96 protein-coding genes and 1 pseudogene (2 of these 97 only partly in view) are annotated in these 115343 nt (G+C 70.9%); 61 read left to right on the top strand and 36 right to left on the bottom strand.

Going from position 1 to position 115343, the window contains the following annotated elements; genetic code table 11:
• Positions 1-285, bottom strand: the 5' end (the start) of a protein-coding gene (locus O1Q96_RS38850; RefSeq protein ID WP_269252574.1) for a threonine synthase. 825 nt of this gene lie to the left of the window's left edge; the window shows 285 of its 1110 coding nt (coding positions 1-285); the start codon lies at positions 283-285; its stop codon lies beyond the left edge, outside the window.
• Between the two features lie 288 nt (positions 286-573).
• Between O1Q96_RS38850 and O1Q96_RS38845 the strand changes: the two genes are divergently transcribed.
• The 7 genes from O1Q96_RS38845 (at position 574) to O1Q96_RS38815 (ending at position 9085) form a co-directional block, all read left to right on the top strand.
• A complete protein-coding gene (locus tag O1Q96_RS38845; protein ID WP_269252573.1) occupies positions 574-2133 on the top strand; it encodes a S8 family peptidase in 1560 nt (519 codons plus the stop codon).
• Positions 2134-2332: 199 nt separating this feature from the next.
• Positions 2333-3586, top strand: coding sequence for a DUF4190 domain-containing protein (locus tag O1Q96_RS38840; protein ID WP_269252572.1), 1254 nt, complete (start codon positions 2333-2335; stop codon positions 3584-3586).
• A gap of 147 nt (positions 3587-3733) precedes the next feature.
• On the top strand, positions 3734-4486 hold the full coding sequence (locus tag O1Q96_RS38835; RefSeq protein ID WP_269252571.1) for a GntR family transcriptional regulator: 753 nt from the start codon (positions 3734-3736) through the stop codon (positions 4484-4486).
• Between the two features lie 351 nt (positions 4487-4837).
• Positions 4838-5020, top strand: a complete 183-nt coding sequence (locus tag O1Q96_RS38830) for an SPOR domain-containing protein (protein ID WP_217455931.1) — start codon at positions 4838-4840, stop codon at positions 5018-5020.
• A 42-nt stretch (positions 5021-5062) separates the two neighbouring features.
• The gene (locus O1Q96_RS38825; protein ID WP_269252570.1) at positions 5063-5482 is read left to right on the top strand and encodes a (deoxy)nucleoside triphosphate pyrophosphohydrolase; all 420 of its coding nucleotides are present in this window, start codon (positions 5063-5065) and stop codon (positions 5480-5482) included.
• Between the two features lie 259 nt (positions 5483-5741).
• Positions 5742-6200: an ATP-binding protein gene (locus O1Q96_RS38820; protein ID WP_419587014.1), complete on the top strand. Its 459-nt coding sequence runs from the start codon at positions 5742-5744 to the stop codon at positions 6198-6200.
• Between the two features lie 251 nt (positions 6201-6451).
• Positions 6452-9085 carry a SpoIIE family protein phosphatase gene (locus O1Q96_RS38815; RefSeq protein WP_269252568.1) on the top strand — a complete coding sequence of 878 codons (2634 nt, stop codon included), beginning with the start codon at positions 6452-6454 and terminating at the stop codon, positions 9083-9085.
• Positions 9086-9252: 167 nt separating this feature from the next.
• Here the strand turns inward: O1Q96_RS38815 and O1Q96_RS38810 are convergent, their stop codons facing one another.
• Genes O1Q96_RS38810 through O1Q96_RS38795 form a run of 4 tightly spaced genes read right to left on the bottom strand, consistent with a single transcriptional unit; the run spans position 9253 to position 13144 of the window.
• Complete coding sequence (locus O1Q96_RS38810) at positions 9253-10032, bottom strand: succinate dehydrogenase/fumarate reductase iron-sulfur subunit (protein WP_269252567.1); 780 nt, start codon at positions 10030-10032, stop codon at positions 9253-9255.
• On the bottom strand, positions 10029-11996 hold the full coding sequence (locus O1Q96_RS38805) for a fumarate reductase/succinate dehydrogenase flavoprotein subunit (RefSeq protein ID WP_269252566.1): 1968 nt from the start codon (positions 11994-11996) through the stop codon (positions 10029-10031). The genes O1Q96_RS38810 and O1Q96_RS38805 overlap by 4 nt, the downstream gene beginning before the upstream one ends.
• A gap of 17 nt (positions 11997-12013) precedes the next feature.
• The gene (locus tag O1Q96_RS38800) at positions 12014-12835 is read right to left on the bottom strand and encodes a hypothetical protein (protein WP_269252565.1); all 822 of its coding nucleotides are present in this window, start codon (positions 12833-12835) and stop codon (positions 12014-12016) included.
• A gap of 18 nt (positions 12836-12853) precedes the next feature.
• Positions 12854-13144, bottom strand: coding sequence for a hypothetical protein (locus O1Q96_RS38795; protein ID WP_217455924.1), 291 nt, complete (start codon positions 13142-13144; stop codon positions 12854-12856).
• Positions 13145-13462: 318 nt separating this feature from the next.
• On the opposite strand from O1Q96_RS38795, the gene O1Q96_RS38790 reads away from it, so the two are divergent.
• The 8 genes from O1Q96_RS38790 to O1Q96_RS38755 all read left to right on the top strand — a co-directional run bounded on the left by O1Q96_RS38790 (position 13463) and on the right by O1Q96_RS38755 (position 25216).
• Positions 13463-15868 carry an ABC transporter family substrate-binding protein gene (locus O1Q96_RS38790; RefSeq protein WP_269252564.1) on the top strand — a complete coding sequence of 802 codons (2406 nt, stop codon included), beginning with the start codon at positions 13463-13465 and terminating at the stop codon, positions 15866-15868.
• 194 nt (positions 15869-16062) lie between these two features.
• A complete protein-coding gene (gene typA, locus O1Q96_RS38785) occupies positions 16063-17970 on the top strand; it encodes a translational GTPase TypA (RefSeq protein ID WP_269252563.1) in 1908 nt (635 codons plus the stop codon).
• A 437-nt stretch (positions 17971-18407) separates the two neighbouring features.
• Complete coding sequence (locus O1Q96_RS38780) at positions 18408-19445, top strand: ABC transporter permease (RefSeq protein ID WP_269252562.1); 1038 nt, start codon at positions 18408-18410, stop codon at positions 19443-19445.
• A 101-nt stretch (positions 19446-19546) separates the two neighbouring features.
• Entirely contained in the window at positions 19547-21352 is a 1806-nt protein-coding gene (locus tag O1Q96_RS38775) for an ABC transporter substrate-binding protein (RefSeq protein ID WP_269252561.1), read from the top strand.
• Positions 21353-21457: 105 nt separating this feature from the next.
• Entirely contained in the window at positions 21458-22435 is a 978-nt protein-coding gene (locus O1Q96_RS38770) for an ABC transporter permease (protein ID WP_269252560.1), read from the top strand.
• A gap of 10 nt (positions 22436-22445) precedes the next feature.
• Entirely contained in the window at positions 22446-23507 is a 1062-nt protein-coding gene (locus O1Q96_RS38765) for an ABC transporter ATP-binding protein (protein ID WP_269252559.1), read from the top strand.
• A gap of 12 nt (positions 23508-23519) precedes the next feature.
• Positions 23520-24632: an ABC transporter ATP-binding protein gene (locus O1Q96_RS38760; RefSeq protein ID WP_269252558.1), complete on the top strand. Its 1113-nt coding sequence runs from the start codon at positions 23520-23522 to the stop codon at positions 24630-24632.
• A gap of 209 nt (positions 24633-24841) precedes the next feature.
• Positions 24842-25216 (top strand): VOC family protein, encoded by a 375-nt coding sequence (locus O1Q96_RS38755; protein ID WP_269252557.1) that lies wholly within the window; start codon positions 24842-24844, stop codon positions 25214-25216.
• A gap of 12 nt (positions 25217-25228) precedes the next feature.
• Here O1Q96_RS38755 and O1Q96_RS38750 read toward each other — a convergent pair whose 3' ends face one another.
• The 5 genes from O1Q96_RS38750 to O1Q96_RS38730 form a co-directional block, all read right to left on the bottom strand.
• Positions 25229-26287: an ABC transporter ATP-binding protein gene (locus tag O1Q96_RS38750; protein ID WP_269252556.1), complete on the bottom strand. Its 1059-nt coding sequence runs from the start codon at positions 26285-26287 to the stop codon at positions 25229-25231.
• 26 nt (positions 26288-26313) lie between these two features.
• Positions 26314-27339 carry an ABC transporter ATP-binding protein gene (locus tag O1Q96_RS38745; RefSeq protein WP_269252555.1) on the bottom strand — a complete coding sequence of 342 codons (1026 nt, stop codon included), beginning with the start codon at positions 27337-27339 and terminating at the stop codon, positions 26314-26316.
• Positions 27340-27474: 135 nt separating this feature from the next.
• Positions 27475-28458, bottom strand: coding sequence for an ABC transporter permease (locus O1Q96_RS38740; protein ID WP_269252554.1), 984 nt, complete (start codon positions 28456-28458; stop codon positions 27475-27477).
• Positions 28459-28481: 23 nt separating this feature from the next.
• Positions 28482-30266, bottom strand: coding sequence for an ABC transporter substrate-binding protein (locus O1Q96_RS38735; RefSeq protein WP_269252553.1), 1785 nt, complete (start codon positions 30264-30266; stop codon positions 28482-28484).
• 150 nt (positions 30267-30416) lie between these two features.
• A complete protein-coding gene (locus tag O1Q96_RS38730; protein ID WP_269252552.1) occupies positions 30417-31448 on the bottom strand; it encodes an ABC transporter permease in 1032 nt (343 codons plus the stop codon).
• Between the two features lie 370 nt (positions 31449-31818).
• On the opposite strand from O1Q96_RS38730, the gene O1Q96_RS38725 reads away from it, so the two are divergent.
• Genes O1Q96_RS38725 through O1Q96_RS38705 form a run of 5 tightly spaced genes read left to right on the top strand, consistent with a single transcriptional unit; the run spans position 31819 to position 37612 of the window.
• On the top strand, positions 31819-33459 hold the full coding sequence (locus O1Q96_RS38725; protein ID WP_269252551.1) for a peptide ABC transporter substrate-binding protein: 1641 nt from the start codon (positions 31819-31821) through the stop codon (positions 33457-33459).
• Between the two features lie 54 nt (positions 33460-33513).
• Complete coding sequence (locus tag O1Q96_RS38720; RefSeq protein ID WP_269252550.1) at positions 33514-34437, top strand: ABC transporter permease; 924 nt, start codon at positions 33514-33516, stop codon at positions 34435-34437.
• Positions 34430-35446: an ABC transporter permease gene (locus O1Q96_RS38715; protein WP_269252549.1), complete on the top strand. Its 1017-nt coding sequence runs from the start codon at positions 34430-34432 to the stop codon at positions 35444-35446. The genes O1Q96_RS38720 and O1Q96_RS38715 overlap by 8 nt, the downstream gene beginning before the upstream one ends.
• Before the next feature lie 5 nt (positions 35447-35451).
• Positions 35452-36435: an ABC transporter ATP-binding protein gene (locus O1Q96_RS38710; RefSeq protein ID WP_269252548.1), complete on the top strand. Its 984-nt coding sequence runs from the start codon at positions 35452-35454 to the stop codon at positions 36433-36435.
• Positions 36428-37612: an ABC transporter ATP-binding protein gene (locus O1Q96_RS38705; protein WP_269252547.1), complete on the top strand. Its 1185-nt coding sequence runs from the start codon at positions 36428-36430 to the stop codon at positions 37610-37612. The genes O1Q96_RS38710 and O1Q96_RS38705 overlap by 8 nt, the downstream gene beginning before the upstream one ends.
• Before the next feature lie 247 nt (positions 37613-37859).
• On the opposite strand, the gene O1Q96_RS38700 is transcribed toward O1Q96_RS38705, so the two are convergent.
• Entirely contained in the window at positions 37860-40010 is a 2151-nt protein-coding gene (locus O1Q96_RS38700; RefSeq protein WP_269252546.1) for a S9 family peptidase, read from the bottom strand.
• Positions 40011-40191: 181 nt separating this feature from the next.
• On the opposite strand from O1Q96_RS38700, the gene O1Q96_RS38695 reads away from it, so the two are divergent.
• The 5 genes from O1Q96_RS38695 to O1Q96_RS38675 all read left to right on the top strand — a co-directional run bounded on the left by O1Q96_RS38695 (position 40192) and on the right by O1Q96_RS38675 (position 45402).
• The gene (locus O1Q96_RS38695) at positions 40192-40386 is read left to right on the top strand and encodes a hypothetical protein (protein WP_055611106.1); all 195 of its coding nucleotides are present in this window, start codon (positions 40192-40194) and stop codon (positions 40384-40386) included.
• A gap of 21 nt (positions 40387-40407) precedes the next feature.
• Complete coding sequence (mshB, locus tag O1Q96_RS38690) at positions 40408-41337, top strand: N-acetyl-1-D-myo-inositol-2-amino-2-deoxy-alpha-D-glucopyranoside deacetylase (protein WP_269252545.1); 930 nt, start codon at positions 40408-40410, stop codon at positions 41335-41337.
• A 40-nt stretch (positions 41338-41377) separates the two neighbouring features.
• Positions 41378-41803, top strand: a complete 426-nt coding sequence (locus O1Q96_RS38685; protein ID WP_269252544.1) for a DUF6113 family protein — start codon at positions 41378-41380, stop codon at positions 41801-41803.
• Between the two features lie 160 nt (positions 41804-41963).
• A complete protein-coding gene (locus O1Q96_RS38680; protein ID WP_269252543.1) occupies positions 41964-44387 on the top strand; it encodes a hypothetical protein in 2424 nt (807 codons plus the stop codon).
• Between the two features lie 88 nt (positions 44388-44475).
• Entirely contained in the window at positions 44476-45402 is a 927-nt protein-coding gene (locus O1Q96_RS38675; protein WP_331276090.1) for a TroA family protein, read from the top strand.
• Between the two features lie 7 nt (positions 45403-45409).
• On the opposite strand, the gene O1Q96_RS38670 is transcribed toward O1Q96_RS38675, so the two are convergent.
• A complete protein-coding gene (locus O1Q96_RS38670) occupies positions 45410-46261 on the bottom strand; it encodes a transglutaminase-like domain-containing protein (protein WP_269252542.1) in 852 nt (283 codons plus the stop codon).
• Positions 46262-46446: 185 nt separating this feature from the next.
• Positions 46447-47448: pseudogene (locus O1Q96_RS38665) on the bottom strand (GNAT family N-acetyltransferase); the annotation flags it as partial.
• A gap of 141 nt (positions 47449-47589) precedes the next feature.
• Here O1Q96_RS38665 and fdxA point away from each other — a divergent pair.
• The gene (gene fdxA / locus O1Q96_RS38660) at positions 47590-47910 is read left to right on the top strand and encodes a ferredoxin (protein ID WP_019058397.1); all 321 of its coding nucleotides are present in this window, start codon (positions 47590-47592) and stop codon (positions 47908-47910) included.
• Between the two features lie 154 nt (positions 47911-48064).
• Entirely contained in the window at positions 48065-49165 is a 1101-nt protein-coding gene (locus tag O1Q96_RS38655; RefSeq protein WP_269252540.1) for a bifunctional succinyldiaminopimelate transaminase/glutamate-prephenate aminotransferase, read from the top strand.
• 111 nt (positions 49166-49276) lie between these two features.
• On the opposite strand, the gene O1Q96_RS38650 is transcribed toward O1Q96_RS38655, so the two are convergent.
• Together O1Q96_RS38650 and O1Q96_RS38645 are read right to left on the bottom strand one after the other, a co-directional pair.
• Positions 49277-49714, bottom strand: coding sequence for an ATP-binding protein (locus tag O1Q96_RS38650; RefSeq protein WP_269252539.1), 438 nt, complete (start codon positions 49712-49714; stop codon positions 49277-49279).
• 364 nt (positions 49715-50078) lie between these two features.
• Positions 50079-51056: a VldE C-terminal domain-containing protein gene (locus O1Q96_RS38645; RefSeq protein ID WP_269252538.1), complete on the bottom strand. Its 978-nt coding sequence runs from the start codon at positions 51054-51056 to the stop codon at positions 50079-50081.
• A 186-nt stretch (positions 51057-51242) separates the two neighbouring features.
• Here O1Q96_RS38645 and dapE point away from each other — a divergent pair, with 186 nt between their 5' ends.
• Both dapE and O1Q96_RS38635 read left to right on the top strand, forming a co-directional pair.
• On the top strand, positions 51243-52322 hold the full coding sequence (gene dapE, locus O1Q96_RS38640) for a succinyl-diaminopimelate desuccinylase (protein ID WP_217454300.1): 1080 nt from the start codon (positions 51243-51245) through the stop codon (positions 52320-52322).
• 122 nt (positions 52323-52444) lie between these two features.
• On the top strand, positions 52445-53203 hold the full coding sequence (locus tag O1Q96_RS38635) for an LOG family protein (protein WP_269252537.1): 759 nt from the start codon (positions 52445-52447) through the stop codon (positions 53201-53203).
• 63 nt (positions 53204-53266) lie between these two features.
• On the opposite strand, the gene folP is transcribed toward O1Q96_RS38635, so the two are convergent.
• On the bottom strand, positions 53267-54127 hold the full coding sequence (gene folP, locus O1Q96_RS38630; protein WP_269252536.1) for a dihydropteroate synthase: 861 nt from the start codon (positions 54125-54127) through the stop codon (positions 53267-53269).
• Between the two features lie 149 nt (positions 54128-54276).
• Between folP and O1Q96_RS38625 the strand changes: the two genes are divergently transcribed.
• Positions 54277-54636 (top strand): DivIVA domain-containing protein, encoded by a 360-nt coding sequence (locus tag O1Q96_RS38625; RefSeq protein ID WP_269252535.1) that lies wholly within the window; start codon positions 54277-54279, stop codon positions 54634-54636.
• Complete coding sequence (locus tag O1Q96_RS38620) at positions 54633-55217, top strand: DNA-3-methyladenine glycosylase I (protein WP_269252534.1); 585 nt, start codon at positions 54633-54635, stop codon at positions 55215-55217. Before O1Q96_RS38625 ends, O1Q96_RS38620 begins: the two co-directional genes overlap by 4 nt.
• 118 nt (positions 55218-55335) lie before the next feature.
• Here O1Q96_RS38620 and chcB read toward each other — a convergent pair whose 3' ends face one another.
• On the bottom strand, positions 55336-56142 hold the full coding sequence (gene chcB, locus O1Q96_RS38615) for a 2-cyclohexenylcarbonyl CoA isomerase (RefSeq protein ID WP_269252533.1): 807 nt from the start codon (positions 56140-56142) through the stop codon (positions 55336-55338).
• Between the two features lie 360 nt (positions 56143-56502).
• Between chcB and O1Q96_RS38610 the strand changes: the two genes are divergently transcribed.
• Positions 56503-56670 (top strand): DUF3117 domain-containing protein, encoded by a 168-nt coding sequence (locus O1Q96_RS38610; RefSeq protein WP_003966491.1) that lies wholly within the window; start codon positions 56503-56505, stop codon positions 56668-56670.
• Between the two features lie 185 nt (positions 56671-56855).
• Here O1Q96_RS38610 and O1Q96_RS38605 read toward each other — a convergent pair whose 3' ends face one another.
• Positions 56856-57554 (bottom strand): O-methyltransferase, encoded by a 699-nt coding sequence (locus tag O1Q96_RS38605; RefSeq protein ID WP_269253895.1) that lies wholly within the window; start codon positions 57552-57554, stop codon positions 56856-56858.
• Positions 57555-57768: 214 nt separating this feature from the next.
• Here O1Q96_RS38605 and sigE point away from each other — a divergent pair, with 214 nt between their 5' ends.
• From sigE to O1Q96_RS38580, 5 genes are all read left to right on the top strand, one after another.
• On the top strand, positions 57769-58470 hold the full coding sequence (gene sigE / locus O1Q96_RS38600; RefSeq protein WP_269253894.1) for an RNA polymerase sigma factor SigE: 702 nt from the start codon (positions 57769-57771) through the stop codon (positions 58468-58470).
• On the top strand, positions 58467-59423 hold the full coding sequence (locus O1Q96_RS38595) for an anti-sigma factor family protein (RefSeq protein WP_269252532.1): 957 nt from the start codon (positions 58467-58469) through the stop codon (positions 59421-59423). The genes sigE and O1Q96_RS38595 overlap by 4 nt, the downstream gene beginning before the upstream one ends.
• 139 nt (positions 59424-59562) lie before the next feature.
• Positions 59563-61398 carry a S1C family serine protease gene (locus tag O1Q96_RS38590; RefSeq protein ID WP_269252531.1) on the top strand — a complete coding sequence of 612 codons (1836 nt, stop codon included), beginning with the start codon at positions 59563-59565 and terminating at the stop codon, positions 61396-61398.
• A gap of 259 nt (positions 61399-61657) precedes the next feature.
• Positions 61658-62113 (top strand): sec-independent translocase, encoded by a 456-nt coding sequence (locus O1Q96_RS38585; RefSeq protein WP_269252530.1) that lies wholly within the window; start codon positions 61658-61660, stop codon positions 62111-62113.
• Positions 62114-62403: 290 nt separating this feature from the next.
• The gene (locus tag O1Q96_RS38580; RefSeq protein ID WP_269252529.1) at positions 62404-63060 is read left to right on the top strand and encodes a hypothetical protein; all 657 of its coding nucleotides are present in this window, start codon (positions 62404-62406) and stop codon (positions 63058-63060) included.
• A gap of 147 nt (positions 63061-63207) precedes the next feature.
• On the opposite strand, the gene O1Q96_RS38575 is transcribed toward O1Q96_RS38580, so the two are convergent.
• The 3 genes from O1Q96_RS38575 to O1Q96_RS38565 are packed head-to-tail and all read right to left on the bottom strand — an operon-like array spanning position 63208 to position 66287.
• Positions 63208-64341 carry an Mrp/NBP35 family ATP-binding protein gene (locus O1Q96_RS38575; RefSeq protein WP_269252528.1) on the bottom strand — a complete coding sequence of 378 codons (1134 nt, stop codon included), beginning with the start codon at positions 64339-64341 and terminating at the stop codon, positions 63208-63210.
• 43 nt (positions 64342-64384) lie between these two features.
• The gene (locus tag O1Q96_RS38570) at positions 64385-64981 is read right to left on the bottom strand and encodes a DUF1003 domain-containing protein (RefSeq protein ID WP_269252527.1); all 597 of its coding nucleotides are present in this window, start codon (positions 64979-64981) and stop codon (positions 64385-64387) included.
• Positions 64971-66287: a magnesium transporter MgtE N-terminal domain-containing protein gene (locus O1Q96_RS38565; protein WP_269252526.1), complete on the bottom strand. Its 1317-nt coding sequence runs from the start codon at positions 66285-66287 to the stop codon at positions 64971-64973. Before O1Q96_RS38565 ends, O1Q96_RS38570 begins: the two co-directional genes overlap by 11 nt.
• A gap of 200 nt (positions 66288-66487) precedes the next feature.
• Between O1Q96_RS38565 and O1Q96_RS38560 the strand changes: the two genes are divergently transcribed.
• On the top strand, positions 66488-67246 hold the full coding sequence (locus O1Q96_RS38560) for a hypothetical protein (protein WP_269252525.1): 759 nt from the start codon (positions 66488-66490) through the stop codon (positions 67244-67246).
• A 120-nt stretch (positions 67247-67366) separates the two neighbouring features.
• Here O1Q96_RS38560 and O1Q96_RS38555 read toward each other — a convergent pair whose 3' ends face one another.
• Both O1Q96_RS38555 and O1Q96_RS38550 read right to left on the bottom strand, forming a co-directional pair.
• Positions 67367-67891: a hypothetical protein gene (locus tag O1Q96_RS38555; RefSeq protein ID WP_269252524.1), complete on the bottom strand. Its 525-nt coding sequence runs from the start codon at positions 67889-67891 to the stop codon at positions 67367-67369.
• A gap of 22 nt (positions 67892-67913) precedes the next feature.
• A complete protein-coding gene (locus O1Q96_RS38550; protein ID WP_269252523.1) occupies positions 67914-69023 on the bottom strand; it encodes a magnesium and cobalt transport protein CorA in 1110 nt (369 codons plus the stop codon).
• Between the two features lie 493 nt (positions 69024-69516).
• Between O1Q96_RS38550 and O1Q96_RS38545 the strand changes: the two genes are divergently transcribed.
• Entirely contained in the window at positions 69517-70113 is a 597-nt protein-coding gene (locus tag O1Q96_RS38545; RefSeq protein WP_269252522.1) for a suppressor of fused domain protein, read from the top strand.
• A gap of 82 nt (positions 70114-70195) precedes the next feature.
• Here O1Q96_RS38545 and O1Q96_RS38540 read toward each other — a convergent pair whose 3' ends face one another.
• Positions 70196-71485 (bottom strand): MFS transporter, encoded by a 1290-nt coding sequence (locus O1Q96_RS38540; RefSeq protein WP_269252521.1) that lies wholly within the window; start codon positions 71483-71485, stop codon positions 70196-70198.
• A 174-nt stretch (positions 71486-71659) separates the two neighbouring features.
• Between O1Q96_RS38540 and O1Q96_RS38535 the strand changes: the two genes are divergently transcribed.
• The 3 genes from O1Q96_RS38535 (at position 71660) to O1Q96_RS38525 (ending at position 74203) form a co-directional block, all read left to right on the top strand.
• Positions 71660-72301, top strand: coding sequence for a DUF6758 family protein (locus O1Q96_RS38535; protein WP_269252520.1), 642 nt, complete (start codon positions 71660-71662; stop codon positions 72299-72301).
• Between the two features lie 247 nt (positions 72302-72548).
• Positions 72549-73415 (top strand): PHP domain-containing protein, encoded by an 867-nt coding sequence (locus O1Q96_RS38530; protein ID WP_269253893.1) that lies wholly within the window; start codon positions 72549-72551, stop codon positions 73413-73415.
• 182 nt (positions 73416-73597) lie between these two features.
• On the top strand, positions 73598-74203 hold the full coding sequence (locus O1Q96_RS38525) for a MarC family protein (RefSeq protein ID WP_269252519.1): 606 nt from the start codon (positions 73598-73600) through the stop codon (positions 74201-74203).
• 87 nt (positions 74204-74290) lie between these two features.
• Here the strand turns inward: O1Q96_RS38525 and O1Q96_RS38520 are convergent, their stop codons facing one another.
• Complete coding sequence (locus O1Q96_RS38520; RefSeq protein ID WP_007384531.1) at positions 74291-74443, bottom strand: hypothetical protein; 153 nt, start codon at positions 74441-74443, stop codon at positions 74291-74293.
• Between the two features lie 211 nt (positions 74444-74654).
• Between O1Q96_RS38520 and O1Q96_RS38515 the strand changes: the two genes are divergently transcribed.
• Entirely contained in the window at positions 74655-75563 is a 909-nt protein-coding gene (locus O1Q96_RS38515) for an NYN domain-containing protein (protein WP_269252518.1), read from the top strand.
• 13 nt (positions 75564-75576) lie between these two features.
• Here the strand turns inward: O1Q96_RS38515 and O1Q96_RS38510 are convergent, their stop codons facing one another.
• A complete protein-coding gene (locus tag O1Q96_RS38510) occupies positions 75577-76452 on the bottom strand; it encodes an alpha/beta fold hydrolase (RefSeq protein WP_269252517.1) in 876 nt (291 codons plus the stop codon).
• A gap of 131 nt (positions 76453-76583) precedes the next feature.
• The gene (locus O1Q96_RS38505; protein ID WP_269252516.1) at positions 76584-79067 is read right to left on the bottom strand and encodes a DEAD/DEAH box helicase; all 2484 of its coding nucleotides are present in this window, start codon (positions 79065-79067) and stop codon (positions 76584-76586) included.
• Between the two features lie 479 nt (positions 79068-79546).
• Between O1Q96_RS38505 and O1Q96_RS38500 the strand changes: the two genes are divergently transcribed.
• Positions 79547-80284, top strand: coding sequence for a ferritin-like fold-containing protein (locus O1Q96_RS38500; RefSeq protein ID WP_269252515.1), 738 nt, complete (start codon positions 79547-79549; stop codon positions 80282-80284).
• A gap of 119 nt (positions 80285-80403) precedes the next feature.
• Here O1Q96_RS38500 and O1Q96_RS38495 read toward each other — a convergent pair whose 3' ends face one another.
• The 4 genes from O1Q96_RS38495 to O1Q96_RS38480 form a co-directional block, all read right to left on the bottom strand.
• Positions 80404-80673, bottom strand: a complete 270-nt coding sequence (locus tag O1Q96_RS38495; protein WP_269252514.1) for a hypothetical protein — start codon at positions 80671-80673, stop codon at positions 80404-80406.
• A 226-nt stretch (positions 80674-80899) separates the two neighbouring features.
• Positions 80900-81127, bottom strand: coding sequence for a DUF3107 domain-containing protein (locus O1Q96_RS38490; protein ID WP_269252513.1), 228 nt, complete (start codon positions 81125-81127; stop codon positions 80900-80902).
• A 162-nt stretch (positions 81128-81289) separates the two neighbouring features.
• Entirely contained in the window at positions 81290-81928 is a 639-nt protein-coding gene (locus O1Q96_RS38485) for a TetR/AcrR family transcriptional regulator (RefSeq protein WP_217460117.1), read from the bottom strand.
• 219 nt (positions 81929-82147) lie between these two features.
• Positions 82148-82372 (bottom strand): hypothetical protein, encoded by a 225-nt coding sequence (locus tag O1Q96_RS38480; protein ID WP_269252512.1) that lies wholly within the window; start codon positions 82370-82372, stop codon positions 82148-82150.
• 303 nt (positions 82373-82675) lie between these two features.
• Between O1Q96_RS38480 and O1Q96_RS38475 the strand changes: the two genes are divergently transcribed.
• From O1Q96_RS38475 to moeZ, 7 genes are all read left to right on the top strand, one after another.
• On the top strand, positions 82676-83665 hold the full coding sequence (locus O1Q96_RS38475) for an alpha/beta fold hydrolase (RefSeq protein WP_269252511.1): 990 nt from the start codon (positions 82676-82678) through the stop codon (positions 83663-83665).
• Positions 83666-83673: 8 nt separating this feature from the next.
• A complete protein-coding gene (locus O1Q96_RS38470; RefSeq protein WP_269252510.1) occupies positions 83674-85368 on the top strand; it encodes a DUF3152 domain-containing protein in 1695 nt (564 codons plus the stop codon).
• A 525-nt stretch (positions 85369-85893) separates the two neighbouring features.
• Entirely contained in the window at positions 85894-87717 is a 1824-nt protein-coding gene (locus O1Q96_RS38465; protein WP_269252509.1) for a DUF3492 domain-containing protein, read from the top strand.
• Complete coding sequence (locus O1Q96_RS38460; RefSeq protein ID WP_419587013.1) at positions 87714-89384, top strand: hypothetical protein; 1671 nt, start codon at positions 87714-87716, stop codon at positions 89382-89384. The genes O1Q96_RS38465 and O1Q96_RS38460 overlap by 4 nt, the downstream gene beginning before the upstream one ends.
• A 150-nt stretch (positions 89385-89534) precedes the next feature.
• On the top strand, positions 89535-90494 hold the full coding sequence (locus O1Q96_RS38455) for an NAD-dependent epimerase/dehydratase family protein (RefSeq protein WP_217460112.1): 960 nt from the start codon (positions 89535-89537) through the stop codon (positions 90492-90494).
• The gene (locus O1Q96_RS38450; protein WP_269252508.1) at positions 90482-91231 is read left to right on the top strand and encodes a spherulation-specific family 4 protein; all 750 of its coding nucleotides are present in this window, start codon (positions 90482-90484) and stop codon (positions 91229-91231) included. Before O1Q96_RS38455 ends, O1Q96_RS38450 begins: the two co-directional genes overlap by 13 nt.
• A 63-nt stretch (positions 91232-91294) precedes the next feature.
• Positions 91295-92473 (top strand): adenylyltransferase/sulfurtransferase MoeZ, encoded by a 1179-nt coding sequence (gene moeZ, locus O1Q96_RS38445; RefSeq protein WP_217460110.1) that lies wholly within the window; start codon positions 91295-91297, stop codon positions 92471-92473.
• Between the two features lie 119 nt (positions 92474-92592).
• On the opposite strand, the gene O1Q96_RS38440 is transcribed toward moeZ, so the two are convergent.
• From O1Q96_RS38440 to O1Q96_RS38430, 3 genes are all read right to left on the bottom strand, one after another.
• Positions 92593-94140 (bottom strand): alpha/beta hydrolase, encoded by a 1548-nt coding sequence (locus O1Q96_RS38440; protein ID WP_269252507.1) that lies wholly within the window; start codon positions 94138-94140, stop codon positions 92593-92595.
• Positions 94141-94395: 255 nt separating this feature from the next.
• Positions 94396-95946: an alpha/beta hydrolase gene (locus O1Q96_RS38435; RefSeq protein ID WP_269252506.1), complete on the bottom strand. Its 1551-nt coding sequence runs from the start codon at positions 95944-95946 to the stop codon at positions 94396-94398.
• 74 nt (positions 95947-96020) lie between these two features.
• Positions 96021-98825: a lysylphosphatidylglycerol synthase transmembrane domain-containing protein gene (locus tag O1Q96_RS38430; protein ID WP_269252505.1), complete on the bottom strand. Its 2805-nt coding sequence runs from the start codon at positions 98823-98825 to the stop codon at positions 96021-96023.
• 185 nt (positions 98826-99010) lie between these two features.
• Here O1Q96_RS38430 and O1Q96_RS38425 point away from each other — a divergent pair, with 185 nt between their 5' ends.
• The 5 genes from O1Q96_RS38425 to nudC all read left to right on the top strand — a co-directional run bounded on the left by O1Q96_RS38425 (position 99011) and on the right by nudC (position 109345).
• On the top strand, positions 99011-99376 hold the full coding sequence (locus O1Q96_RS38425; protein ID WP_331276089.1) for an MGMT family protein: 366 nt from the start codon (positions 99011-99013) through the stop codon (positions 99374-99376).
• A 305-nt stretch (positions 99377-99681) separates the two neighbouring features.
• A complete protein-coding gene (locus O1Q96_RS38420) occupies positions 99682-103176 on the top strand; it encodes an ATP-dependent helicase (protein ID WP_269252503.1) in 3495 nt (1164 codons plus the stop codon).
• A gap of 133 nt (positions 103177-103309) precedes the next feature.
• Positions 103310-106897: an ATP-dependent helicase gene (locus O1Q96_RS38415; RefSeq protein WP_269252502.1), complete on the top strand. Its 3588-nt coding sequence runs from the start codon at positions 103310-103312 to the stop codon at positions 106895-106897.
• Positions 106898-106907: 10 nt separating this feature from the next.
• Positions 106908-108311: a dipeptidase gene (locus O1Q96_RS38410; RefSeq protein ID WP_269252501.1), complete on the top strand. Its 1404-nt coding sequence runs from the start codon at positions 106908-106910 to the stop codon at positions 108309-108311.
• Positions 108312-108397: 86 nt separating this feature from the next.
• Entirely contained in the window at positions 108398-109345 is a 948-nt protein-coding gene (gene nudC, locus O1Q96_RS38405; protein WP_269252500.1) for an NAD(+) diphosphatase, read from the top strand.
• A gap of 4 nt (positions 109346-109349) precedes the next feature.
• Here the strand turns inward: nudC and O1Q96_RS38400 are convergent, their stop codons facing one another.
• Entirely contained in the window at positions 109350-109592 is a 243-nt protein-coding gene (locus O1Q96_RS38400) for a mycoredoxin (protein WP_217453134.1), read from the bottom strand.
• 180 nt (positions 109593-109772) lie between these two features.
• Here O1Q96_RS38400 and O1Q96_RS38395 point away from each other — a divergent pair, with 180 nt between their 5' ends.
• The 5 genes from O1Q96_RS38395 (at position 109773) to O1Q96_RS38375 (ending at position 113791) form a co-directional block, all read left to right on the top strand.
• Positions 109773-112067, top strand: coding sequence for an ATP-dependent DNA helicase UvrD2 (locus O1Q96_RS38395; RefSeq protein WP_269252499.1), 2295 nt, complete (start codon positions 109773-109775; stop codon positions 112065-112067).
• A gap of 162 nt (positions 112068-112229) precedes the next feature.
• Positions 112230-112544 (top strand): hypothetical protein, encoded by a 315-nt coding sequence (locus O1Q96_RS38390; RefSeq protein ID WP_217453136.1) that lies wholly within the window; start codon positions 112230-112232, stop codon positions 112542-112544.
• Between the two features lie 177 nt (positions 112545-112721).
• Positions 112722-113090, top strand: a complete 369-nt coding sequence (locus tag O1Q96_RS38385) for a WhiB family transcriptional regulator (RefSeq protein ID WP_217453137.1) — start codon at positions 112722-112724, stop codon at positions 113088-113090.
• A complete protein-coding gene (locus O1Q96_RS38380) occupies positions 113087-113410 on the top strand; it encodes a hypothetical protein (RefSeq protein WP_269252498.1) in 324 nt (107 codons plus the stop codon). The genes O1Q96_RS38385 and O1Q96_RS38380 overlap by 4 nt, the downstream gene beginning before the upstream one ends.
• 174 nt (positions 113411-113584) lie before the next feature.
• Positions 113585-113791 carry a hypothetical protein gene (locus tag O1Q96_RS38375; protein WP_269252497.1) on the top strand — a complete coding sequence of 69 codons (207 nt, stop codon included), beginning with the start codon at positions 113585-113587 and terminating at the stop codon, positions 113789-113791.
• 202 nt (positions 113792-113993) lie between these two features.
• On the opposite strand, the gene O1Q96_RS38370 is transcribed toward O1Q96_RS38375, so the two are convergent.
• Positions 113994-115343, bottom strand: partial view of an ABC1 kinase family protein gene (locus tag O1Q96_RS38370; protein WP_269252496.1) — the 3' portion only. The gene runs 81 nt beyond the window's last position; only the last 1350 of its 1431 coding nucleotides appear in the window; its start codon lies beyond the right edge, outside the window; its stop codon occupies positions 113994-113996.

The raw sequence follows: 115343 nt of genomic DNA, 5'->3' as shown, positions 1-115343 counted from the left end.
GGAGAGCGTCGGCATGAGGAAGTCCAGTTTGGCCGAAACACCCTCGGTCAGCGGGACCAGCGGGGTGCGCCCCTCGCCCAGCGACACCGAGGGGCCCGACAGCGGCAGGCACTCCGTGTACCGCCAGAGTGAGTTCACCCTCCCCGTCAGGGACTTGAGGGACGCCGGAGTGGGCGCGAAGTCCAGGTCGAGCGGGCCGCGGCAGACCGGGCAGCACCACGCGAGCGAGTCCGTGGGGACGCGCGTGCCGTCCACCGGGCAGAAGCAATCCGGCAAGGGAGTCATCCCCGCAGGTTAGATGCCCCGATTGGTGACGGACTGTCATGGCAGGCATATGGCAGCTGCGTTACGTGTGTGCAGGCCTCTTGTGCAATTCCTGTGGAAGCCCCAATCTTTCGGCTGAGCGCAGGGTCGGCTCGCCGAACATTTTGGCATGTACATGTCTTTGGCGTGCCCGTGTGCCCCTGTGCCCGTGCGAACCGCACCACCTCGTGAGTGCTCGACCGCACCACCGTGTGTGCCCCATCCGCACCACCCCCCACCAGCGCACCACCGATTGAGGAGGATCCTCAGATGGCAGTGATGCGTCATGCCCGGCGAAGACTTGCCGGTATCGGCTCGGCGGCACTCGTTGCCGGCATCGTGTCCGCGCTCCCGGCCCAGGCCGCGGACACCGAAGGCCGGATCCAGTACGCGGGCGCGCCCGGCGCGATCGCGAACAGCTACATCGTGACGCTCCACGCGGACGTCGCGAAGGCCGGTTCCGCCGAGGGCAGGGCCCTGGCGAAGGAGTACGGCGCCACCATCGAACGCACGTACAAGAAGGCGCTGAACGGCTACGCCGTCGAGGCCGGCGCGGCCGAGGCGAAGAAGTTCGCCGCCGACCCGGCCGTCGCCTCCGTCGTCCAGAACCGTGTCTTCTCGATCGAGGCGACCCAGCCCAACCCGCCCTCCTGGGGCCTGGACCGCATCGACCAGGCGGCCCTCCCGCTGAACCAGAGCTACACCTACGACGACACCGCCGGTGAGGGCGTCACCGCCTACATCATCGACACCGGCGTCCGCATCACCCACACCGACTTCGGCGGCCGGGCCACCTACGGCTACGACGCCGTCGACAACGACAACACCGCCCAGGACGGCCACGGCCACGGCACGCACGTCGCAGGCACCGTCGGCGGTACCGCGTACGGCGTCGCCAAGAAGGCGAAGATCGTCGGCGTCCGCGTGCTGAACAACTCCGGCCAGGGCACCACCGCCCAGGTCGTCGCGGGCATCGACTGGGTGACGACCAACGCCGTCAAGCCGGCCGTCGCCAACATGAGCCTGGGCGGTGGTGCCGACACCGCGATCGACACCGCCGTACGCAACTCCATCGCCTCCGGTGTCACCTACGCCGTCGCGGCCGGCAACGAGTCGACCAACGCCTCGACGCGCTCACCCGCCCGCGTCACCGAGGCCATCACCGTCGGCGCCACCACCAGCACCGACGCCAAGGCCAGTTACTCCAACTTCGGCACGGTCCTGGACCTCTTCGCCCCCGGCTCCTCCATCACCTCCAGCTGGGGCACGAGCGACAGCGCCACCAACACCATCTCCGGTACGTCGATGGCGACCCCGCACGTCGCCGGAGCCGCCGCGCTCCACCTGGCGGACAACCCCACCGCGAGCCCGGCCGCCGTCCAGAGCGCGCTGGTCAACGCGGCCACCACCGGAGTCGTCACCAGCCCCGGCACCGGCTCCCCGAACCGCCTGCTGAAGGTCGGCGGCGGCACGACTCCGCCGCCGGGCGACCTCTTCGAGAACACCGCGGACTACGCGATCGCCGACAACTCCACCGTGAACTCCCCGGTCACGGTGAGCGGAGTCACGGGCAACGCGCCCGCCGCCCTGAGCGTGCCGGTGAACATCGTCCACACCTACATCGGTGACCTCCAGGTCCAGCTGATCGCCCCCGACGGGACGGCCTACACGCTGAAGGCGTACGGCACGGGCGGTTCGACGGACAACATCAACACCACGTACACGGTGAACGCCTCGTCCGAGGCCGCCAACGGGACGTGGAACCTGCGAGTGAGCGACAACGCCGCACGCGACACCGGGTACGTCAACTCGTGGGGTCTGCAGTTCTGACCCCGCACGACCGCGCCCCGGAGCGGTGACGGTCGGTCGGGCCGCTCGTCGGCCCGACCGAATCGTCACGCTCGTCCCCCGCGTTCCGTGTCCGCCCGTCCCGCGCTTACCATGCGGCCTGTCGTACGTCGGCATCCCTCGTCGTACGCCGGTTCTGGCAGCGCTCGGATGCACCACACGGACGAGGAGCACGGTACTAGTGGAGATACCCCCGCCTCCTGGGCCACAGCAGCCCCAGGGGCAGTACCCGCCGCAGGGTCCCTACGGCGGGTATCCCGGCCGGCAGGTCCCACCGGGGCAGCCGGGGCATCCTCAGGGGCCGGGCCCGTACGGACACCAGCCCTGGGGGAACGGCTACGGCCACGGCCCGTACGGCATGGGCCCGGCGCCCGTCAACGGCCTCGCGATCGCGGCGCTGGTGCTCGGCATCCTGTGCTTCCTGCCACTGGTGGGCCTGGTCCTCGGACTCTTCGCACTGGCGCAGATCAGGAGGAAGGGCGAGCGCGGCAAGGGCATGGCCGTCGCCGGGATGGTCCTCTCCGGCATCGGCGCCGCCCTCCTCGCGCTCACGCTCGCCACCGGCGGCGTGGCCGGGTTCTGGGAGGGCTTCAAGGAGGGGGCGCGCGAAGCGAGTAAGGACGGCGCCACCTTCTCCGTGAACAAGGGCGAGTGCTTCGACACGCCGGGCGGCTCCCTGGAGGGCATGGCCTACGACGTGGACACCGTGTCCTGTGAGGACGAGCACGACGGTGAGGTCTTCGCGAATTTCAAGATGGCGGACAGCCGTTACCCCGGTGACGACGCCATCACCGAGGCCGCCGACGACAGGTGCTACACGCTCCAGTACTCGTACGCGATGGACTCCTGGGCACTCCCGGACGACGTCGACATCTACTACTTCACGCCCACGCGGGACAGCTGGAGCCTCGGCGACCGCGAGATCAGCTGCCTGTTCGGCAACGTCGACGGGAAGAGCGGCCTGACGGGATCGCTGCGCCAGGACGCCACCACCCTCGACGCCGACCAGCTCGCCTATCTGAAGGCGGCCCAGGTCCTCAACGAGGCGATGGACTCGGTGCCCGACGAGGAGTACGTCGAGGACGACCTGCCCGGCCACAAGCGGTGGGCGGCCGGCGTCTCGGGAGCCATCACCGAGCAGGTCGGCCTGCTCCGCGGGCACGAGTGGCCCGCCGACGCGAGAAAGCCGGTCACCGCGCTCGTCGGGCACCTGGAGTCGGCGAAGGAGGAGTGGGCCGAGGCGGCGAAGGCGGCCGACGCCGACGCCTTCCACGAGCACTACGACAAGGCCCTGGACCTCACCGACCCGCAGAGGACGGTGACGGCACGCAAGGCTCTGGGCCTCGCGTCGACGCCTCCGCCGTCCTACGAGGAGGGCGACGGCGGGGACGCCGGTACGGGGGACGGCTCGGGAGGCAGCGGCGCCGAGGTGTGAAGACGGCGGCAGTGGGGAGAAAGTGCCTGCGTAGCGCCCTCGACAGCGCTCCGTCATCACTTCGAGTGATTCTCTGGCCTTCACTTGCCTGGCACAACCCACGGTTGCCACCCTGTTGCTGTCTGTACAACCCGACGGGAGTGGCCAGTGACATTCGGTGAGCAGCCGGCGTATCTGCGCGTCGCAGGCGATCTTCGGAAGAAGATCGTCGACGGATCGCTGCCACCGCACACACGGCTCCCGTCACAGGCCAGAATCCGCGAGGAGTACGGGGTCTCGGACACGGTCGCCCTGGAGGCCCGCAAGGTGCTGATGGCCGAGGGGCTGGTCGAGGGCCGCTCCGGCTCCGGGACGTATGTGCGCGAGCGCCCGGTGCCACGCCGTATCGCCCGCTCCGGGTACCGGCCCGACAGTGGCGCGACCCCGTTCCGCCAGGAGCAGGCCGACCCGGCCGCCCGCGGCACCTGGGAGTCGCACAGCGCGCAGGCGGAGGCGAGCGGCGGCGTGGCCGAGCGTCTCGGCCTCCAGGCCGGTGAGCGCGTGATGTGCACGAAGTACGTCTTCCGGGACGCGGGCGAGGTCATGATGCTCTCCACCTCCTGGGAGTCCCTCGCCGTCACGGGCCGCACCCCGGTGATGCTTCCCGAGGAGGGGCCGCTCGGCGGCATGGGAGTGGTCGAGCGCATGGCCGCCATCGACGTGATCGTGGACAACGTCACCGAGGAGGTGGGCGCCCGCCCCGGCCTCGCCGAGGAGCTGTCGGCGCTGGGGGGCGTGCCGGGGCATGTCGTGGTCGTCATCCAGCGGACGTACTACGCGTCGGGCAGGCCGGTGGAGACGGCGGACGTGGTCGTGCCTGCGGACCGGTACCGCATCGCCTACCACCTGCCGGTGAAGTAGGGCGTACGGCCATCGGCTGACTGTCGGCGGGCCGCGGGGCTGCGGGGCCGCGGTGGTGACGGGGTGGCGGGCCGGAGGGGCGGCGCGCGGGCCGGTGGAATCCGGTCGTTCTCACGGGCGGCCGGTGCCCGGTCCCCGTGCTGCTGGCGGGACCCGAAGCCGGTGCGAGGGGGCGTGTCCATGAGGATGCGCCCCCTCCGTCCTGGCCGGTTGCTTACCTCGCGCGTACCTCTTTGTGAAATTCCGTATTCGCTGCGTGAAGGTTAGGCGTAGGCTCGGGCATATGCGGATTGCGGTTTCCTTATGGGACGGGGCTGGGCGCGAGCCGGGGGCGGGGAGCGGAGGGGCGCGATGAACGACAGCACGATCACACTTCCCTGGCTCGTCATACGACAGGACGACAACGGCAATCGCTACCGCGTCGGCAGGTACGCGACCAGGGCCGAGGCCCAGAAGATCGCGGACAGCCTCGACGACCGCGGGCACAAGCAGTTGTACTGGGTCGAGCGGATCGCGCAGAACGGCGCCAGGTGACAGGCGTGAAGGGCTGCGCGCGGCTCCCGTAGGCTCCGGCGCATGACCGAACGGATCGTGGTGGTGGGGGCCGCCGTGCTGAGCGACGGGCACCTTCTCGCGGCGCGTCGCAGTGCCCCCGCGGAGCTGGCCGGGCGCTGGGAACTGCCCGGCGGGAAGGTCGAGCCGGGGGAGACGCCCGAGCAGGCGCTGGTACGGGAGCTCCGTGAGGAGCTGGGGGTCGAGTCGGAGCCGGTCGGCCGGGTGCCGGGTGAGTTTCCCCTGAAGCCGCCGTACGTGCTGCATGTCTGGACCGCTCGCCTCCTGCCCGGTTCGCCCGCGCCCCTGGCCATCCAGGACCACGACGAGCTGCGCTGGCTGACGCCGGACGAGCTCTGGGACGTCGACTGGCTGGACCAGGACGTGGCCGCCGTCCTCGAAGTCGCGCGGAGGGCCTGGGGGAGCGGGGCTCCGGCGGTGTGAGAGCCGGCCCTCCCGTGTTCGAGGGCGGGGCGTCCGGGCCGGGACCCGGGGACCCGGGGGTGCGGCTCCGCAAGCGGAGGGCGTCACTCAGGTGTGACCATCGCAACTTCGTGCACTCGAGTCTGCGGGGTGCGGTACGCGCACCGTACGTGGGACGCTCGGCCTCGCGGGGCGCATGTGGTGACTGATGCGAGCTCCGAGTACGCCGTTCGTGCCACTGTGCGCCCTCGCGCACGGTACTCCGCCCGGGATATCGGGTATGTGCCAATTAACCCCACGAAACCGGACACGGTCCGCTTCTGGCCTGGGAGTGATCTGCGTGATCCACACCGAGGGCGATGTCGCCGAGTGGACCTTTCCCGCGGACCCGGGCGCCGTCAGGACCGCCCGCACCGCCGTCCGGGGCCAGTTGCGCTCCTGGGGCCTCGAATCCCTGCAGGACGTGACCGCGCTGCTGGTCAGCGAGCTGGTGACCAATTCCCTGCGGCACGCCACCGGCCCCATCGGCGTCCGCCTCGTACGGCCCTCGGAACCGCTCGACGCCCTGCTCGTGGAGGTCTCCGACCCCCTGCCCGACCCGCCCCGTGAACGTGCGGCCCGGGCCGAGGACGAAAGCGGCCGCGGGCTCCAGCTGGTGGCGAACTCCTCGCGCCGCTGGGGCACCCGGCCGGGCGTGACGGGCAAGACGGTGTGGTTCGAGCTGGCCCTGCCCGGCTGACCGGGAGTCCGTCGAAAGGGGTCCCGGGGCGGTCCGCCCGCCCCGGGCGTCGAGGACAGTCAGAGTCGGTGGTTCGACGGGGTGTCTGGTGGTTAGAAGACTGGAAGTGTTGGTCGCGGCCGGTCCTAAAAGCATCGGGACCGTGCTGTGATCGTGAACACCGTGTTGTGCGGCACCGTAGTGCTGGATACTGCGGGCAGCCGCTGCCGGTGACCGGTGCCGGGCGCGGTGAGCTGGAGGGGACGGTTCGCGTGAGCGAGATACCAGCGAAGGCCACGGAGTCCGAGGACCCGTCGGGCGGCGCGATGGCTGATGCGACGACAGGCGATGGCGGCACGCCAACCGCGGGCCGTGCGCCGGACGAACAGTGGGGCGAGGCGCCCGGCGAGGTCGTGTGGCAGAGCAGTCCGCCCGGGTCGATCTACGACTACATCAAGGTCGCCTCGTTCTCGATCGGCCCCGACGGCCTCGTCGACCAGTGGAGCCTGCGCGCCGAGCAGCTCTTCGGCATCCCGGCCGACCGCGCCGTGGGCATGGACCCCATCGCGGCCTTCGTCGCCGAGGACCGGCGCGACTTCGGCCAGCGGAAGATGGCCGAGGTGCTCGACGGCAGGGAGTGGACCGGCGTGGTCCCCTTCCGGCTGCCCGACCCCGAGGGCAGCGGCCGGGTCACCGAGGGACTCGCCGAGGTGTACGTCATGCCGACGCGGACCGAGGAGGGCGAGCGGGCCGCCGTGTGCATCGTCGTGGACGTGCGCACGCTGCGTCGCATCGAGACGGACCTCGCCGCCTCGCAGGCCATTTTCGGTCAATCTCCGTTCGGTTTCCTCCTGATCGACCCCGACCTGCGGATCCGCCGCGCCAACCAGCGGTTCGCCTCGACCTTCGGCGGCACCGTCGACGACCACCGCGGCCGCACCGTCAGGGACTATCTGTCGCCGGGTGAGGCCGAGCGCGTCGCGGCGATACTGCACCGGGTACTGGAGACGGGCGACTCCGTCACCGAGATGCTGGTCACGGGCACCGTGCCCGGCTCCACCGAGCGCCGCCACTGGTCCATCAACCTCTATCGCGTGCACAGCGGTTCGGGCCGTCCGATCGGCATCGCGTGGCTCGGCACCGACATCACGGCGCGCCGCGCCGCCGCGCGCGAGGCCGCGCAGGCCCGGCGCAATCTCGCCCTCCTGAACGAGGCGGGCGCCCGCATAGGTAACTCCCTCGACCTGGAGACCACCGCCCGCGAACTCCTCGACGTGGCCGTCCCCGGCTTCTGCGACCTGGCGTCCGTCGACCTCTACCAGGGGCTGCTGGCAGGCGACGAGACCCCGCCGGGCCTCGCCGACGGCAGTGCCGAGCTGCGCCGCGTCGCCTTCGCCAGCGCCGTGTCCGACGCCCCCTTCATCGGCGGCCCGGAGCCCGTGAACGTGGGAGCGGTCCACCACTACGCCTTCAACTCCTCCTGCGCGGACGCCCTGCGCACCGCGAAGCCGCAGACCGTCGCCGCCGAGGAGGGCGGCCTGATCCAGTCCACGCTCGCAGTGCCGATGGTCGCCCACGACACGGTCGTCGGCCTCGTCCAGTTCTCCCGTACGAAGGGCAGCGAGCCGTTCGGGGAGCGCGACCGGGCACTGGCGGTCGAACTGGCCGCACGGGCCGCCGTCTGCATGGACAACGCGCGCCTCTACCGCCGCGAGCACGAACGCGCCCTCATCCTCCAGCGCTCCCTCCTGCCCCCCGGCGACCCGGAGGCCTCCGGCCTGGACATCGCCTGCCGCTACCTCCCCGGGAACGCGGCCACGGAGGTCGGCGGCGACTGGTTCGACGTCATCGAACTGCCGGGCCACCGCACCGCGTTGGTCGTCGGCGACGTGATGGGGCGCGGCCTGCGGGCGGCCGTCGCGATGGGTGAACTCCGCACGGCCGTACGCACCCTGGCCCTCCTCGACCTCGAACCGGCCGAGGTCCTCTCCGCGTTGGACGAGATCGCCCGAGGTCTTGGCACGCCCGGCGGCACCCAGCAATCTACGCGCGGTGCCCGCCAGTCCCGGGACGCCGACCTCTCCGAGGTGTACCTCGCCACCTGCGTGTACGCGGTCTACGACTCCGTCACCCGACGCTGTACGTTCGCCAACGCCGGCCATCTTCCGCCGGTCCTGGTCGAGCCGGGCGAGAGCGCGCTCATGCTCGACGTGCCGCCGGGGATGCCGCTCGGCGTCGGCGGCGAGCCGTTCGAGGAGGTCGAGGTCGAACTCCCCGAGGGCGCCCTCCTGGCGCTCTACACGGACGGCCTGGTCGAATCGCGCGACCACCCCCTCGATGAGGGCCTGCAAGCCCTCGTGGGCGCTCTGGTCGACCCCTCCGACCCTCTTGAGGACGTCTGCGACCACGTCCTCAGCACCCTGGACACGCACCACGGCGAGGACGACATCGCGTTGCTGATGGCACGTGTCCAAGGGCTGCCCGCCGAGTCGGTGGGCGACTGGACACTGCCGCGCGAGCCGCGCAGCGTGGGCCGCGCCCGGGAGTTCGCCCGGAACCAACTGGTCGGCTGGGACCTGGAGCCGCTCGTCGACACGGCCGAACTGCTCGTCAGCGAACTCGTCACCAACGCGCTGCGCTACGGCGAGGGCGAGATCCGCCTCCGTCTTCTCCTCGACCGCACCCTGGTCTGCGAGGTCTGGGACGCGGGTCTCGTCCAGCCCCGCCGCCGCCGGGCCCGTGACACGGACGAGGGCGGCCGCGGGCTCCAGCTCGTCGGCCTCCTCAGCGCCGCCTGGGGCTCCCGCCGTACACCCCGCGGCAAGACGGTGTGGTTCGAACTGCCCCTGCCCAACGGCGGAAAGGGCCTCACGGACCCGGCGGAGGCACTGCTGAGCCTGTTCTGAGCCGCGGAGCCCGCCGGAGGAGGACGGCGGCGGGCCCCGCGAGGCAGGGCTCGCGGGCCGCCCCGCCCCGACGGTGCTCATCAAGACCGCACCGCGGCTGAACAGCGCGGTGGTCGGGCCTCAGGCCGACTCGGCGGTCGACGTCGATGAGGTGCGCCCGGCCGCCCCTACGCCGACCCGGACGGCCTCCTGCGGATCTTGCTGCCCAGCCAGACCAGCGGGTCGTACTTCCGGTCGACCGCCCGCTCCTTCAGGGGGATCAGCGCGTTGTCCGTGATCTTGATGCCCTCGGGGCAGACCTCCGTACAGCACTTGGTGATGTTGCAGTAGCCGAGCCCGTGCTCGTCCTGGGCCGTCTTCTTGCGGTCCAGGCCGCTCTCGTCGGCCGCGTCCAGCGGGTGCATGTCCAGCTCGGCCACGCGCATCAGGAAACGCGGACCGGCGAAGGCGGTCTTGTTCTCCTCGTGGTCGCGCACCACGTGGCACGTGTCCTGGCACAGGAAGCACTCGATGCACTTGCGGAACTCCTGCGACCGGTCCACGTCCTCCTGCATCATCCGGTACTCGCCGGGACCGACACCCTCCGGCGTTACGAACGCGGGCACCTCCCGCGCCTTCGTGTAGTTGAAGCCGACGTCGGTGACGAGGTCGCGTACGACGGGAAAGGCACGCAGGGGAGTCACGGTGATCGTCTCCTCCCGCGTGAACACCGACATCCGCGTCATGCACAGCAGCCGCGGCCGGCCGTTGATCTCCGCCGAGCACGAACCGCACTTGCCCGCCTTGCAGTTCCACCGCACGGCGAGGTCGGGTGCCTGGGTCGCCTGGAGCCGGTGGATGATGTCGAGGACCACCTCGCCGTCGTTCACCTCGACCCCGAAGTCCTCCAGGCCGCCGCCCTCGACGTCCCCGCGCCACACCTTGAAGCGGGCCTCGTAGCTGCTCACTCGTAGAGCTCCTCTTCGGCGAGGTACTTGACCAGCTCCTCCTTGTCGAAGAGGGCGAGCAGGTCGGGACGGATGGGCTCGGTGGTCTCCCGGACGAGGTCGATCTGGCCGTGCACCGGGTCCGTGGCGGCCAGGCCGCCCGTGGGATCGGTCAGCTGACAGAGCAGGTTGACGCGCCGCCACGCCCGGTCCATCGCCGGATGGTCCTCCCGGGTGTGGCCGCCGCGCGACTCCGTACGCTCCAGCGCGGCACGGGCCACACATTCGCTGACGAGCAGCATGTTCCGCAGGTCGAGCGCCAGGTGCCAGCCCGGGTTGAACTGCCGGTGTCCCTCGACCCCGGCCCGCCGCGCCCGTACGCGCAGGTCCGCGAGCTTCTCCAGGGCCGTCTCCATCTCCGCCTCCCTGCGGATGATGCCGACGAGGTCGTTCATCGCCTGCTGGAGCTCCTGGTGGAGGGTGTACGGGTTCTCCGGCGGCCGGCTGTTCTCGGCGCTCGGCTCGGGACCCTCGGCCGAGAAGGGCCGCAGTGCCTCAGCCGCCGCCGTGTCGACCTGCACGTCGTCCACGAGGGGACGTCCGCCGGCGAGCCCGGTGGCGTACTGGGCCGCGTGCAACCCCGCCCGCCGCCCGAACACCAGCAGGTCGGACAGCGAGTTCCCGCCGAGCCGGTTGGAGCCGTGCATCCCGCCCGCGACCTCGCCGGCCGCGAACAGCCCGGGCACCCCGCGGGCCGCCGCGGTGTCCGACTCGACCGCGATCCCGCCCATCACGTAGTGACAGGTCGGCCCGACCTCCATCGCCTCGGCGGTGATGTCGACGTCCGCGAGTTCCTTGAACTGGTGGTACATGGACGGCAGTCGGCGCCGGATGACCTCGGCGGGCATGCGGGTGGAGACATCGAGGAACACCCCGCCGTGGGGCGACCCGCGGCCCGCCTTCACCTCCGAGTTGATGGCCCGCGCCACCTCGTCGCGGGGGAGCAGTTCAGGCGGGCGCCGGTTGTGGTCCGGGTCCTCGTACCACCGGTCGCCCTCCTCCTCCGACTGCGCGTACTTCTCCTTGAAGACGTCGGGGATGTAGTCGAACATGAACCGCTTGCCCTCGGAGTTCCTGAGCACCCCGCCGTCCCCGCGCACCGACTCCGTGACGAGGATGCCCTTCACGGACGGCGGCCAGACCATGCCCGTCGGGTGGAACTGCACGAACTCCATGTTCAGCAGCGGCGCCCCCGCGAGGAGCGCCAGCGCGTGCCCGTCGCCCGTGTACTCCCACGAGTTCGACGTCACTTTGAAGGACTTGCCGATGCCCCCCGTGGAGACCACGACCGACGGGGCCTCCAGTACGAAGAAGCGGCCGGACTCCCGTTCGTAGCAGAAGGCCCCGGAGACCCGGCTCCCCGCGGCGGAGCCGCTGTCGGGCACAGTCTTCAGGATCCGGGTGACCGTGCACTCCTGGTAGACCTTCAGACGCGACTCGTAGTCGCCGGTCTCCTTGAAGTCCTCCTGCTGCAGCGACACGATCTTCTGCTGGAGCGTGCGGATCAGCTCAAGGCCCGTACGGTCGCCGACGTGCGCGAGCCGCGGGTACTCGTGCCCGCCGAAGTTGCGCTGGGAGATGCGCCCGTCCTTCGTACGGTCGAAGAGGGCGCCCCAGGTCTCCAGTTCCCACACGCGGTCCGGGGCTTCCTGCGCGTGCAGCTCGGCCATCCGCCACTGGTTGAGGAACTTCCCGCCGCGCATGGTGTCGCGGAAGTGGACCTGCCAGTCGTCACCGGAGTTGACGTTGCCCATCGCCGCCGCGATGCCGCCCTCGGCCATCACCGTGTGCGCCTTGCCGAACAGGGACTTGCAGATCACGGCCGTGCGGGCGCCCCGCTCGCGGGCCTCGATGGCGGCACGCAGGCCCGCGCCGCCCGCGCCCACCACCACGACGTCCCACTCCTGCCGGTCGACCACGGACATCAGAAGGCCCCACTCATCTAGAAAAACCTCGGATCGTCGAAGGCGCCGGACGCGACCAGGTACACGTAGAAGTCGGCGAGCGCCACGCTCACCAACGACGCCCAGGCGAGCTGCATGTGCCGGGCGTTCAGCTTCCCGACGAGCTGCCAGGTCCGGTAGCGCACGGGGTGCTTGGAGAAGTGCTTGAGCTTGCCGCCGACGATGTGCCGACACGAGTGGCAGGACAGGGTGTAGGCCCAGATCAGCACGATGTTGACGAGGAACACGAGCGTGCCGAGCCCCATGTGGCCCCACTCGTAGTGCTCGTCCCGGAAGGAGAGGACCGTGTCGTACGTGAGGATCCCGGCGACCGGCACCGCCGCGTAGAAGAAGTAGCGGTGGATGTTCTGGAAGATCAGCGGGAAGCGGGTCTCGCCGGTGTACTTCTTGTGCGGCTCCGCGACCGCGCAGGCCGGTGGCGAGGCCCAGAAGCCCCGGTAGTACGCCTTGCGGTAGTAGTAGCAGGTCAGCCGGAAGCCGAGCGGGAAGATCAGGACGATCAGGGCGGGGGACAGGCCCCACCAGCTGCCGAAGAGCTCCCAGTTGGGCCCGTTCCTCATCGGCTCGCAGTTCTCCGCCAGACACGGCGAGTAGAACGGGGAGACGTAGGGAGCCGCGTAGTAGTCGCTGTTCGAGAACGCCCGCCAGGTCGAGTAGACGACGAAGGCCAGCAGCCCGGCCGCCGTAGCGGCGGGCGCCAGCCACCAGCGGTCGGTCCGCAGATGCGGGGCGGTGATCGCGGCGCGCGTACGGTTCCGTACGCCGCCGCTCTTCATATGGGGTTCCGTACCAGTGGCCAAGGAGAGCTCCGGTCGGGATCAGGGTGCGTGGCGGTCGCGGGCGCCGAGTCCTTCGTCGTCGGAGTCCGTCCACAGGGTGTTGTCGTACGGGGTGTCGGGGATGGACACGAGGTCGGGGCGCCGGGGCTTGCCGAGGCCGGGTGCGGCCTCGCGCAGCAGCGCCACGCTCTCGCGCAGGTGGTCGGCGTCGGTGCGCACCCTGCGCATCTCCAGACCACCGCCACCCATCTGCTGTTCCAGTCGCTTCACGGACCTCACCAGGTCGTCGAGAGAGCGCTGTATCGATGTCAGGTCGTCGTGCACGGACATGGCGTGCCCTCACTTCCGCGGACCCATCGGCCCAAGGCGGCAACGTTCATGCGCCTGCGAGTGTCGCGCGTCACACCTGCTGGTGTGAAGGGATGTGCATGGATTGGCAGGGGCGTGCGGGTGCGAAGGGCTCCGCGCCGCGGGCTCGGGGCGTTGCGCCGCACGGGTGGGCTTGCCCGCCGCCGTCGCCGTGTCGCCCCCCGGTGCCGAACCCTTTCCTCTTCAGTGGCGGCATACATCTGATCAACTCCAAATACCGCCAAACGTGATCAGACACCCCGTGTTCACCTGTGGAGCGGCCCCCCGGAGGTACCAGTCATGTCCCACGACGGCGTCGGACTGCGCGCGGTGACGCGCTCGGTCGCGTTCCTCACGGCGGGTGTCCTCGCGGTGCCGGCTCTCGCCGGGTGCAGCGAGCAGGACGAGGCGGGCAGGCCCACCGCGGGCCAGGACATCGCGCCCGCGGGGCGTGATCTGATCGCGGACGGCGGCACCGCGCGCTGGGCCGTGGACAACGTCCCGGAGACCCTCAACGCCTTCCAGGCCGACGCGGACGCCGCCACCTCCCGGGTCGTCGGCGCCGTACTGCCCACCATGTACCGGCTCGACGCGAACGGCCGGCCGCAGCGCAACCCCGAGTACCTGGAGTCGGCGAAGGTCGTCGAGCGCGAGCCCAAGCAGGTCGTGCTCTACAAGCTCAACCAGCAGGCCGTCTGGAGCGACGGCCGCGAGATCGGCGCCGCGGACTTCTCGGCCCAGTGGCGCGCCCTGTCCGGCAAGGACACCGCGTACTGGACCGCCCGCAACGCCGGCTACGACCGCATCGAGAAGATCGAGCGCGGTGCGAACGACCTGGAGGTCCGGGTCACCTTCGGCAAGCCGTACGCGGACTGGCAGTCGCTGTTCTCGCCGCTGTACCCGAAGGACGTCATGGGTACCCCGGACAGCTTCAACGACAGTGCCCGCCGCAAGCTGAAGGTCACCGCGGGCCCCTTCGTGATCGACGCGATCGACCGCGAGTCCGGCGACCTCACCCTGAAGCGCAACCCTCGCTGGTGGGGCCGCCCCGCCAAGCTCTCCACGCTGGTCCTGCGTGCCGTGCCGCGGGAGAAGCGCGCCGCCGCGCTCGCCGCCGGCCGGCTCGACCTGGCCGAGATCGACGCGTCCGAGGCGCACCGCGTCACGCTCGCCGGCCGGGAAAAGAAGGCGGCCAAGGGGGCTCCGCTCATGCACGGCCCCGGCGCGGCCCTCACTGCGGGCAGGGCGCTGCGTTCCTGGGCGATCGCGCACGGCTCCGACGAGGAGGCGGCCGACGAGGAGATGGTGGCGCGCTCGAAGCGCCGCAAGGCCCTCGCGAAGTACGCCGACGAGCAGTCCTCCCTGCGCGGGTTCGAGGTCCGCAAGTCCCTCGAACCGGCCTTCACACAGCTCGCGTTGAACGGTTCCGAGGGCCCGCTCGCCGACGAGCGGGTCCGCCGGGCCGTGGCCCGCGCCCTCGACCGGGACGAGCTCGCCGAGGTGGTGCTGAAGCCCCTGGGCCTGCCCGCCGAACCGGTCGGCAGCCATCTCGCGCTCGCCGGACAGCACGCGTACGCCGACAACAGCGGAGCGCTCGGCGGACAGGACACCGGGGAGGCGCAGGCTCTGCTGTCCGACGCCGGATGGGTGGTGGGCGGGCCCGTCAAGGAGGAGAAGAAGGCGAAGAAGGCGGCCGGCGCGGAAGCCTCCAAGGCCTCGGACGGCTCGGACGGCAGCGGCGACTCCGCCGACGACGGCACGTACGTCGTCGGAGAGACGGACGGGAAGCCGGCCGGCCCGCACAGTTCCACGGACGACGACAAGCCCGGCGAGCACGGCGGCTCCGCCGTGCTCGCGCCCGCACCCCTGGTCGAACGCCAGCGGGCCGCGCTCCTCGACCAGGCGGCGGCGCTGGACGACCGCCGCATGGCCGAGAGGGAGAAGGACGGCCAGAAGGACAAGAAGGCGAAGAAGAGCAAGACGGGCAAGAAAGAAAAGAAAGACAAGAAGGAGGGGCGGGGGGAGCGGGACGGGGCCGGCGGAGCGGCGGAGAAGCACCTCGCCCAGGACGGGAAGCAGCAGCTCAAGCACGGTGGCGCCCCGGGCGCGTACGCACCGAGGGGCACCGCCGCGCCGGGCCGCGCCGCGGCGGGGCCGCTCGCCAAGAACGGCAAGGCGCTGTCGCTGCGCTTCGTGCTCCCGTCGGGCCCCGGCTCCCGGTCGCTGCGGACCGTCGGGGAGCGGATCGCCAGGATGCTGGACCGCGTCGGGATCCGTACGGAGATCTCCAAGGTCGCGGACGACAGCTACTTCAAGGACCACATCGCCTCGGGCGAGTACGACCTGGCGCTGTACTCCTGGCCCGCGTCCGCGTACCCCGCGACCGACGCCCGCCCCATCTACTCCAAGCCTGTTCCGGCGGCGGACGGCTCCCTGAGCGTCGAGCAGAACTACACGCGGGTCGGCACCGACCAGGTGGACCAGCTCTTCGACCAGGCCATCGCCGAACTCGACGCGGGCGAGTCCCGCTCCCTGGTCCGCAAGGCCGACGCCCGCATCTGGGCCGCCGCGGGGTCGATCCCCCTGTACCAGCGCCCTCAGCTGACAGCGGTCCGCACCCATCTCGCCAACGCGGGAGCCTTCGGTTTCCAGACCCCCCTCTACGAGGACATGGGCTTCCTGAAGAAGGCCCGAAGCCGCAGGTGACGAGTGCCACGTGAGGGAGGCGGGGAACGGCGCGACCAGCACCGACCGGCCGGGACCGAGGGCACCGGCCGGAGCCCTGTCGAGCCCCAGCGGCAGCGGGCCCGTACCATGGGGTAAGGCCGTGGCACGTTTCAGCCCGGCAAGGCCCCGCGCAGCGGATGGCCGTCCACTCACTCCGGGAGAAGCGCCTCAATATGGCCACGCGCCACGACATCCGCAACGTTGCCATCGTCGCCCACGTCGACCATGGCAAGACCACTCTGGTCGACGCCATGCTCAAGCAGGCCGGTGCCTTCGCCGCGCACGCCGCCGAGTCGCTCGACGACCGCATGATGGACTCGAACGACCTGGAACGTGAAAAGGGCATCACGATCCTGGCCAAGAACACGGCCGTGAAGTACCACCCGAAGGATGGCGGCGACGTCATCACGATCAACATCATCGACACCCCCGGTCACGCCGACTTCGGTGGCGAGGTCGAGCGCGGTCTGTCGATGGTGGACGCGGTCGTCCTCCTGGTGGACGCCTCCGAGGGGCCGCTGCCCCAGACCCGCTTCGTGCTGCGCAAGGCCCTCCAGGCCCGGCTGCCCGTCATCCTGTGCATCAACAAGACGGACCGCCCCGACTCGCGCATCGACGAGGTCGTGAACGAGGCCTACGACCTCTTCCTCGACCTGGACGCCGACGAGGAGCAGATCGAGTTCCCGATCGTCTACGCCTGTGCGCGTGACGGCGTCGCGTCGCTGACCAAGCCGGAGAACGGCACGGTCCCGGCCGACAGCGACAGCCTGGAGCCGTTCTTCTCCACGATCCTCTCGCACGTCCCGGCCCCCCAGTACGACGAGGAGGCCCCGCTCCAGGCGCACGTCACCAACCTGGACGCCGACAACTTCCTCGGCCGTATCGCGCTGCTCCGCGTCGAGCAGGGCGAGCTGCGCAAGGGCCAGACGGTCACGTGGATCAAGCGTGACGGCACGATGTCGAGCGTCCGCATCACCGAGCTGCTGATGACCGAGGCGCTCACCCGCAAGCCCGCCGAGAAGGCCGGCCCCGGTGACATCTGTGCCGTCGCGGGCATCCCGGACATCATGATCGGCGAGACCCTCGCCGACCCCGAGAACCCCATCGCGCTGCCGCTCATCACGGTCGACGAACCCGCGATCTCCATGACCATCGGTACCAACACCTCGCCGCTGGTCGGCCGCGGTGGCACCGGCAAGGGCGCGGAGAACAAGGCCGCGGTCAAGGACCGCAAGGTCACGGCCCGCCAGGTCAAGGACCGTCTGGACCGTGAGCTGGTCGGTAACGTCTCGCTGCGGGTCCTGGACACCGAGCGCCCCGACGCCTGGGAGGTGCAGGGCCGCGGTGAGCTGGCCCTGGCGATCCTGGTCGAGCAGATGCGCCGTGAGGGATTCGAGCTGACCATCGGCAAGCCGCAGGTGGTCACGCAGATCATCGACGGCAAGGTCCACGAGCCCGTCGAGCGCATGACGATCGACGTCCCCGAGGAGCACATGGGCGCGGTCACGCAGCTCATGGGTGTCCGCAAGGGCCGGATGGACAACATGTCCAACCACGGGTCCGGCTGGGTCCGCATGGAGTTCGTGGTGCCGTCCCGCGGCCTCATCGGCTTCCGTACGGAGTTCCTGACCGGCACGCGTGGCACGGGCATCGCCCACTCCATCCACGAGGGCCACGAGCCGTGGTTCGGCGTGCTGGCGACCCGTAACAACGGCTCGCTGGTCGCCGACCGCGCCGGCGCCGTCACCGCGTTCGCGATGACGAATCTCCAGGAGCGCGGCGTGCTCTTCACGGACCCCGGCACCGAGGTGTACGAGGGCATGATCGTCGGCGAGAACTCGCGCGCCGACGACATGGACGTGAACATCACCAAGGAGAAGAAGCTCACGAACATGCGGTCGTCGTCGGCCGACTCGTTCGAGGCGATCGTCCCGCCGCGCAAGCTCTCCCTGGAGCAGTCCCTGGAGTTCTGCCGCGACGACGAGTGTGTCGAGGTGACCCCGGAGTCCGTTCGCATCCGCAAGGTCAACCTGGACGGCCGCGAGCGTGCCCGCGCCGCGAGCCGCGCCAAGCACGGCTGACAAACAGGGTTCGACCTGCCTCTTCCGGCCCCGGGAACACGCTCCCGGGCCGGTGAGGGCCTCATCCGGACACCCGGTTCTTCGCACGGCGGGGAGCCGGGCCTTCGGTGTGCCCGTACGGCGAAACCGGTTCAGTTCGGGCGACGACGGGAACGACACGGCGGCGTTCGCATATCGGGCAATGCCCAATCAAGTTTCGGACACGTAAACGAAATTTTCCTCAATGATGTCCGTTTTGCCGGAGTCTCATCTCACCTGTCAAGCGCGCGTAGGTGTCATTCTCTGCAATTTTTGCTCAAAATTTCGACGGTAGGGAGATCCCTATGTCTTCCGCCCTTGACGCGCGTTGACCGACTTGGTGAAAGTTCCCTGAAACCACAGAACCTGCCGGTATCTGTGCTGCGCTCAACTCTCCATCCCCCGGGGGAAGAACAAAGATGACCAGTCCAACCAAGGCCGAGGGCTCCGGGCCGTCGGCGGCCTTGGACCCCGAGCTCGCGTCGAACACCGAGCCCGCCGAGGCCGAGAAGCTGGAAGGCCGTTCCCCCGGGCAGTTGATGTGGCATCGCTTCAAGCGAGACCGTACCGGAGTGATCTCCGCGTGCGTGGTGATTTTTTTCTTCGCGATCGCCGCCCTCGCCCCGGTCATCTCGTCGCTGTACGGCAAGAACCCCTACACGCTGTACGCACAGGAGCCCGACTACCCCTTCCTGCTCGACGACTTCGCCATGCCCACCGGCTCGTTCGGCGGGATGTCGGGCGACTTCTGGTTCGGGGTCGAGCCCAAGCTGGGGCGTGACGTGTTCACCATGCTGCTGTACGGCATGCGCACCTCGCTCTACATGGCTGTTCTGGTCACGGTGTTCAGCGTCCTGACGGGCGTCGTCATCGGCATGGTCAGCGGCTACTTCGGCGGCAAGGTCGACTACTGGCTCGGCCGGATCACCGACTTCTTCCTGGCCTTCCCGCAGCAGCTGTTCTTCATCGCCTTCATGCCGGTGGTCACCGCGCTGTTCGTCTCCCCGACGGACGAGACGCCCACCTATCTGCGCGCCGTGGCGATCATCCTGGTGATGTGGTTCCTCGGCTGGATGGGCATGGCCCGCCTGGTCCGCAGCTCCGTACTCTCCCTGCGGGAGAGGGAGTTCGTGGAGGCGGCGAAGGTCTCGGGAGCCTCTCCGTCGCGCATCGTGCGCAAGGAGATCCTGCCGAACATCGTCACGCCGATCCTCGTGCAGGGCACCTACATGCTGCCCAGTTCGATTCTCTCCATCGCGTTCCTCTCGTACGTCGGTGTGGGCTTCGTCGAGCCGACGCCGGACTGGGGCCGGATGTTCGCCATCGGGTCCGAGATCTATGAGCAGGACCCGATGTTCATGTTCTTCCCGGGCATCGCGATGGTGGTCTTCGTGCTCTGCTTCAACCTTCTCGGCGACTCCGTCCGGGACGCATTCGACCCCAAGACCGGACGCTAACCGTCCATTGGTGGGTGGGGGGGCTGCCACCCCCGTTCCGGGAGACCGGACCGTCAGGCAGCACTCGTGGACAACAATCGACAGGTAGGTGCATCGGCCTCATGAAGCCCATCAGAACGCGCACAGTGCGAGCCATAGCCGTCGCCATCGCAGCGGGGTCGCTGGTGCTGACCGGCTGCTCCAACGACAGTGGCAAGGGCAACGGCAAGGACGACTCCAAGTCCAAGGACGACGCCGCGTCGCAGTCGAAGCCTGTTGCCTACGGTGACGCCCAGGCGTCCAACGGTCCGGCCGAGCCGGTGGCCGGCGCCAAGACCGGCGGCACCATCAACGTCTACCAGCAGTCCGACCTGACCCACATGGACCCGGGCCAGATCTACGTCAGCGACGCCGGCCAGTTCGCCAACCTGATCCACCGCGGTCTGACGAACTTCCAGGAGGACGACAACGGCAACCTGACGGTCGTCGGTGACGTCGCCACCGACTCCGGCAAGTCGTCCGACGGCGGCAAGACCTGGACGTACACGCTCAAGGACGGCATCAAGGACGAGGACGGCAACGTCATCACGTCCGCCGACGTCCGCCACACCATCGAGCGGCAGTACTCGAAGGTCATCTTCGACGGTCCGACCTACGTCCAGAGCTGGCTCTCCGGCCCCGAATACCGCAAGGCGCTGCCCGACGGCCCGTACAAGGGCAAGCACCTTCCGGACTCCGTCCTGGAGACCCCGGACGACAAGACCGTCGTCTTCCACTTCAAGGTCGCCCAGCCGGACCTCCCGCAGGCCCTGGCCATGGCCGGTTACGCCATCGTGCCCGAGAAGCAGGACACGAAGGAGAAGTACGACAAGGCCCCGGCGGCGCTCGGCCCGTACAAGGTCGCGGAGTACAAGGCCGGCAAGTCCGTCAAGCTGGTCAAGAACGACCAGTGGGACGAGAAGACGGACTCGGTGCGCCACCAGTACGTCGACGGCTACAACTTCACCAACACCATCGACCAGGCCAGCCAGACCAAGCGCCTGATCGCCGACCAGGGCGAGGCCAAGAACGCCATCCAGTTCACGGACTCCGTGGACCCGGCCCAGCTGTCCTCGGTCATCGGCGACGCCGACGCGAAGAAGCGCACCATCCAGGGCTACCAGCCCTACGTCTGGTCGCTGACCTTCAACCTCGACAGCGCCAAGATGAAGGACAAGAAGGTTCGCGACGCGATCACCTACGCGATCCCGAACCAGTCCATGGTGCAGGCGGACGGTGGCCGGTACGGCGGCGAGGTCGCGGGTGGCCTGCTGGCCCCGACCCTGCCCGACTTCGACCCGAAGTACGACCCGTTCGGCAAGCTGAAGAAGCCCAACGGTGACCCGGCGAAGGCCAAGGCGCTGCTGAAGGAGGCCGGCTTCAAGCAGGGCACCAAGCTCAGCTACGCCTACTCCAACACCCCGCGTGGCCAGGCCCAGATGGTCATCATCAAGGACGCGCTGAACAAGCTCGGCTTCGATGTCCAGGCCAAGGAGATCGACCGCGCGACCTTCTACGAGCAGGTCGGCAAGCTCAAGAACCCGTACGACCTCTACATGACCGGCTGGGGCCAGGACTGGCCGTCCTCGTCCACGGTCATCACCCCCGTCTACGACGGCGAGCTGGTCGCCGATGGTGCGCCGAACTACTCGCACATCGACGACAAGCAGGTCAACGACCTCATCAAGAAGGCCGTGACGGAGGAGCCCGAGCAGGCGGCCAAGACGTGGGAAGCGGCTCACCACCGCATCGTGGAGGGCATCAACCCCGGCGCCCCGGTCTACTACTCGAAGCAGATCCAGCTCTACGGTTCGAACATCGGTGGTGCCCGGTACAGCACGGAGTCGAGCTACATCGACATCAACGACCTGTTCCTGAAGCAGCCGTAAACAGTCAGCTCGGCTGATCCGCGGGGGTGTGCGCCAGGCGGAGCGCACCCCCGCGGACGGTATCCCCCTCCTGCCGCCGCGTTTCGAAGAGAGCACCCACCCGCCATGCTTCAGTTCCTCATCCGCAGGCTGAGCGGCGCCGTCGTGATCATGTTCCTGATCGGCGCCTTCACGTTCTTCCTGTTCTATACGATCCCCCAGGACTTCGCGCAGCTGTCCTGCGGCAAGAACTGTTCCCCCGAGAACATCGCGGTCATCCGTGAGAACCTCGGCCTGGACAAGCCCATCACCACCCAGTTCTGGGAATTCATGATGGGTATCGTGTCCGGCCGGGACTTCCCGCAGGGACACTGCTCCGCCCCGTGTCTGGGTGTCTCCTTCGACAGCGGCGACTTCGTGTGGGACTCCATCATGGACCGCTTCCCGCTGACGCTCTCGCTGACCGTCGGCGGCCTGGTGATCTTCCTGCTGTTCGGCCTCGGTACGGGTCTGATGGCTGCCTGGAAGCGCGGTACGGTCATCGACAAGGTGGTCAGCGGCGCCTCGATGGTGCTCAGCTCGTTCCAGATCTACTTCCTGGGCCCGATCGTCCTTGGCATCCTGGTCTACCAGACCGGCTGGCTGGAGTTCCCCAAGTACGTCTCGTTCACGGACAACCCGGGTGACTGGTTCATGGGCATGCTGATCCCCTGGGCCGTGATGGCCACGATCTTCACCGCCCAGTACACGCGTATGGCCCGCTCGACGATGATCGAGCAGCTGCAGGAGGAGCACGTCCGTACGGCGCGCGCCAAAGGCATGCGGCAGCGGTACGTCTTCTTCCGGTACGCCTGGCGCGGTTCGCTCATCCCCATCGTCACCATCATCGGCATGGACCTCAGCGCGCTGCTCTCGGGCGCGGTGGTCACGGAGTTCACCTTCGACCTCGCCGGTATCGGGCGTCTGGCGGTCCAGGGTTCGCTGAGCAAGGACCTTCCGCTGACGATGGGCGTCATGCTGTTCGGGGCCTTCTTCATCCTGATCCTGAACATCATCGTGGACCTCGCCTACGCCTACATCGACCCGCGCGTGCGCCTCGCCTAGGAGAAATACCGTGACCACACTGACCAAGACCGAAGGCGAGAAGGCCCCGAGCGGGCCGGAGGCCTTCCTCTCGGTCCGCGACCTGCGCGTGCGGTTCTCCACTGAGGACGGCATCGTGAAGGCCGTCGACGGGCTCTCCTTCGACGTCGAACGCGGCAAGACACTGGGCATCGTGGGTGAGTCGGGCTCCGGCAAGTCCGTCACCAACCTGACCGTCCTCGGCCTGCACAACCCCAAGACCGCCACCGTCGAGGGCGAGATCGTCCTGGACGGCAAGGAACTGGTCACCGCGACCGAGAAGGAGATGGAGAAGCTTCGCGGCAACAAGGTCGCGATGATCTTCCAGGACCCGCTGACCGCGCTCTCGCCGTACTACACGGTGGGCCGGCAGATCGCGGAACCGTTCATGAAGCACACCGGCGCCTCCAAGAAGGAGGCGAAGGCGCGGGCCATCGAGATGCTCGACAAGGTCGGCATCCCGCAGCCCGCGATGCGCTTCAACGACTACCCGCACCAGTTCTCCGGCGGTATGCGCCAGCGCGCCATGATCGCCATGGCGCTGATCTGCGACCCCGACCTGCTGATCGCCGACGAGCCGACCACGGCCCTGGACGTGACGGTGCAGGCCCAGATCCTGGACCTGCTCAAGGACCTCCAGCAGGAGTTCGGTTCGGCGATCATCTTCATCACCCACGACCTCGGCGTCATCTCCAAGATGGCCGACGACCTGCTGGTGATGTACTCGGGGCGGGCTGTGGAACGCGGCAGCGTCCGCGAAGTGCTGCGCGCCCCCCAGCACCCGTACACCTGGGGCCTGCTGAGCTCGATGCCGCGACTCGGCGGTGACACGGCGCAGGCGCTCACCCCGATCCCGGGGTCTCCGCCCAGCCTGCTGAACCCGCCGTCGGGCTGCCCGTTCCACCCGCGGTGCGGCTTCACCTCCGAGGTCGGCGGAACGCGCTGCTCCAGTGACCGGCCGCAGCTGCCCGCGGGCCGCGGCGCCGCCTGTCACCTGGGCGATGAGCAGAAGTCGACCCTTTTCATCGAACAGATCAAGCCCCGGCTGGGCTAGGGAGAACGACACATGAGCGACAAACTCACCCTGCCGAAGCCGCAGGGCCCGGTGGACGGGGCGGCCGAGACGCTGCTCTCCGTCGAGGGCCTGACGAAACACTTCCCGATCTACGGCGGCTTCCCGATCAAGCGCAAGGTCGGAGCCGTACAGGCGGTGGACGGGGTCGACCTGACCGTCGGCGTCGGCGAGAGCGTCGGCCTGGTCGGCGAGTCCGGCTGCGGCAAGTCGACCACGGGCCGGCTCATCACCCGGCTCCTGGAACCGACCGCCGGAAAGATCACGTACGCGGGGCAGGACATCACGCACGCCTCGCGCAGGCAGATCGCCCCCGTGCGGTCCGAGATCCAGATGATCTTCCAGGACCCGTACTCGTCGCTGAACCCGCGGCAGACCGTCGGCACCATCATCAAGTCGCCGATGGAGGTCAACGGGATCAACCCGCCCGGTGGCCGCGAGACACGCGTACGCGAGCTGCTGGAACTGGTCGGCCTCAACCCCGAGCACTACAACCGCTTCCCGCACGAGTTCTCCGGCGGCCAGCGCCAGCGCATCGGCGTGGCCCGGGCCCTGGCGCTGAACCCGAAGCTGATCGTCGCGGACGAGCCGGTCTCCGCGCTCGACGTGTCGATCCAGGCGCAGGTCGTCAACCTGCTCCAGAAGGTCCAGGAAGAGATGGGCATCGCCTTCCTCTTCATCGCGCACGACCTGGCGATCGTCCGGCACTTCTCGCAGCGCCTCGCGGTGATGTACCTCGGCAAGATCGTGGAGGTCGGCGACCGGGACTCGATCTACAACCGGCCCCGCCACCCGTACACCCACGCCCTGCTGTCGGCGGTGCCGGAGGTCGCGCTCGACGACGAGACCGAGGACCGGGAGCGGATCCGGCTCTCCGGTGACGTTCCCTCGCCGATCCACCCGCCGTCCGGCTGCCGGTTCCGTACCCGGTGCTGGAAGGCCCAGGACAAGTGCGCCACGGAGGAGCCCCCGCTGGTGCAGATCTCGGGCAACCGCGAGGGCCACCTCACGGCGTGCCACTTCCCGGAGGACCCGACGACCGAGGCGCGCGGCGAGGACATCGTCCTCGACCCGGCGCTCGCGGCGCTGGAGAAGGACGCGGAGTAGGACTCGGGGCCACCGTCCCCGCGATCCCCGCTCCTCGAACGCCGGACGGGCTGAAGACCTGTCGGCCCGCGCCGGCGCCTTCAGCCCGTCCGACGTTCGAGGTCGAGGCCGGGGCCGTCCGGTCCGGCGGGGGAGCGGCCCTCAGGAGTGGACGGGGCGGGTGGGGGCCGCCCGGGCGAGAACCGTGACGAAGCTCCTGGAGGAGCCAGTTGGATCCCAGCATCCACAGCATCACCTTCGACTGCACTGGGGACCCGTACGATCTCGGGCTGTTCTGGAGCGAGCTGCTCGGCCGGCCCCTGGCCGACGACGACAAGCCCGGTGACCCGGAGGCACTGATCCAGGATCCGGCCGGCGGCCCGAGGCTGCTCTTCGTGCGGGTCCCGGAGGGCAAGACGGCCAAGAACCGTATCCACTTCGACCTGCGGCCGCAGGGACGCACCCGAGCGGCGGAGGTCGAGCGGGCCCTCGGTCTCGGGGCCCGGCTGATCGCGGACCGGACCCGCCCGGACGGCGGCGGCTGGGTCCTCCTGGCGGACCCCGAGGGCAACGAGTTCTGCGTGGAGCGGGGCGAGCAGGGCTGAGCCCCGCCCCGCTCAGGCCGCGATCCCGGGGCCCGAGGAGAGCCGGGGCCCGGGGACCGTGTCCCTGCCCTCCGGATGGTGGCAGGCCGTCAGGTGCCCCACCCCGTTCCCGTGGGCCCGCACCAGCGCCGGCACCTCCGAGGCGCACCTCTGCGTCGCCTTCCAGCAGCGCGTGCGGAACCGGCAGCCCGACGGCGGGTCGAGGGGTGAGGGCACGTCTCCCGTGAGGCGGATGCGTGCGCGGGCCGGGGCGCCACCGGACGCCGTCTCTGCGGTCGCCTCCGGTACGGCGGACAGCAGCGCCCGCGTGTACGGGTGGCGCGGGTTCGCGTACAGGTCGTCACGGTCGGCGGTCTCGACGATCCGGCCGAGGTACATCACGGCGACGCGCTGCGAGAAGTGCCGGACGATCGCCAGGTCGTGGGCGATGAAGACGAACGCGATGCCCAGGTCCTCCCGCAGGGTCTGCAGGAGGTTCACCACCTGGGCCTGGATCGACACGTCCAGGGCCGACACCGGCTCGTCCGCGACGATCAGTCTCGGGTTCAGCGCCAGGGCCCGGGCCACGCCGATGCGCTGGCGCTGACCGCCGGAGAACTCGTGCGGGAAGCGGTTGTAGTGCTCGGGGTTGAGGCCGACGGTCTCCAGCAGTTCGTGCACGCGCCGCTCGCGGCCGCCGGGCGGGTCGATGCCGTTGATCTCCATGGGCCCGGAGACGATCCGTCCGACCGTGTGCCGGGGGTTCAACGAGGCGTACGGGTCCTGGAAGATCATCTGGATCTCGGAGCGGACCGGTGCCAGCTCCTTGCGGCCGGCGTGCGTGATGTCCTGGCCGCGGTACGTGATCTTCCCGGCGGTCGGTTCCAGGAGCCGGGTGATGAGTCGGCCCGTGGTCGACTTGCCGCAGCCGGACTCGCCGACCAGGCCCAGGCTCTCGCCCTCGGCGACCCGGAGATCGAGCCCGTCGACGGCCCGGACCGCGCCGACCGTGCGGCGGAGGGGGAAGCCGCCCCGCACCGGGAAGTGTTGGGTGAGCCCGGTGACCTCCAGCAGGGGGTTCGTGCTGCTCATGAACGTGAAGTCCCATCTCTCGCGGGTCAGTTGGGCTGCGGCGTCGCGTAGTCGGTGAAGAACTCCCGGCGCTGCCCGGCGCTGAGGTGGCAGGCGGCGCCGCGCCCGGCGGTGATGCGCAACTCGGGGCTGTCCGTGGCACACAGTCCCGCGTGGACCTTCTCCACGAACGCGCACCGCGGGTGGAAGCGGCAGCCCGACGGCGGGTTGAGGAGGGAGGGCGGCAGGCCGGGGATCGGCGACAGCGGCACGTCGACCGGCCCGTCGAGGCTCGGCATCGAGCCGAGCAGGCCCCAGGTGTACGGGTGCTGGGGTGTGCGCAGCACTTCGCTCCGCGTGCCCCGCTCCACGCAGCGGCCGCCGTACATCACCAGTACCTCGTCGGCGACGTGGGAGATGACCCCCAGGTCGTGGGTGATGAAGACGATCGCCGTGCCGAACTCCTGCTGGAGGTCCTTGAGCAGGTCCATGATCTGCGCCTGGACCGTCACGTCGAGCGCGGTGGTCGGCTCGTCCGCGATCAGCAGCCGTGGATCGCAGACCAGGGCCATGGCGATCATCGCGCGCTGGCGCATCCCGCCGGAGAACTGGTGCGGGTAGTCGTCCACCCGCAGGTCGGGCTGCGGGATGCCGACGCGTCTGAGCATCTCCACCGCCCGCGAGCGTGCCGCGTGCCGGGACGCCCCGGTGTGCTTGCGGTACGTCTCGCCGATCTGCTTCCCGATCGTGTGGAACGGCGAGAGCGAGGCCAGCGCGTCCTGGAAGATCATCGACATGGTGTTGCCGCGCAGCCGCTCCAGCTGCCGCTCGGTCGCGGTCAGCAGGTCCTTGCCGTCGAGCAGGATCTCGCCGTCCACCGCGGTGTGTTCGCGGTCGTGCAGGCCGAGGATCGCCAGGTTGGTGACGGACTTGCCCGAGCCGGACTCGCCCACGATGCCGAGCGTCCTGCCCTCGGCCAGGTCGAAGGAGAGCCCGTCGACGGCTCTGACGACACCGTCCTCGGTGGAGAAGTGGACGCGCAGGTCGCGCACGGAGAGGAAGGGAGTGCTCATGGGGCTGTCTCTCCAGATGGTCGGACGGATCCGGCGAGGGGCCGGTGCGGAGCGCCCCGAAGGGGCGCGGGGAACTGTGCGACCGGCCACGACGGTCCCGCAGCCGGCGAACCGCCCGCTGCGGCGCAGCAGCGCCTACGCGAGCCGGACCCGCGGGTCGATGAGGGCGTAGACGGCGTCGACGACGATGTTGGCGACGACGATCGCGGCGGCCGCGGTGAGGACCACGCCGAGCAGCAGCGGCAGGTCGTTGTCCCGTACGGCCTTGATGGACAGGGCGCCGATGCCGTGCAGGCCGAAGGTCTCCTCGGTGATGATCGCGCCGCCGAGGAGGTAGCCGATGTCGAGCCCGAGGATCGTGACGATCGGGCCCATCGCACCCCGCCAGGCGAACCGGAAGAAGACCGTCCGGCGGGAGAGGCCCTTGGCGCGCGCGGTGCGCACGTAGTCCTCGTTCAGGGTCTCCACCAGCTGGGAGCGGGTCATCCGGGTGTAGTTGGCGGTGAAGATCAGCGCGAGGACCAGCCAGGGCAGCAGCAGGCCCTTGAACCACGCGGCCGGATCCTGGGTGAACCCCACGCTGTCCTGCGGCCGGGGCAGCAGATGCCACTGGTCGGAGAGGTAGTACATCGCGACCACGCCGACGATGTAGATCTGCAGCGACGAGCCGACCAGCGAGGCGGAGGACGCGATCTTGTCCAGCGGCCTGCCCTGCTTGACCGCCGCGATCATTCCGGTGCCCACCCCGAAGACCACGAACACGACCGTGCTGCCCAGCGAGAGCGAGAGCGTCGTCGGGAAGCGGTCGGTGATCAGGCCGAGCACCGGCTCGTGGTTGGTGAACGAGTAGCCGAGGCACGGGGCGGGGCAGTGCCCGAGCCCCGTGTAGTCGCGGCCGGCGAACACGCCGACGAGCCAGTGCCAGTACTGGACCGGCAGGGGGTCGGAGATCCCGAGGTTGTGCCGGACCAGCGCGAGTGTCTGCGGCGTGCACAGCTTGCCGCAGGCGGCGCGCGCCGGGTCACGGGGGGCGACGTAGAAGAGCACGAAGGTGAGGGCGCTGATGATCAGGAGGATCAGCAGCGCGCCGAGCGTCCGGCGGACGAGGAAACGGAACATGGCGATGCGATTCCCTGGTGGCCTCAGGCCTTGGCGTAGAGCTTGTAGAGGATGAACGCCGAGAACAGCGGGTCGAACTCGCCCCCGCCCACCTTGGATCCGTACAGGTAGTAGCGCCGCTGGTACGTCTCGGGGATGATCGGCGCCTCCTCCGCCATGATCCGGCGGTCCAGCGCCGCCCAGGACGCGTTGGCCCTGGTGGCGTCCGTGATGACGGCGTTCTTCTTGATCGCCGTGTTGACCCAGCTCACGTTCAGCTGCGAGACGTTGTTGGCGCCGTTGGCGATCGTGGTGCCGTCGAAGAGGGGCTGGATGAGGGTGTAGCCGGTCGGCCAGTCGGGGGACCAGCCGAACCACATCACGTCGAACTGGTTGTCGATCTGCTGGACCTGGTCGTAGTAGCTGGTCGACTCGACGGGCTTCACGACCGGATCGAAGCCGGCCTCCTTCAGGGCGTTCGCGATGACGACCTTGGTCTTGTCGTACGCGTCGTTCGCACCCTGCGGATACGTGTAGACGATCTTCTGGCCGAGCTTCCCGGCCTCCTTCAGCAGGGCCTTCGCCTTCGCCGTGTCACCCTGCGGCTTGGCCAGCTTGCCGTACACGTCGAACTTCACCCGCCCCGCGATGTCCGGGGACAGGATGGTGGTGGCGTACTCGCCCGCGGACGGGCCGCCGTAGATCCGGCGGATCTGCTCCAGCGGCCAGGCGTGGTTGAGCGCCTGGCGCACCTTGACGTCCTTGATGCGTTTGCAGTTGATGGCGTAGTAGTAGAGGCCGGTCAGCAGGCCGTCGACGGTACGGGCCTTCAGGTCGGCCGTGCCGAGCACCTTCTGGATGCGCTCGGCCGGTACCCCGCTGTAGGCCATGACCGCGTACTGGTCGTCCCCGGAGTCGGCGATCAGCCGGTCCGTGGCCTGCAGCCCCTCGGGACCGAACTCGAAGACGAAGGAGTCCGGGCAGGCGTTGCGGATCGCGTCCGTCGCCGGGTCCCAGTGGGTGTTGCGCACCAGGGTCAGCGACTTGTCGACGGAGTGCTGCTTGACGCGGTACGGGCCGCAGGAGAACGGGTCCTTGTCGTACTTCTCCTTGGTGTCGTGCTTGACGGGCACGGCGCCGTAGGAGTGCATGGCGAGGGTCCAGTTGAGGTCCGGACGGGCCGTCTTCAGGTGGAAGGTGATGGTCTTCTTCGCGGCGTCCGTGACGACCGAGCTGAGGTGCTTGCCGCCGTACGGGCCCTTGTAGACCGAGCGGAAGTCGTTCGTGCCGGTCAGCGCCGACTGGAGGTAGGTGGCGCCCTCGGTGGTGAAACTCGCGAAGCCGCGCTCGATGCCGTGGCGTACGTCGTCCACGGTGAGCTCGCTGCCGTCCTCCCACTTCAGGCCGTCCTTCAGCGTGAAGGTCCACGTCCTGCCGCCGTCGGACATGGTGCCGGTGTCGGTGGCCAGGTCGCCGACGAGCTTCATGCCACCGCCCGGGGCGATCTTGTAGCCGGTCAGGCAACGGATGTAGAGGTTGCCGACCGTGGAGTTCCACGAGTAGTAGATGCGCTGCGGGTCGAGGTGCGAGAAGTCGTCCGGGCCGATCGCGTGGATCGTGCCGCCCTTGCGTGAGCCGGTGATCTCGGGGGCGGGCCCGGTGGAGTCGTCCGCCGTGCCGATGGTCACCGCGGAGTACTTGGCGGTGCCGGCCGAGCCACTGCCTCCCGTACCGCCACCGCCCCCACCGCTGCTGCACGCGGAAAGGACCATCGACCCACCGGCCGCGACCGAGGTCGCGATGACGAAGTTTCTACGCGAAAGAGACATGGGTGTCCTGCCTGAATCAGGGAGAAGGGAGAAGGGAGAAGGGAGGGCGCCCCCATCGGGGGCGCGGGGCTGTATCGATGTGCGGCTGCGCAGCGTGGTCGCGATCAGCCACGACGAACCCGCGGGTCCGGGACGGCCTGTCCGGCGGAGCTACCGGCGTCGGGTCCTGGGATCCAGCGCATCCCGAACGGAGTCGCCGAGAAGGTTGAAGGCGATCACGAAGATCACCATCGCCAGGCCGGGGAAGAGCATGTAGGTGATGTCGATCTGGTAGACCTGCGCCCCGCGCTGGATCATCACGCCCCAGTCGGGCGTCGGGTCGCTGAGCCCGACCCCGAGGAAGGCGAGGGCCGCCTCCGTGGTGACGTACATGGGCAGCGCGAGGGTCGCCTGGATGAGGATCGGCGTCCACAGGTTGGGCAGCAGCTCCTTGAAGATGATCCGGGCCGGTGAGGCGCCGGTGACCTTGGACGCCTCCACGAACTCCCGCTCGCGCAGGGCCAGTACCTCGCCCCGCAGCAGTCTGGCGATGGGCGCCCAGCCGAACGCGGTCATCACCGAGATCAGACTGACCACCGTGAGCCAGGTCGGTGTGTTGTCCTCCGGCGAGACCAGGATCGAGATCATCACGGGCCAGAAGGCGATGAAGAAGAGCGTGGAGGGGAAGGCCAGCAGGATGTCGATGACCCGGCCGACCAGGTAGTCGGTCCGGCCGCCGAGATAGCCGGCCGTCAGCCCGACGACGATGCCCAGCAGGGTGACCAGCAGGGTCGTCACCGTGGCGATCAGCAGCGAGTTGCGGATGCCGTAGAGAAGCAGGGTGAAGACGTCCCGCCCGAGCTGCGGTTCGACGCCGAACCAGAAGTCGCCGCTGATACCGCCGTTGGGCCGGACGGGAAACCCGAAGTCGTTGAGCAGGCCCGCCGTGTTCTGGCCGTACGTCGTGTACGGGTCCTTGCCGTACACCCTGGCGATCAGCGGGGCGCCGACTCCGGCGACGAAGAAGAACAGCACGACGTAGGCCGAGACGACGCCCGTGCGGTCGCGCCGGAAGCGCAGCCAGGCGAGCCGGCCGGGGGAGCGGCTGTCACCGCCCCGAGGAGGGGGCGCGGGTGGGGTGCGTACGGCGGTGTCGGCCACCGCCGTGGGTGGGGCGGCCGCGGAGGGCGTAGGGGAGGTCATGGTGCTCCTGGCCCGAATTGATGGGGGTCGACAGGCTTCGACCCACGGGCTAGCGCGACCATTTCAACGCCGTTCGCCCGGCGTCAATGAATCGTTGACGCCCTTGATCTGGTCTTTTGCAGTTTGACCCGGGGCTGGTCGCCGCTTGGCCCGGCTTGGGAGTGCCATGACCAAAGTGCGGTTCGCTATGCGGTCCACGTGTCGCGCCATGCGTGCGTCCGTCAGGGGCGCGCGATGCGTACATCCGGCGGATGCCTCCACCCGGAAGGAGGGAGTGAATGTGCGCTATGAGAATTCTGGACCGATATTGGGCGCTAAAGGCTTATGGCTACGGCGCCGGAGCCGCAGCGCACCGAAGAGGAGGCACTCCATGCGTGGAGCCACGCACGCCAGATGGGCCGCATGCGCGGCGGCGGTAGCGCTCGCCGCGACGGCCTGTGGGGACGACGGGGGTGGCGACAGCGGCGGCAGCGGCGACGGCTCCGGCATCCTCAGTTCCTCGTGGGGCGACCCGCAGAACCCCCTGGAGCCGGCGAACACCAACGAGGTGCAGGGCGGCAAGGTCCTCGACATGCTCTTCCGCGGTCTCAAGCGCTACGACGCCAAGACCGGCAAGGCCAACGACATGCTCGCGGAGAAGATCGAGACCACGGACTCCCAGAACTTCACCGTCACCGTCAGGAGCGGCTGGACCTTCAGCAACGGCGAGCCCGTCACCGCCAAGTCGTTCGTGGACGCCTGGAACTACGGCGCCGGCCTCAAGAACAACCAGAAGAACGCGTACTTCTTCGGGTACATCGACGGCTACGACAAGGTCCACCCCGAGGACGGCGGCAAACAGACCGCCGACACCCTCTCCGGTCTGAAGGTCACCGGCGAGAACACCTTCACGGTCAAGCTCAACCAGAAGTTCTCGACCTTCCCCGACACCCTCGGCTACGCGGCCTTCTCGCCGCTGCCCAAGGCGTTCTTCGACGACCACGACGCCTGGCTGAAGAAGCCGGTCGGCAACGGCCCGTACGTCGTCGACTCGTACGCCAAGGGCTCGGTGATGAAGATGCGCAAGTGGGGCGAGTACCCCGGCGAGGACAAGGCCCGCAACGGCGGAGTGGACCTCAAGGTCTACACCGACAACAACACCGCCTACACGGACCTGATGGCCGGCAACCTCGACCTCGTCGACGACGTGCCCGCCTCCCAGCTCAAGAACGCCAAGAGCGACCTCGGCGACCGGTACATCAACACGCCCGCGGGCATCATCCAGACCCTCGCCTTCCCGTTCTACGACAAGGCCTGGGACAAGGACGGCATGGAGAAGGTCCGCACGGGCCTGTCCCGGGCCATCGACCGCAAGCAGATCACCGAGACCATCTTCCAGAAGACACGGACCCCCGCCACCGACTGGACCTCGCCCGTCCTCGGCGAGGCGGGCGGCTTCAAGGAGGGGCTGTGCGGTGACGCCTGCGAGTACGACCCCGACGAGGCCAAGAAGCTGATCGAGGAGGGCGGCGGGCTGCCCGGCGGCCAGGTCAAGATCTCGTACAACGCGGACACCGGCTCCCACAAGGAGTGGGTGGACGCCGTCTGCAACTCCGTCAACAACGCGCTGGACAACGACAAGGCCTGCGTCGGCAACCCCGTCGGCACCTTCGCCGACTTCCGCAACCGGATCACCCAGTCCAAGATGTCGGGCCCCTTCCGGGCCGGCTGGCAGATGGACTACCCGCTGATCCAGAACTTCCTGCAGCCGCTGTACTACACCAACGCCTCGTCCAACGACGGCAAGTGGACCAGCGCCGAGTTCGACAAGCTCGTCGACGAGGCCAACGCGGAGACCGACCAGGCCAAGGCCGTCGAGCTGTTCCAGCAGGCCGAGGAGGTCCTGCGGGACGACATGGGCGCCATCCCGCTCTGGTACCAGAACGGCAGCGCCGGCTACTCGCAGCGGATCACCGACGTGGCGCTGAACCCGTTCAGCCTCCCCGTCTACAACGAGATCAAGGTCAGCTGAGCCGCGGGGGCACCCGTCGGCACACGGGTGCCCCCGCCTACATCCGGAGCCCTCATGGGACGGTACGTGATCCGGCGTCTGCTGCAGATGATCCCGGTCTTCTTCGGCGCCACCCTGTTGATCTTCCTGATGGTGAACGTGATGGGCGACCCCATCGCGGGCCTGTGCGGCGACCGGGAGTGCGACCCCGCCACGGCCGCCCAGTTGCGCAAGGAGTTCGGCCTCGACAAGCCCGTGTGGCAGCAGTACGCGACCTACATGGGGAACGTCTTCACCGGCGACTTCGGCACCGCGTTCAACGGGCAGGAGGTCACCGAGCTGATGTCGACCGCCTTCCCGGTCACCATCCGGCTCACCGTCGTGGCGATCCTCTTCGAGGTCGTCATCGGCATCACGCTGGGCGTCGTCACCGGACTGCGCCGCGGCCGTCCCGTCGACACCGGCGTCCTGCTGGTCACCCTGGTCGTCATCTCCGTGCCGACCTTCGTCACCGGTCTGCTGCTCCAGCTGCTGCTCGGTGTCGAGTGGGGCTGGATCAGTCCGTCCGTCTCCCCGGAGGCCCCCTTCAACGAGCTGATCGTGCCGGGCCTGGTCCTCGCGTCCGTCTCCCTCGCGTACGTGACCCGGCTGACCCGGACGTCCATCGCGGAGAACCGGCGCGCCGACTACGTCCGTACGGCCGTCGCCAAGGGCCTGCCCCGGCGCCGGGTCATCACCCGGCACCTGCTGCGCAACTCGCTGATCCCGGTGGTCACCTTCATCGGCACCGACATCGGCGCCCTGATGGGCGGCGCGATCGTCACCGAGCGGATCTTCAACATCCACGGCGTCGGCTTCCAGCTCTACCAGGGCATCCTGCGCCAGAACACCCAGACCGTCGTCGGCTTCGTGACCGTCCTCGTCCTCGTCTTCCTGATGGCCAACCTGCTGGTCGACCTTCTGTACGCCGTACTCGACCCGAGGATCCGCTATGCCTGAACCGATGCCGCCCGAGCCGCACCTGTCGGGCGGGGGCCGCGCCCCGGAGGACGGTGCCATCGCCGCGACGGGCATGGGCGGCGCGATGGACCTGGCGACCCAGGAGGCCACCTCGCTGGAGAAGACCCCCGGCGGTCCGCACGGGCCGGAGCCCTCGGACGGACGGGCCCGCTCCCTGTGGTCCGACGCCTGGCGCGACCTGCGGCGCAACCCCGTCTTCATCATCTCCGGGCTCGTCATCCTGTTCCTGCTCTTCATCTCCCTGTGGCCCTCGGTGATCGCCTCCGGCAACCCCCTCAAGTGCGACCTCGCCAAGGCCCAGGAGGGCTCCCAGCCGGGGCACCCCTTCGGCTACAACGGCCAGGGCTGCGACGTCTACACCCGCACGGTGTACGGGGCCCGGGTGTCCGTCACCGTCGGTGTGTGCGCCACGCTCGGGGTCGCGATCCTCGGCTCGCTGCTCGGTGGCCTCGCCGGGTTCTTCGGCGGGGCCTCGGACGCGATCCTCTCCCGCGTCACCGACATCTTCTTCGCGATCCCCGTCGTACTCGGCGGCCTGGTGCTGCTCTCCGTGGTCACCAGCTCCACGGTCTGGCCGGTGATCGGCTTCATGGTGCTGCTCGGCTGGCCGCAGCTCTCCCGCATCGCCCGCGCGTCCGTCATCTCCACCAAGCAGAACGACTACGTCCAGGCCGCCCGCGCGCTGGGCGCCTCCAACTCCCGGATGATGCTGCGGCACATCACGCCCAACGCCATCGCCCCGGTCATCGTCGTCGCGACCATCGCGCTCGGTACGTACATCTCGCTGGAGGCGACCCTGTCCTACCTCGGTGTCGGGCTGAAGCCGCCCACGGTGAGCTGGGGCATCGACATCTCCTCGGCGTCCCAGTACATCCGCACGGCGCCGCACGCGCTGCTCTGGCCGGCCGGCGCCCTCGCTGTCACCGTCCTCGCGTTCATCATGCTCGGCGACGCGGTGCGCGACGCCCTCGACCCGAAGCTGAGGTGACCGCCGTGCTGCTCGAAGTACGCGATCTGCACGTGGAGTTCAGGACCCGCGACGGCGTCGCCAAGGCCGTCAACGGCGTCACCTACGGCGTGGACGAGGGCGAGACGCTCGCCGTGCTCGGCGAGTCCGGCTCCGGCAAGTCCGTGACCGCACAGGCGATCATGGGCATCCTCGACACCCCGCCCGGGAAGATCACCGCAGGCGAGGTCCTCTTCCAGGGGGAGGACCTCCTGAAGTTCAAGGAGGAGAACCGGCGCAAGGTCCGCGGCGCCCGGATGGCGATGATCTTCCAGGACGCGCTGTCGTCCCTGAACCCGGTGCTCAGCGTCGGCGCCCAGCTCGGCGAGATGTTCATCGTCCACCAGAGCATGTCCAGGAAGGACGCCAGGACGAAGGCGGTCGAACTGATGGACCGGGTGCGCATCCCGGGCGCGGCCTCCCGCGTGGGCGACTACCCCCACCAGTTCTCCGGCGGCATGCGCCAGCGCATCATGATCGCGATGGCGCTGGCCCTCGAACCCGCCCTGATCATCGCCGACGAACCCACCACCGCCCTCGACGTCACCGTCCAGGCCCAGGTCATGGACCTGCTCGCCGAGCTCCAGCGCGAGCTCAACATGGGGCTCATCCTCATCACCCACGACCTCGGCGTGGTCGCGGACGTCGCCGACCGCATCGCCGTGATGTACGCGGGCCGGATCGTCGAGTCCGCCCCGGTCCACGACATCTACAAGGCCCCGGCGCACCCCTACACCAAGGGCCTCCTGGAGTCGATCCCGCGGCTCGACCAGAAGGGCCAGGAGCTCTACGCGATCAAGGGACTGCCGCCGAACCTCATGAACATCCCACCGGGCTGCGCCTTCAACCCGCGCTGCCCCATGGCCCAGGACGTCTGCCGCACCGACGTGCCGCCCCTGTACGAGGTGACCGAGGCGGGCACGGACCGTGTGAGCGCCTGCCACTTCTGGAGGGAGTGCCTCCATGGCTGAGCGGAGGAGCGGAGCGGTGGCCGAGTACCGGGACGCCCCGGTGGGCGAGCCGATCCTCCAGGTGCGCGGCCTCGTCAAGCACTACCCGCTCACCCAGGGAGTCCTGTTCCGCAAGCAGGTGGGCGCGGTCCGGGCCGTCGACGGAGTCGACTTCGCACTCGGCGCCGGAGAAACCCTCGGCATCGTCGGGGAGTCCGGCTGCGGCAAGTCCACCGTCGCCAAGATGCTGGTCAACCTCGAGCGGCCGACCGCGGGCGAGATCAGGTACAAGGGCGAGGACGTCACCAAGCTGTCCGGCCGCGCGCTGAAGGCCGTCCGCCGAAACATCCAGATGGTCTTCCAGGACCCGTACACCTCGCTCAACCCCCGTATGACCGTCGGCGACATCATCGGCGAGCCGTACGAGATCCACCCCGAGGTCGCGCCCAAGGGGGACCGGCGCCGGAAGGTCCAGGACCTGCTGGACGTGGTCGGGCTCAACCCGGAGTACATCAACCGCTATCCGCACCAGTTCTCCGGCGGCCAGCGCCAGCGCATCGGCATCGCGCGCGGTCTCGCCCTGCGCCCCGAGATCATCGTCGCGGACGAGCCGGTCTCCGCCCTCGACGTGTCCGTGCAGGCGCAGGTCATCAACCTGATGGACCGGCTCCAGAGCGAGTTCGACCTCAGTTACGTGTTCATCGCGCACGACCTGTCGATCGTGCGGCACATCTCCGACCGGGTCGGCGTGATGTACCTCGGCCGGATCGTGGAGACCGGCACGGAGGCCGAGATCTACGGGCACCCGACGCATCCCTACACACAGGCCCTGCTGTCCGCCGTGCCCGTCCCGGACCCGGAGGCACGCGAGCACCGGGAGCGGATCATCCTCTTCGGCGACGTGCCCTCGCCGGCGGACATCCCCTCCGGCTGCCGCTTCCGCACCCGCTGCTGGAAGGCCAGGGAGAGGTGCGCCCTGGAGGTCCCGCTGCTCGCGGTGCCCGCGGAGTTCCGGTACGAGGGCGGTCCGGCCGCCCACGAGTCGGCGTGCCACTTCGCGGAGGAGAAGCAGGTCGTCCCGCCGGAGACGCCGGAGACGGACAGGGGCCCGGACGAGGGCAGGGGCGGAACTCCGTACACGACTCCGGGCACGAACCTGGGCAAGATCCCGGACGAGCCGGGGGACGAGCCGGAATAGCATGACAAATGCGCATCAACTTCGTTAACACGCAGGCAACTTGGCCGACCCGATTCCGATATACGGACGCGTCAGTCTGAACAGCGTACGGCCGTGCGGGTGCCGTAGACCGGCCGGGGCGCGCCATGTTTCCCCGGCCGGTCGCACCCCCCTTTGCGCCTGAACCGGCGCCGCTCTCGCGGACCTGGCCGGTGCTTCGTCGTGGTTCCTCAATTGAGGGTTGCCGTGCTCGGTGGAGTATCGCTGTTCAGGCCAGTTTGAGAGCGCGCCGCAGGAAGTCCACCTGAAGGAGCAGCAGGTTCTCGGCGACCTGCTCCTGCGGGGTCATGTGCGTGACCCCGGACAGCGGCAGCACCTCGTGCGGACGGCCGGCCGCCAGCAGCGCGGAGGACAGCCGCAGCGAGTGCGCGACCACCACGTTGTCGTCGGCGAGACCGTGCACGATCATCATGGGCCGGGCCGGTTCGGCGGCCCCCACCAGGCCGTTGTCGTCGAGCAGCGAGTTCGCCGCGTACACCTCGGGCTGCCGGTTCGGATCGCCCAGGTACCGCTCGGTGTAGTGGGTGTCGTACAGCCGCTGGTCGGTGACCGGCGCGCCCACCACACCCGCGTGGAAGACGTCGGGGCGGCGCAGCACCGCGAGCCCCGCGAGATAACCGCCGAACGACCAGCCGCGGATCGCCACCCGGCCCAGGTCCAGCGGGAAGCGCTCGGCGAGCGCCCGGAGCGCGTGGATCTGGTCGTCGAGGACGACCGCCGCCAGATCGTCCTTGATCACTTTCTCCCAGGCCGGCGAGCGGCCCGGCATGCCCCGCCCGTCCGCCACGACCACGGCGAAGCCCTGGTCGGCGAACCACTGCGGGGTGAGGTACGCGTTGTGCGCGGCCAGCACGCGCTGCCCGTGCGGCCCGCCGTACGGGTCCATCAGCACCGGCAGTGGGCCGTCCGTGTAGCCGGTGGGGAGCAGAACGGCGCACGGCACGCGCCGCTCGCCCGCCTCCGTGAGCGTCACGCGCGGGCTCAGCCCGGGGTGTTCGGCCAGCGAGGCCACCGTCGCCGCGCGCCCCCTGCCGATCGTCGCCCCGCGCCCCCTGCGGTCGCTGTCGCGCACCACCTGGACCTGGGCTCCCGGCCGGTCGGGCACGGCCGACACGAGGACCGTCACGCCGCCCGCCCGCACCGCCGAATGCACACCGGGCTCCTGCGAGACCCGCTCCACACCGAGGTCGTTGACCCGGTAGACGTGCACTTCTCCGATCTCCGCGTCGGCCGCCGCCTCGCCGGCCGACGCGGACACCAGCACGTCGTCGTCCGACACGTCGAGCACGGCGCGTACGTGCAACTGCGGTCCTGTGAGCGGCCGTTCGCCCACCGCGAGCACGCGGGCACCGCCCTCGTCGACGATCCGCACGAGCTGTCCGCTCGGGCTCCAGCTGGGCACACCGGGGAAAAGATCAAGCCATTGTGGATCTTCGTCCGCGTGCACCATCCGGGTCGCCCCCGTGTCCGGGTCGACGGCCAGATACAGCTGGCTGCACTGGTCGCGGGCCTGCACCAGCAGCAGCGGCGCACCGGCCGACGACCAGTGCACCCGCGCCAGGTAGGGGTAGCGGGCCCGGTCCCACCGGACCTCCGTACGCGCCCCTTCGAGCCCCACGACGAAGAGCCGCACGTCCGCGTTGTCGGTACCCGCCGCCGGGTACGCGACCTGCTGCGGCTCCCGTTCGGGATGCGCCGGATCGGCGATCCACCAGCGGCGTACGGGAGCGTCGTCGGCCCGCGCGACCAGCAGCCGGTCCGACTCGGGCGACCACCAGAAGCCGCGCGAACGGCCCATCTCCTCGGCCGCGATGAACTCGGCGAGCCCGTAGGTGACCGTGTCCGATTCGGGCTCCACGAGCGCCCGGTCGCCCTCGCCCTCGGCGCCGACGACGCGCAGGGCGCCTCCGGCGACGTACGCGACGAACCGTCCGTCGGGAGAAGGGCGGGGGTCCAGTACAGGCCCGGGAACCCGCAGCTCACGTGCCGTTCCGGCCCTCAGCTCCGCGGTGAACAGCCGTCCCGACAAGGCGAAGGACGCCAACTCCACGGCCGCGTCGGTGGCGTAGCCGACGATGCCCGCCCCGCCCTCGCGGCTGCGCTCGCGCCGGGCCCGCTCCGCCGCCGAGAGCCGCTCCGAGGAGCCTTTGAGCAGCGCCGCCGGGTCGGCGGCGGGACGCTCCTTGCCGCCCGCCACGTCGAGGACCCACAGCTGGTTCGCCCGGTCCGTGCCGGACGAGGACCGCAGGAACACGACCCGCGAACCGTCGGGCGCCACGGTGAACGCGCGGGGCGCGCCCAGCGTGAAACGCAGGGTGCGCGCCTGCCGGCGCGGAAAGGAGAGAGGCTCGGTCGTCATGCTCCGACCATATTGGCCATGCGCCCCCTTGTGCGGCCGTGCGCCGATCGATGCGCACGCACGAATAGTTATGATCACTAGCGCTGCGTGGGTATCAACCTGCTGGCCGCTGTATGGATTTACTGCCCCCATTGTCCGACCCCGCCCCCCGTGTCCCTGGGATCTTTGGAGGTGAGCCGCCGTGGCACTTTCGATTTCGGCGGTAGTGCTGCTGGCGATCATCGTCTTCATCCTGATCAAGAAATCAGGACTGAAGGCGCCTCACGCCATCGTCTGTGTCCTGTTCGGCTTCTACCTGGCCAGTTCGACGATCGCGCCGACCATCAACGACCTGACCACGAACATCGCCGGCATGATCGGGGACATCAAGTTCTGACCCGCCTCGTAGGGTGGTCCCATGACGGAACTGCCCTCCACCAGCCTCCGGCCGGGGAACGCCCCCTCCCGCCCCGCTGGGCGTCTGCTCCTGGTGCACGCGCACCCGGACGACGAGGCGATCAACAACGGCGCGACCATGGCCCGGTACGCGGCCACGGGAGCCCAGGTCACGCTGGTCACCTGCACGCTGGGTGAGCAGGGCGAGGTCATCCCGCCCGAGCTCGCCCAGCTGTCGGGCGAGGCCCTCGGCGAGCACCGCATGGCGGAGCTCGCCGGAGCGATGCGTGAGCTGGGGGTGCGTGACGCCCGCTTCCTCGGCGGCGCAGGCCGCTACCAGGACTCCGGGATGATGGGCGTCCCGGAGAACGACAACCCCCGCTGCTTCTGGCGGGCGGACGTCGACGAGGCCGCCGCCGAGCTGGTCCGGGTGATCCGCGAGGTGCGCCCCCAGGTCCTCGTCACCTACGACCCGGACGGCGGGTACGGCCACCCGGACCACATCCAGACCCACCGCGTCGCCATGCGGGCCGCGGACCTGGCGGCCGAGCCGGACTTCGGGCCCGGCCTCGGCGAACCGTGGACCGTCGCGAAGATCTACTGGAACCGCGTGCCGCGCTCCGTCGCCGAAGAGGGCTTCGCCCGGCTGAAGGACGTGCTCGACGAACTGCCGTTCCCGGCCTGTGCCGCGGTCGACGACGTGCCGGGCGTGGTGGACGACTCCGCGATCACCACGGAGATCGACGGAACCGCCCACGCCGCCGCCAAAGCCGCCGCGATGCGGGCCCACGCCACGCAGATCGAGGTCGCCGAACCGTGGTTCGCGCTCTCCAACCACCTCGCTCAGCCGCTGTTCACCACCGAGTACTACGAGTTGGTGCGCGGCGAGAGGGAGGGCCCGGCGCGGGAGACGGATCTGTTCGCCGGGATCATCGAAGAGGGTGTCCGATGAGTCGTGGGGGACACCTGATGCGTACTGAGGTGTATGTCCGATGAGCGCAACGAACAAGCCGGGCCAGGGAAGCCTGCTGGCCCAGCCGCCGGCACTGCCCTCGCTCTCCCGGGCCGCCGCTCACCTGGGGCTCTTCGTGCTCGGAGCCGTGGTCGCGGCGGCCGGGGCCCTGGTCCAGTCGGGCTGGTTCCCGGGCGGGCTGGTGCTCGCGCTGGCCGGCGCGGCGGGGCTGTTCCTGGGCGGGGTGCGCGCGACCGGCGGCCGGGGCGGGGCGGTCGCGCCCGCGGCCGGCTGGATGATCGCCGTCATCCTCCTCACCGCCAGCCGTCCCGAGGGCGACTTCCTCTTCGCCGCGGGAGCCGGGTCCTACCTCTTCCTGCTCGGCGGCATGGCCGTGGCTGTGATGTGCGCCACCCTTGGCGCGGGGCGGCAACCAGGCGGGCCCGCCGCCCGACTTGGCAAGTGACGTACCACTTCGCCACAGCGGGCAGGTGCAAGTCCGGTGTGGGTTTCCCCGACGGCCGTAAAGCGTGTGCGACAAGTGGCCAGTATGGTGGTGCGCGCCGCCGAGCCGCCCGAATCGAGGTCGAGTAACCGGGCGGTGGAGCCAACCAGGAGAACCTGCCTTGAGTCGTGAAACTGACAGTTCGTCCTCCGGGCCCAACGGGCGCGGCGGAACCGCATACCCGTCGGGGACTCCGCCGTACGGAACGCCCATGGCTTCCGACGCCGCCGCCGACGCGGCACGTTCCGCCGCCGAGCGGCCGGAACAGCCCAAGACCGAGACCACGCTGACGACGCGGATCCGGATCAACATCCCCGGATCCCGGCCCATTCCGCCGGTCGTCATGCGCACGACCGTCGCGAGCGGCGAGTCCTCCGACGCCACAGGTGCGTCGCGACCGGCCGCCGCGGACGCGGGGCCGCCCGCCGGTGTGGGCGGGCCCGTGGACTCCGACACGGGGTCCCACGCGCTGCCCGTCGCCGGTACCGACGAGAAGACGAGCGAGTGGTTCGCTCCCCGCAAGTCCGGTGCGCCGAAGGGCGGCCCGGGCGGTGGCGGTACCAACGGCGCCGGAATGTCCGCCGGTTTGAGTGCGCAGGGCCCGGGGACGGGCGCCGGTGCGGGAGTTGGCGCCTCCGGCGGGCCCGGAGCGCGGCCGGGCGGCAGCGGCGCGCCCAAGGGCCCCGGTGCCGGTGGCACGGCCCGGCCCGGTGGCGCCAGGTCCGGCGGTACCAACGGCGCGGGGCTGCCCGGCGCGGGCGGCACCGGCCCGGTGGCGCCCGGTCACGGCGGCGGTACCGGTTCCTTCGACGTGTCCGGGGCGCTGGCGTCGGGACCGCTGGGCTCCGGTCCGACCGGCTCCCCGTACCCGGCGGGCGACGGCGGCGGCGAGCCGCGACGCGACGGGCTCCCGTACTTCTCCAACGGCGGCCAGGGCGGGCCCTCGGGTCCGACCGGCGGCCCGGTCACCGGGGACATGCCACTGGCGGCGCCCGGTCTTCCGGGCGGTCCCGGCGGCCCGGGAACCCCCGGCGGCCCCGGTGGCGGCCCGCGCACCCGCGGCGGCGCGGGCGACCCGAGCGGTCCGGGCTTCCCCGGGGGCCCTGGCGGCTCCGGCGGCCCGGGTCACCCCGGCAGCACCGGCGGCGCGGCATTCCCCGGCGGTCCGGGCGGCCATCGTGCGCCCGGCGGCCCCGGCGGCCCCGGCGGGCCAGGCGCGCCCGGCGGTCCCGGTGCCCATCGTGCTCCCGGCGGTCCGGACGTCTCGGGATTCCCCGGTGGCAAGGGTGCCCAGAGCGGCTCCGCCTTCCCCGGCGGGCCCGCCGGGACCGGCCGCCCCGGTGGCGTGATGAGCGACGACACCGCGATCCTCACCCCGCAGAAGCCCGCGCCCGAACCGGGTGCGCAGGGCTACGGCGGCGCCGGTGAGAATGTCTCGGGACACACCCTGACCAGCGGCATCCCCGTCGTGCCCCCGGCCCCGAACTCTCCGTTCGGACCGGGCGCGCACTCCGACGGACCGCAGCCGCACCAGCCCCCGAAGCTGCCCGACCCGGTCTCGCCGGCCGCGCCCGCCGCCTCGCGGCCCAAGAAGAAGAAGGGGCGCAACAAACTGGTGCTCCTGGTCACCGGAGTGGTGACCCTGGGCGGCCTCGCGTACGGCGCCGGACTGCTCATGAACCACTCCGACGTGCCCAAGGGCACCAGCGTGCTCGGCGTCGACATCGGCGGCGGCACCCGTGACGAGGCCGTCCAGAAGCTCGACGACGCCTTCAAGGCGCCTGCGGCCAAGGCGCTCCAGCTCTCGGTCGACGGCGACACCGTCGCGCTCAAGCCGGACCAGGCCGGGCTCCAGCTCGACAGCCAGGCCACGGTGCGGGCCGCCGCGGGCAGCGACTACAACCCCGTCTCGGTGATCGGTTCCCTGTTCGGCAACGAGCGGGTCGTCGCCCCGGTGATGCCGGTCGACGAGGAGAAGCTCGCCGCCGCCCTGGAGCGGGCCGCGGGCGGCTCCGGCTCGGCGACCGAGGGCACGATCAAGTTCGAGTCGGGCAAGGCCGTCGCCGTCTACGGCAAGGCGGGCAAGGGCATCGACATCGGCCGCTCCACGGAGGCCGTCGAGACGGCGTACCGCACGCAGGTGGAGACCGGGAAGTCGGCCGCCGTGAAGGTGCCCACCACGGCCAAGGAGCCCAAGGTCACCAAGGCCGAGGTCGACCGCATGATGAAGGAGTTCGCAGAGCCGGCGATGTCGGGTCTCGTGACCGTCAAGGCGGGCTCGGCGGTGGTCCAGTTCAGCCCCGAGAACTCCCTGTGGAAGTTCCTCGGCGTCAAGGCCACCGACGGGGGCAAACTGGTCGACTACTACGACTTGGCCGCGCTGAAGGAGCTGTACGGCGGCGCGTTCGACGGTGTGCTGATCACGCGGGGCAACGGCAACAAGACCGCCGTGACCCCCCAGGACGTGGTGGGCGCACTGCGCCCGGCGCTCGTCGGCAAGACGGCGGCGGACCGTGTCGGCGTGATCGAGACCGACCCCAGCTAGTGCCGAGGCACTAGCTTTTCGGCCCGTCGAGGGGGCACCCGGTGATGGCCGGGTGCCCCCTTGTCCCGTCCGGACCTCCGCCTCGTCGTTGCCCGAGCGGGCCGCGCTGGGCGGGTGCCGTATGGGCTGGGAGTTCACGGACGACCGGGGGATCACGGTTCGACGCGCCGGACGGCCCGAGCGGGTCGCCGCCTACGTACGAGCGGGCGCGGCGCTGCGGGACCTGGGAGCGAGGCCCGTCGGGGTCCACGGATCCGGCCACGACCGTGACGACGAGCCGGACCGGGTCACGTCGGGTTCACTCGCCGAGGTCCCGTACCTGGGCACGGGTGAAGGGCTCGACGACCCGGCGGCGCTCCACCGGCCTTCCGCCGAGGGGACTCCCGGGTCGCTTCGCTCCGTACGGCCCGATCTGGTCGTCGACGTCACGTACGACGGCGAGAAACCGTACGCGGTCACGGAGGCGGCGGCCGGCCGGGCGGGCGCGCCGGTGGTCGCCCTCGCGGTCGGCGGCGACACCCCGCTGCCCCGCATCCTGGCGCGCTTCGCCGAACTGGCCCGGTCGCTCGGGGGTGAACAGGCCGATGGTGAGGACGAGTTGGCGGCCGCCGAGGAAGCCGTGCGGTCGGTGGTCCCGGTTCCGCTGAAGGTGCTCGCGCTGTCGGCGGCAGGGCCCGGTCAGGTGCATCTCGCCCGTCCCCGTGCCTGGTCCGAGCTGCGTCATCTGGCCGAACTGGGCGTGGAGTTCGCCGACCCCGGCGCGGGCGGCGCGAACTGGGCCACGACGACGTGGGAGCACGCGGTGGGGCTCGCCCCCGACCTGGTCCTGGCGGACGCTCGCGCAAACGCCACCCCACCAGACGAATTGGCGGCCGTGCCCGACTGGCGCGCCCTGACCTCGGCCGCCGCGGTGGAGTCCTGGAATCCGGAACTGCCGTGCAGCGCCCCCGCGTGCGCCGCCTTCCTCCGGTCGGTGGCAGGCGCCTTGCAACTGCTGGCGGCCAAGGCGTCGTGAGGGGGTTTCAGTTGAGCATCGCGCGGGCCGCGTGGGCCTGGCGTCGTACCCGGTCGGCCGCCGGTTCGTCGACGGCGGCCACGATCTCCGCGTACGAGTCCAGTTCCGTGGCGCCCGTGAGGAAGTCGCCGCGCTGGACGAGCAGTTGGGCACGCTCGTAGCGCAGGCGGGCCGGGTGCGAGGGCAGCAGGAGCGAGAAATCTACGGCCCAGAGGGCGACGTCCGAGCGCTCGGGACGGGCGGCGGCCCAGGCACGGATGTTGTTGAGGATGCGCAGGACGACGTCGAGCGGATCGGCGGGCGACAGCATCGACGGGTCGAGGGGTGCTCCGGTGGCCCCGGCCACCAGCAGGTCGGCGTCGGTCCCGGTCAGGACCCGGCCGCCGTCGAAGGGGTCGGCTAGGACCTGCTCCTCGGGCGGACCGAAGCCGACGACGAAGTGACCGGGCAGGGCGACCCCGTAGACGGGCGCCCCGGCCCTTCGCGCGACCTCCATCCACACCACCGAGAGCAGGATGGGCAGCCCGCGGCGCCGCCGCAGCACCTCGTGCAGCAGGGAGGAGTCCAGGCGCTGGTAGTCACCGGGCGTACCGCGGAACCCGAGACGGCCGCCGAGGTGCTCCGCGAGCACCGTGGCCCAGCGCCGCGTCCCGCCGGGCCGGAAGGGCAGCTGCCCGGCCAGCCGGTCCAGCTCGATCTGCGCCGCGTCCAGAGCGGCCTCGGTCACCTCCCCGTCCGCCTGCGCGCCCACCAGCAGACACAGGGCCGACAGGTCGGGGCGCTCGGCCCGTGCCTCGTCGCCGAACCGCCGCCGCCACTCGGCGCTCCGCTCCGGCCCGGGAGGATGAAGAGGACGCATAGCTGCTTCGTGCCCTTTCACGCCGATCGATACCGGTCCGTGGCTCCGCCACGCAGTTCCCCGCGGAGCGTGTCGAGGCCTGTGCGGGGTGCGTCCGCGGGGTGGCCGGGTGCGGGAGCGTCGTGGCCGGTCGCGCAGTTCCCCGCGCCCCTCGCGGAGGCTGCCTCCTGCGGGGCCGGGGCCCCCGCCGGCTCGCGGTAGTGGTGGTACGCGTGATGGGCGGCGAAACCCATCCCCGCGTACAGCGCCCGTGCTCCCTCGTTCCCGGCTTCCACCTGGAGCCAGGCGGCCGAGGCACCCTCGTCCAGGGCCCGGCGGGCCAGAGCGGTCATGACGGTGGTGGCGAGCCCCTGTCGGCGCAGCGCGGGGTCCACCTCCACCGCGGCGAACCCGGCCCAGCGGCCGTCGACCACACAGCGGCCGATCGCCGCCGGACTGCCCGGCACGTCACCGGGCACGGTCGCGAACCACACCGAGGGACCGCTGCCCAGCACCTTCAGGGCCACCTCGCTCACCCCCTTGCGCTGGTAGCGGCCCAGCCACCCCTCGTCCGCCTCGCGGGACAGCACGGCCCGCCGCTCCGGTCCGGGCTCCGGGAGGTCGCCCACCGGCGCCAGCGCGCCGGTCCACAGCTCCGCTGTCACCTCGCGCACCCACCCCCGGGCCTCCAGGTCCGCGCACAGCGACTCCTGTGTGCCCTCGGCGCCCGTCGCGGTCTGCGTGTAGGCGGGCAGCCCCCGGGCCGCGTACCACTCCCGCACGCGTGACAGCGCCTCGTCCAGGGGCACGCCCGGATCGCCGAGGGGCAGCACCGAGTTGGCGCGCCGGGTGAAACCGGACGCGGCCCGCAGCTCCCACTGCCCGAGCCGCTCCCGCTCCACCGGCTGCCAGGCCCGCGCGGCGATGCGCGCCAGCTCCTCGTACGAGGCCGCGGGGCCTCTGCGCCGGGCGGGCGCGGACGGTACGACCTTGCCCGCCACCAGCGCCGATTCCGGAATCCGGACGCTCTCGCCGGACCGGCGTGTGATCAGCAGCACACCGTTGTCCCATGATGTGAGAACACCGACCGTGTCGGTGAACTTCTCACCCTCGGGAGCCCCTTCGCGCAACCGTCGCACCGAGACGCGTTTTCCCACGTCAGCAGCGGTAACGCGAACTTCAAGCCGGAAGTGTGCGGAGAAATCCACAGCTCAGTCCAACCCTCCTGTTCGGATCATGCCCAGGAACGGAGATACTAGGTGCGGGCATCGACGACGCCGCGCTCCCGCGCGCCAGGTGGCGGAGCCTGAAGACGGCTCGCCAGCGCCCTATCGAGGAGGAACGACAGCGTGACCTACGTCATCGCGCAGCCTTGTGTCGACGTCAAGGACAAGGCGTGCATCGAGGAGTGCCCGGTCGACTGCATCTACGAGGGCTCCCGGTCCTTGTACATCCACCCGGACGAATGCGTCGACTGCGGTGCCTGTGAGCCGGTCTGCCCGGTCGAGGCGATCTTCTACGAGGACGACACTCCCGAGGAGTGGAAGGACTACTACAAGGCGAACGTCGAGTTCTTCGACGAGCTCGGCTCGCCCGGCGGTGCCAGCAAGCTGGGACTCATCGAGCGCGACCACCCCTTCGTCGCAGCGCTGCCGCCGCAGAACCAGTAGGCGGCCCGTGTGCTCGCGGCCCCGCCCGGCGGTGGCCGGGTGAGCGCCGCCCCGGTCCCGTACGGCCACACCGCCGTGCGGGACCGCCCTGTTTGCCGCACGCGCCACACGTGCGCACGGACGGGCCGTCCGTGCGGGAAAGTGAGCACCATCCGTGTCCGCAGTCTCCGACCGGCTTCCCGCCTTTCCCTGGGACAAGCTGGAGCCCTTCAAGGCGACGGCCGCCGCCCACCCGGACGGCATCGTCGACCTGTCCGTCGGCACCCCGGTCGACCCGGTGCCCGACCTGATCCAGAAAGCCCTGGTCGCGGCCGCCGACTCGCCCGGCTATCCCACGGTGTGGGGCACCCCGGAGCTGCGGGACGCGCTGGTCGGCTGGTGCGAGCGACGGCTGGGCGCACGGGACCTCACGCACCGCAACGTCCTGCCGGTGGTCGGCTCCAAGGAGCTGGTGGCCTGGCTGCCGACGCAGCTGGGACTCGGCCCCGGCGACAGGGTGGCGTACCCGCGTCTGGCGTACCCGACGTACGAGGTCGGTGCCCGGCTGGCCCGCGCGGACCACGTGGCCTATGACGACCCCACCGAGCTGGACCCGGCCGGCCTGAAGCTGCTGTGGCTCAACTCCCCGTCCAACCCGACGGGCCGGGTCCTCTCCGCGGGCGAGCTCGAGCGGATCGTCGCGTGGGCGCGCGAGCACGGCATCCTCGTCCTCGCGGACGAGTGCTACCTGGAGCTGGGCTGGGAGGCCGACCCGGTCTCGGTCCTGCACCCCGAGGTGTGCGGCGGCTCGTACGAGGGGATCGTGGCGGTCCACTCGCTGTCGAAGCGGTCGAACCTGGCGGGCTACCGGGCGGCGTTCCTGGCCGGCGACCCCGCCGTCCTCGGCGACCTCCTGCAGATCCGCAAGCACGGCGGCATGATGACGTCCGCGCCCACGCAGGCCGCCACGGTCGCCGCCCTCGCCGACGACACCCACGTCCGTGAACAGCGCGAGCGCTACGCGGCCCGCCGTCAGCTCCTGCGCGACGCCCTCGTGCGGCACGGCTTCCGCATCGAGCACAGCGAGGCGAGCCTGTACCTCTGGGCGACCCGCGGCGAATCCTGCTGGGACACGGTGGCCCACCTGGCCGCCCTCGGCATCCTGGTGGCCCCGGGCGACTTCTACGGCCCGGCGGGCGACACGTTCGTACGCGTGGCTCTGACGGCGACCGACGAACGCGTACGCGCGGCGGTACAGCGCCTGGCGCCTCGCTAGGGAAGTCCTTACCGGCGCCCCTTCCCGCGGGCCCCGGGGCCGGACCCGCCGGACACGGGCGAAGGGGCCCAGGGAAACTCCCTGGGCCCCTTCGCCGTGCCGTCCCGGTGACTAGCCGAGGGGCAGGCCCTTCAGCGGGAGCTGCTCGGTCGGCAGCCCGCCCTTGGAGACCGCGTCGGTCGGCAGGCCCCCGCCGGTGGCGGATCCCGCGGTGTCACCGAGCACGTCACCCGTGGTCCCGGCGACGTCCCCGGCGGTCTTCTGCGCGGCGGGCGTCGCGGTCTTGACGGCCTTGCCGCCCGTCTTGCCCGCGGTCGGGACGGCCTTCTTCACGGCCTTGCCGCCCGTGTTGCCGGCCAGGCCGGTGGCGTTCTGTGCGGCGCCGTCGACGGTGGTACCCGCGGTGTCCAGCGCGGTCACCCCGCCGAGGTCGGGGGTGGCCGGCAGCGCGGCCGCGCTCGCGGAGCCGGCCGCACCGACCACGGGCGCCACTCCCGCTGCGATGAGCAGCGCGGTACGGGCGATCCGACGGGTCAGGGGGAGGGACATGGTGCTCCTTTGACGGAAGAGAACGATGAAGTGTTCCGCCGTGCCCGGCAGTTGACCGACTGGCTGTCGGACTGCTGTCGATCGACCGGCTGTTGATCGTTCCGGGCTCGGACGCAGTGACTACCGCTCGAAGTCCGCGAAGGTTGCGGTGCCCCAACGTAAAGAGTTGGTAATGCGTCGCATTATCGGCTGTGGAGAAACCCGGGCAAAGAACACCCGGTGGGAAAGTCCGTCGAATCCCTACGGCCCTTTGTTCCCAAGGGATTTGCCGTGCACGGGACAGGAGCGGCGCAGGCCGGGGGAAAATCGGGGCGAGCCGTCGACATGGCGCGCCGGGAGTGACCCCAACGGGTGATCGTCCGTACTACTGCCCAGTGACGATTCGGACTTCGCCCGTGGAGTTCCGGGAGACCGAGTCGTCGTCCCGCCACTCGCTCCGGGTGTTCCCCGCCGTCCACACCCGGCCCGCGTACGAGACCCGCTCGAGGTGCAGCGCCGAGGAGTTGGCCACCGCCCAGTGCGCGAGGGCCCAGCCGCGCTGCCGCTCCCCGCCTCCGGCGGCCGAGGTCTTCGGGACGGGCACGGTCACCGTGCGCGCACTGCCCGAGCCGCTCGCCCCGGTGGACGGGGAGGCCGGGCTCGCGGCGGACGGGGTGGCGGCCACCTCGGCGCCCGCCTCCTGGAACACCCCACGTCCGAAGTCCCGTACGAGCGCCGTGCGCACCGCCTCCGGGCCGCCGGCACGGGTGTCCGGGCGGCCCTCGCAGGTTAGCGTGGCGGCGGCGCGCCCGGTCAGGGCCGCCGCGAGCAGCGTCGCGTCCGGCTCGTGCTTCGCGTACGCCTCCGGGTAGCCGCTGCGCTGGACGCGCTGGGCGGCGACGGTGAGCGGCAGCCGTGTGTAGTCCGGCACCTTGCCCAGGTGTTCGTAGAACTCACCCGCCGCGTACGTCGGGTCCATGATCTCCTTCTCGGTGCCCCAGCCCTGCGAGGGCCGCTGCTGGAAGAGCCCCAGTGAATCGCGGTCGCCATGGCTGATGTTGCGCAGGGCGGACTCCTGGAGCGCTGTCGCGAGAGCGATCGTGACGGCCCGCTCGGGCATGCGGCGGTTGGCGCCGACCGCGGAGATCGTCGCCGCGTTCACCGCCTGTTCCGCCGTGAACTCGTACGACGCGCCGTCGCCTCTGCCCGAGACCACCGTGCACTTGGGCACCCCGGTCCCTCCGGTCAGGTACTGCACGGTGAGGTACGCCGCGACGCCGAGCAGAACGACGAGGGCCGATCCGAAACGGAGGAAGCGACCGCGGCGCACGGGGGTGGCTGGAGTGGTGGACGGCTCTGGCACCCGTACAAGGTACTGGAGAGTACGGTCGGCGCTCTGTGAGGTTGTGGACAAGCCGGCGGGACGACGCCATCAGTCCGGTGACAGGCCCGGTGCGGGATCCGGGGGCAGGTCCGGTGGCGGCGCCGGGGCCGCGGCGGGCTCCGGGCCGGGGAGGCCCGTACGGTCCGGCGCGTTAGGGTCGACGGCATGGCCGACACCCCGCTTGACCTCACCCTGGACGCCGCCCGGCTCACCGCGCAGCTCGTCGACTTCCCCTCGGAGAGCGGCACCGAGAAGCCCCTCGCCGACGCCGTCGAGACCGCCCTGCGCGGCCTGCCGCACCTCACGGTCGACCGGTACGGCAACAACGTCGTCGCGCGGACGAACCTGGGCCGGGCCGAGCGCGTGATCCTGGCCGGACACATCGACACGGTGCCCATCGCGGACAACGTGCCCTCACGGCTGGACGAGAACGGCGTGCTCTGGGGCTGCGGCACCTGCGACATGAAGTCGGGCGTCGCGGTGCAGCTGCGGATCGCGGCCACGGTGCCGGCCCCCAACCGGGACCTCACCTTCGTCTTCTACGACAACGAAGAGGTCGCCGCGCACCTGAACGGCCTCAGGCATGTGGCCGAGGCCCACCCCGACTGGCTGGCGGGCGACTTCGCGGTCCTGCTGGAGCCGTCCGACGGACAGGTCGAGGGCGGCTGCCAGGGAACCCTGCGGGTGCTGCTGCGGACGAAGGGCGAGCGGGCGCACTCCGCGCGCGGCTGGATGGGCTCCAACGCCATCCACGCGGCCTCCCCGATCCTCGCGCGCCTCGCCTCCTACGAGCCGCGCCGCCCGGTCATCGACGGCCTCGAGTACCGCGAGGGTCTGAACGCCGTCGGGATCTCGGGCGGGGTGGCGGGCAACGTCATCCCCGACGAGTGCGTGGTGACCGTCAACTTCCGTTACGCGCCGGACCGCGGCGAGGAGGAGGCACTCGCCCACGTCCGTGAGGTCTTCGCCGACTGCGGTGTCGACGAGTTCGTCGTCGACGACCACAGCGGCGCGGCGCTGCCCGGCCTGTCCCACCCGGCCGCGGCCGCCTTCATCGAGGCCGTCGGGGGCACCCCGCAGCCCAAGTTCGGCTGGACCGACGTCTCCCGCTTCAGTGCCCTCGGTGTTCCGGCCGTCAACTACGGGCCCGGCAATCCGCACTTGGCACACAAGCGGGACGAACATGTCGAAACAGGGAAGATCCTGGCGGGCGAGGAGCGGCTGAGGGCCTGGCTGACTGCCTGACCCGGCCTCCCGGTCCGGCGGCCGTGCCGTGGCGGTTCGTGGCGGACATGCCCGCTTCCCCCCTCCTTGACCCGCGTAGATCTACGCTGAGGAAGAACGATCGCCAAGCGGAGGGAGCGGATATGGCTACCGGCAACCCCGAGGGCAGCAAGCAGCCACCGGAGGAGCAGCGGCTGGGCCCCGTGCTGCGCAGGCGGGAGCAGGTGCAGGCGAGTACGACGGACCAGCGCCTGCTGGACGCCGGCGGACCCTCGGACTGGGTGCACACCGATCCCTGGCGGGTCCTGCGTATCCAGTCGGAGTTCATCGAGGGCTTCGGCACACTGGCCGAACTCCCGCCCGCGATCAGCGTGTTCGGCTCGGCGCGCACGCCGGCGGACTCTCCCGAGTACGAGGCGGGGGTCGCGCTGGGCCGTGGACTGGTCGAGGCGGGCTTCGCCGTGATCACGGGCGGCGGCCCCGGTGCCATGGAGGCCGCCAACAAGGGCGCCTGCGAGGCGAAGGGCATCTCCGTCGGCCTCGGCATCGAGCTGCCCTTCGAGCAGGGGCTCAACCAGTACGTCGACATCGGCCTCAACTTCCGCTACTTCTTCGTCCGCAAGATGATGTTCGTGAAGTACGCGCAGGGGTTCGTGGTCCTTCCCGGCGGGCTCGGCACCCTCGACGAGCTCTTCGAGGCCCTCACCCTCGTGCAGACCCAGAAGGTGACCAGCTTCCCGATCGTGCTCTTCGGTACGGAGTACTGGGGCGGGCTGGTGGACTGGCTGAAGAACACCCTGATCGCCCAGGGCAAGGCCTCGGAGAAGGACCTGCTGCTGTTCCACCTCACGGACGACGTGGACGAGGCGGTGGCCCTGGTGTCGAAGGAGGCGGGGAGGTAGCACGGCCTCTTCCCTCGCCCGTCCCGCCCACCGGGGCGTGGCGGGCGGGGGCGGGACCGGGCTCTACGCCAGTCCCCGCCGGGCCACCGCCGGTGGCCGGTGCCCGGCGATCGACGTCACCATGTCCAGCACCTGACGCGTCTCGGCCACCTCGTGGACCCGGTACACCTGGGCCCCCAGCCACGCGGACACGGCGGTCGTCGCGAGCGTGCCGATCACCCGCTCCTTCACCGGCCGGTCGAGCGTCTCTCCCACGAAGTCCTTGTTGGACAGGGAGACCAGCACGGGCCACCCGGTCTCGACCATCTCCCCGAGCCGCCGCGTGGCCTCGAGGCTGTGCCGCGTGTTCTTGCCGAAGTCGTGCCCGGGATCGATGAGCACCGACTCCCGCGGCACCCCGGCCGCCACGGCCCGCTCGGCCAGCGCCGACGTCACCCGCAGGATGTCCGCCATGACGTCGTCGTACGCGATGCGGTGGGGACGCGTCCGGGGCTGGGTCTCACCGGCGTGCGTGCACACGAGGCCCACCCCGTACCGCCCGGCGACCTCCGCGAGCCGCGGATCGACCCCGCCCCACGCGTCGTTGAGCAGGTCCGCGCCCGCCTCGCACACGGCCTCGCCCACCTCGTGCCGCCACGTGTCGACGCTGATGACCACGTCGGGGAAGCGGCGCCGCACCTCGGCGACGAACCCGACGGTCCGCCGCGCCTCCTCCTCGGCCGTGACCTCCTCGCCCGGCCCGGCCTTGACGCCCCCGATGTCGATGATGGCGGCACCCTCGGCCACCGCCTGCTCCACGCGCGCGAGTGCAGGCTCGTCGCGGAAGGTGGCCCCCTGGTCGTAGAAGGAGTCCGGGGTCCGGTTCACGATCGCCATGATCACCGGCTCGTGCGCGCCGAACTCGCGCCTGCCCAGCCTGAGCATCCCCTGTGACCTCTCCCGGTAGCCGACAGCGGATGTCGCCGTTCCGCCGCCTGTGACCCTAACCGTCGGAGCGGCATGGCACGATCGGTGCCTGACACTTTCCGCGTCGGCGCGCCCCGCGTCGGCATCGATGCGTGGGGACCTCAGAGATGTTCATGTTCCTGTTCCTGGTCGTCGCCCTCGTCGTCGTGGTCGGCGCGGTGACCCTCTCCGTGGTGGGGGGCGGTGACAGCGGCCCCCTCACCGAGGTGCCGCCGGAGCGCCTGCGGGACCCGCTGCCCCCGGACCGCCCGCTGCACCGCGGCGACGTGGAGGCACTGCGCTTCCCCCTGACGCTGCGCGGCTACCGCATGACCGACGTGGACGACGCCCTGGGCCGCCTCGGTGCCGAACTGGCCGAGCGGGACGCACGGATCGCCGACCTGGAGGCCGCGCTGGCCGGAGCCCGCTCCGCCCGCTCGACCCCGGCCGCCTCCCTGGACAAGCCCGCGGACGAGGACCACCGGTGAGCGACGCCCTGCCGGGCCCGGACGGGGCACTGCGCTGCCCCTGGGCCCTGTCGGCCGAGGACTACGTGGCGTACCACGACGAGGAGTGGGGCCGCCCGGTCCACGGCGACGACGCGTTGTACGAGCGGCTGTGCCTGGAGGCCTTCCAGTCGGGCCTGTCCTGGATCACGATCCTGCGCCGCCGCGAGGGCTTCCGCACCGCCTTCGCCGGATTCAAGATCGCCGACGTCGCCGCCTTCACGGACGCCGACAAGGAGCGCCTCCTCGCCGACCCGGGCATCATCCGCAACCGCGCCAAGATCGAGGCGACCGTCGCCAACGCGCGCGTACTGGCCGAATGGACGCCGGGCGAGCTGGACGAACTGATCTGGTCCTTCGCCCCCGACCCGGCCGCGCGCCCGGCCCCGAAGGGGCTGTCCGACGTCCCGGCCGTGACCGACGAGTCGACAGCCCTCTCCAAGGCCCTCAAGAAGCGCGGCATCCGCTTCGTCGGCCCGACGACGGCCTACGCCCTGATGCAGGCCTGCGGCCTGGTCGACGACCACTTGACGGACTGCGTGTCCAGGAAAGGCGCCCCATAGGCGTCACGGGAGGCGCCCCGCAGGGGTGCGGGGAACCGCGCGACCAGCCCCGCCGGGCCGGTACTGCCCGATCCGGGCCGGCACCCCCTGATCCGGCCCGATCCGGCGAAGCGAAGCGTCACCGTCCCAGGTACTTCGGCTTCTCCTTGTTGACGAACGCCTGCACCGCGATCATGTGGTCCTCGGAGGACCCGGCCCGGGTCTGCAGTTCGTCCTCCTTCTCCAGGGTCTCCTCCAGCGAGTGGGCGAGCCCGTAGGCGAGGGACTCCTTGAGCGCGGCATACGCCAGAGTGGGCCCCTCGGCCAGGCCCCGGGCCACCTTCACCGCCTCGGCGGCCAGGTCGGCGGACGGTACGACGCGGTTGGCGATCCCCAGCTCGTACGCCTCCTGAGCGGTGATGCTGCGCGGGAAGAGCAGGAGATCAGCCGCACGCGAGGGTCCGACGACCCGGGGCAGCGTCCACGAGATCCCGGAGTCCGCGGTCAGCGCGACACCGGCGAACGACGTGTTGAAGGCGGCCGTGTCGGCGACGACGCGATAGTCCGCGGCGAGCGCGAACCCGAAACCCGCGCCGGCCGCGACACCGTTGACCGCGGCCACCACCGGCTTCGCCGCCCCGGTCAGGGCCAGCACGATCGGGTTGTAGTGCTCCTGGACCGTGCTCATGACACCCCCGCCCGAGCCGGACTCGCGCGCCGTCATCAGCCCGCCGACGTGTTCCTTGAGGTCCTGGCCCACACAGAACGCCCGGTCGCCCGCCGCGGTGAGCAGCACGGCCCGTACGGAGTCGTCCGCCGCTGCCGCCTGAGCCGCCTCGCGGAGGGCGACCTTGGTCTCGTTGTTCATCGCGTTCATCGCCTCGGGGCGGTTCAGCGTGATCGTCGCGAGTCCGTCGCTCACCTCGTAGAGCACGGTGTCGGCCATGATGGTCCCCTCCGGTGTCGCGGCTCCGGCGTACCCGTCGGTACGCACTGGTCTGAGGACAGCATGGCGGAGATCACGATGACCGGCGGCGTTCGTACATGTGACCTGCGTCAAAGAATTCCGGCGCCCGAAAGTCCATGCAGTGGCGGAGTATCGCAGCCACATCGCCGAATTGAGTGGTTTTGCTCAACTGCGTTGCGCAAGCGATGCCGACTGATGTTGGTCATCGGGTCCTGAGATGCGGGATAATGGCTGGGAAGCAATGTGTTCGATGCCGGTGACGCGTGTCCGACGGGTGGACGCGTGCCCTTCAGTGGGGCCGTCGGCGACGATGAGCTGGTTTCAGGAAGGGGAACGAGCATGGCGGCCATGAAGCCGCGGACGGGCGATGGCCCGCTCGAGGTGACCAAGGAGGGGCGGGGCATCGTCATGCGCGTTCCGCTCGAAGGCGGCGGTCGGCTCGTCGTCGAGCTGACCCCTGACGAGGCCGACGCGCTCGGCGACGCCCTCAAGAAGGTCGTCGGCTAACGCGGAACGCGACCATACCCTTCAGCTGCCCCGGCATCAACGCGATGCCGGGGCAGCTGTCTTTCGAGGGGTACGGAGCCGCCGCGCCGCCCTGTGGGGGATGCGGCGACAGCACAGGTCGGTGCGGATCGGTGCAGGTCAGAGTGGTTCGGTGTCGCTTCGGCGCTCGCCCGGGTGAGACCGGCTCAGCGCTTGACCGCGCACAGCAGGCCGTCGCCGACCGGCAGCAGCGAGGGGATCAGCTCCTGGCTCTCGCGGATCGTGCGCAGCAGCTCGCGCAGCCGCAGCACCTCGGTGGGCTGCGGGCCCGACTCCACCGTCCGCCCGTTCGCGAAGACGCCCTCGAAGACGACGAGCCCGCCCGACCTCAGCAGGCGCAACGATTCAGCGAGGTAGTCGAGGCATTCGAGCCGGTCACCGTCGCAGAAGACGAGGTCGTACCCCGCGTCCGCGAGCCGGGGCAGGACGTCGAGCGCACGGCCCGGAATGAAGCGGGCCCGGTTGCTGGCGAAGCCCGACGCGCGGAAGGCCTGGCGGGCGAACTGCTGGTGCTCCGGCTCCGGGTCCACGGTCGTCAGTACGCCGTCCGGCCGCATGCCGTGCAGCAGATGGATTCCGGAAACCCCGGTTCCGGTACCGATCTCCGCGACCGCCTTGGCGTCCACGGTGGCGGCGAGAAGCCGCAGCGCGGCACCCGTGCCGGGCGACACCGAGCGCAGCCCTGCTTCCCGGGCCCGGTCCCGGGCCCAGTACAGCGCCTCGTCCTCGGCGACAAAGGCGTCGGCGAACGCCCAGCTCGTCAGCCGGTTGCCGGTAATGGCCCTCTCCTGTCCCCGTGGTTGCCTGGGCGTGACTGTATCCGTTGCCGCCGGGAACCCGCAGATGGGACCGGGCGTTTAGAGGGGGTGGGGAACTACGCGGGGGTAGGGGATGGATGAGGACGCCGAGCAAGTGCTGACGCAGCCATATGAGCGCGTATCAATTTCTCGTAAAACCGCTTATCCGGAGCTAACGGGCGAGGTGGCTATGGTAGGGGCTCCGCTGGACACCACCAGAGCCGACAGGGGAGGTGCGGCTGTACCTGTGGATCGAGGAGGGGTGCTCCGGCGCCTGCTCAGATCGGCGGGTGAGCCGAAATCCGTGAACAACACTGCTGACATTTCCCACACTGCCGACTCCGCGCAGACAGCGACCTTCACGTCCGACGCGGATTCGCAGGCGTGGACTCCGCCCACCTGGGAGGAGATCGTCAGCACGCACAGCGGCCGGGTGTACCGGCTCGCCTACCGCCTGACGGGCAACCAGCACGACGCCGAGGACCTGACCCAGGAAGTCTTCGTCAGGGTCTTCCGCTCGCTGTCGACCTACACGCCCGGCACCTTCGAGGGCTGGCTCCACCGCATCACCACCAACCTCTTCCTGGACATGGTCCGCCGCAAGCAGCGGATCCGCTTCGACGCCCTCGGCGACGACGCGGCCGAGCGTCTGCCCAGCCGCGAGCCCTCCCCGCAGCAGGTCTTCAACGACACGCACTTCGACGCGGACGTCCAGCAGGCCCTCGACACACTCGCACCGGAGTTCCGCGCCGCGGTCGTCCTGTGCGACATCGAAGGACTGTCGTACGAGGAGATCGCCGCGACCCTGGGCGTCAAGCTCGGCACGGTCCGCAGCCGGATCCACCGCGGCCGCTCCCAGCTGCGCAAGGCGCTCGCCCACCGCTCTCCCGAGGCCCGTGCCGAGCGCCGCGGTTTCGCGGTCACCGGAGTGCCCGCTCTGGGAGGAGGGGGCGCGAGCTCGTGAGTGGATCACGGCTGAATCCCGCCGACGGGCCCCTTGCCGAGCAGCACCTCGGCGACCGGCTCTCGGCCCTGGTGGACGGCGAGCTCGGTCACGAGGCGCGCGAGCGCGTCCTGGCCCACCTCGCCACCTGCGCGAAATGCAAGTCGGAGGCCGACGAGCAGCGACGACTGAAGAACGTGTTCGCGGAGGCCGCCCCGCCGCCGCCGTCCGAGAGCTTCCTGGCCCGACTCCAGGGGCTTCCCGGCGGAGGCGACCAGGACGGCGAGGGCCCACGACTGGGCCGGGGATCGTTCGGAGCCTCCGGGGTCTTCGACATGACGCCGGACTCCTTCGGCTACGTGCCCTCCGGCCCCCACGCGGCCGCGCTGCCCTCGGAGCAGCGCGGGTTCCGCATCCATGAGATGGGCCGGCGCGAGGCCGAGCGGTCGGCCTCCCGGGGCCTTCGCTTCGCGGCCGCCGCGGCCGGTGCCGTCTCGCTCGCCGCGATCGCGCTCGGCGGGGTGTCGACCGGTGTACCGGCGGACACCGCGGACGCGCGAGGCGGATCGGGCTCCGGAAGCAACGTGACCCCGATGCGGACGTCGGGCACCGGCGGAGCGACCAACCCCGACTCACAGCGCCGCCGGTCCGTCGCGCCGCTCCTCGCACAGGGTCAGCGGTCCTTCGCCGGGGAGGGCGGCGCGCAGACCGAGATGTCCGCGCCGCTGTTGCCCGGTGTGCCGGCACCCGGGCTCCCCGCCCCGGCGGAGCAGGACAAGGACGCGCTGCGCACGCTGACCACCCCCGTGGTGGCGGGTGCCGTCGCCATGTCCCCGCTCATGCATCACCTCGCCCCGGCCCGGCCCGTCACCCTGACCACATGGTCGTCGAGCGCGGAGTTCGAGGCGTCCGTTCTGTCGGCGGTGCCGTCCGCCGACCCGTCCGCCTCACCGGTGCCTTCCTCCTCCGGCTGAACGGGCTCTCTGCGCGGCGGCCCGTGAACCTGGTTGAATCCAGGGATGGGCCGCGCCCGCCACAGTGATCCGGGCGCGGAGATCGACGTACCGCGGTGATCGCCGACGTGCCGTGCCGCGGGTCAGGTGTGGGGAGAACATGGACGAGGGGAAGCCCACGAAGCCGAAGTGGTGGAGCCGGCCACGGACCCACGTGCCGGATCCCGCTCCGGCGGACGCGGCTTCCGCGGGGGACGGGCCGAGTGGGTTTCACGGGGGCGACATGGACGGCGACTTCGAGCTGGAGAAGCCCGCGCGTGCGGGAGCGGCCACGGTCGCGGACAGCGACACCGGAGCCGGTCCGGGTCCGGCCGCCGGACCGCTCCCGGGCGACGTGAGCGACGACGCGCGGGCACCCGTGCCCGGTGACCGGCCCCAACCCCTGCACGATCCGGACCCCTACAGCACGCCGCCGTACGGCGGACCCGGCCCCTGGGCGCCCGCGCCGCCGGTGCAGCACCCCGGACCGGCTCCCGCGCACGGCACGGCGGTGGAGGCCGTCGCTCCGCCCCAGGACCCGGCCGGGCGGGCCGGGTCCGATGCCACCGACCCGCACGCGCAGGGTGTCCTCGGCCCGGAGCTGCCCGTCGGCTACCGGTCGGCGGCCCCCCTCCACCACGCTCCCGCCCCGGCACCGCACGCCCCCGCCCCGCACACTTCCACCCCTCACCCCGCCCCGCCCCACGACTCCACTGCCCCCCAGCACGCGGCCCCCGCGGCCGCTGGGCCCCCCGCTCCCCACATCCCCTGGCAGCACTACGACCCCTGGGCCGCCGCTCCCCTCCAGAACAGTGGGGCCGCCGTCGAGACACCGGGCGAGCGCCGCGGGCGGACCCGGCGCGGCCTGGTCCTCGGGGCCGCACTCCTCGCCCTCGTGTCCGGAGGCGTCGGCGGAGCCGTGGGCGCCTACCTGGAGCGGACCGGCGGGATCGAGGACGTCGAGCTGCCGCAGGCCGGTGTCGAGGCCAAGGGCCGGGCAGCGGACAGCGTGGCCGGGATCGCGGCCAGCGCACTGCCCAGCGTGGTGACCCTGCACGTGAGCGGCTCGGACGCGCAGGGCACCGGCACGGGCTTCGTGCTCGACCGGCGTGGCCACATCCTCACCAACAACCACGTTGTCGACCCGGCGGACGGCAGCGGCGAGATATCCGTGACCTTCAGCGGTGGCCAGACCGCCCGGGCCAAGATGGTGGGCCACGACAGCGGATACGACCTCGCCGTGGTCAAGGTCAGCGGCGTCAGCGGCCTCAAGCCACTCCCGCTCGGCAACTCCGACAACGTCCAGGTCGGCGACCCCGTCGTCGCCATCGGAGCCCCCTTCGACCTGGAGAACACCGTCACCGCGGGCATCATCAGCGCCAAGGAGCGCCCCATCACGGCGGGCGGCGAGGAGGGCGACGGCAGCGACATCTCGTACGTGGACGCGCTGCAGACGGACGCCCCGATAAACCCCGGCAACTCCGGCGGGCCGCTGGTCGACTCCAAGGCCCGCGTCATCGGCATCAACAGCGCCATCCGCTCCGCCGACAGCGGCTCCGACCTGGAGGGCGGCCAGTCCGGCTCGATCGGCCTCGGATTCGCCATCCCCATCAACCAGGGCAAGCGCGTCGCCGAGGAACTCATCAACACCGGCAGGGCGACGCACCCCGTGATCGGCGTGACCCTCGACATGGAGTACAGCGGTGACGGCGCCCGCGTCGGCACCAAGAGCAACGACGGCGGCCCGCCGGTCAACCGGGGCGGCCCCGGTGCCCGGGCCGGCATCAAGGCCGGCGACGTCATCACCGAGGTCGACGGGCAGCGCGTGCACTCCGGCGAGGAGCTCATCGTCAAGACGCGTGCGCACCGGCCCGGCGACGAGCTGGAGCTGACACTGGAGCGCGACGGCAAGGAACGGAAGGTCACCCTCGTCCTGGGCTCCGCCGACGGTGACTGACCCGGGCGGGGGCCGGCGCGGACGGTGACCGGCACGGACCGGGGCCGACGGGCCGGTGGCCGGCGGATCCGGCAGGAACCGCACGGGGAGAGGCCCGCCCCCTCGCCCTCCAAGGCAAACATCCTGGAAAACCCGCCCTCCACACGCGGTCGGGGGACCCGGGACAGTACCGGACAGACAGGATCGCCGGGTACCGTGGACCCGGCCCGGACCACGGAATGACCTGCCGAGCGCCGAGGACATCGCAAGGAGCTGCAAGGTGTTCAATGACATAGGACCGCTCGAGCTGGTGACGCTCGTCGTCCTTGCCGTGCTCGTCTTCGGCCCGGAGAAGCTCCCGAAGATGATCCAGGACGTCACGCGCACCATTCGCAAGATCCGTGACTTCTCGGAGAGCGCCAAGGCGGACATCCGTGAGGAGCTGGGCCCGGAGTTCAAGGACTTCGAGTTCGAGGACCTCAACCCCAAGACGTTCATCCGCAAGCAGCTGGACAACGACGAGCTGGGGCTCAAGGAGATCCGTAACGGCTTCGACCTGAAGAAGGAGATGGCCGACGTCACGGACGCCGTGCACGGCCGGGAGATCGAGTCCTCCGCTTCCTCGTCCGCTTCCTCCTCCTCGGGGGGCTCCACCGGCGGCTCCGTCGACATGACGAAGAAGCGCGAGAAGCTCGAACCGGACGAGCGCCCGCCGTTCGACGCGGACGCCACCTGAGCCACGGGCGGACCCGCCCCGCGGCCCGCCCCCCCCCCGGGGGGGCGGCACGCCCGCCGACCGGAACACGCTTCACTTTCAGTCGAACGCCGTCCGTCTCCCCGTACACAGCCCGGATTCCGTCCCCTCGGGGCGGGCCGGATGCGACGCGTACGAGGGCCAAGTGCCGACCGGTTTCCCGGCCTGCCGGAGACCTGTGGCTATCCTGCCTAGTTGTTGTGCGGACCGGAGGAACGCCCGAAGGGGGGCGGAGCGTCCGGTTCGACTAGAGCAAGGAGGCGTCCGGGCAGATGGAGACGACAAGTCGGGTAGGCGCGCAGGCGCCGGCCGCGGAGGGCGAACAGCAGGTTCCCTCCGCCCGGCGCACGGTCGACGGCTACCTGCTGGCGCCCTTCCCGTGGTACGGCCTCGACGAGGCCTTCACGGGGCCGCGCTGGCTGATGCAGGTCGGCGCCTCGGCCGACGGGGCCATTGAGCACGGCTCGATCGGGCACGGCGACGAGCCGTCGGTACGCAGCGAGTCCACCGAGGACAAGGAACGGTTCGCGGTCGTGGTCACCGTCGCGGCCAACCCCGTGCGGCGCAGTGCCGACGGCACGGGAATGCTGGAGGCCACCTCGGTGTCCTCCGCGGCCTGGCTCGCCGGGGTGGGACTGCTGTCCTTCACCTGGCCCGGCCAGATGGACCACACCCTGCGCGACGACTGGCTGGACCAGCAGACCGAGACGGCATGGGTCCTCGCGGACGACCTGACGGGTTCCGACTGGTCGACGCTGTCCCTTCCCGTGGACGGGGTGCCGACGCCCTTCCACTACCGGGAGTCCGAGTTCGGCTGGGTCCTTGCGGGCTCCACCCAGGAAGGGGTCCACCTGGGGGCGTACGGGCGGGGCATGAGCGCGTACGGGCTGGCCTTCGCCGTGATCAAGGACATCGGTACGTACGCCTGACCGGCGGGACCGGCCGAAGGGGGCACCGTCGAGTGACGGTGCCCCCTTCGGTGTGTGCGGTCCGCCGGGTGCGGCCGGAAGGTAACCGGTCGCCGGGGGCCGGGCGCCCCTGGAGGGTCGCCCGGCCCCCGGCGTCGCGCAGGGAGCCTAGAACTTGTTCCTCGGGGTGATTCCCAGGGACATGCCCGACAGGCCGCGCTGACGGCCGCCCAGCTTGCCCGCGATGGCGCGCAGCGCGGAGCCGGCGGGGGAGTCGGGGTCGGTCAGCACCACCGGGTTGCCGTCGTCGCCGCCCTCGCGGAGGCGGACGTCGATGGGGATGGAGCCGAGGACCGGGACGGTGGCGCCGGTGGTGCGGGTCAGCCCGTCGGCGACCGACTGGCCGCCGCCCGTGCCGAAGACGTCGACCATCTCGTCGCAGTGGGGGCAGGGCAGCCCCGCCATGTTCTCGACGACGCCGACGATCTTCTGGTGGGTCTGGACGGCGATCGAGCCGGCCCGCTCGGCCACCTCGGCGGCGGCCTGCTGGGGGGTCGTCACGACGAGGATCTCCGCGTTCGGGACGAGCTGCGCGACCGAGATCGCGATGTCGCCCGTGCCCGGCGGGAGGTCCAGGAGCAGCACGTCCAGGTCGCCCCAGTAGACGTCCGCGAGGAACTGCTGGAGTGCGCGGTGGAGCATCGGGCCGCGCCACACGACGGGCGCGTTGCCGGGGGTGAACATGCCGATCGAGATGACCTTCACGCCGTGCGCCGACGGCGGCATGATCATGTTCTCGACCTGGGTCGGGCTGCCGTCGGCGCCGAGCATGCGCGGCACGGAGTGGCCGTAGATGTCGGCGTCCACGACACCGACCTTGAGGCCGTCCGCGGCCATCGCCGCCGCGAGGTTGACCGTCACGGACGACTTGCCCACGCCGCCCTTGCCGGACGCGACCGCGTACACGCGCGTGAGCGAGCCCGGTTTGGCGAAGGGGACCTCGCGCTCGGCCTGGCCGCCGCGGAGCGCGGACGCCAGGTCCTTGCGCTGCTCGTCGCTCATCACGTCCAGCGTGACGTCGACGCGCGTGACGCCCTCGACCCGCGAGACCGCCTCCGTCACGTTCTTCGTGATGGTCTCGCGCATCGGGCAGCCGGAGACGGTCAGGTACACCGCGACCGCGACCGAGCCGTCCGCGCCGAGCCCCACCGATTTGACCATCCCGAGCTCGGTGATGGGTCGCTGGATCTCGGGGTCGTTCACCGTCGCCAGTGCTTCACGCACCGCGTCTTCCGTAGCCATGGGGTCGATGGTACGGCGCCCGGCAGGCGGGCCGGAAAGCCTCTCACCGGTCGTCTACGTCACGTCCCCGAGGGTGTTCTGCCGGGAATACGACACGACCGTCGCCGCGCCCGTCGGAACGCCGGTCCTCCAGCTCCTTGACCAGGTCCTCCAGCTCGGAGCGGATCCAGTCGCGGGTGGCGACCTCGCCGAGTCCCACGCGCAGCGCGGCGATCTCCCGGGTCAGGTACTCGGTGTCCGCGATGGACCGCTCGTTCTGCTTGCGGTCCTGTTCGAGGTTGACCTTGTCGCGGTCGTCCTGCCGGTTCTGCGCGAGGAGGATCAGCGGGGCGGCGTACGAGGCCTGGAGCGAGAGCATCAGGGTCAGGAAGATGAACGGGTAGTTGTCGAAACGCAGGTCACGCGGCGCCGACACGTTCCACACCACCCACAGGATGATGACGACCGTCATCCAGACGATGAACCGCCCCGTGCCGAGGAAGCGGGCGATCCGCTCGGAGAGCCGGCCGAAGGCCTCCGGGTCGTACTCGGGCAGGAAACGGCGCCGCGGCGGCTGCGGCTGGTCGAGCCGGATGCGCGGCCGGGTGGTGGCGGTCGCCCCGGTGGCGGCCCGTTCGCGGGCCTCGCGCTCAGGAGTCATGCGGGGCCCCCTCGCCGGACGCCTGCGCGGACGGCTCCTCGGCCAGGTGGAACTCCGTCTCGCGCCAGTCCTCGGGCAGCATGTGGTCGAGCACGTCGTCCACGGTGACCGCGCCCAGCAGCGAGCCGCTCTCGTCGACGACGGGCGCCGCGACCATGTCGTACGTCGCGAAGAAACCCGCCACGACGGGCAGCACGGCCTCCGGGTCCAGCGGCCGCAGATCGTCGTCGATCATCGAGCCCACGAGCGTGTACGGCGGATCGCGCAGAAGCCGCTGGAAGTGGACCGTCCCCAGGTACTTGCCGGTCGGCGTCTCGTCCGGCGGACGGCACACGTACACCTGGGCGGCCAGCGCGGGGGAGAGGTCGGGGTTGCGCACCCGGGCGAGCGCGTCCGCGACGGTCGCGTCGGGCCGCAGCACGATCGGTTCAGTCGTCATCAGACCACCGGCCGTGCGCTCCTCGTACGCCATCAGCCGCCGTACGTCCGCCGCGTCGTCCGGACGCATCAGCGCCAGCAGCCGTTCCTTGTCCTCCTCCGGCAGCTCACCGAGCAGGTCGGCCGCGTCGTCGGGGTCCATGGCCTCCAGGACGTCCGCGGCGCGTTCCTCCTTGAGTTTGCCGAGGATCTCGATCTGGTCGTCCTCCGGGAGCTCCTCCAGGACGTCGGCCAGCCGGTCGTCGTCCAGGGCCGCCGCGACCTCGGCACGCCGTTTGGGAGACAGGTGGTGCAGGACGTTGGCGAGGTCGGCGGGGCGCAGCTGCTCGAAGGTGGCGAGCAGGTTCTCGGCGCCCTGCCCGTGCTCCTCCAGCGAGAACCCGGTGACGGCCGACCACTCGACGGTCAGCGTCTCCCCCCTGGCCCGCCGGAACGTACCGCCCGGCTTCCCCTTCCGCACGAAGACCCGGTCGATCTCCCAGTCGCGGCGGGCGGGCAGCTGCTGGATGGACACGTCCAGGACGGTGACGGTCTCGGACGGCTCGCCGGCCTCGACGAGCGTCACACGCCGGTCCAGGAGCTCACCGAGCACGAGCCGCTCGGTGGGGCGCTGCTCGAAACGCCGGACGTTCAGCACGCCGGTGGTGATGACCTGACCCGACTCGATGCCGGTCACGCGGGTCATGGGCAGGAAGATGCGGCGGCGGGTGGACAGTTCCACGACGAGGCCGAGGAGCCGAGGGGGCCGCCGTCCGACGCGCAGGATGGCGACCAGGTCGCGCACGCGTCCCACCTGGTCACCGCTCGGGTCGAAGACGGCGATGCCGGCGAGGTGCGACACGAAGATCCTGGGGGCGCCTGCCGCCATCCCAGCGCCTCCTTCCTCGTACGCGCTCCGGTACGGGTGGTATGGGTTGCCATGTCCGCTCGGGTGGGCTTCAGGCTAGCCCGTCCCGGTCGGATACGCCCTGGTGAGCGGTCCGGACGGACTGACTCCGAGAGGCGTCGCGGGCCCCGGTACGCTGCGGTACGCCGTTGAGGACAACCGCACGAGAGGCAGCGCAACCTGTGACTGCGATTCCCCAGGGACGTACCCGTAAGGCCGCGTTGGCGAGCGCCGTGTGCGCGCTCGTCGTGGCGGGGACAGGGGTGACGGGGTGCGGCGGTGACGATCCGGACGCGGGGACCAACGGGGTCGGAAAGCTGCCCCCCGCCAAGATCCAGAGCAGAACCCAGGCGGCGGCCAAGGCCGCCGAGACGGTACGGCTGTCCGGAGCGGTCGTCAGCAACAAGCGCACCTACAAGCTGGACATGCAGCTCAAGGGCGACGGCGGTACCGGCTCGGTCACCTCGAAGGGTGTGACGTTCAGGCTGCTGCGGGTCGACGAGCACCTCTTCATCAAGGCCGACGCGGACTTCTGGAACCACCAGGACGGCAAGAGCGACGACAGCACGTCCGACACCGAGGCGGCGGGCAAGCTCGACGGCATGTACGTGAAGGTCCCCAAGGGCGACCCCGCCTACAAGCAGCTCAGCGTCTTCACCGACAAGGACGTCCTGCTCGGCGGTCTCCTCGCCCTGCACGGCGAACTCGCCACCGACGGCCACCACGAGCTGAACGGCGTCCGCACCATCCGCCTCACCGGCGACAAGGGCTCCGGCGGCGAGATCGACATCTCGCTGGAGGGCAAGCCCTACCCGCTGCTCCTCGTCCGCGCCGGCGACGCGGGCACGATCCGCCTGACGGACTGGGGCAAGGACTTCGAGCTCAAGGCACCGGAAAAGGACGAGATGGTCGACTACGGACAGCAGCTCCCGACCTCCTGAGAGCGGCCGCTCTTCAGGGGCGCGGGGGACTGCGCGCTCAACCCCCACTCACCCGCACTCGAGATCGACCCGCCGCGCCCCGACCCGCCCCACTCCCGCTTCGGCTCCCGCGCGGAGCGCTCAGCGCCTGCGCTTCTTGAACAGCAGCCGCGGCAGCCCCGCCGGGGCCGCCCGACGCGTGGTCGCCGACGTCGGCACGGGCGCCGCGGCCAGCGACCCGTCGGGCAGCGCCGTCGTGGAACCCGTCGGCGCGAGCCGCACCACCCGGCACTCGCGGGCCCACCGCTCCGGCATGGCCTCGCCGTCCGGGGCGTTCAGCCGCTTGCCCTTCAGCTCGCCGACCGTCACGTCCCACTCCTCGGACCCGGGAGCCAGCTCCACGACCTTCGCGGACCAGGAGACGAGGCGGCCGCCCTTGTCCTTGCTGCGGACGGTGACAACGGCGTCGCCGCCGTCCACGAGGTCCGGCAGCGGCTGTTCGCCGGGCCCGTCCCCGACCAGACACACGGCCCCGTCGTGCCACACGTGCCACAGGGCCCGGGACGACGCCCCGTCCTCCTGGCCCGGGAGCCCCCGCACCCAGACGAGCCCGGACTTCTTGGTGGCCTCCTCGACGAGGGCCTGGTCGAGCAGCTGATCCGTCATGGGGCCAGCGTAGCCGGGGCCTTCAGAGCCAGCCGTTGCGCTTCAGGGTGCGGTGGATGCCGAGGCAGAGCACCACCGTGATGCCCATGATCACGGGGTAGCCGTACCGCCAGTGCAGCTCCGGCATGTGGTCGAAGTTCATGCCGTACACACCGCACACCATCGTCGGCACGGCGATGATCGCCGCCCAGGACGTGATCTTGCGCATGTCCTCGTTCTGCGCGACGGACGCCTGAGCGAGGTTGGCCTGGAGGATCGAGTTGAGCAGTTCGTCGAAGCCGACGACCTGCTCCTGCACCCGCGCCAGGTGGTCGGCGACATCGCGGAAGTACTTCTGGATGTCGGGGTCGACCAGCCGCATCGGCCGCTCGCTCAGCAGCTGCATGGGGCGCATCAGGGGCGACACCGCGCGCTTGAACTCCAGGACCTCACGCTTGAGCTGGTAGATCCGCGCGGAGTCGACACCGCGCGAGACCCCGCCCCGGCGGCCGGGCGAGAACACCTCGGTCTCGACCTCGTCGACGTCGTCCTGCAGGGCGTCGGCGACGGCGACGTACCCGTCGACGACATGGTCGGCGATGGCGTGCAGCACGGCAGAAGGGCCCTTGGTGAGCAGCTCCGGGTCGTCCTGCAGCCGGTGCCGCAGCGCCCGCAGCGAGCCCTGCCCGCCGTGCCGGACGGTGATGAAGAAGTCCCGCCCGGTGAAGCACATCACCTCGCCGGTCTCCACGACCTCGCTGGTGGCGGTGAGTTCGTCGTGCTCGACGTAGTGGATGGTCTTGAAGACGGCGAACAGGGTGTCGTCGTACCGCTCCAGCTTGGGCCGCTGGTGGGCGTGGACGGCGTCCTCGACGGCCAGCGGGTGCAGCCCGAACTCGGCGGCGATACCGGCGAACTCGTCCTCGGTCGGCTCGTGCAGACCGATCCAGGCGAACCCTCCGTCGCGCCGCACCTGACGGATCGCCGCACGCGGCGTCAGGCTGTCGTCGGACGGGAGGCGGGCGCCGTCGCGGTAGACCGCGCAGTCCACGACGGCCGAACTCTCCGCGGCGGACCGGGTGGTGTCGTACGCGCCGCCGTCCTTGCGCATCGAGGGGCGGACCGCGGCACGCAGGTTGTGGATCATCGACATGGCTGGCTCCTTCGCGAACGAAGACCACCGACGACGGGTGGAACTACCCGGAATGGGGACGTCCTGACTTCGGATGTTTGGCACGTCCACAAAGCGGGGAGCACCGCACCGTCACGGTGGCAGCTTCGCTACTGATACAGATCAGAAAAACTCAGACAGATCAGGAAAAACGAAGTGCTCTTCCGTTGTGACCGGACCGGCCATGACGCGAGTGCGTGAGGTGGCAGCCAGGAGAGCGTGAGCTCTGGAGCTGAGCGGGACTCAGCAGCCGGAAGAGCGGGTGGTACTACCTGGTCGACTTCGATCCATGGAGCCCCACCTCCTCCGGCCGGTCCCCCGTGGGGGAGTCTCTTGCGTCGAGACTGTCGAGACGTGGGTCGGGACTCGAGAGCGACGCTTCTGCGTGCTGCCCCGACCAGCGGCCCAGAGTACCAGCCGCCTGAAGTGTCAAGCCGTGGCTTTGCCCGCTACCGACGAGTTCTATGCTCGGCGCATGGCTGATGTTCTTCCTCTGGTGGAGGCCCGGTTGCGCAGTGCGCTGGGCGAACCGGACGCGCGCGCCGCGGTGACCTTCCTCGGTACGGACCGTATCGAGGTGCTCCGCTTCACCGACGCGGGCACCGGCACGGGGATCGTCCGCTACGCGACGCTCGGCATGTCCGCCCAGCCGATGGCCGACCCCACGGCGGTCGTCGCCGACCCGGTCGCGGGCCCGCGCGCCGAGCTCGTCCTCTCCGTGCGGGCCGGTGCCGCCGACACCGACAAGGTGCTCCGCCCGCTCGCCGTACTGGCCGCCTCTCCGCAGGTGGAGGGCCTGGTCGTGGCCCCCGGTGCCTCGCTGGACGTGGGTGACCCGCTGTGGCCCGGAGCCCCCTTCACGTCCGTCCTGGTCGCCGAGCCGGGCGGCCTCGTCGAGGACCTCGAACTGGACGCGCCCCTCGATCCCGTACGGTTCCTGCCGCTGCTGCCCATGACACCGAACGAGGCCGCCTGGAAGCGGGTGCACGGTGCGGGAGCCCTCCAGGAGCGCTGGCTCGCGAGCGGAACGGACCTGCGCGACCCCTCGCGCAGGTCCGTGACCCTGGACTGACACCCAACGGCCGCCCGGGGAAGTCCGGTTGGGAATCTCACACTCCGGCCGACCGTCGTCCGGCCTGTGAACACGCAGGGCCTCAGCCCGCGAAGACGGTGACGCCGTCCTCGGCCGCGTGCCGCTCCTCCAGCTCCTCCGCCATGGGGGTCCCCCCGCTCGAGCGAAGCCGAGAGTGGGGGAGCGTGAGGGCGTTCCGGCGTACGAGGACGACGAGCGCGCCCAGCACCGCCGTGACCGCCGCGACGACGAACGGGACGTGGATGTCGGTCCACTCCTCGATCCGCGGTGCGAAGAAGGGGGCGGCGGCGGCCGCGAACCAGCGGACGAAGTTGTAGCCGGCGCTCGCCACCGGGCGGGGAGCGTCCGAGACGCCGAGGGCGAGTTCCGTGTAGACGGTGTTGTTCACACCGATGAAGGCGCCGGAGAGGATCGTGCAGACGACGGCCGTGGTGTGGCTGCCGTATCCGAGGACGAGCACGTCGGCCGCGAGCAGCAGCAGCGAGCCGCCGAGCACCTTCAGCGAACCGAACCGGGCCTGCACACGCGGTGCCACGAGCACCGAGAACACGGCGAGCAGCAGGCCCCAGGCGAAGAAGACCGCGCCGGACCTGTACGGGCTCATGTCCAGCACGAACGGCGTGAAGGCCAGCACGGTGAAGAACGTGTAGTTGTAGAAGAACGACGAGGCGGCGACCGAGGCGAGTCCGCCGTGACCGAGGGCCTTGACCGGGTCGAGCAGGCCCGTCTTCCGTGCCGGCTTCGGCTGCTCCTTCAGGAACACCGTGATGCACAGGAACCCGATCGCCATCAGGAACGCGGTGCCGAAGAACGGGTAGCGCCAGCTGGCGTCACCGAGCAGCGCGCCCAGCAGGGGTCCGCAGGCCATGCCGAGGCCCAGTGCGGACTCGTACAGCAGGATCGCCGCCGCGCTTCCGCCCGCCGCCGCGCCGACGATGACGGCGAGGGCCGTGGAGACGAACAGGGCGTTGCCGAGCCCCCAGCCCGCCCGGAATCCGACGAGTTCGCCGACCGAGCCGGACGTGCCGGACAGCCCGGCGAAGACCACGACCAGTGCCAGGCCGAGGAGCAGGGTCCGGCGGCCGCCGATACGGCTGGAGACGAAGCCCGTGACCAGCATCGCGAGGGCGGTGATCAGGAAGTACGAGGTGAAGAGCAGGGAGACCTGGCCGGCGGTGGCGTCCAGGCCCTTGGCGATGGACGGCAGGATCGGGTCGACGAGGCCGATGCCCATGAAGGCGACGACGGATGCCCCGGCGGTCGCCCAGACCGCCTTCGGCTGACGCAGGAGGCCGCCGGCTCCCGCGTCGAACGTGTCCCCTTCGGTGGGGCCTCCCGTGCTGCTGTTCATGTCCGCTCCTTCACTGCTCGCGGGGGGATCGTTGGCGTTTACACATAATAAGTTAGCTCGGCTAATGAATGCAAGTTACATCTAGTTTTTCGAGGTGGGGGAGCGGTGACAGGCACACGCCGGACGGGTGATCGTCCTTGACGCGGCGAAAGACGGAGAGGACCGTTGGGCTCTATGAGGGGCGAACCCAGTTGCCCGAAGTGTGGTGGCCGGGTCAGGGCTCCCGGCCTCTTTGCCGACTCCTGGCAGTGCGATGTGCACGGCATCGTGCATCCGCTGCAGCCCGTGATCCCGCCCAGCGTCGAGGCCCTCGGTGTGGTCGTGCACCGTGCGCGTGTACCGGTGTGGATGCCGTGGCCGCTGCCTGTCGGCTGGCTCTTCACGGGGGCGGCGTTCGCCGGGGACGACCGCAGCGGCGGCCGGGCCACGGCCGTGGCGTGCTCCGGACCGGGACCGCTCGGCGGCATAGGAGAGCTGGTGCTCGTCGCCGAGGAGCTCGGCGTCGGGCTCGGCGCGCGGTACGCGGGAATGGACGGCCCCGACCCGGGCCCGTACATGAACGTCGAGAAGCCCGCCCAGACGAAGGTGCTGGCCGCGGGGCGGCCCACGCCGCTGTGGCACGTCTCCGGGACGCCCGACGACCGCGCCGTCTTCGCGGGCGAGGCGCGGGGGCTGTGGCTGTGGGCCGTCGTGTGGCCCGAGCAGGCCGGGCTGCTGATGTACGACGAGCTGGTGCTGACCGACCTGCGGGACGCCGGGGCCGAGGTGGACCTGCTGCCCTGCGGGGCGCTGTCGCCGCGGATCCTCGAGCCGTGACGCCGCCCCTGCGGCGGGCTCGGTGGGTTCGGGAGGTTCGGCGGCCACCGGCGCGGGGCGTCTGCGGCCGCCCGGCTACGCGTCGGACGCGGCCGGGCGAGCGGTTCCCGCGGCCCTGAGGGGCGGTCGGGGCGCCGCGAGGCGGTTGTAGGGGGCACAGCCCCATTACGGGTGTGACAGAGCTGGTCGGGCGGGCCGCTATCCTTGAGCGGTCCCTCTTGTTCCGTCCGTGTCTGGAGCCCGCGTCGTGCGCATCGATCTGCACTGCCACTCCACGGCCTCCGACGGTACGGACACCCCGGCCGAGCTGGTGCGGAACGCGGCAGCGGCCGGTCTCGACGTCGTCGCGCTGACCGACCACGACACCACCCGCGGATACGCCGAGGCCATCGCGGCCCTGCCCGCCGGACTGACCCTGGTGACCGGCGCGGAGCTCTCCTGCCGCCTCGACGGCGTCGGCCTGCACATGCTCGCGTACCTCTTCGACCCCGAGGAACCGGACCTGCTGCGCGAGCGCGAACTCGTGCGCGACGACCGGGTGCCGCGGGCCCGCGCGATGATCGGCAGGCTGCAGGACATGGGCGTGCCCGTCACCTGGGAGCAGGTGGCGCGCATCGCGGCCGGTGGGTCCGTGGGCCGGCCGCACATCGCCACCGCGCTGGTCGAGCTGGGGGTCGTGCCCACGGTGTCGGACGCGTTCACGACCGAGTGGCTCTCCGACGGCGGCCGGGCACACATCGAGAAGCACGAGTCGGACCCCTTCGAGATGATCCGGCTGGTCAAGGCCGCGGGCGGAGTGACCGTCCTCGCGCATCCCGCCGCCGCCAAGCGGGGGCGGACCGTACCGGAGTCCGCGATCGCCGAACTGGCCGCGGCGGGCCTCGACGGGATCGAGGTCGACCACCTGGACCACGACCCGGCCACCCGGGCCCGGCTGCGCGGCCTCGCGGGCGAACTGGGGCTGCTGGCGACCGGGTCCAGCGACTACCACGGCAGCCGCAAGACATGCGAGCTCGGGGACTTCACGACCGATCCCGAGGTCTACGGCGAGATCACCCGGCGGGCGACCGGCGCGTTCCCCGTGCCCGGCACGGGCGGGACCGCGGGCGCGTAACGCTTCGCGGGCAGAAGCCGCGACCCGAGACCGCCGCATCAGGCCGTGGGCCGATCGTGCACCCCGCACCGGGCGGGCGGTCACCCCAGGCCGTACCCACGCGGCGGCGCCGCAACGACGTCCCGCACCGCCCCCCGAGGGGCACGCTCACCTCTTCTCCGACACTCCGCAAGGCCTCCCTCATGTTCGACCTCGCCGTCTTCGGCTCCCTCTTCCTCACGCTCTTCGTCATCATGGATCCCCCCGGGATCACCCCGATCTTCCTCGCGCTGACGGCCGGACGTCCGGCCAAGGTGCAGAAGCGCATGGCCTTCCAGGCCGTCTGCGTGGCCGGCGGTGTCATCACCGTCTTCGGGCTCCTCGGCCACCAGATCCTGGACTACCTGCATGTGTCGGTCCCCGCGCTGATGATCGCGGGCGGACTGCTGCTCCTGCTCATCGCGCTCGACCTGCTCACGGGCAAGACGGACGAACCCCAGCAGACGAAGGACGTCAACGTCGCCCTCGTACCGCTGGGCATGCCGCTGCTCGCCGGTCCCGGTGCGATCGTGTCCGTCATCCTGGCCGTGCAGAAGGCCGACAGTGCGGCGACCCGGGTGTCGGTGTGGGCGGCGATCGTCGCCATCCACGTCGTGCTGTGGGTGGTGATGCGGTACTCGCTGCTGATCATCCGGGTCATCAAGGACGGCGGTGTCGTGCTGGTCACGCGGCTCGCGGGCATGATGCTCTCCGCGATCGCCGTGCAGCAGATCATCAACGGGGTCACGATGGTTGTCCAGAACAGTTGAACACCTCGTGGAACGCGGCCGCACACGCGAAACCCCCGCCCGGCGTCGAGCCGGACGGGGGTTCCGAAGTCTGTCAGACGTCCGCTGTTACGAGGCCGAGGTGTCGGCCGGGCGGATCCAGAGGCGCTGCCCGATGGCGGCGGCCTGCTGGACGATCCGGTTGACGGAGGCGGCGTCCACGACGGTGCTGTCCACGGGCGTGCCGTCGACGTCGTCGAGTCGCATGATTTCGAAGCGCAAGGGCTTCTCCCTTCGTCTGGTCATCCTCCTGAAGGAGAACTACTGGTGGGTGGGTGAGTGGGGCGTCAGTGCCCCTCGTTCCCGTAGGAGTCAACGGGATGCTTGTTACGAACATTCCCTACGCTAAAGAAAATTTTCGAACGTCTAACTACTTGCGAGTACCGGGACCGACTGTGTTCACACGGTAACGTCCTGCGACAATGAGGCGCATATGAATGACGACTTCGCGGCAGCCGACGATCTCGCCGCCCTCGGCGCGCGCATAGACCGCTCGAACGAGCTGCTCCAGCGCGTGCTCGCCGAGGTGGCGAAGACGCCGTCGACCCACGCGATCTTCGTCGACGCCGGGTATCTGTACGCGGCCGCGGGCCGGCTCGTCGCCGGGACGGAGGACCGCCGGGCCTTCGAGCTGGACGCCGAGGGGCTCCTCGAGGCACTCATCGACCGGGCCCGCACGATCTTCGCGGACAGCAGGCTCCTGCGCGTCTACTGGTACGACGGGGCGCGGCGCCGCATCCACACCGCGGAACAGCAGTCCATCGCGGAGCTGCCCGACGTCAAGGTCCGGCTCGGCAACCTCAACGCCAACAACCAGCAGAAGGGCGTCGACTCCCTGATCCGTTCCGATCTGGAGTCCCTGGCCCGGCACCGCGCCATCAGCGACGCGACGCTCATCGGCGGCGACGAGGACCTGGTCTCGGCCGTCGAGGCGGCGCAGGGATACGGGGCTCGGGTCCACCTCTGGGGCATCGAGGCACCGGAGGGCCGCAACCAGGCGGAGCCGCTGCTGTGGGAGGTCGACAGCCAGCGCACCTTCGACCTGGAGTTCTTCAAGCCGTACGTCGCCCGGCGCACCGCCGCCTCGTACGACACGGCGGTGAGCAGGCCGACCCGCGAGGACGTGCGGTTCGTGGGAGCGCAGATCGTCGCGAAATGGCTGGCCGCGCGGGGACGGGAGTCGCTGGCGGAGCTGCTGCCCGGGCCGTATCTGCCCGGCCCGGTCGACCAGGACCTGCTGGTGGAGGCCGAGGGGCTGCTGCAGTACTCGCTGCGGGGGCAGGCCGATCTGCGCAGGGCGCTGCGGGACGGCTTCTGGGAGCACCTGCAGGGCCAGTACTGACCCTGCAGGCCTCTCAGCCGACGACGACCCGGTCCCAGAACGCGGCCAGGGCCTCGGCGGTCTCCAGGGGGCGGTCGGCGTTGGGGGAGTGCTCGGCGCCGGGGACGACCGTGCGATGTGCCTCGAGGCGTACGGCCATGTCGTCGAGGAGCGGGACCGGCCAGGTGTCGTCGCGTTCGCCCGACAGGACGTGCACGGGCAGCCGTACGGCTGCCAGCTCGGCCACCCGGTCGGGTTCCTCGCACAGCAGCCGTCCCGCGACGGTGAGCTGGGCCGGGCTGTTGCCGAGCCAGCGCCGCCTCAGGTCCTCCTGGTCGTCGAGGCCGGCGTCCAGGTCGCCCTCGGCGTCCTCCGGCGGGTCCAGCGCTCTGATCGCCTCCCACACCTGATCCATGTCCATCACGGCGAGCGCGTCCCGCAGGAGCTTCACCCGCTGCTGCTGGGAGGGGGAGATCTCCGCGGGCCCGGAGGCCACCAGGGTGAGCGACCGGAAACGGGCTGGGGCCAGCAGGACGGCCGCCCGGGCGACCTGGCCGCCGAACGAATGCCCCAGGAGGTGGAACCGTTCCCCGGGGCGGTCGGTCAGCGCGTCGGCCTGAGCGAGCACATCCTGCGCCAACTCGGCTTGCGCGTAAGGGGTTTCGTCGTCCCGGGGGCCCGGTGACTCGTACTGGCCGCGGCCGTCCACCGCGACGGTCCGGTACCCGGCCGCCGCCAGCGGTTCGTGCAGCGAGATGAAGTCCTCCTTGCTGCCGGTGAACCCGGGCAGCAGCAACGCGGTTCCCTTCACGGGAGTGCCCGCGTCGATCACGGCGAACTCCCCGCGCGCGGTGCCGAGGCGGTACGCGCGGGCTCCGGAGGGCGGGACGAAGGTGGCGGGCCTGCTCATGGGAAGGAGGCTATCCGGGGAACCTCCCTGGCGGCATACCGGGAGGGGCCGCGACGCGGTACCCACGGCGGGGCCGTGGAACGCCGACGGCCCGGCCCCCACCACGGGGACCGGGCCGTCGGTGGTGTGTCTCAGCTGTCCGCGGCCTCGACGGGCGCGGCCGTCTTGCGCGCACGGCGGGGCCTGGCCGCCGGGGCGGCCTCGGCCGGAACGGCTTCCGCGACCGCGTCCGTGGCCTTGGCGGCCGTCTTGCGGGTGCGGCGCGGCTTGGCCGGAGCCTCGGCCGGGGCGGCCTCGGTGGCCTGGGCCGGGATGCCGGCCTCGGCGACCGTGGCCTTGCGGGTGCGGCGCGGCTTGACCTCGGTGGCCTCGGCCGTGTCCACGGCGCTCTCCGCGGCCTCCGCGGGTGCGGCGGCCTTGCGGGTGCGCCGCGGCTTGGTGGCCGTGGCCTGCGGTGCCTCGGCCGTCGTGCCCTCGGCGGTGTCCACCGCGGTCTCGGCGGCCTTGCGCGTACGCCGGCGCGGCTTGGCCTCCGCGACGGGCGCCTCCTCCACCGGAGCGACGGGGGCGGCTTCGGCGACCGCGGCCTTGCGGGCGCGGCGCCGCGGCTTGACCTCGGGCTCCTCGGTCGCCTGGGCGGGGATTCCGGCCTCGGCGACCGGGGCGGCCTCGGCGGCCTTACGGGTCCGGCGGCGCGGCTTGGCCTCCGCGGCCTCGGCGGTGTCCAGGGCGGCCTCGGCGGCCGGGGCGGCGGCCTTGCGGGTCCGGCGCGGCTTGGCCTCGACGGCCTCGACCGGGTCCACGACGGCTTCCACCGCGGCTTCGGCGGCCTTGCGCGTACGCCGACGGGGCTTGGTCTCGGCGACCGCCGCCACCTCGACGGCCGTGCCCTCGGCGGTGTCCACCGCGGTCCCGGCCGCCTTGCGGGTGCGACGGCGCGGCTTGGTCTCGGTGACCTCGGCGACCTCGGCGACCTGGGCCGGCTCGGCCGCGGGGGCCTCCTCGACGACGGCGGCCTCGGGCTGCGCGACCTCCGCCGTGCGACGCGTACGACGGCGACGCGGCTTGCCCTCGCTGTCCACCGCCGCGGTCTCGGCGGCCGGTGCGGTGGCCTCGACGGCCGCGACCTCGACAGCCGTGCCCTCGGCCGTGGCGACCGCCGTCACGGCGGCCTCCGACCCGGATCCGGCACGCGTACGGCGACGCCGGCGCGGGGTGCGCGACTCCGTGGCCGGGGCCGACTCGGTGGTGTCCTGCGTGCTCTGCGGGGTCTGCGCGCTCTGCGGCTCCGCGGCGTCCAGCGCCGTGCCGTTGCGCGTACGACGGCGGCGGCGCGGGGTGCGCGCCGGACGCTCACGCTCGCGCTCGGCGACCGGGGCGGGACCGGCGGAACGGCCACCGCGGCCGCGAGCGCCGCGCCCGCCGGTCTCGCCGAGGTCCTCGACGGCCTCGGCCGAGAGACCGGCGCGGGTGCGCTCGCCACGCGGGAGGACACCCTTGGTGCCCGCCGGGATGCTCAGCTCTTCGTAGAAGTGCGGGGACGTGGAGTACGTCTCCGGCGGGTCGCTCAGGCCGAGGTCCAGCGCCTTGTTGATGAGCTGCCAGCGCGGGATGTCGTCCCAGTCGACGAGGGTGATCGCGATGCCCTTGGCGCCCGCGCGGCCCGTACGGCCGATGCGGTGCAGGTACGTCTTCTCGTCCTCGGGGGACTGGTAGTTGATGACGTGCGTGACGCCCTCGACGTCGATGCCGCGCGCGGCCACGTCGGTGCAGACGAGCACGTCCACCTTGCCGTTGCGGAAGGCGCGCAGCGCCTGCTCGCGGGCGCCCTGGCCGAGGTCGCCGTGGACCGCGCCGGAGGCGAAGCCGCGCTGCTGCAGCTGGTCGGCGAGGTCCGCCGCCGTCCGCTTGGTGCGGCAGAAGACCATCACGAGACCGCGGCCGTCGGCCTGCAGTATCCGCGAGACCATCTCCGGCTTGTCCATGTTGTGCGCGCGGTAGACGTACTGCTTGGTGTTGCGCACCGTCTGGCCGGCGTCGTCCGGCGAGGTGGCGTTGATATGCGTGGGCTGCGACATGTAGCGGCGCGCGAGGCCGATGACCGCACCCGGCATGGTCGCCGAGAACAGCATCGTCTGGCGGCGGGCCGGCAGCATGTTGATGATCCTCTCGACGTCGGGCAGGAAGCCCAGGTCGAGCATCTCGTCGGCCTCGTCGAGGACGAGGGACTTGATGTGCTTGAGGTCGAGCTTCTTCTGGCCCGCGAGGTCCAGCAGACGGCCCGGGGTGCCGACGATCACGTCGACGCCCTTCTTCAGGGCCTCGACCTGCGGCTCGTACGCCCGGCCGCCGTAGATGGCGAGAACGCGGACGTTGCGGACCTTGCCGGCCGTCAGCAGGTCGTTCGTGACCTGCGTGCACAGCTCGCGCGTCGGGACGACGACGAGGGCCTGCGGGGCGTCGGTGAGCTGCTCGGGCTTCGCCCGGCCCGCCTCGACGTCCGCGGGGACGGTCACGCGCTCGAGGAGCGGGAGGCCGAAGCCCAGCGTCTTGCCGGTGCCGGTCTTGGCCTGGCCGATGACGTCCGTGCCGGTAAGGGCGACGGGGAGCGTCATCTCCTGGATGGGGAAGGCACTGGTGATACCGACGGCCTCAAGGGCTTCGGCGGTCTCGGGAAGGATTCCGAGCTCTCGGAAAGTAGTCAGGGTGCTGCCTCTTCTGTGTACGCGGTGCGAGGCGAGCGCGGGGGTCGTGTTGGGACCGTGCCGGGGACGTCGGCCGCTCTTGACGGGCGGGCCGGGTGGCATGGGACCACTGCCGACGCTCGAGCGCTCGTACCGCTGAGGGTTCCCTCCGGGTGTCGTACGCAATGTGCCGTACCGACGGGGAGGGCTGTCGGGTCGGAGCCGATCGGGCCTCCGACCGGGCATCCTCATTCGTATCGCCCGTCGAGTTACGTAGATCAACTCAGCGAGCGCATTACCACCATACCCCGGAATCACGCATATGCGATGGCCGATTTGGTCACGTAGCCGTTGTCACACTGATTGACCAGGGCCTTCCGCCGTACGGCGGGCGGGCTATTGTGCGCTTCATGACGACCCCTGACAACGCTTCCGACGTACCCGCCGAACACACCGGAGTCGCCGCCCAGGACTGGGCGAAGGCCTCCGTCGACCCCCAGTACCGTGCCGCGGTCGTGGATCTGCTCGGGGCGCTCGCGTACGGGGAGCTGGCGGCGTTCGAGCGGCTCGCGGAGGACGCCAAGCTGGCGCCGACGCTCGCGGACAAGGCGGAGCTGGCGAAGATGGCCTCGGCGGAGTTCCACCACTTCGAGCAGCTCAGGGACCGGCTGACCGGGATCGGGGCGGAGCCGACGCAGGCGATGGAGCCCTTCGTCGCCGCGCTCGACGGGTTCCACCGGCAGACGGCCCCGTCCGACTGGCTGGAGGGGCTCGTCAAGGCGTACGTCGGCGACTCGATCGCCAGTGACTTCTACCGGGAGGTCGCGGCCCGGCTCGACTCCGACACCCGGCGGCTCGTACTGGGTGTGCTCGACGACACGGGGCACGCCTCGTTCGCCGTCGAGAAGGTGCGGGGCGCCATCGACGCGGATCCGCGGGTGGGCGGGCGGCTCGCGCTGTGGGCGCGGCGGTTGATGGGAGAGGCCCTGTCGCAGTCGCAGCGAGTGGTCGCCGACCGGGACGCGCTGTCGACGATGCTCGTCGGCGGTGTCGCCGACGGGTTCGATCTCGCCGAGGTGGGCCGGATGTTCTCGCGGATCACCGAGGCGCACACGAAGCGGATGGCGGCGCTGGGCCTGGCCGCCTGAGCCGTCTCGGCGCGGTCCGTCGCCCGCGGGTGGGCGGGAACACCCCAGGGCCGCGCTGTTTCCCGCGCACCCTCGGGGTGTACCTCAGCCGGCCGGGTCGTCGCCCTCGGAGTCGTCGCTCACACCGTCGCCGAGCGGCGGTGGAGTCTTCCCGCCGGGCGCAGGAGCAGCGACACGGAGGCCGCCGAGACGGCGACCGCGCCGAGCATCACCGGCAGGAAGCCGACGGAGCCCAGAGCGGTGTGGGTCAGGAAGGCGCCGAAGAGGGCGCCCGCGATGCCCGTCGACAGGACGAGGCGACGGACCGGCAGGCGGTGCGGCAGGCGGTGTGCCGCCGTCCAGGCCAGAGCCAGACCGAGGATCGCGGAGCCGAGCGCTTCCAACAACATAAGGGGTCCCTCCCGCACGGCAGTGTGCACTTCGGTCGTAGCCCGTCATACCCGTGACCTGCGGAATGCAATCCCCTCCGCGGACGGCATGTGCTCCATCCGTGAAGCCCGCGCGAGCGGACGCGACCGCCCCGGGGCGGCCGTGCGCGGGCACCGAAGCGGAGACGGCGGCGGGCATGGAAAAGGGGCTCGGCGGCCGATGCCGCCGAGCCCCTTCCCTCACGCCCTACAGCGCGCTGAAGCCCACCTTGCGGGTCGTCGGCTCGCCGAGCTCCACGTAGGCGAGGCGGTCCGCAGGGACCAGGACCTTGCGGCCGTGGTCGTCCACGAGGGTGAGCAGCTGCGACTTGCCTGCCAGCGCCTCGGACACAGCGCGCTCGACCTCTTCAGGGGTCTGACCGCTCTCCAGAACGATCTCGCGAGGCGCGTGCTGCACGCCGATCTTGACCTCCACGGCTATGTCCCTCCGACGGTCACTGATGTGCGCGTTCGTCCGCGCCGTACGCAGCACACACTAGCCCGGTGAGGGGACGTACATGCTCCGCCCGAGAACGCCAGGAGCGAACACTCTGTGGGAACAAAGTGGCCTCCGGTGATGACCCGCGGTGCTGGGTGCTCAGTGCTCCGTGCCGTGCAGGGGGAAACCGGCGATGCCGCGCCATGCCAGCGAGGTCAGCAGCTGGACGGCCTCGTCGCGGGGCACGCTGCGGTCGCTGTGCAGCCACGAGCGGGCCACCACCTGGGCGAGGCCGCCGAGGCCGGAGGCGAGGAGCATGGACTCGGCCTTGGACAGACCGGTGTCCTCCGCGATGACCTCGCAGATGGCCTCCGCGCACTCGAACGTGACCTTGTCCACGCGCTCGCGCACCGCGGGCTCGTTCGTCAGGTCCGACTCGAAGACCAGGCGGAACGCGCCGCCGTCGTCCTCCACGTACGCGAAGTAGGCGTCCATGGTGGCCCGGACACGCAGGCTGTTGTCCGTGGTGGACGCCAGCGCGGTCCGTACGGCCTGCAGCAGTGACTCGCAGTGCTGGTCCAGCAGCGCCAGGTAGAGATCGAGCTTGCCGGGGAAGTGCTGGTAGAGAACCGGCTTGCTGACGCCCGCGCGTTCGGCGATGTCGTCCATCGCGGCCGAGTGGTATCCCTGCGCAACGAACACTTCCTGGGCGGCGCCGAGGAGCTGGTTGCGTCGGGCACGGCGCGGCAGGCGTGTGCCCCGCGGGCGTGCTGCCTCTGTCTGCTCGATGGCTGTCACGCCGCCTCCCAAAATCGTCCACATGCGGTGAGCGCCGCGCGGCCATCGTACTTTTCGGTAACCGTGGTGTGCGCGGTGCGAGCGCAGAATTTCACGGACCGGACGCCGGTGAAATCGCGCATAACGCGCCATAGGGGGGTATGACGGGCTCGTCGGACTCCCGGTGAGTGTCCCGGAGCGGCCGCCGGAGCGGTCACCGGTGACCGCTCCGGGTCAGATTCACCGATAGTCGTCCTCGTCGAGTTCCACGACCCTCGCCTGTTCGACGAGGTCCGCCTCGCTGCCGCGAGCCGGGTCCACGCCGGTCAGCGGGTCGTCCCGCCGGGGTGCGAGATCCGTACGCTGCTCGGCGGCGTCGGCCTCGGGGGCCTCCACGCCGAACTCGGTCCCGCCGGTGTCGTCCGTGTCCTCGAGTGCCTCGGGGTCGGTGGGGTCGGCAGTCATGTGTCCTCTTCCCGAGTGGTGCGAGTGCGCTCTTGCGTGAGTACGAGTGCCCTCGTTTACGAAGCGTATGAGAGCCGGGATGGGGGCGCTATGTGATCCGGCCCCGACCGGATCACTCGTCGGCGCTGCTCCGGCGGCCCTCCGGCGGCATCGCGGCGGCGATCTTGCGGCGCCGCGACGGCGACGCGCGAGGTGCCCGGGCGGGGGTCGGCGGTCGTACGGCTGTGCTGCGGTCGGGCGTTGGACGCTCCTTGTGACGGCGAACACACGAACCACTACGTGATCGTCTCGTAACATTGCCGCATGTCTTCGACCGAACTGCCGTCAGTACTGGCCACTTCCGTCGTGCCGAAGGTCAGTGCCGTGCGGGTGGCGGCGGGGGAGCGGCTGCGTACGGTCGGCCTTCCCGGGATCACGCTGACGGTCCGGTCGAGGCCGCCGGCCCGGGACGGACTGCCCCCCGCGCTGTACGTGCACGGCCTGGGCGGTTCCTCGCAGAACTGGTCGGCGCTCATGCCGCTCCTCGACGGCCTCGTGGACAGCGAGGCGGTCGACCTGCCGGGCTTCGGCGACTCGCCGCCGCCGGACGACGGCAACTATTCGGTGACCGGGCACGCACGCGCGGTCATCCGCTATCTCGACGCGTCCGGGCGCGGCCCCGTGCACCTCTTCGGGAACTCGCTGGGCGGTGCCGTCACGACGCGCGTCGCCGCCGCACGGCCCGACCTCGTCCGCACACTCACGCTGGTCTCGCCCGCCCTCCCCGAGATCCGGGTGCAGCGCACGGCGGTGCCGACGGCGCTGCTGGCCGTGCCCGGCGTGGCAGCCCTGTTCACCAGGTTCACCAAGGGCTGGACCGCCGAGCAGCGCGTACGTGGCGTCACCGCGCTCTGTTACGGGGACCCCGGCACCGTCACGCCCGAGGGGTTCCGCAACGCGGTCGAGGAGATGGAACGGCGGCTCGCCCTCCCCTACTTCTGGGACGCCATGGCACGCTCGGCGCGCGGCATCGTGAACGCGTACACGCTGGGCGGCCAGCACGGACTGTGGCGCCAGGCCGAGCGTGTACTCGCGCCGACACTCCTCGTCTACGGGGGCCGCGACCAACTCGTCTCGTACCGTATGGCCCAGCGCGCCGCGCGCGCTTTCCGGGACTCCCGGTTGCTGACGTTGCCTCACGCGGGGCATGTGGCGATGATGGAGTCCCCGGAGACCGTGGCCACGGCCTTCCGCGAACTCCTCGCGGACACGGGTGAGTTGGCCGACACCGGCGCTACCAGCGCGAGGAGCTGAGGCGGGACGTGGGACGTCACAGCCGTCGCGGTCCCGCCCCCAAGGGCGACACCGCCGACCCGCCCGCGTTCCCGGCCGCCCGGCCGGACACGCGGACGACAGGGACAGGAACGGGGCGCCGCCGGCCCCCCGCGGGGCAGCAGCCTCCACCACCGCCGACAGGAGGGGCACCCGCTCGGGGGGTGCCCCGCCTGCCTGAGGGATGGGTGCCGCAAGGGCCCGGCGGCCCGCCCGGACAGGGAGCGTCCCGTCCGGGGGACGGGACGCCCGCGGGCGCGGCTCCCCGCTACACCGGCGGCGCCCCCTCCTACTCGGACCGGACGCAGGCCGGGGGAGGGCCCAGGCTTCCCGACGGCACCCCCGCGCACGGATTCCCGCGGCTGCCGGACGGGGCTCCCGCCCACGGCTCCTACCGGTTCCAGGACGGGACTCCCGCGCACGGCTTCCCCCGGTTGCCCGACGGGGCTCCGCCGCGGGGCGGTGCACCGCGCCACGCCGACGGCACCCCGCCTCGCGGCATGCCCGGTGTCCGCGGGGGACACCCCGAGCAGCGTGAGACCGGCGGTGGCTGGGGTGAGGCGAGGTCGGGCTCCGGGTACGGAATGCCCGGCGCGGCTCCACAGGCGGCCCCGCGCGGTCCGGGGCGGGGCGTGCCCCGAGACCGTCCGGGTTCCCCGCCCCCGGGGCAGCGGTACGGGCCCTCCGCGGCGGGCGCGGGCCCCCGCCAGGCCTACGTCGACGCTTTCGGCGACGACGACCGTTTCGCGTCCCGCTCCGCCGGGACGGCGACAGCGTTCCGGGCGGACCCCTACGCCCCTGTCACCGACTGGGACGAGGAGGTCGAGCACAAGGCGCCGCCCCGCGGCCCGGAGGCCGGGCCGGAGAAGGCGAGGGGCGGCAAGGGCCGGGCCTTCACCGGTATCGCGGCCGCCGCGGTCACCACCGTGCTGGCCATCGTCGTGGCCGGTCAGGTCGCCGGAGGGGGCGAGGACGACACCGCCGCGCGTCCGCCGGCGTCGGACGGCGCCGACCGGGAGACCAAGGACTCCGCCTCGCGCACCGACAACCGGGCGGTCCCGTCCACGAAGCCGAGCGCGGCCACGCTGTCGTACGTCCAGCAGATGGCGAAGAGGTACCCCCTGGCGGCCGGACTCAAGGGCGCCGGCGAATTCGAGGCGATCCCCGGTCTCGCCAAGGCGCCCGGCCCCGGGCAGAAATTCACCTACCGCGTCGACGTGGAGAAAGCCCTCGGTCTCGACGGGGAACTCTTCGCGCAGGCCGTGCAGAAAACCCTGAACGACGACCGGAGCTGGGCCCACGGCGGCGGCCGCACCTTCGAGCGGATCTCCTCCGGGAAGCCCGACTTCGTCATCACGCTGGCCAGTCCCGGCACCACCGCCTTCTGGTGCGCCAAATCGGGCCTCGACACCACCGAGGACAACGTCTCCTGCGACTCGGCCGCCACCGACCGCGTGATGATCAACGCGTACCGCTGGGCCCAGGGCTCCGAGACGTACGGCGACAAGATGTACGCGTACCGCCAGATGCTGATCAATCACGAGGTGGGCCACCGGCTCGGATACGGCCACGTGAGCTGCAGCGTCGACGGAGGCCTGGCGCCCGTCATGCAGCAGCAGACCAAGTTCCTCGACCACGACGGGATCAGCTGCCGGCCCAACCCCTGGCCCTTCCCCGGAAGCTGACAGGGAGCGGCGAGGGGGCGCACGGCCAAGGGGCGCACGGGTCGCGGGGGCGCCCGGGGCGCCGCTCGACCTCCTTACGCGGGACCAGGCGGGACCACGCGGGACGAGGCGCCGGATCGGTGCGCACGATTCCGTCGGTACGGGGCCGGGGCGCGGCGGGACCCGTACGGCGGGTGACTGTTCGTCCCCGCTTCCGCCCCGTCCCCGGCGCTGCCCCTGTTCCCGCGTCGGATCGGGTGACCGCGGCCACCCGATCCGACGCCCGCGCGGTCACCCGTCCCGCCGCCCGCGCGGGGACCCGTCGCGGGGCCCGCCGACGGCTGCCCGTCGTATGACGAAACGTGTTCGGGTGATCTCTTAGCGCTACGGAACGCGACCCGCACGGGAAAGTTACGACCGTTCACCCCTTTTGGTGGTACGACGGACAACCGTCCATCGCGCAACCGCCATGTCCGCATACGTTCGTCCCGCTGCGAGCCGCCGGGTCAACGGCGGCTCCCCATACGGGAGATCGGGGGTGCGCTCGTGCGCATCGGACTGCTTACGGAGGGTGGCTATCCGTATGTGAGCGGTGACGCCAGGCTCTGGTGCGACCGGCTCGTGCGCGGGCTCGGGCAGCACGAGTTCGACATCTACGCCCTGAGTCGCAGCGAGGAGCAGGAGGACGAGGGCTGGATCCAACTCCCGTCCCAGGTCAGCCGCGTGCGCACCGCACCGCTGTGGACGGCGGACGACGACGGCGTCGGCTACGGGCGACGGGCGCGTCGGCGATTCGCCGACTGCTACGGGGAGTTGGCGGCGGCCATATGTGCGGGCGATGCCCTGGGTGGCGCCACGGAGAGCGGATCCGGAGGTTCCGTCGGGGCCGCGGAGCGGACCGGGACCGCTTCGGCCGCCGTGGCGGACCGTTTCGGCAGTGCGCTGTACGGGCTCGCCGAACTGGCCCGCGACGAGGGCGGCCTGGTCGGCGCACTCCGTTCCGAAGGCGCCGTGCGCGCTCTCGAACGCGCCTGCCGCGCGCCCGGCGCACTGCGTGCGGCGCGCACCGCACGCGTGCCCGATCTGCTCACCGTCGCCGCCCAGGTGGAACGCGCACTGCGCCCCCTCTCGCTCGACTGGTACGAGGACGACGGACTCGGCTCGGTCGACCTGTGCCACGCCACCTCCGGCGGCGCGGCGGCCCTGCCGGGACTGCTCGCGCACCACTTCTCGGGCGTACCGCTGCTGGTCACGGAGTACGGAGTGCAGCTGCGGGCGCACTACCTGGGTCCGCGGGAGGACCTGGAGGGGCGCGCGGCGACGGCATCGGCGCGGGCGCTGCTCGCCGCCTTCCACGGCAGGCTCACCGCGGAGGCGTACCGGCAGGCCACGGTCATCACCCCCGGCAACACGCACGCCCGCCGCTGGCAGGAGCGCTGCGGCGCCGACCGGTCCAGGATCCGTACGGTCTACCCGGGTATGGAGGCGTCCCGCTTCTCCGAAGTGGGCGAGCGCGCCGAATCCGCCGATCCGGACACCCTGGTGTGGGTCGGGCGCATCGAGCCCGCCAAGGACCTCGTCACCCTGCTGCACGCCTTCGCGGACATCCGCAAGGAGGAGCCGAAGGCACGGCTGCGGATCGTCGGCGCGCCGGCCGAGGGCCTGGAGGGCGCCACGTATCTGGCGCACTGCAGGGCACTGGCCGCGCAGCTCTTCTCCGACGAGGCCGACGACGTACACGCCGTCGGCGACAACCCCGTCTCCTTCGAGGAGATCGGCGGACCTGAGGTACCGACCCTCCCGGAGGCCTACGCGGCGGGTGCCGTCGTGGTCCTTTCCAGCGTCGTCGAGGGCTTCCCCATCAGCCTTGTGGAAGCGATGTTCTCCGGACGCGCCACGGTGTCCACTGACGTCGGCGCGGTCGTGGAGGTCATCGGCGGCACCGGGCTCGTGGTCCCGCCACGCAACCCGCGGGCGCTCGCCGAGGCATGCGTCTCCCTGCTGCGCGACTCGCCACGCCGGTCGCGCCTCGGTGCCGCGGCACGCGCCCGGGCACTGGAACTCTTCACCGTCGAGCAGAACATCACGGCATTTCACAGCATTTACCTCGACATCGTCACGCGCTGTCCGGTCCCGCGGGTCCTGGTCGGCGAATCGGGTGAGCCCCTGCCGTTCGCCGTACCCGCCGAGGCCCGTGTGCCCGCCCGCTGGTCGGAGTCCGGGACGCGGCTGGTGACGGGGAGGCCGGGGCCCGGCTGGGCGGCGGGACCACCGGTACGCGGCGATTCGCTGGGACTCGCTCCTGGATCCGCCAGGGCCGCGTCCACCGCTTCGGGCGAGCCGGTGCCCGCCGGGGAGGGGGCGTGGTGAGCATCCGGCGTCGGATCGGGGACGGGCACCCGACCGACGGTGTCGACGGCGCCGACCGGGCCCACAGCGCTGACCGGGCAGGCCGGGCCGGGACTCCGAGCGATCCCGGTGAGTGGGACGCGCGGTCCGAGGGGTGGCTGCTCGGTGAACCCGGAGAGTCCGAAGAGCCGGGAGTGCCCGAAGAACTCGGAGTGCCCGGGCGGGAAGACCCCGGAAGCGGGGAGCCGGGGGACTTCGAGGACGTGCGAGGCACGCACGCAGAGGTGGGCGAGACGCGGGTGGTGAACGTCCGGCAGGGAGAGACACGCGTCGTGGACGTGCAGTTGGGCCAGTCGAGAACCGTGGACGTGCAGTCGGGCGAGCGGGAAATCGCGGGCGTGCGGTTGGGCAAGCCGAGGATTGCGGATGTCCAGCCGGGCGGGTCGGGGCCCCTGGACGCTCGGCCGGGTGCGTCGAGAACCGCGGACGCCCGACCGGACCGTCCGGCCCAGCCGGAGTCCGTGAGCGCGCCGTCCGGTTCGACGAAACTCGCGGACGCCCCGCCCGGTGAACCCGCCGACCGCGAAGCCTCCGCCCCACGCGGCGCCGCCGACCCCGTGAAGGCACTGATGCATCGCCATCGGGAGCTGTGCGAACGCGCGGTGGACCCGCTGGAGATCGCGGCGGGCCTGGAGGCGCACGGAGTGACCGACCGGACCGCCACACGCTTCCGGCACCGGGACGTCTTCTCCCTCGCCGAGGAGATGTACGCGCGTGTGCCCCGCGCCGACGACACGGCCCCCCTCTCCGAGGTACCCGAGACTCCCAAGGCGCGCGCCGACTGGGCCGTACTCGCGCTGCTGCCGGGCGCGCTGTGCGCGGCAGTCGTCGCCGGGCTGCGGTTCACCGAAGGGCGGCCGCGCCTCGCGGTGACCGTCGTGGGTGTACTCGTCGTGGCCTTCGGACTGCGCGCGGCACTCAGCCGTGGCCCCCTGCACGCCACACGGTCGTGGGCCCCGACACCGTCCACACGCGCGTGGACCTGCTGGCTCCTCGCCTACGCGATCCTCGGCGACGGCCTGCTCGCCGCGGGTATCGAGGGAGGACCCGCCGGGCCGCCCACCGGCGGCTCCGACAGCCCCTGGCCGATCGCCCTCGCCTCCGTCGTCGCTCTCACCGCGTCCTGCGCCCCGGCGGTGTGGTGCGCGCACCTCTTCGCCGTACGCGCCCGGCGCCGACTCGCCACCAGCCACGCGCTGAAGGAGTTTGCCGCCTCCGTGAGACCCCTCCTCCTGGGCGTGTTCGGACTGTTCCTCTGTGCCCTCTTCGGCCTGCTCACCCTGTGCGGGGCGGTACTGGACGAGCCCGCCGCGTACGCCGGAGCCGGCGCCCTCGGCGCACTCCTCCTGCTCGCCCGGCTCCTCACCGTGCACGGATTCACCCATGCCCCCGCCGTCGTCCTCACAGCCGCGGGCGTGACCGAGGCGGCCGCGCTGCTGAGCGTCTTCGCGGCGCGCCTGCCCGGCTGCGAAACGCTGGCCGTGCCCGTCGAGACCGTGGCCGGTGCCTGGGGGCCGGGCGCCGTCCCGGCCCTCGTGTGCGGTGCCGCGGCACTCGTCCTCCTGCTCCACGCGACCAGGACCCTCACCCGGGCCTCGGCCCACGCGGCACGCGGCGACACGCCGTGAACCGCCACGTTCGCCCGGCGTCCCCGCCGAGCGAACCCCTCCCCGCGGGGCGGACACCGCGAGCCTCCCGCACGATCCACGGCAACACCCTGAAGGAGAACGCCAGATGATCACCCTCCGCATCGGAGAATCCGCCCCGGGAGCCGCCCGATGAGGGTGCTGCTGATCGGAGCCAACGGATACCTGGGCCGGTTCGTCGCCGACCGCCTCCTCGCCGACCCGGCCGTGCAGCTCACCGCGCTCGGCCGGGGCGACGACGCGGACGTGCGCTTCGACCTCGCCAGCGGCAGCCCCGGAGCGCTCACCCGCTTCCTGGACGCGGTGCACCCCGGGGTCGTCGTCAACTGCGCCGGTGCCACCCGCGGCGGCGCCCGCGAGCTCACCCGGCACAACACCGTAGCCGTCGCCACCGTCTGCGAGGCCCTGCGCCGCAGCGGCTGCGGCGCACGCCTCGTACAGATCGGCTGCGGCGCGGAGTACGGCCCCAGCCAGCCCGGATCCTCCACGGCCGAGGACGCCGTGCCCCGCCCCGGCGGCCCGTACGGCGTCAGCAAGCTCGCCGCGACCGAGCTGGTCCTCGGATCCGGCCTGGACGCCGTCGTCCTGCGGGTGTTCTCGCCCGCAGGACCCGGCACCCCGGCGGGCTCCCCGCTCGGACGCCTCGCCGAGGCCATGCGCCGCGCCATGCAGTCCGGCGACGGCGAACTCAAACTCGCCGGCCTCGGCGTCCAACGCGATTTCATCGACGTACGTGACGTCGCCCGCGCCGTCCACGCCGCCTCCCTCTCCGCCGCGCAGGGCGTCATCAACATCGGATCCGGCCGTGCCGTACGCCTGCGGGACGCCGCCTCCGTCCTCGCCCGCGTCGCCGGATACGGCGGAGCCCTCCACGAACTCGACGCGCCTCCGGGCCCCACCAGGCCGTCCATCGGCCACCCCCGCTCCGAACCGGAGCACACGGCCCCGGCCGCGTACCCGTACCCGGACGGCTGCGGCAGCTGGCAGCAGGCCGACGTGCGCACCGCACGCGACCGGCTCGGCTGGCGGCCCCGGATCAACCTCGAGGAATCCCTCGCCGACATCTGGATGGAGGCGGCATGCCGCATCTGACCAGCACCACGGCAGGCACCGCGAGCACGGACCTGAGGATCGGCTTCGGTGTCCCCGGCTACGCCCACCCCCTGGTCGCCCCCGTCGAATGGGGCGAACTCACCCGCCCCGGAACCCCCTTGCACTGGGTCGTCCTGAACGTCTCCGACGGCCCCGGTGCGCGCCCCGACCCACACTGTCTGGAAGCCGCCGGACGTCTGCGCAACGCGGGCATCCGTGTACTCGGCCACCTGGATGTCACGTACGGCGCCCGCCCCTTTGGTGAACTCGTCTCCGACGCACACCGCTACCGCGACTGGTACCAGGTCGACGGCTTCCTTCTGGACCGCTGTCCCACAGAGCGGACAGCACTTCCGGAGATCCGGCGCACCACCGACACCCTGCGGGCCCTCATCGGCGGAGGCCACATCGTCCTCGGCCACGGCACCCACCCGTATCCCGGCTACGCCGAGGCCGCCGACCAGTTGGTGACCTTCGCCGGGCCCTGGAGCGACTACCGCTGGTCGCAGGTGGCGGAGTGGACCGCCGAATACCCGCCCGACCGCTTCTGCCACTTCGTGCACGGCATGCCCAGGGGTCATCTCGACGAGGCTCTGCGCATCGCCCGCTGGCAGGGCGCATCGACGATCTACTTCACCGACCGCACGGATCGCGGAGGTTCGGCCGACCCCTGGGAGAGCCTGCCCGGCTACTGGGACGAGATCGTCTCGCGGATCGGAACGGGTGTCTCGGAATGAAGAAGGGCGTGGCAGTGTTACGGGGAGAACAACTGTAGTGATTGACCGACCAACGGAGTCCCCGTGTCGCTGCCACCCCTGGTCGAGCCAGCTGCTGAGCTCACCGTAGACGAGGTCCGCAGGTACTCCCGCCACCTGATCATCCCCGACGTGGGCATGGACGGGCAGAAGCGGCTGAAGAACGCCAAGGTGCTCGCTGTAGGCGCCGGCGGTCTGGGCTCGCCGGCGCTGATGTACCTGGCCGCCGCGGGCGTGGGCACGCTCGGCATCGTGGAGTTCGACGAGGTCGACGAGTCGAACCTGCAGCGCCAGATCATCCACAGCCAGGCTGACATCGGCCGCTCCAAGGCCGAGTCCGCCCGCGACAGCGTGCTGGGCATCAACCCTTACGTGAACGTGGTCCTTCACGAAGAGCGGCTCGAGGCCGAGAACGTGATGGACATCTTCAGCCAGTACGACCTGATCGTCGACGGCACGGACAACTTCGCGACCCGCTACCTGGTCAACGACGCGTGCGTGCTGCTCAACAAGCCGTACGTCTGGGGCTCGATCTACCGCTTCGACGGCCAGGCCTCCGTCTTCTGGTCCGAGCACGGTCCGTGCTACCGCTGCCTCTACCCGGAGCCCCCGCCCCCGGGCATGGTCCCCTCCTGCGCCGAGGGCGGCGTCCTGGGCGTGCTGTGCGCGTCCATCGGCTCCATCCAGGTCAACGAGGCCATTAAGCTCCTCGCGGGCATCGGGGAGCCGCTCGTCGGCCGCCTGATGATCTACGACGCCCTGGAGATGCAGTACCGCCAGGTCAAGGTCCGCAAGGACCCGAACTGCGCGGTCTGCGGCGAGAACCCCACCGTCACCGAGCTCATCGACTACGAGGCCTTCTGCGGCGTCGTGTCCGAGGAGGCCCAGGAAGCGGCCGCCGGCGCGACGATCACTCCCAAGCAGCTCAAGGAGTGGATCGACGACGGCGAGAACATCGAGATCATCGACGTCCGCGAGATCAACGAGTACGAGATCGTCTCGATCCCCGGCGCCAAGCTGATCCCGAAGAACGAGTTCCTCATGGGCACCGCTCTGGCGACCCTGCCGCAGGACAAGAAGATCGTCCTGCACTGCAAGACGGGTGTCCGTAGCGCGGAGGTCCTCGCGGTCCTCAAGTCGGCCGGATTCTCGGACGCCGTGCACGTGGGCGGCGGCGTGATCGGCTGGGTCAACCAGATCGAACCGCAGAAGCCGGTGTACTAGCGGAAGCCTGTGTACCGACAGAAGCCGGTGTACCGGACGTACGCCTGCTTCGGAGGAGGGGCTCGGCACCATGTGTGCCGGGCCCCTTTCCGCTGCCCGGACCGGGACCGCCCGGGCCGCTACTCGCAGATCTTGCCGTCCTGCGGCACCTTGCCGTCCAGCAGGTAGTCGTCCACCGCGCTGTCGACGCAGTCGCTCCCGCTCCCGTACGCCCCGTGCCCCTCGCCCTTCCAGGTGAGCTGCACGCCGACGCCCTTGCCCAGCTCGTCCGCCATCTTGCGAGCCCCCTCGTACGGCGTCGCCGGGTCGCCGGTGTTGCCCACCACCAGGACGGGCTCCGCGCCCGGCGCACTCACCTCGGGAGTCTCGTGCTGCCCGGCCACCGGCCAGCCGTGGCACCAGCCGGCCGTGTCCCAGCCCATCGAGTCCCCGAACACGGGGGAGATCTTCCGGAACTCGGAGAGCCGCGCCTTCGCCTCCGCGGGGGTCGGCCGCTCCTTGTCGTCCAAGCACGATATGACCCGTTGGGAATGCGTGGTCGTGCCGTAGCGGCCCGAGGCGTCACGGTCGTTGTAGCTGTCGGCCTGCGCGAGCAGTTCCGTACCGTCGCCGTCCTCGGCGGCCTCGAGCGCGCCGGTGAGGGCGGGCCAGGACGACTTGCTGTAGAGCGGGTAGACGATGCCCGTGAGGGCCAGCTGCTGTGTGAGGTCGCGGCCGCCCGATGTCGGCAGCGGCTCGGAGTCGATCCGCTTCAGCAGGTCCGCGATCTTTCGTGAGCCCTCCTCGGGGTCCTGACCCGTGGACTTGAGGTAGTCCTCCAGAGCGCGCTGGAAGCCCCTGGCCTGGTTCTCCGCGTGGCCGACCGTGCCCGCGCTCGGGTCGACGACCGCGTCCAGGACCAGCCGGCCCACGTTCTTCGGGAACAGGTGCGCGTACACGCCACCCAGCTCGGTGCCGTACGAGATGCCGAAGTAGTGCGTCTTCGCGTCACCGAGGACATGCCGCATCAGATCCATGTCCCGGGCCGTGTCGGTTGTCGAGACATGAGCCAGAAGCTTGCCCGCCGACTTCTCGCAGCCCTTGCCGAAGTCGGCGGCGTCCTTCAAAAATGCGGTTTCCTCGGCGGAGGTGTCCGGCGTGGTGTCGACCGACTCCGCTGCCTGGATCGCCTTGTCGTTGCGGCAGCGCACGCCCTCGCTGGCGGAGACACCGCGGGGGTCCCAGCTGACCAGGTCGTACCGCTCGTGGAGCTTCGCGAACGTCGGTCCGTACGGAGGCAGATAATCGACGCCCGAGCCGCCGGGGCCGCCGAAGTTGAACAGCAGCGAGCCGATGCGGTCGTCCGAGGAGCCGCTCGACTCACTGCGGATCAGGGCCAGACCGATGGTCTCGCCCTTCGGCTTCGCCCAGTCCAGCGGCACCTTGAGCGTCGCGCACCGCCAGTCCCCGCCGGGCGCGGGACCGGTCGCCGTGGCCTTGCAGCTGTTCCAGTCGAGCTTCTGCGAGGTGAGCGAGGCGGGCAGACCCGGCATCGTCTCGGAGGAGGGGGCCGAGGCCGGCGGCCGGCCGTCGTCCTTGCTCTCCTCGTCGTCCCCGGACGAGCCGCTGCAGCCGGCCACCAGCAACGCGGCGGCAGCCAGTGCCGTCCACCCTGGGATACGCGCCATGAACACTTCCCCCCTCGCATCGTCGTCCGCCGGATGTCGCGGATGACAGTCAGGCCATAGTAGGCAGATGTCCGTGAGCCCCTGCGGAGCCCTGTGGATAACCGTCTGACCTGGAGATTTGCGAGTCCGATCCGGCAATGCGGTGTCCTGGACCAGGTCTGCTCGCCACCCGGCCCGGTGTTCACCACGAGCGGGGCCCGGCCCTTCTCAACGACGGGACTCCGGCCCTCTTTTCCGGCAGCAGCCCCGGCCTTCTCAGGAGCAGATCGTGCCGTTCGACGGGACCTTGCCGTTCAGCAGATAGCCGTTCACCGCGTCGCGCACGCACTTGTTTCCGCTGTCGTACGCACCGTGCCCCTGCCCCTTGTACGTCAGCTCGACACCGACACCCCTGCCCAGCGCTTGCGCCATTTTGCGGGCGCCCTCGTACGGGGTCGCCGGGTCGCCGGTGTTGCCGACCACGAGGATCGGGGCCGAGCCGGGCGCGCTCACGTCAGGGTGGTCGGCGGCGCCCGCCACGGCCCAGTCGGTGCAGCCGACCATGCCCCACGCCAGATAGTCACCGAAGAGCGCAGAGGCCTCTCGGAACTCCGGGAGCTTCGCCCGCACGTCGGCGGAGGTGTACCGCGGTTCGTCGTCCGCACAGTTGACGGAGATGTTGGCGGCGCTGATGTTGCTGTACTCGCCGTCCTGATTGCGCCCGTTCATCGAGTCGGACAGCAACATCAGATTCCTGCCGTCACCGTCGTACGCCTGCTGGAGCCCTTCGGTGAGGAACTCCCAGAAGTCCTGGGAGTACAGGGCCTGAAGGATGCCGCTGGTGGCAGCGGTCTGGGTGAGCTGGCGGGGGAAGTTCCCCGGAATCGGCCGGCGGTCGAGGTCCTTCAGCAGCTTGGCGATCCGGTCCTTCACGTCCTGCGCACTGTCGCCGATCGGGCACTCCTCGGGCTTCGAGGTGCAGTCCTCGGCGAAGTTGTCCAGTGCGAGCTGGAAGCCCCTGGCCTGCCCCAGAGACCCCTGCTCCGCGTTCTGTGTCGGGTCCACGACCGCGTCGAAGACGGCCCTCCCCACCTTCTTGGGGAACAGGTGCGCGTACACGCCGCCCAGTTCGGTGCCGTACGAGATGCCGAAGTAGTGCAGCTTGTCGTCGCCGAGGACCTGGCGCATCAGATCCAGGTCGCGGGCCGCGTCCGTGGTGCGCACGTGCGGGAGGACCTTCCCGGAGTTCTCCTCACAGGCCTCGTTGAACTCCTTCGTGCTGGCCAGGAGTGTCCGCTGCTCGGCGTCGTCGTCCGGGGTGGCGTCCTGATGGAAGTACTCGTCGAGCTGTTCGCTGTCCTCGCACGTCACGCCGGCACTGCGGCCGACGCCGCGCGGGTCGAAACTGACCAGGTCGTAGCGGGTGCGCAGCTGCTCGTAGTCCTGGCCGAACGCGGGGAGCGTGATCACGCCCGAACCGCCGGGACCACCGAAGTTGAAGAGCAGCGAACCGATGCGTTCGTCCTTCGCACCGCCGGCCTGCGCACGGATCAGTGCGAGTTCGATGGTGTCGCCCCTGGGCTCGTCCCAGTCGAGGGGCGCCTTCAGCGTCGCGCACTTCCACGTGTCGCCGTCCGGCAGCGGCGAGGGGGCCTCGCCGCCGCCCTCGGACGCGGACGGTTCCGGGCAGTCCTTCCAGCTGAGCTTCTGCGCCGACAGGTCCACGTCCTTCGAGCCACCGTCGTCTCCGCATCCGGCGAGGGCCGCGAACAACAGGAGGGCGGTGGCGGTCAGGGCTGTGGCACGCGGCGTGGAAGGGTTCGGCATGACCCCATCCTGAGGTCGCCCGGCACGGGCCGCTCGGGGCGCGGGCCGTGCGGGTGAGGACCCCGCGTCCGCCCCTAGAGCGCGCCCTTGCGCGTCAGGTGGTTGAAGAACAGCCATCCCGGCAGCACGGGCAGCCACAGCGTGAGCAGTCGGTACAGGAGCACGGCGGGCGCCGCGACCTCACTGGGGAGCCCTACGGCGATCAGACCGACCGTGAGGGTCGCCTCCACCGCGCCCACGCCGCCCGGGGTGGGCGCCGCGGAGCCGAGCGCGTTCCCGGCGAGGAAGACCACGGCGACGCTGGCGATGCTGAGCGAGGGCATGCCCTCGGTACCGAACGCCCGGACCGACGCGTCGAGACACATCACGAAGCACGCCGTCAGCAGGAGCATGCCGCCGATGCCGGTGAGGAGCTTCTGCGGCCGCTGCAGCACATCCAGCATGCGCGGCACGACACCCGCGAAGAGCGACCTCACGCGCGTGACGACGAATTTCCGCAGGAACGGCACCGAGGTCACCACGAGGACGAGGACCGCGACGGTCAGCAGCCCGGCGATGACCGTCCGGGACGGCGACAAGGAGGGCGTCTTCTCCGTACCGGTCAGATAGCCGAAGGAGAGCAGCATCAGGATGTGACAGCCGAGCCCGAACAGCTGCGACGCGCCGACACTCGCCACCGCGAGCCCCGGCCGCACCCCCGCGCGCTGGAGGAACCGCGTGTTGAGCGCGACACCGCCCACCGCGGCCGGCGCCACGATCTTCACGAAGGACCCCGCGACCTGCGCCGCCACGGTCCGCATGAACGGCACCCGCTCGGGCACGAAACCCAGCAGGCTCATGGCCGCCGCGAAGTAGCTCAGCATCGAGAAGAGGGCGGCCGCGGCGACCCAGCCCCACTCGGCGTTGTCGAAGAGCGTCGCGAACTCGATGTGCGTCAGCTGCGTCAGCAGGAAGTACGCGCCGAACGCGCCCGCGATGAAACTGATCAGCGTGCGCGGGCGGACGCGCTCGAGCCGGGCCGGCTCGACCGGTGCCAGCGGCCTGATCAGCAGCACCTGATGGCGGATCTGAGTGAGCAGATCCTCCTCGCGGGCCTCCTCCAACGCCTCGTCGATCGCCCGCTTCTCGGCCCGCTGCTCGGCGCGTACGGCCTTCTTGTCGGGCTTTTCGAGGACCGGACGCCTGGACTCCTCGGGCGTGGCCTCATGCTCCTCGGCGCGGACCAGTTTGGCCTGCCGGGACGCCTCCAGGACCGCCTCGCGTTCACGCTCCGACCGCTCCCGGGCCAGCTTCCGCAGCGTCGCGCGGTGGGAGCGGGTGAGCGCGATGGGCTGCAGCATGGGCAGGCAGTCGGCGACCGCGTCCGGGCCGAGCACGCCGACGGCCGAGGCCACCGCGCGCTCCGCGCCGACCCGCAGTCCGAGCGTGGTCACCAGCTGGGCGACGTCCATGCGCAGCAGCAGCTCACCCGCAGCGATCTCGCCGTTGCGCAGGTCCGTGAGGATCACCGTGCCGGAACGATCCACCAGAATGGCGTCACCCGCCAGTCTGCGGTGCGCGATGCGCCGCGACTGCAGTGCCTGCACCTGGTGCCAGGTATCACGCAGCAGGTCGTCGGTGATGTCCTCGTCCGCCAACGAGTCGAGGGTGCGTCCGCCGGTGTGCTCGTAGACCAGCATCACGGCGTCCGGGCCGAGCTCGGAGGTCGCGATCAGCTTCGGCGCGTTGGCACCGGCCGCGATGGCCGCGTACGCGAGGAGCGCCTCCTGTTCCAGGGCCTGACGCAGTGACTGGAGGCTGCGGCGCGTGGTGATGCCGCGCAGCGTCAGACGGCGCCACACGCGGTAGAAGAAGCCCTGCGCCTGCTGTTCCCGGTCCACCACCGTGACGTCCAGTGGGGGACCGTCCTGGAGTGTCACGAAGTACCGGCGGCCGCGGTCCCCGTCCGGGGCCTCCGGGGCCTCGTCCCGGGCCGCACTCACCGGGTGGAAGCCGACGTGCCGCAGACCCGCCATCAGCGTCCGCCCCGTGGGCCGGACGTTCGGCGAGCCGACCGCGTACAGCGTCCCGTAGGCCACGCTCCAGCCGATCAGCACCGTGAGGATGATCGAGAAGGGTGTCGTGTAGCCGGTGACCAGCATGGAGAACGCGTCGAGCAGCAGCACCACCCACAGGACCGCACGCCAGCGCGGCCGCCGGGACATGCCGACGGCCGTCATGTACGCGATGACCGGCGCGAGATAGCCGTGCACCGGGTCGGTCAGGGCGTTGATGTCGGCGGGGGAGGGCTGGGTGAGCGCCTTCTGGATGGAGTCCGGGGCGCCCTTGGCCACCCACAGGTCGGTGGCGAGTGTCACACCGTGCGCGAGGACCGCGGCCAGCACACCGTCGGCGATCCGCAGCCCGTCCCGTTTGATCAGCCGTTCGATGGCGAAGGCGACCGGTACGAGAAGGATCGCGATGCTCGACGCCAGCCCCGCGATCTTGATCAGCAGGTCGGGTGCCTCGTCGGTGCCCTTGTTGATGTCCTGCGCCAGCCCCGACGTCGTACCGTGCGCGAACGCGGCGATCGACAGCAGCAGGGCGACCGCGAGGACGCCCACCAGGAGACGCATCAGGTCGGAAGGACGGTGCACGCGCGCGGGGAGCAGCGGTTCGTCGCCCTCGACCTCTTCGGCATGGGCGTCGTCGGCCGCGCAGTCGGCCTCCTCGGCTCCGCTCTCCTTGCGCATGTCCGTCTTCTTCTGGGACGTGTCCGGGTTCTCGGGCGTCCCGGATCTCTCCGGAGGGCGCTCGTCCGTGTCGTCGCCGGTATCGGGGCGCGACGAAACCTCAGAGGTGCCCTCCGCGCCTTCGGGGTGCACACCCTGCTGTTTCATCGTCTCTTCTTGGTCTCGTATCACCAGTAACCGCCCGCACGATGGTGGCATGCCCCGCTGGGACAGGGGGGCATCAGGGTGCAATGCGGGGTCGCACAGTCTGCCCGAAGCGCTGATCCGGTGCGAGGAATACGCACAGTCGCCGCCGCGTCACGTTGTCGGCGGCGTGGGGCAGGATGGGCCGGATGAGCGAGCAGAGCCTCCCGGCGGACGCCTTGCCGGAGTACGCGGAACGAGTCCTCGACGTGGCCGAGGAAATTCCGCCCGGGCGCGTCATGACGTACGGAGACGTCGCGGAATGGCTGGAGGAGGGCGGCCCGCGCCAGGTCGGCAGGGTGATGGCCCTCTACGGAGGAGCCGTCCCGTGGTGGCGGGTCGTCCGCGCGGACGGGGTGCTGCTCCCCGGCCACGAACTGCAGGCGCTGGAGCAGTACCGGACAGAAGGCACGCCCCTGAAGGAGGCGAGCAGAGCCTCCGAAGGTCATCTCCCGCGCCTCGACATGAAACAGGCCCGGTGGGAGGGCGGAGATCGCGCGGAGGGTCACACCTGACAGGATCCGGCATGGGACCACCGAAAAGGGGACAGATGGCCCGTACGGGGGAACGCGGGCACACCCGTGACGTGCCGTACGTTCGTGAAGCGGGAGACGCCGGTGCCGGGAGGGAACACGAGGAAGCGCTGCTTCCACGTCATCCACCGGCGTAGCGTCGACGGCACGCAGCCCGTTCATCCCGCGGCCACCACCCTCCCCGTGCCATAGCTTCCCCACCCGTCGCCCGCGCACGATCCCTCAACGACGGCGTTCCGCGCCACCAGTGACAGCCCCAAGAACACCCACCAGGACCGGCGAACCACGTGAGCTCCTCTTCCTCCACCAGGCGCCTGTCGCACCCCCAGGGTCGACAGGGGGCCCGTGGCGCTTACCGACTGGTGCGTACCCCGCCGGCCCGGGTGGCCCCCCCTCTGCTGGACGCAGCACAGCGCGCGGTGGTTGACCATCAGAGCGGCCCACTGCTCGTCCTCGCAGGTCCGGGGACCGGCAAGACGACCACGCTCGTCGAGTCCGTGGCGGCCCGCATCGCGCAGGGCACGGACCCCGAGCGGATCCTGGTACTGACGTTCAGCCGCAAGGCCGCCGTGGAACTGCGCGACCGCATGGCACTGCGCATAGGAGCCGCCCGAGCGCCCCAGGCGACCACCTTCCACTCCTTCTGCTACGCCCTCGTCCGGGCCCACCAGGACACTGACCTGTTCGTGGAACCGATGCGGCTGCTCTCCGGCCCCGAACAGGACGTGGCGGTACGGGAACTGCTCGCGGGCCAGCCCGGCCTGGAGCGGCTCGGCCTCGCCCACGTGCGCTGGCCGGACGAACTGCGCGCCTGCCTGACGACACGCGGCTTCGCCGACGAGGTCCGCGCCGTCCTCGCCCGCAGCCGGGAACTGGGCCTCGGCCCCGACGCCCTCCAGACCTTCGCCCGGCGCATCGGCCGCCCCGACTGGCTCGCGGCCTCCGCCTTCCTCGCCGAGTACCTCGACGTGCTCGACATGCAGGGAGTGCTCGACTACGCGGAACTGGTGCACCGGGCGGTGATCCTCGCCCGTCGCCCGGGCGTGGCCGAACGGCTCGCCGAGCGGTACGACGCGGTCCTCGTCGACGAGTACCAGGACACCGACCCGGCACAGCTGCGGCTCCTGGACGCGCTCGCGGGAGGCGGCCGCACCCTGGTGGCCTTCGGCGACCCCGACCAGTCGATCTACGCGTTCCGCGGCGCCGACGTGAACGGCATCCTCGACTTCCCGGACACCTTCCCGCGCGCGGACGGCCGACCGGCACCGGTCGAGGTCCTGAGGACGTCACGCAGGTCGGGCGCGGACCTGCTGGCGGCCACCAGGCGGCTCACCCAGCGGATGCCCCTGACCCGGCTCCCGGCGGACAAGGTACGCGCCCACAGGGAACTCACCCCCGTACGGGACGGCGGCCGCGTGGAGGTCCACACGTACCCGACCCCCGGTACGGAGCTGGACAACATCGCGGACATCCTGCGCCGCGCCCATCTGGAGGACGGCGTTCCGTGGAACGAGATGGCCGTCCTCGTGCGCGCCGGCTCCCGCACCATCCCGACGATCCGCCGCACCCTCACCGCGTCCGGCGTCCCCCTCGACATCGACGGCGACGACCTGCCCCTGCGCCACGAACCGGCGGTGACGCCCCTGCTGACAGCACTCAAGGCGGTGGCCGCGGCGGAACTGGAGGAGACGGCACAGCACGCGCCGCCGGCCGACGAGGAAGAGCCCGAAGAGGCCGCCGGCGAGGAACCGGCCGCCGAGCGCCCGGAACCGGCCGAGCCCTCAGAGGAAGACACAGCGCCGGTCGTACCCGGACCCGGACCCGGACCTGAACCCGAAGCCACCGGACCGGCCGGCCCCCGCCCCTCCCAGGAACCTGCCCCGGAACAGCAGCCCGGCCCGCCGAAGCCGTGGCTCGACACCGAGACCGCCCTCACCCTTCTCGCGTCCCCGCTGGCCGGCATGGACGCCGCCGACCTGCGCCGCCTGGGCCGCGCCCTGCGCGAGGAGGAGCGCGCCGCGGGCAACCATGTGCCACCACCCTCCGACGAGTTGCTGGCACGGGCACTGGCCGAGCCGGAGCGGCTGATCGCCCACGACCCCTCCTACGCGCGCGGAGCCCAGCGCCTGGGCGCCCTGCTGCGCAAGGCACGAGAGCGCCTGGCAGGAGGCGGCACGGCCGAGGAGGCGCTCTGGGAGCTGTGGGACGGCACACCCTGGCCGCAGCGCCTGGAGCGGGCCGCCCGACGCGGCGGCGCGGCCGGGCGCAACGCGGACCGCGATCTCGACGCCGTGTGCGCACTGTTCGCGACCGCCGCCCGCGCCGAGGAACGCACCGGCGGCCGCGGCGCCCTCAACTTCCTGGAGGAGGTCGAGGCACAGGACATCGCCGCCGACACACTCACCCGAAGGGCCGTGCGCCCCGACGCCGTACGCCTGATGACCGCGCACCGCTCCAAGGGCATGGAATGGCGCCTCGTCGTCGTCGCGGGCGTCCAGGAGGGCCTGTGGCCCGACCTGCGCCGCCGCGGCTCCCTCCTGGAGGCCGACCGCATCGGACGCGACGGCCTCGCGGAGCCCCTCACCCCCGGAGCGCTCCTCTCCGAAGAACGCCGACTGTTCTACGTGGCCGCCACACGCGCGCGTGAGCGCCTCGTCGTCACCGCCGTGAAGGCCCCGGCCGACGACGGCGACCAGCCCTCCCGCTTCCTCACCGAACTCGGCACGGAACCCAAGGACATAACAGGCCGCCCCCGCCGCCCCCTGTCCGTCGCCGCACTCGTCGCCGAACTGCGCGCCACGACGGTCGACCCCCGCGTCTCGGACACCCTCAGGGCGGCAGCGGCCCGCCGACTGGGCCGACTCGCCGCACTCGGCGACGAGGACGGCCGCCCCCTGGTTCCGTCCGCCCACCCCTACCGCTGGTGGGGCATGTACGAACCGACCGAGAGCAAGGTGCCGCTGCGCGACCGGGACCACCCCGTCGTGCTCTCCGGAAGCGCCCTCGACCAGCTCGCCAACACCTGCGCCCTGCAGTGGTTCCTCGGCCGCGAGGTCAAGGCCGACGCCCCCGCGACCGTCGCCCAGGGCTTCGGCAACGTGGTGCACGTCCTGGCCGACGAGGTCGCCTCCGGTCGCACGCCCGCCGACCTCGCCGTCCTCATGGAGCGCCTCGACTCCGTATGGGAGGCGCTCGCCTTCGACGCGCCCTGGAAGTCGGCGCAGGAGAAGGAACACGCGCGCGTGGCGCTCGAACGCTTCCTGAAATGGCACGTCATGGACCGCGCCGAACGGACCCCGGTCGCCAGCGAGCACGACTTCGACGTCACCCTCGAAGCGGGCTCCTACGAAGTGCGCATCCGCGGCTCCATGGACCGCGTCGAGAGGGACGCCGACGGCCGCGCCTACGTGGTCGACTTCAAGACGGGCAAACAGGCACCGAGCGCCGCCGACGTGACCCACCACCCTCAGCTCGCCGTCTACCAGCTCGCCGTCCGCGAAGGCGCCGTCGACGACGCCTTCGACGGCACACGCCCAGAGTCGGGCGGCGCCGAACTCGTCCAGCTCCGCCAGGGCGCCCCCAAGAAGGACGGCGGCGAGACCCTGCCCAAGGTGCAGGCCCAGGAGCCCCTGGAGGGGGAGTGGGTCGGCGACCTGCTCGCCACCGCCGCGGGCAAGGTCCTCGACGAACGGTTCACGCCGACGACCGGCCAACACTGCACGCACTGCGCGTTCCGGGCCTCGTGCAGCGCGCGGCCCGAGGGGCGGCACATCGTCGAGTGACCCGAGACCGGGCACCACGTCGTCGAGCGGCGCCAGGAGTGACGCACGGCACCACGCGTGCTGACCAGCGCATCCTCCGACCCGGCCACCGAATCGGCACCGACTGTCAGTGGGCACGGCTAGCCTCTCTGACGTGCCAGCCCGTATCACCGATCCCGAGCAGCTCAAGGAGCTCCTCGGTATCCCGTTCACCCCGGAGCAGACGGCCTGCATCATCGCGCCGCCCGCGCCGCAGGTGATCGTGGCCGGAGCCGGCTCCGGCAAGACCACGGTCATGGCCGCGCGCGTGGTCTGGCTGGTCGGCACCGGCCAGGTCGCCCCCGAACAGGTCCTCGGCCTGACCTTCACCAACAAGGCGGCAGGCGAACTCGCCGAGCGCGTACGAAAGGCACTGATCAAGGCCGGAGTCACCGACCCGGACGTGATCGATCCGGACAACCCGCCGGGCGAGCCCGTGATCTCCACCTACCACGCCTTCGCCGGACGCCTCCTGACCGACCACGGGCTGCGCATCGGGCTCGAACCCACCGCGCGCCTCCTCGCCGACGCCACGCGCTACCAGCTGGCCGCACGCGTCCTGCGCGAGGCACCGGGCCCCTACCCCGCCCTCACCCGCTCCTTCCCCGACCTGGTCAGCGACCTCCTCAACCTCGACTCCGAGCTCGCCGAACACCTCGTACGCCCGGAGGACCTGCGCGCGTACGACGCCCGGCTGCTCAGCGACCTGGAAACCGCCAGACTCACCAACGCCGACCTGCGCAAGGTCCCCGAGACGGCCGCCACCCGGCGTGAACTGGCCGAACTGGTGAGCCGCTACAGAACCGCCAAACGCGACCGGGACCTCCTCGACTTCGGCGACCAGATCGCCCTCTCCGCGACCCTCGCGAGCACACGCCCCGAAGTGGGCGGCATCCTGCGCGACGAGTTCAGAGTGGTCCTCCTCGACGAGTACCAGGACACGTCCGTCGCCCAACGCATCCTCCTGGCAGGCCTGTTCGGCGGCGGCACCGGCCACCCCGTGACCGCCGTCGGAGACCCCTGCCAGGCCATCTACGGCTGGCGCGGCGCCTCCGTGGCCAACCTCGACGACTTCCCCGAACACTTCGCACACGCCGACGGCCGCCCCGCGACCCGCCAGGCACTCAGCGAGAACCGCCGCAGCGGCGGCCGCCTCCTCGACCTCGCCAACGGCCTCGCCGAGCCCCTGCGCGCCATGCACGCGGGCGTGGAGGCCCTCCGCCCGGCCCCCGGCGCCGAACACGACGGAACGGTGCGCTGCGCCCTGCTGCCCACCCACGCCGAGGAGATGGACTGGCTCGCCGACTCCATCGCCCACCTCGTACGCACCGGAAAGGCACCCGGTGAGATCGCCGTCCTGTGCCGCACCGCCACCGACTTCGCCGAGATCCAGGGCGCACTCGTCGCCCGGGACGTCCCCGTCGAGGTCGTGGGCCTCTCCGGCCTGCTGCACCTGCCCGAGGTCGCCGACCTGGTCGCCGTCTGCGAGGTCCTCCAGGACCCCGGCGCCAACGCCTCACTGGTCCGCCTCCTCACCGGCCCGCGCTGGCGCATCGGCGCCCGCGACCTCGCCCTCCTGGGCCGCCGGGCCCGCATGCTCGTGTCCCACGCGCGCGTGGGGGCCGACGACGACCCCGACCGGCGGCTCGCCGCAGCCGTCGAAGGAGTCGACCCGGCCGAAGTGATCTCCCTCGCGGACGCCCTCGACACGTTCCTGGAGACACCACTCGGCGGCGACGGTGACGACGACGGACTGCCGTTCTCGTCCGACGCGCGCGTACGGTTCGCCCGGCTCGCCGCCGAACTGCGCGACCTGCGCCGCTCGCTCGCCGACCCGCTCATGGACGTCCTGCACCGGGTCCTCGCCACCACCGGCCTGGAGGTGGAACTCTCCGCCTCCCCGCACGCCCTGGCCGCCCGCCGCCGCGAGACCCTGTCCAACTTCCTGGACGTCGCCGCCGCCTTCGCCGCCAACGACGGTGAAGCCAGCCTCCTCGCCTTCCTCGGCTTCCTGCGCACCGCGGCCCAGTACGAGAAGGGCCTCGACAACGCCCTCCCGGGCGGCGAGAACACCGTCAAGGTACTCACCGCGCACAAGTCCAAGGGCCTGGAATGGGACGTCGTCGCGGTGCCCGGCCTCGTCACCGGCACATTCCCCAGCAGCCAGGGCCGCGAGAAATGGACCGCCCAGGGCAAGGTCCTCCCCCACGAACTGCGGGGCGACGCCGAAACCCTCCCCGACATCGACGCCTGGGACTCCCGCGGCATGAAGGCCTTCCACGAGGCCATGAAGGAACACCAGCACACCGAGGAACTCCGCCTCGGCTACGTCACCTTCACCCGCCCCCGCTCCCTGCTGCTCGGCTCCGGCCACTGGTGGGGCCCCTCCCAGAAGAAACCCCGCGGCCCCTCCGCCTTCCTGCAGTCCCTGTACGACCACTGCGAGACCGGGCACGGCGAGATCGAGGCCTGGGCGGACGAACCCGAGGAGAACGAGGAGAACCCCGCACTGCACCGGGCCGGCGGCGACCACGCCTGGCCGCTCCCGCTCGACGACACCGCGATGGCCCGCCGCAGGGAAGCCGCGCAGACCGTCCTCGCGCACCTGGAGTCCGGCCACCCGCACGAGACCGCCCACCCGACGTCCCACGACGCCCCGGACTCGTACGACGACCCGGACTGGCCGCCCCCGCCCGAGGAGGACGAGCCCCCCTACGGAGAAGACGACTACGCGGACGAGCTCCACCACGCGGACGGCGATCTCACGAACCCGCCCTACGAAGAGGCGGCCCACGGAGAAGCCCCCCACGAAGAGACCGATCTCACAGACGGGACACCCCACGGCGACTGGGACTCGTGGACCACACAACGCCCCCGGGTCCCGCACCCCACCCCGTCCCCCGACGCGCGCCCCCACCCACCGGAAACGACACCTCCCGCCACCGGAACCACCCCCCTCACCCCGGAGGAAGCCCGCACCATCGCCTCCTGGGACCGCGACCTGGACGCCCTCACCGGAGAACTCCTGCGCGCCCGCGAAAGCGTCACGGACGTCCCCCTGCCGGCCTCCCTGACCGCCTCCCAGCTGCTGCGACTCGCCGCCGACCCCGACGGCTTCGCACAGGACCTGGCCCGCCCCATGCCCCGCCCGCCCCAGCCGGCCGCCCGCCGGGGCACCCGCTTCCACGCCTGGGTCGAAGCCCGCTTCGAAGAACTGCGGCTCCCGATGCTGGAACCCGGGGAACTGCCCGGCAGCGACGCCGAGATCGCCGACGAACGCGACCTCGAAACCCTCAAGACCGCCTTCGAACGCACCCCCTACGCCCACCGCACGCCCTACCGGGTCGAAGCACCCTTCCAGCTCGCCATCGCCGGACGCGTCGTACGGGGCCGCATCGACGCCGTGTACAAGGAAGAAGGCGACGGCGAAGCGCCGACGACATACGAGATCGTCGACTGGAAGACCAACCGCACCCGCACCGCCGACCCCCTCCAGCTCGCCCTCTACCGGCTCGCCTGGGCCGAACAGCACGACATCCCCCTGGAATCCGTACAGGCCGCCTTCCTGTACGTGCGCAGCGGCGAGATCGCCCGGCCCGAGAACCTCCCGGACCGGACCGCACTGGAACGCCTCCTCCTGGAAGAACCACCCGAAGGGGTCCCCGACGAACCGCCGGACCAGCACGCCCGCGTGGACGGCTAGGCTCGTGACCATGAGCAAGACTCCGGACAGCGCCGTCCGCACGTACATCGGACACCACCGCGCAGCCTTCCTCGACGACCTCGCCGAATGGCTGCGCATCCCGTCCGTCTCGGCCCAGCCCGAACACGCCGCGGACGTACGGCGCAGCGCTGACTGGCTTGCCGCGAAACTCCAGGAAACCGGCTTCCCGACCTGCGAGATCTGGGACACCCCCGGCGCACCCGCCGTCTTCGCCGACTGGCCCTCCGACGACCCCCAGGCACCCACGGTCCTCGTCTACGGCCACCACGACGTACAGCCCGCCGCCCGCGAGGACGGCTGGCACACCGATCCCTTCGAACCCGTCGTCCGCGGAAACCGCCTCCACGCGCGCGGAGCCGCCGACGACAAGGGCCAGGTGTTCTTCCACACACTCGGCGTCCGCGCCCACCTCGCCGCCACCGGCCGCACCACTCCCGCCGTCCACCTCAAGCTCCTCATCGAGGGCGAGGAGGAATCCGGCTCCCCCCACTTCCGCGCCCTCGTCGAAGCCCGCAGGGACCGACTGACCGCCGACGCCGTGATCGTCTCCGACACCGGCATGTGGTCCGAGGACACCCCCACGGTGTGCACCGGCATGCGCGGCCTCGCCGAGTGCGAGATCCAGCTGTACGGACCCGACCAGGACATCCACTCCGGCTCCTTCGGAGGCGCCGTACCCAACCCGGCCACCGAAGCCGCCCGCCTCGTCGCAGCCCTGCACGACGAGCACGCGCGCGTGGCCGTCCCCGGGTTCTACGAAGGCATCACCGAACTCACCGACCGGGAACGCGAACTCTTCGCCGAGCTGCCCTTCGACGAGGAACAGTGGCTGCGAACCGCCAGATCCACCGCCACCCACGGAGAGGCCGGACACACCACCCTCGAGCGCGTCTGGGCCCGCCCGACCGCCGAGGTCAACGGCATCGGCGGCGGCTACCAGGGCCCAGGCAGCAAGACGATCATCCCGTCCTCGGCGATGGTGAAACTCTCCTTCCGACTGGTCGCCGGACAGGACCCCGACCACATCGAGAAGGCCGTCCGGACCTGGGCCGCAGAACAGCTGCCTGCCGGGATCCGCCACGAGATCACCTTCGGCGCCGCCACCCGCCCGTGCCTGACACCCCTCGACCACCCCGCCCTGCAGTCCGTCGCACGCGCCATGGGCCGCGCTTTCGAGCAGGACATCCGCTTCACCCGCGAAGGAGGATCAGGGCCGGCCGCCGACCTCCAGGACGTCCTCGCCGCACCGGTGCTCTTCCTCGGCATCTCCATCCCGTCGGACGGCTGGCACGCCCCCAACGAGAAGGTCGAGCTGGACCTCCTCCTCAAGGGCGTCGAAACCACCGCCTACCTGTGGGGCGACCTGGCCCAGAACTGGCGCGATGCACACTGAAGAAGCCCCGCCGCACACGTCCTGCCGTACAACCGGCTGAACAGCCCGCCGAAACAACCGTTCCACCGGGGGAGTTGGAAGCACCCGTGACCACCTGGACCGACCACACCGCCGACCGACCCATCTCGCTCACCGCCCCGAGCGGCATCGACCGGGCCGCCCACCAGCGGCTCGACGAAGCCTGGCTCGCCGCGGCATGGAGCCACCCCTCCACCCGCGCCTTCGTGGTCTCCGGCGGCCAGGTCCTCATCGACGAGACACCCGACGGCACCACCGAACTCGTCATGACACCGTCCTTCGAAGCACCCCTCACCGAAGCACACCGCTACTTCCTCGGCACGGACGACGACGGCGTCAGCTACTTCGCCCTCCAGAAGGACACCCTCCCCGGACGCATGGACCAGTCCGCGCGCGCGGCAGGCCTGCGCGAAGCCGGCCTCCTCCTGTCACCGCGCGACGCGGGCCTCATGGTGCACGCGGTCGCCCTGGAGAACTGGCAGCGCCTGCACCGCTTCTGCTCCCGCTGCGGCGAACGCACCGTCATCGCCGCCGCCGGCCACATCCGCCGCTGCCCCGCATGCGGCGCCGAGCACTACCCCCGCACCGACCCCGCCGTGATCATGGGCGTCACGGACAGCGAGGACCGCATCCTGCTCGGCCGCCAGATGCACTGGCCCGAAGGCCGCTTCTCCACCCTCGCCGGCTTCGTCGAGCCCGGCGAGTCCATCGAGCAGTCGGTCCGCCGCGAGGTCTTCGAAGAGGCCGGCGTCACCGTCGGCGAGGTCGAGTACATCGCCAGCCAGCCCTGGCCCTTCCCCTCCAGCCTCATGCTGGGCTTCATGGCCCGCGCCACCTCGGCGGAGATCAACGTCGACGGCGAGGAGATCCAGGAAGCACGCTGGTTCTCCCGCGAAGACCTGCGGGCCGCCTTCGAGTCCGGGGAGGTCCTCCCTCCGTACGGCATCTCGATTGCGGCCCGCCTGATCGAGCTCTGGTACGGCAAACCCCTGCCGACACGCGGAGTGGCCGCCTGAGGCCCTAAGCGCCGACCTTCTGCTTGACCTGCGCCAGCGAAGGGTTCGTCAGCGTCGAACCGTCCGGGAAGAGGACGGTGGGAACCGTCTGGTTTCCGCCGTTCGCCTTCTCCACGAACGCCGCCGACTCCGGGTCGTGCTCGATGTTGATCTCGTCGTACGTGATGCCCTCGCGGTCCATCTGGCTCTTCAGCCGACGGCAGTAGCCACACCACGTGGTGCTGTACATCGTCACAGTGCCCGGCATGTGTCTCATGCTCCTTCGCTGCAGGGAGGTGCGTGTTCGCAGTCAGGGGAACGTACGAGACCAGGCCGCCATTCCCGCAACCGTCAGGGGTGAGAGCCGCCGCACACACCCGGCCGCGCGCGAGAGCGACGCCGGCGAACCGAACCGGGCAGCACGCCTGCCGCATTAGTACGACTACGAGTGCCCCCCTGTGGACAACCGGCGCACCCGTCTCCGCCGACCTGGCAGCATGGCGGGGTGACAGCAGCAACGCATTCCACCCTCTTCCCACAGGGCCCCCACGGTGGTTCCCAGTACCCGGCCCCGGCCGACGGAGCCGACGCGGTACTGGAAGGGCTCGACCCCGAGCAGCGCGAGGTCGCCACAGCCCTGCACGGCCCGGTATGCGTCCTCGCAGGAGCCGGCACGGGCAAGACCCGCGCCATCACCCACCGCATCGCCTACGGAGTACGAGCCGGAATCCTCCAGCCCTCCAGCGTGCTCGCCGTCACCTTCACCAACCGCGCCGCCGGGGAGATGCGCGGCCGCCTCCGCCAGCTCGGCGCCTCCGGAGTCCAGGCCCGCACCTTCCACTCCGCCGCTCTGCGCCAGCTCCAGTACTTCTGGCCGAAAGCAGTCGGCGGCAGCCTGCCCCGCATCGTCGACCGCAAGATCCAACTCGTCGCCGACGCCGCGGCCGCCTGCCGCATCCGCCTCGACCGCGGCGAACTGCGCGACGTCACCGCCGAGATCGAATGGTCCAAGGTCACCCAGACCGTCCCCGCCGACTACACCGCGGCGGCCGTGAAAGCCGGACGGGAAGCACCCCGCGACCGAGCCGAGATCGCACAGCTCTACTCCGCCTACGAGGACATCAAACGCGACCGCAGCGTCATCGACTTCGAAGACGTCCTCCTCCTGACCGTCGCCATCCTCCAGGACCAGCACGACATCGCCGAAGCGGTCCGCGCCCAGTACCAGCACTTCGTCGTCGACGAATACCAGGACGTCAGCCCCCTCCAGCAACGCCTCCTGGAACTGTGGCTCGGCGAACGCAACAACCTCTGTGTCGTCGGCGACGCCAGCCAGACCATCTACTCCTTCACCGGCGCGACCCCCGACCACCTCCTCGACTTCCGCACCCGCCACCCCGAAGCCACCGTCGTCAAACTCGTCCGCGACTACCGCTCCACCCCCCAGGTCGTCCACCTCGCCAACGGCCTGCTCGCCCAGGCCCGCGGCCGCGCCGCCGACCACCGCCTGGAACTGATCTCCCAGCGCGCCACAGGCCCCGAGCCCGGCTACGCCGAATACACCGACGAGCCCGCCGAAGCCGAAGGCGCCGCCCGCCGCATCCGCGACCTCATCACCTCCGGCACCCCCGCCAGCGAAATCGCGATCCTCTTCCGCACCAACTCGCAGTCCGAGATCTACGAACAGGCCCTCGCCGACGTAGGAGTGCCCTACCAGCTACGCGGAGCCGAACGCTTCTTCGACCGCCCCGAGGTCAAGCGAGCCATCCACGCCCTGCGCGGCGCAGCCCGCTTCGGAGGCAACGACTCACTCCTCGACGACGCCCCCGACCTGCCCTCCCAGGTACGAGCCGTCCTGTCGGGAGACGGCTGGACCCACCAGCCACCGGCGGGCTCCGGCGCCGTCAGGGAGCGCTGGGAATCCCTCGCCGCCCTCGCACACCTCGCCCAGGACTTCGCCGCCGCCAAACCCGACGCCACCCTCGGCGACCTCGTCGCCGAACTCGCCGAGCGCGCAGGCGCCCAGCACGCCCCGACCGTCCAGGGCGTCACCCTCGCCTCCCTCCACTCCGCCAAAGGCCTGGAGTGGGACGTCGTCTTCCTGGTCGGCGTCGCCGAAGGCATGATGCCGATCACCTACGCCAAGACCGACGAACAGATCGAGGAAGAGCGCCGCCTCCTCTACGTCGGCGTCACCCGCGCCAGAGAACACCTCTCCCTGTCCTGGGCGCTGTCCCGCTCACCCGGCGGCCGCCACAACAGGCGGCCCAGCCGCTTCCTCGACGGCCTGCGCCCCGGCTCCGTCACCACCACCACGAACCGCGGCACCACCACCGGTTCCGGCGGCTCCGGCGGAATCGAGCGCGGAACCCCCGGCAGCGTCCCCGGCGAGACCCGACGCACCAACCGCACCCCCGCCCGCTGCCGCGTCTGCGGCCGCACCCTCAGCGACGCCGGCGAAATGAAACTGATGCGCTGCGACGACTGCCCCTCCGACATGGACGAAGGCCTCTACGAGCGGCTGCGCGCCTGGCGAGCGGTCCAGGCCGCGCGCAGCGGACAGCCCGACTTCTGCGTCTTCACGGACAAGACACTCATGGCCATCGCGGAAGCGGTGCCGTCCACTCCGGTAGAGCTGGCCCGCATCCCAGGGGTCCGCGCCCGCAAGCTCACCCGCTACGGAACCGACGTACTTGCCATCTGCGCAGGTCAAGAGCCTGAGACCGGTGAAGGCGAGGATTGATTCAAACTCATCGAAAAAATAGTTTGCGCATGCCCCAGCAATCCCCATAGGTTTTAAAGCACGGAAACGGCGGCCTTCTCGAAGGCCCTGGTTCCGTGCTGTACTTAACAACCGACGGACCGGCTCGCCCGGTCCCAGAGACGCCGAGAGGAGGCGATTCCAGTGATCAGCATCAACGCCAGCTCCATCAGCACCGCCAAAATGACCGATCGCTCGGTCGTCTCCACCTGCCTGCTCGGTTTCTCGAACCTGGGCACCGGTCTGTCCGGCATCCCTGCCGTCCGGCCGACGTCCTCCGTGTCTCTCGCCGGACTCCCTGTCCGCGAGCGCAATGAGCGACCGATGAAGGCACTGGAAGCAGTAGAGGCACAGGCGCAGGCCTATGCCTTCGCGGCCACCGGTGCCGGAGCCGCCAAGCAGACGCACCACACGATGTGGGCCTTCCGTGGGCCTGACCCCTGGAGTGATCCAGCCTGATCGACGATCAGGCCGGCGCCTTCAGGGCCGCGGAACCCCACCCGGGATCCGCGGCCCTTCTGTTTGTCCCCGACCGGGGACAGCGGAGCGAAGGGGCCTCGGGACAAGAAAAAAGAACCCCGGTACCAGCCGCCAACCGGCCAACCGGCCGGCACGACCAGACGAGGAAGACCAACCGTGCAACTCGAAGCGCACGCCCCGTCCGTACCGCCTTCCGAAACGATCACCCCGCCCGGCTCCACGGAGGACTCCACCTTGACCCCGCTCACGGCGCTCACCGCGCTCGACGACGCCATCGAGAACCTCGGCGTACCCGTCCCCTGCCGTTCCTACGACCCGGAAGTCTTCTTCGCCGAGTCCCCGGCCGACGTCGAGTACGCCAAGTCCCTCTGCCGCACCTGCCCGCTGATGGAGGCCTGCCTCGCCGGCGCCAAGGAGCGGCGTGAGCCCTGGGGCGTCTGGGGTGGCGAGCTCTTCGTCCAGGGTGTCGTTGTCGCCCGCAAGCGGCCGCGTGGCCGCCCGCGCAAGAACCCGGTTGCGGCATGAAAACCACAGGAACGATCGATCGCCCCCTGACGCACGACCCCAAGAAACAGGCCCCGATGAAGCCGTCCACAGGCGAGCCCGCAGGCTCCGCGATCCCAGACTTCACCGCCACCGGCGCGATCGACTTGCGTCAGAACAGGACCCGAGAAATGCAACTCATCCCAGAAGCCCTCGCTCGTGCGCATATGCACGACCGAATGCACGAGGCCGAACAGGAACGCCGGGCCATGCGCCTGGTGATGGCCCGCCGCATGCAGCGCCGCGCCGAGCGCGCGTCACTGCGTGCCCGCCGCGCTCTGGCCATGGCGGTCATGCAGTAAGACCCACGCAACAGGGCCCATGCAGAAGGACCCATCCAACGAGGTCCATGCAGTCAGGCCCACCGGCCGAAACGCAGCAGACACAACCGCTCACCGCGGGGGCCGGTCCGAACGGACCGGCCCCCGCGGTGCGTTGTGACTCCCGTTGCCCAGCCCCGGAGCTATCGTCGGGCTGTGACCAGCCTCCGCGGGAACAGCGACGACGGCTCCACCACGGAGCCGGGCTCCATCACATGCGCGCACTGCGGCGCCACCTCGGAAGACCCACAACCGACCTGGACCTGCTCCCTGGAGAACGGCACCCGCCGCTACTTCTGCGACACCTGCGCCCGGACCAACCTCAGGGCGATCGAGGGGCGGCTGGACTCGGCTTGGTGGTGAGGCGGGGTTTTCTGCTGTTCCCTGTCTGGAGGGGGCTCCCCCCACCCCCTCCCACCCCTCCCCATCCCAAATGACAGCTCAAGCACCCTCCGCCCCGAACGCGTGACCAAGCCCATCCTCGGGCCCCCATACGCCGCTCGAGCATGCTCGCGCCCGCCCGCGCGCATGCGTCCGGGGACGGCTCGCGCCGGCCCGCGTCACATCAAGCCCCGGCTGCCGAATCCTCCGCGTCCATCTCGTCCATCTGATCCATTTCGTCCGGTTCCGCCTCCACGTCCGGCAGGAAGCCGGGAAGCCACTCCTCGAGTTCCTGGCGCAGTCGTACCGTCGCTCCCAGCTGGCAGAGCACGCCGATCGTGCTCAGGGTCACCCGGTGTATCAGCAGGTATGCGGGGGGCAGGTTGAGCTGTTTGCCGAGTTGGTGTGCGGGGGAGCGGAGGTCGGCGATCCGGGCGGCCTGGCTCCGCATCCAGCCTCGGCTGAAGGTGAACTCTTCGACCTGGGCCGGCTCGATGATGGGGAGCAGGTAGTCCAGGACGGCGTCCGGGTCCAGTTCTATGGACTCTTTGACGAAGCCTTCCTCGCAGAGCAGTTCGTAGACGGCTTCCGCGTCGCCGTCGAGGGTCATGCGCAGAGAGTTGCCGATCGTCGACGGCAGGCCGCCCGGCAGGCGGTCCACCGTGCCGAAGTCCAGGACACCCAGCCGCCAGCCGCTTCTGTCGGCTGAGCCGTCGGAGCCGTCGGAGCCGTCGGTGTCGTCCGGCATGAGGCGGAAATTGCCCGGGTGCGGGTCAGCGTGCAGCAGGCCGGTGCGGGACGGGCCGGAGAAGAGGAAGCGGGCGAGGAGTTGTCCCGCCCGGTCCCGTTCTTCCTGCGTACCGTCGGTTATCACCTCGGACAGGGGTATCCCGTCGATCCATTCCGTCACCAGCACCTGCTCGCACTGGTGGACCACGGCCGGTACCAGTACGTCCGGGTCGTCCGCGAACTCCTCCGCGTGTGCCCGCTGCGCCTGTGCCTCCAGGGCGTAGTCGAGCTCTTCTGACACCCGGTCGCGCAGTTCCGCGATGAGGGGCTTGATGTCCATGCCCGGAATCAGCGGTCCCAGCAGTCGGGCGAAGCGGCTCAGCTGGTTCAGGTCGGACAGGAGGGCTTCGCCTGCTCCGGGGTACTGGACCTTGACCGCTACCTCCCGGCCGTCGTGCCAGACCGCCCGGTGCACCTGGCCTATGGAGGCCGCCGCGGAGGGTTTGTCATCGAACTCCAGGAACAGATCCTGCCAGTCCTCGCCGAGCCGCTCCTCCAGTACGGAGTGCACCGTGCGCGTCGGCATCGGCGGGGCCGCCTCCTGGAGCTTGGTGAGGGCCGCGCGATACGGGCCGGCGACCTCCTCGGGCAGCGCGGACTCGAAGACGGACATGGCCTGTCCGAACTTCATCGCGCCGCCCTTGAGCTCGCCGAGCACTTTGAACAACTGGTCCGCCGTGCGCTGTTGCAGCTCGCGACCCACGAGTTCCGCGGACTTGCCGCCGATTCGTTTGCCGAGTCCCCA

Origin of the sequence: Streptomyces aurantiacus (assembly GCF_027107535.1) — a bacterium.
Taxonomy (GTDB): domain Bacteria; phylum Actinomycetota; class Actinomycetes; order Streptomycetales; family Streptomycetaceae; genus Streptomyces.
This window is presented reverse-complemented; position numbering and strand designations above follow the sequence as displayed.

Coding starts and splice junctions, on each gene's coding strand:
- O1Q96_RS38845 (WP_269252573.1), top strand. CDS start 574: ATGGCAGTGATGCGTCATGCCCGGCGAAGACTTGCCGGTATCGGCTCG.
- O1Q96_RS38830 (WP_217455931.1), top strand. CDS start 4,838: ATGAACGACAGCACGATCACACTTCCCTGGCTCGTCATACGACAGGAC.
- O1Q96_RS38825 (WP_269252570.1), top strand. CDS start 5,063: ATGACCGAACGGATCGTGGTGGTGGGGGCCGCCGTGCTGAGCGACGGG.
- O1Q96_RS38820 (WP_419587014.1), top strand. CDS start 5,742: ATGTGCCAATTAACCCCACGAAACCGGACACGGTCCGCTTCTGGCCTG.
- O1Q96_RS38805 (WP_269252566.1), bottom strand. CDS start 11,996: ATGTCCGTGGTCGACCGGCAGGAGTGGGACGTCGTGGTGGTGGGCGCG.
- O1Q96_RS38795 (WP_217455924.1), bottom strand. CDS start 13,144: ATGTCCGTGCACGACGACCTGACATCGATACAGCGCTCTCTCGACGAC.
- O1Q96_RS38790 (WP_269252564.1), top strand. CDS start 13,463: ATGTCCCACGACGGCGTCGGACTGCGCGCGGTGACGCGCTCGGTCGCG.
- typA (WP_269252563.1), top strand. CDS start 16,063: ATGGCCACGCGCCACGACATCCGCAACGTTGCCATCGTCGCCCACGTC.
- O1Q96_RS38780 (WP_269252562.1), top strand. CDS start 18,408: ATGACCAGTCCAACCAAGGCCGAGGGCTCCGGGCCGTCGGCGGCCTTG.
- O1Q96_RS38775 (WP_269252561.1), top strand. CDS start 19,547: ATGAAGCCCATCAGAACGCGCACAGTGCGAGCCATAGCCGTCGCCATC.
- O1Q96_RS38770 (WP_269252560.1), top strand. CDS start 21,458: ATGCTTCAGTTCCTCATCCGCAGGCTGAGCGGCGCCGTCGTGATCATG.
- O1Q96_RS38760 (WP_269252558.1), top strand. CDS start 23,520: ATGAGCGACAAACTCACCCTGCCGAAGCCGCAGGGCCCGGTGGACGGG.
- O1Q96_RS38750 (WP_269252556.1), bottom strand. CDS start 26,287: ATGAGCAGCACGAACCCCCTGCTGGAGGTCACCGGGCTCACCCAACAC.
- O1Q96_RS38745 (WP_269252555.1), bottom strand. CDS start 27,339: ATGAGCACTCCCTTCCTCTCCGTGCGCGACCTGCGCGTCCACTTCTCC.
- O1Q96_RS38740 (WP_269252554.1), bottom strand. CDS start 28,458: ATGTTCCGTTTCCTCGTCCGCCGGACGCTCGGCGCGCTGCTGATCCTC.
- O1Q96_RS38735 (WP_269252553.1), bottom strand. CDS start 30,266: ATGTCTCTTTCGCGTAGAAACTTCGTCATCGCGACCTCGGTCGCGGCC.
- O1Q96_RS38730 (WP_269252552.1), bottom strand. CDS start 31,448: ATGACCTCCCCTACGCCCTCCGCGGCCGCCCCACCCACGGCGGTGGCC.
- O1Q96_RS38725 (WP_269252551.1), top strand. CDS start 31,819: ATGCGTGGAGCCACGCACGCCAGATGGGCCGCATGCGCGGCGGCGGTA.
- O1Q96_RS38720 (WP_269252550.1), top strand. CDS start 33,514: ATGGGACGGTACGTGATCCGGCGTCTGCTGCAGATGATCCCGGTCTTC.
- O1Q96_RS38715 (WP_269252549.1), top strand. CDS start 34,430: ATGCCTGAACCGATGCCGCCCGAGCCGCACCTGTCGGGCGGGGGCCGC.
- O1Q96_RS38705 (WP_269252547.1), top strand. CDS start 36,428: ATGGCTGAGCGGAGGAGCGGAGCGGTGGCCGAGTACCGGGACGCCCCG.
- O1Q96_RS38700 (WP_269252546.1), bottom strand. CDS start 40,010: ATGACGACCGAGCCTCTCTCCTTTCCGCGCCGGCAGGCGCGCACCCTG.
- mshB (WP_269252545.1), top strand. CDS start 40,408: ATGACGGAACTGCCCTCCACCAGCCTCCGGCCGGGGAACGCCCCCTCC.
- O1Q96_RS38685 (WP_269252544.1), top strand. CDS start 41,378: ATGAGCGCAACGAACAAGCCGGGCCAGGGAAGCCTGCTGGCCCAGCCG.
- O1Q96_RS38670 (WP_269252542.1), bottom strand. CDS start 46,261: ATGCGTCCTCTTCATCCTCCCGGGCCGGAGCGGAGCGCCGAGTGGCGG.
- O1Q96_RS38650 (WP_269252539.1), bottom strand. CDS start 49,714: ATGTCCCTCCCCCTGACCCGTCGGATCGCCCGTACCGCGCTGCTCATC.
- dapE (WP_217454300.1), top strand. CDS start 51,243: ATGGCCGACACCCCGCTTGACCTCACCCTGGACGCCGCCCGGCTCACC.
- O1Q96_RS38635 (WP_269252537.1), top strand. CDS start 52,445: ATGGCTACCGGCAACCCCGAGGGCAGCAAGCAGCCACCGGAGGAGCAG.
- folP (WP_269252536.1), bottom strand. CDS start 54,127: ATGCTCAGGCTGGGCAGGCGCGAGTTCGGCGCGCACGAGCCGGTGATC.
- O1Q96_RS38625 (WP_269252535.1), top strand. CDS start 54,277: ATGTTCATGTTCCTGTTCCTGGTCGTCGCCCTCGTCGTCGTGGTCGGC.
- chcB (WP_269252533.1), bottom strand. CDS start 56,142: ATGGCCGACACCGTGCTCTACGAGGTGAGCGACGGACTCGCGACGATC.
- O1Q96_RS38610 (WP_003966491.1), top strand. CDS start 56,503: ATGGCGGCCATGAAGCCGCGGACGGGCGATGGCCCGCTCGAGGTGACC.
- O1Q96_RS38590 (WP_269252531.1), top strand. CDS start 59,563: ATGGACGAGGGGAAGCCCACGAAGCCGAAGTGGTGGAGCCGGCCACGG.
- O1Q96_RS38580 (WP_269252529.1), top strand. CDS start 62,404: ATGGAGACGACAAGTCGGGTAGGCGCGCAGGCGCCGGCCGCGGAGGGC.
- O1Q96_RS38575 (WP_269252528.1), bottom strand. CDS start 64,341: ATGGCTACGGAAGACGCGGTGCGTGAAGCACTGGCGACGGTGAACGAC.
- O1Q96_RS38570 (WP_269252527.1), bottom strand. CDS start 64,981: ATGACTCCTGAGCGCGAGGCCCGCGAACGGGCCGCCACCGGGGCGACC.
- O1Q96_RS38565 (WP_269252526.1), bottom strand. CDS start 66,287: ATGGCGGCAGGCGCCCCCAGGATCTTCGTGTCGCACCTCGCCGGCATC.
- O1Q96_RS38555 (WP_269252524.1), bottom strand. CDS start 67,891: ATGACGGATCAGCTGCTCGACCAGGCCCTCGTCGAGGAGGCCACCAAG.
- O1Q96_RS38550 (WP_269252523.1), bottom strand. CDS start 69,023: ATGTCGATGATCCACAACCTGCGTGCCGCGGTCCGCCCCTCGATGCGC.
- O1Q96_RS38545 (WP_269252522.1), top strand. CDS start 69,517: ATGGCTGATGTTCTTCCTCTGGTGGAGGCCCGGTTGCGCAGTGCGCTG.
- O1Q96_RS38540 (WP_269252521.1), bottom strand. CDS start 71,485: ATGAACAGCAGCACGGGAGGCCCCACCGAAGGGGACACGTTCGACGCG.
- O1Q96_RS38535 (WP_269252520.1), top strand. CDS start 71,660: ATGAGGGGCGAACCCAGTTGCCCGAAGTGTGGTGGCCGGGTCAGGGCT.
- O1Q96_RS38525 (WP_269252519.1), top strand. CDS start 73,598: ATGTTCGACCTCGCCGTCTTCGGCTCCCTCTTCCTCACGCTCTTCGTC.
- O1Q96_RS38515 (WP_269252518.1), top strand. CDS start 74,655: ATGAATGACGACTTCGCGGCAGCCGACGATCTCGCCGCCCTCGGCGCG.
- O1Q96_RS38510 (WP_269252517.1), bottom strand. CDS start 76,452: ATGAGCAGGCCCGCCACCTTCGTCCCGCCCTCCGGAGCCCGCGCGTAC.
- O1Q96_RS38505 (WP_269252516.1), bottom strand. CDS start 79,067: ATGACGCTCCCCGTCGCCCTTACCGGCACGGACGTCATCGGCCAGGCC.
- O1Q96_RS38500 (WP_269252515.1), top strand. CDS start 79,547: ATGACGACCCCTGACAACGCTTCCGACGTACCCGCCGAACACACCGGA.
- O1Q96_RS38495 (WP_269252514.1), bottom strand. CDS start 80,673: ATGTTGTTGGAAGCGCTCGGCTCCGCGATCCTCGGTCTGGCTCTGGCC.
- O1Q96_RS38480 (WP_269252512.1), bottom strand. CDS start 82,372: ATGACTGCCGACCCCACCGACCCCGAGGCACTCGAGGACACGGACGAC.
- O1Q96_RS38475 (WP_269252511.1), top strand. CDS start 82,676: ATGTCTTCGACCGAACTGCCGTCAGTACTGGCCACTTCCGTCGTGCCG.
- O1Q96_RS38455 (WP_217460112.1), top strand. CDS start 89,535: ATGAGGGTGCTGCTGATCGGAGCCAACGGATACCTGGGCCGGTTCGTC.
- O1Q96_RS38450 (WP_269252508.1), top strand. CDS start 90,482: ATGCCGCATCTGACCAGCACCACGGCAGGCACCGCGAGCACGGACCTG.
- O1Q96_RS38440 (WP_269252507.1), bottom strand. CDS start 94,140: ATGGCGCGTATCCCAGGGTGGACGGCACTGGCTGCCGCCGCGTTGCTG.
- O1Q96_RS38435 (WP_269252506.1), bottom strand. CDS start 95,946: ATGCCGAACCCTTCCACGCCGCGTGCCACAGCCCTGACCGCCACCGCC.
- O1Q96_RS38430 (WP_269252505.1), bottom strand. CDS start 98,825: ATGAAACAGCAGGGTGTGCACCCCGAAGGCGCGGAGGGCACCTCTGAG.
- O1Q96_RS38425 (WP_331276089.1), top strand. CDS start 99,011: ATGAGCGAGCAGAGCCTCCCGGCGGACGCCTTGCCGGAGTACGCGGAA.
- O1Q96_RS38410 (WP_269252501.1), top strand. CDS start 106,908: ATGAGCAAGACTCCGGACAGCGCCGTCCGCACGTACATCGGACACCAC.
- O1Q96_RS38400 (WP_217453134.1), bottom strand. CDS start 109,592: ATGCCGGGCACTGTGACGATGTACAGCACCACGTGGTGTGGCTACTGC.
- O1Q96_RS38380 (WP_269252498.1), top strand. CDS start 113,087: ATGAAAACCACAGGAACGATCGATCGCCCCCTGACGCACGACCCCAAG.